The sequence below is a fragment of the Clostridium simiarum genome (genome assembly GCF_018919175.1).
Classification (GTDB): Bacteria; Bacillota; Clostridia; order Clostridiales; family Clostridiaceae; genus Clostridium_L; species Clostridium_L simiarum.
In genome coordinates this window covers 1,614,803-1,696,836 of the sequence record NZ_JAHLQL010000001.1, presented here as the reverse complement: position 1 = coordinate 1,696,836, position 82,034 = coordinate 1,614,803, and the positions used below count along the sequence as shown (strand labels likewise).

Annotated in this window: 71 protein-coding genes and 1 riboswitch (1 of these 72 cut by a window edge); of the genes, 62 read left to right on the top strand and 9 right to left on the bottom strand. The window is 29.6% G+C overall.

Going from position 1 to position 82,034, the window contains the following annotated elements; genetic code table 11:
• Positions 1–187, top strand: a 187-nt coding sequence (locus tag KQI89_RS07905) for an NADPH-dependent FMN reductase family protein (RefSeq protein ID WP_425514067.1), incomplete at its 5' end; no start/stop codon positions are given.
• Between the two features lie 197 nt (positions 188–384).
• Here KQI89_RS07905 and KQI89_RS07900 read toward each other — a convergent pair.
• The gene (locus tag KQI89_RS07900; RefSeq protein WP_216456623.1) at positions 385–1,323 is read right to left on the bottom strand and encodes a helix-turn-helix transcriptional regulator; all 939 of its coding nucleotides are present in this window, start codon (positions 1,321–1,323) and stop codon (positions 385–387) included.
• Between the two features lie 118 nt (positions 1,324–1,441).
• On the opposite strand from KQI89_RS07900, the gene KQI89_RS07895 reads away from it, so the two are divergent.
• From KQI89_RS07895 to KQI89_RS07885, 3 genes are all read left to right on the top strand, one after another.
• On the top strand, positions 1,442–1,891 hold the full coding sequence (locus KQI89_RS07895; RefSeq protein ID WP_216456622.1) for a VOC family protein: 450 nt from the start codon (positions 1,442–1,444) through the stop codon (positions 1,889–1,891).
• Between the two features lie 78 nt (positions 1,892–1,969).
• Entirely contained in the window at positions 1,970–2,227 is a 258-nt protein-coding gene (locus KQI89_RS07890) for a hypothetical protein (RefSeq protein ID WP_216456621.1), read from the top strand.
• Positions 2,228–2,420: 193 nt separating this feature from the next.
• Positions 2,421–3,164: a class I SAM-dependent methyltransferase gene (locus KQI89_RS07885; protein ID WP_216456620.1), complete on the top strand. Its 744-nt coding sequence runs from the start codon at positions 2,421–2,423 to the stop codon at positions 3,162–3,164.
• A gap of 189 nt (positions 3,165–3,353) precedes the next feature.
• Here the strand turns inward: KQI89_RS07885 and KQI89_RS07880 are convergent, their stop codons facing one another.
• On the bottom strand, positions 3,354–3,827 hold the full coding sequence (locus tag KQI89_RS07880; RefSeq protein WP_216456619.1) for a pyridoxamine 5'-phosphate oxidase family protein: 474 nt from the start codon (positions 3,825–3,827) through the stop codon (positions 3,354–3,356).
• Positions 3,828–3,988: 161 nt separating this feature from the next.
• On the opposite strand from KQI89_RS07880, the gene pdxR reads away from it, so the two are divergent.
• From pdxR to KQI89_RS07825, 11 genes are all read left to right on the top strand, one after another.
• Positions 3,989–5,407, top strand: coding sequence for a MocR-like pyridoxine biosynthesis transcription factor PdxR (pdxR, locus tag KQI89_RS07875; RefSeq protein ID WP_216456618.1), 1,419 nt, complete (start codon positions 3,989–3,991; stop codon positions 5,405–5,407).
• Positions 5,408–5,493: 86 nt separating this feature from the next.
• Complete coding sequence (locus KQI89_RS07870) at positions 5,494–5,967, top strand: methylated-DNA--[protein]-cysteine S-methyltransferase (protein ID WP_216456617.1); 474 nt, start codon at positions 5,494–5,496, stop codon at positions 5,965–5,967.
• 65 nt (positions 5,968–6,032) lie between these two features.
• Positions 6,033–6,602 (top strand): bifunctional transcriptional activator/DNA repair enzyme AdaA, encoded by a 570-nt coding sequence (locus tag KQI89_RS07865; RefSeq protein WP_216456616.1) that lies wholly within the window; start codon positions 6,033–6,035, stop codon positions 6,600–6,602.
• A 499-nt stretch (positions 6,603–7,101) separates the two neighbouring features.
• Complete coding sequence (locus KQI89_RS07860; protein WP_216456615.1) at positions 7,102–7,377, top strand: CD3324 family protein; 276 nt, start codon at positions 7,102–7,104, stop codon at positions 7,375–7,377.
• A 561-nt stretch (positions 7,378–7,938) separates the two neighbouring features.
• Entirely contained in the window at positions 7,939–9,129 is a 1,191-nt protein-coding gene (locus KQI89_RS07855) for a bis-aminopropyl spermidine synthase family protein (RefSeq protein WP_216456614.1), read from the top strand.
• 128 nt (positions 9,130–9,257) lie between these two features.
• Positions 9,258–9,473, top strand: a complete 216-nt coding sequence (locus tag KQI89_RS07850) for a hypothetical protein (protein WP_216456613.1) — start codon at positions 9,258–9,260, stop codon at positions 9,471–9,473.
• Positions 9,474–9,574: 101 nt separating this feature from the next.
• The gene (locus KQI89_RS07845) at positions 9,575–10,222 is read left to right on the top strand and encodes a TetR/AcrR family transcriptional regulator (RefSeq protein WP_343216346.1); all 648 of its coding nucleotides are present in this window, start codon (positions 9,575–9,577) and stop codon (positions 10,220–10,222) included.
• 316 nt (positions 10,223–10,538) lie between these two features.
• The gene (locus KQI89_RS07840) at positions 10,539–12,164 is read left to right on the top strand and encodes a methyl-accepting chemotaxis protein (RefSeq protein ID WP_216456611.1); all 1,626 of its coding nucleotides are present in this window, start codon (positions 10,539–10,541) and stop codon (positions 12,162–12,164) included.
• Between the two features lie 296 nt (positions 12,165–12,460).
• The gene (locus KQI89_RS07835) at positions 12,461–13,507 is read left to right on the top strand and encodes an agmatine deiminase family protein (protein WP_216456610.1); all 1,047 of its coding nucleotides are present in this window, start codon (positions 12,461–12,463) and stop codon (positions 13,505–13,507) included.
• A gap of 184 nt (positions 13,508–13,691) precedes the next feature.
• Positions 13,692–14,210: a GrpB family protein gene (locus tag KQI89_RS07830; RefSeq protein ID WP_216456609.1), complete on the top strand. Its 519-nt coding sequence runs from the start codon at positions 13,692–13,694 to the stop codon at positions 14,208–14,210.
• 82 nt (positions 14,211–14,292) lie between these two features.
• Positions 14,293–14,691, top strand: coding sequence for a GNAT family N-acetyltransferase (locus KQI89_RS07825; RefSeq protein ID WP_216456608.1), 399 nt, complete (start codon positions 14,293–14,295; stop codon positions 14,689–14,691).
• Positions 14,692–14,937: 246 nt separating this feature from the next.
• Here the strand turns inward: KQI89_RS07825 and KQI89_RS07820 are convergent, their stop codons facing one another.
• Together KQI89_RS07820 and KQI89_RS07815 are read right to left on the bottom strand one after the other, a co-directional pair.
• Positions 14,938–15,882 (bottom strand): DMT family transporter, encoded by a 945-nt coding sequence (locus KQI89_RS07820; RefSeq protein ID WP_216456607.1) that lies wholly within the window; start codon positions 15,880–15,882, stop codon positions 14,938–14,940.
• A gap of 265 nt (positions 15,883–16,147) precedes the next feature.
• Positions 16,148–16,549: an Rrf2 family transcriptional regulator gene (locus KQI89_RS07815; RefSeq protein WP_216456606.1), complete on the bottom strand. Its 402-nt coding sequence runs from the start codon at positions 16,547–16,549 to the stop codon at positions 16,148–16,150.
• A gap of 431 nt (positions 16,550–16,980) precedes the next feature.
• On the opposite strand from KQI89_RS07815, the gene KQI89_RS07810 reads away from it, so the two are divergent.
• From KQI89_RS07810 to KQI89_RS07800, 3 genes are all read left to right on the top strand, one after another.
• The gene (locus KQI89_RS07810) at positions 16,981–17,775 is read left to right on the top strand and encodes an APH(3') family aminoglycoside O-phosphotransferase (protein ID WP_216456605.1); all 795 of its coding nucleotides are present in this window, start codon (positions 16,981–16,983) and stop codon (positions 17,773–17,775) included.
• Between the two features lie 655 nt (positions 17,776–18,430).
• Positions 18,431–20,980, top strand: a complete 2,550-nt coding sequence (locus tag KQI89_RS07805) for a GH39 family glycosyl hydrolase (RefSeq protein WP_216456604.1) — start codon at positions 18,431–18,433, stop codon at positions 20,978–20,980.
• Positions 20,981–21,150: 170 nt separating this feature from the next.
• A riboswitch (cyclic di-GMP riboswitch) is annotated at positions 21,151–21,233 on the top strand.
• 51 nt (positions 21,234–21,284) lie between these two features.
• On the top strand, positions 21,285–26,279 hold the full coding sequence (locus KQI89_RS07800; RefSeq protein ID WP_216456603.1) for a SpaA isopeptide-forming pilin-related protein: 4,995 nt from the start codon (positions 21,285–21,287) through the stop codon (positions 26,277–26,279).
• 370 nt (positions 26,280–26,649) lie between these two features.
• Here KQI89_RS07800 and KQI89_RS07795 read toward each other — a convergent pair whose 3' ends face one another.
• The 3 genes from KQI89_RS07795 to KQI89_RS07785 all read right to left on the bottom strand — a co-directional run bounded on the left by KQI89_RS07795 (position 26,650) and on the right by KQI89_RS07785 (position 29,765).
• Positions 26,650–27,876, bottom strand: a complete 1,227-nt coding sequence (locus KQI89_RS07795) for a cation:proton antiporter (protein ID WP_216456602.1) — start codon at positions 27,874–27,876, stop codon at positions 26,650–26,652.
• The gene (locus tag KQI89_RS07790; protein WP_216456601.1) at positions 27,873–28,502 is read right to left on the bottom strand and encodes a TetR/AcrR family transcriptional regulator; all 630 of its coding nucleotides are present in this window, start codon (positions 28,500–28,502) and stop codon (positions 27,873–27,875) included. The genes KQI89_RS07795 and KQI89_RS07790 overlap by 4 nt, the downstream gene beginning before the upstream one ends.
• Positions 28,503–29,129: 627 nt before the next feature.
• Positions 29,130–29,765: a cupin domain-containing protein gene (locus tag KQI89_RS07785; protein WP_216456600.1), complete on the bottom strand. Its 636-nt coding sequence runs from the start codon at positions 29,763–29,765 to the stop codon at positions 29,130–29,132.
• A gap of 390 nt (positions 29,766–30,155) precedes the next feature.
• Here KQI89_RS07785 and KQI89_RS07780 point away from each other — a divergent pair, with 390 nt between their 5' ends.
• The 18 genes from KQI89_RS07780 to KQI89_RS07695 all read left to right on the top strand — a co-directional run bounded on the left by KQI89_RS07780 (position 30,156) and on the right by KQI89_RS07695 (position 51,416).
• Positions 30,156–30,875, top strand: coding sequence for a glycosyltransferase family 2 protein (locus KQI89_RS07780; protein WP_216456599.1), 720 nt, complete (start codon positions 30,156–30,158; stop codon positions 30,873–30,875).
• The gene (locus KQI89_RS07775) at positions 30,872–31,201 is read left to right on the top strand and encodes a DUF2304 domain-containing protein (RefSeq protein ID WP_216456598.1); all 330 of its coding nucleotides are present in this window, start codon (positions 30,872–30,874) and stop codon (positions 31,199–31,201) included. Before KQI89_RS07780 ends, KQI89_RS07775 begins: the two co-directional genes overlap by 4 nt.
• Before the next feature lie 300 nt (positions 31,202–31,501).
• Entirely contained in the window at positions 31,502–32,746 is a 1,245-nt protein-coding gene (locus tag KQI89_RS07770; RefSeq protein ID WP_216456597.1) for an ArnT family glycosyltransferase, read from the top strand.
• Positions 32,747–32,907: 161 nt separating this feature from the next.
• Positions 32,908–33,603: a response regulator transcription factor gene (locus KQI89_RS07765; protein WP_216456596.1), complete on the top strand. Its 696-nt coding sequence runs from the start codon at positions 32,908–32,910 to the stop codon at positions 33,601–33,603.
• Positions 33,593–34,834 carry a sensor histidine kinase gene (locus tag KQI89_RS07760; RefSeq protein WP_216456595.1) on the top strand — a complete coding sequence of 414 codons (1,242 nt, stop codon included), beginning with the start codon at positions 33,593–33,595 and terminating at the stop codon, positions 34,832–34,834. Before KQI89_RS07765 ends, KQI89_RS07760 begins: the two co-directional genes overlap by 11 nt.
• Before the next feature lie 518 nt (positions 34,835–35,352).
• Positions 35,353–36,438 (top strand): VanZ family protein, encoded by a 1,086-nt coding sequence (locus KQI89_RS07755; RefSeq protein WP_216456594.1) that lies wholly within the window; start codon positions 35,353–35,355, stop codon positions 36,436–36,438.
• A gap of 305 nt (positions 36,439–36,743) precedes the next feature.
• Positions 36,744–37,484 (top strand): MurR/RpiR family transcriptional regulator, encoded by a 741-nt coding sequence (locus KQI89_RS07750; protein ID WP_032122470.1) that lies wholly within the window; start codon positions 36,744–36,746, stop codon positions 37,482–37,484.
• A gap of 193 nt (positions 37,485–37,677) precedes the next feature.
• Entirely contained in the window at positions 37,678–39,234 is a 1,557-nt protein-coding gene (locus tag KQI89_RS07745) for a PTS transporter subunit EIIC (RefSeq protein WP_032122469.1), read from the top strand.
• Between the two features lie 50 nt (positions 39,235–39,284).
• Positions 39,285–40,607: a family 4 glycosyl hydrolase gene (locus tag KQI89_RS07740; protein WP_216456593.1), complete on the top strand. Its 1,323-nt coding sequence runs from the start codon at positions 39,285–39,287 to the stop codon at positions 40,605–40,607.
• Positions 40,608–40,817: 210 nt separating this feature from the next.
• A complete protein-coding gene (locus tag KQI89_RS07735) occupies positions 40,818–41,837 on the top strand; it encodes a glycoside hydrolase family 5 protein (protein ID WP_216456592.1) in 1,020 nt (339 codons plus the stop codon).
• A gap of 4 nt (positions 41,838–41,841) precedes the next feature.
• The gene (locus KQI89_RS07730) at positions 41,842–44,148 is read left to right on the top strand and encodes a glycosyltransferase (RefSeq protein WP_216456591.1); all 2,307 of its coding nucleotides are present in this window, start codon (positions 41,842–41,844) and stop codon (positions 44,146–44,148) included.
• Between the two features lie 11 nt (positions 44,149–44,159).
• On the top strand, positions 44,160–45,236 hold the full coding sequence (locus KQI89_RS07725; protein ID WP_216456590.1) for a hypothetical protein: 1,077 nt from the start codon (positions 44,160–44,162) through the stop codon (positions 45,234–45,236).
• 32 nt (positions 45,237–45,268) lie between these two features.
• Complete coding sequence (locus KQI89_RS07720; protein ID WP_216456589.1) at positions 45,269–46,687, top strand: MBOAT family O-acyltransferase; 1,419 nt, start codon at positions 45,269–45,271, stop codon at positions 46,685–46,687.
• 154 nt (positions 46,688–46,841) lie between these two features.
• Positions 46,842–48,050 carry an alginate O-acetyltransferase AlgX-related protein gene (locus KQI89_RS07715; protein ID WP_216456588.1) on the top strand — a complete coding sequence of 403 codons (1,209 nt, stop codon included), beginning with the start codon at positions 46,842–46,844 and terminating at the stop codon, positions 48,048–48,050.
• Between the two features lie 168 nt (positions 48,051–48,218).
• Positions 48,219–48,899, top strand: a complete 681-nt coding sequence (locus KQI89_RS07710) for a FadR/GntR family transcriptional regulator (RefSeq protein ID WP_216456587.1) — start codon at positions 48,219–48,221, stop codon at positions 48,897–48,899.
• Positions 48,900–49,374: 475 nt separating this feature from the next.
• Positions 49,375–49,962, top strand: a complete 588-nt coding sequence (locus KQI89_RS07705) for a MarR family winged helix-turn-helix transcriptional regulator (protein ID WP_216456586.1) — start codon at positions 49,375–49,377, stop codon at positions 49,960–49,962.
• Positions 49,963–50,000: 38 nt separating this feature from the next.
• Positions 50,001–50,441 (top strand): Fur family transcriptional regulator, encoded by a 441-nt coding sequence (locus KQI89_RS07700; RefSeq protein ID WP_246582973.1) that lies wholly within the window; start codon positions 50,001–50,003, stop codon positions 50,439–50,441.
• Positions 50,442–50,519: 78 nt separating this feature from the next.
• Positions 50,520–51,416, top strand: coding sequence for a cation diffusion facilitator family transporter (locus KQI89_RS07695; RefSeq protein WP_216456585.1), 897 nt, complete (start codon positions 50,520–50,522; stop codon positions 51,414–51,416).
• Between the two features lie 65 nt (positions 51,417–51,481).
• On the opposite strand, the gene KQI89_RS07690 is transcribed toward KQI89_RS07695, so the two are convergent.
• Complete coding sequence (locus KQI89_RS07690) at positions 51,482–52,438, bottom strand: helix-turn-helix transcriptional regulator (RefSeq protein ID WP_216456584.1); 957 nt, start codon at positions 52,436–52,438, stop codon at positions 51,482–51,484.
• A 206-nt stretch (positions 52,439–52,644) separates the two neighbouring features.
• Between KQI89_RS07690 and KQI89_RS07685 the strand changes: the two genes are divergently transcribed.
• From KQI89_RS07685 to KQI89_RS07675, 3 genes are all read left to right on the top strand, one after another.
• The gene (locus KQI89_RS07685) at positions 52,645–53,010 is read left to right on the top strand and encodes a VOC family protein (RefSeq protein ID WP_216456583.1); all 366 of its coding nucleotides are present in this window, start codon (positions 52,645–52,647) and stop codon (positions 53,008–53,010) included.
• Between the two features lie 25 nt (positions 53,011–53,035).
• Entirely contained in the window at positions 53,036–53,965 is a 930-nt protein-coding gene (locus KQI89_RS07680; protein ID WP_216456582.1) for a hypothetical protein, read from the top strand.
• Between the two features lie 230 nt (positions 53,966–54,195).
• Positions 54,196–54,483: a putative quinol monooxygenase gene (locus tag KQI89_RS07675; RefSeq protein WP_216456581.1), complete on the top strand. Its 288-nt coding sequence runs from the start codon at positions 54,196–54,198 to the stop codon at positions 54,481–54,483.
• 277 nt (positions 54,484–54,760) lie between these two features.
• Here the strand turns inward: KQI89_RS07675 and KQI89_RS07670 are convergent, their stop codons facing one another.
• Positions 54,761–56,530, bottom strand: coding sequence for a methyl-accepting chemotaxis protein (locus KQI89_RS07670; protein ID WP_216456580.1), 1,770 nt, complete (start codon positions 56,528–56,530; stop codon positions 54,761–54,763).
• An 813-nt stretch (positions 56,531–57,343) separates the two neighbouring features.
• On the opposite strand from KQI89_RS07670, the gene KQI89_RS07665 reads away from it, so the two are divergent.
• The 23 genes from KQI89_RS07665 to KQI89_RS07555 form a co-directional block, all read left to right on the top strand.
• Positions 57,344–58,189 (top strand): DUF2785 domain-containing protein, encoded by an 846-nt coding sequence (locus KQI89_RS07665; protein WP_216456579.1) that lies wholly within the window; start codon positions 57,344–57,346, stop codon positions 58,187–58,189.
• 357 nt (positions 58,190–58,546) lie between these two features.
• Positions 58,547–59,365: a hypothetical protein gene (locus KQI89_RS07660; RefSeq protein WP_216456578.1), complete on the top strand. Its 819-nt coding sequence runs from the start codon at positions 58,547–58,549 to the stop codon at positions 59,363–59,365.
• 53 nt (positions 59,366–59,418) lie between these two features.
• Complete coding sequence (locus KQI89_RS07655) at positions 59,419–60,198, top strand: hypothetical protein (protein WP_216456577.1); 780 nt, start codon at positions 59,419–59,421, stop codon at positions 60,196–60,198.
• 10 nt (positions 60,199–60,208) lie between these two features.
• Complete coding sequence (locus KQI89_RS07650) at positions 60,209–60,844, top strand: ABC transporter ATP-binding protein (RefSeq protein ID WP_216456576.1); 636 nt, start codon at positions 60,209–60,211, stop codon at positions 60,842–60,844.
• Positions 60,845–60,846: 2 nt separating this feature from the next.
• Positions 60,847–61,524, top strand: a complete 678-nt coding sequence (locus KQI89_RS07645) for a hypothetical protein (protein ID WP_216456575.1) — start codon at positions 60,847–60,849, stop codon at positions 61,522–61,524.
• Between the two features lie 130 nt (positions 61,525–61,654).
• On the top strand, positions 61,655–63,823 hold the full coding sequence (locus KQI89_RS18015) for a DUF1430 domain-containing protein (RefSeq protein ID WP_216456574.1): 2,169 nt from the start codon (positions 61,655–61,657) through the stop codon (positions 63,821–63,823).
• 3 nt (positions 63,824–63,826) lie between these two features.
• Positions 63,827–64,477 carry an ABC transporter ATP-binding protein gene (locus tag KQI89_RS07635; RefSeq protein WP_216456573.1) on the top strand — a complete coding sequence of 217 codons (651 nt, stop codon included), beginning with the start codon at positions 63,827–63,829 and terminating at the stop codon, positions 64,475–64,477.
• 562 nt (positions 64,478–65,039) lie between these two features.
• Positions 65,040–66,536 (top strand): methyl-accepting chemotaxis protein, encoded by a 1,497-nt coding sequence (locus KQI89_RS07630; RefSeq protein ID WP_246582972.1) that lies wholly within the window; start codon positions 65,040–65,042, stop codon positions 66,534–66,536.
• A 234-nt stretch (positions 66,537–66,770) separates the two neighbouring features.
• A complete protein-coding gene (locus KQI89_RS07625; protein WP_032122452.1) occupies positions 66,771–67,532 on the top strand; it encodes a MurR/RpiR family transcriptional regulator in 762 nt (253 codons plus the stop codon).
• Positions 67,533–67,650: 118 nt separating this feature from the next.
• On the top strand, positions 67,651–69,234 hold the full coding sequence (locus KQI89_RS07620) for a PTS transporter subunit EIIC (RefSeq protein ID WP_216456694.1): 1,584 nt from the start codon (positions 67,651–67,653) through the stop codon (positions 69,232–69,234).
• Positions 69,235–69,516: 282 nt separating this feature from the next.
• Positions 69,517–70,851 carry a 6-phospho-alpha-glucosidase gene (locus KQI89_RS07615; protein WP_032122450.1) on the top strand — a complete coding sequence of 445 codons (1,335 nt, stop codon included), beginning with the start codon at positions 69,517–69,519 and terminating at the stop codon, positions 70,849–70,851.
• 201 nt (positions 70,852–71,052) lie between these two features.
• Entirely contained in the window at positions 71,053–72,768 is a 1,716-nt protein-coding gene (ilvD, locus tag KQI89_RS07610) for a dihydroxy-acid dehydratase (RefSeq protein ID WP_216456572.1), read from the top strand.
• Positions 72,769–72,819: 51 nt separating this feature from the next.
• Positions 72,820–73,467, top strand: a complete 648-nt coding sequence (locus tag KQI89_RS07605; RefSeq protein ID WP_216456571.1) for a bifunctional 2-keto-4-hydroxyglutarate aldolase/2-keto-3-deoxy-6-phosphogluconate aldolase — start codon at positions 72,820–72,822, stop codon at positions 73,465–73,467.
• A gap of 1 nt (position 73,468) precedes the next feature.
• The gene (locus tag KQI89_RS07600; protein WP_216456570.1) at positions 73,469–74,473 is read left to right on the top strand and encodes a sugar kinase; all 1,005 of its coding nucleotides are present in this window, start codon (positions 73,469–73,471) and stop codon (positions 74,471–74,473) included.
• Between the two features lie 634 nt (positions 74,474–75,107).
• Complete coding sequence (gene tlp, locus KQI89_RS07595) at positions 75,108–75,335, top strand: small acid-soluble spore protein Tlp (protein ID WP_216456569.1); 228 nt, start codon at positions 75,108–75,110, stop codon at positions 75,333–75,335.
• 448 nt (positions 75,336–75,783) lie between these two features.
• Positions 75,784–77,259 (top strand): protein adenylyltransferase SelO, encoded by a 1,476-nt coding sequence (locus tag KQI89_RS07590; RefSeq protein ID WP_216456568.1) that lies wholly within the window; start codon positions 75,784–75,786, stop codon positions 77,257–77,259.
• 42 nt (positions 77,260–77,301) lie between these two features.
• Entirely contained in the window at positions 77,302–77,862 is a 561-nt protein-coding gene (locus KQI89_RS07585; RefSeq protein ID WP_216456567.1) for an ATPase, read from the top strand.
• A 211-nt stretch (positions 77,863–78,073) separates the two neighbouring features.
• Positions 78,074–78,274: a hypothetical protein gene (locus KQI89_RS07580; RefSeq protein WP_216456566.1), complete on the top strand. Its 201-nt coding sequence runs from the start codon at positions 78,074–78,076 to the stop codon at positions 78,272–78,274.
• 15 nt (positions 78,275–78,289) lie between these two features.
• Positions 78,290–79,024 carry an ABC transporter ATP-binding protein gene (locus tag KQI89_RS07575; protein WP_216456565.1) on the top strand — a complete coding sequence of 245 codons (735 nt, stop codon included), beginning with the start codon at positions 78,290–78,292 and terminating at the stop codon, positions 79,022–79,024.
• A gap of 1 nt (position 79,025) precedes the next feature.
• The gene (locus KQI89_RS07570; protein ID WP_216456564.1) at positions 79,026–79,769 is read left to right on the top strand and encodes an ABC transporter permease; all 744 of its coding nucleotides are present in this window, start codon (positions 79,026–79,028) and stop codon (positions 79,767–79,769) included.
• Between the two features lie 264 nt (positions 79,770–80,033).
• Complete coding sequence (locus KQI89_RS07565) at positions 80,034–80,705, top strand: response regulator transcription factor (protein WP_216456563.1); 672 nt, start codon at positions 80,034–80,036, stop codon at positions 80,703–80,705.
• On the top strand, positions 80,702–81,715 hold the full coding sequence (locus tag KQI89_RS07560; protein ID WP_216456562.1) for a sensor histidine kinase: 1,014 nt from the start codon (positions 80,702–80,704) through the stop codon (positions 81,713–81,715). Before KQI89_RS07565 ends, KQI89_RS07560 begins: the two co-directional genes overlap by 4 nt.
• Positions 81,716–81,825: 110 nt before the next feature.
• Positions 81,826–82,034, top strand: the 5' end (the start) of a protein-coding gene (locus KQI89_RS07555; RefSeq protein WP_216456561.1) for an ABC transporter ATP-binding protein. 559 nt of this gene lie beyond the right edge of the window; only the first 209 of its 768 coding nucleotides appear in the window; it begins with the start codon at positions 81,826–81,828; the stop codon falls past the right edge of the window.

The window sequence follows — 82,034 nt, the reverse complement described above, 5'->3', positions numbered from 1 at the left end:
TGTAAATGCTGATATTTCAACGCACTATGTAAGGACAGTTCTTTCATTTATGGGAATAACAGAATTACATGCTATAAAAGCCCAGGGGTTAGATATTAAAGGAAACAATAGAGCTAAAATAATTGAGGATGCAAAAGAAAACCTAAATAAATTTATATCTTCTTGTATTAAATCTAATTTAAAGTAAATTAATCTAACATAAGTATAATTTTATTAAATACAGTTTTCACCCTAAAATAAAAATTAACGGTTTTAAGCTATTTAAAAGCTATGGATTTTCATAAAATCTATAGCTTTTGTGATTCAATTTCACTTATAACTCTTTTTTAGTTTCAATAATTAAGAAATAAGTATGCTTTACAGTATTGTGATCTGCATGCTTATTTATAATTTTTCGTAATGATTTAATAAATTTTCTATCTTTTCTTGAATAAGGTGTTTTAGGGCTTTAGGTTTTACTGATGTAATAGAACTGCCATACCTAATAAAATAATTAGCAATAAATTCTTCCTCGTCTAAGTTATAGGATCCCTTTATAAATGTCTTAGTTTCACTTTCTATTTTCATTGATGGATAATGCTCTTTATAAAAAATATCCTTTGCTTGTTCTAAAATTTCTACTTCAAACTCAGTACTTTTTTCAGAACGATAAAGGTCTAATGAACCATGGATAAGTTCCTCTACAGGAAATTGTGATTTATCATTATGAAATTCTAACAAAGCTATTCTATCACATCTGAAAACTTTATGTTTATTTGTATTTAGATCTATTCCAGTAGCATACCACTGTCCAAATTTAGCAGAAATCTTAAAAAACTGAATATGATAACTTACTTGTTTATTATTTTTTAAGTATTGAATTTTACAACTAATTTCATTAAGAATACTTTGTAGAATTTTATCTAAAAATTGGCTAATGTTATTGTGCTGATATGCTTCAAATTGCAATACTTTTTTCATTTGATGAATCTGTTTTATTTGTTCTTTAGAAAGACAATTTTCGAATTTTTCATTTAGTTTATTAATGCTTAAATGAAATGGGGTAGATTGATAAGACTCAAGCGTCAACATTGCAAAATATAAAGCATACACTTCATCAAGGGTAAAAATGATAGGTGATAATAATCTGTTCTTTAAAATACCATATCTTCCATGTCTACCATACTCTGAAAAAATAGGCATACCTAACTTTTCTAATGAATTAATATCACGCAAAGCTGTACTTTTTGAAATATTATATTTATCCATCAAGTCACTCAAATTAAAAAACTCTACACCATTTAAGTATTGTATCATGTCATTTAATCTTTCTGATTTTTTCATACAATCCTCCTTTTTAAAGGTGTCACATTTTGATACCTTTACATATTATAATAAATTTAAGGGGATATATCAATTAAATATATGCCTAAAAATTATTATACAAAAGGAGATTGATACTATGAGTACAACACTAGAAATTGCTATTTTTCTTTCAATGAACGGAAAAGCACAAGAAGCCATAAGTTTCTATAAAAAACATTTCAACGCAAAGGAATTATTGCTGGTTACATACGAAGATATGGCAAAAAGAGATAACACAATTCAGATTACTGATGAAAATAAAAGTTATATCTCTCACTCTGTTTTATCAATTGGAAAAACTAAAGTAATGATTGCGGAAGATACAATGGATACTAATGAAAAACATAAAGTAGGTAATAACATATCATTATGTATACAAAGTGCTGACTTAAACGAAATTGAGCATTTTTATAATAGCTTAATTACAGATGACAGAGTTAGGGTCATTGTTCCATTATCTAGTAATGTGTTTAGTAAAGCATACGGGATTATTGAAGATCCTTTCGGTATCCAAATTCAATTAATGTTTGATAATAGATTAAAATAAAAAAATCAGCATGCTACACAGTTTCAATGTGATCTGCATGCTGAAACTTTATTTTTTACATAACCAGACATGTTGCTTTTGGGAATGATAAGCGAGGAAGCAAAGGGTGCATATGAGATTACTAAGATGCTCCAGTATATGAGCGTAAAATGGTGGTTTAATATATCATCTGATGGTAAGATTCAAATTACTCCCAATATGATGAATACTCTAGAAATTAATATAGGTGATAAGCTACTTTCAATACGTGGTAGTTATATAGGCTTTACAATGGGGGCAAAAGGCCCATTGCTAGAAAAAGCTGAAAACTTTCATGGTGAAATTGAGATATATTAAAAGGTTCATTACTCTTTAGTCTTTTGTGTTATAATTAGTTCAAAAATAATAAGAAAGACTAACGCTAAGAGATGATGTTAGAAGCATCATAGTAATATGAATGGTAAATTTTATTAAATTACAGAAAATTAAAGATGGTTTAAATGATAATTCATAGTTATATTTTAAGTATATTTAATTGGAGGAGAGTATTATGATGAAACACGATAATCTGGAAGAGTATCGAGACCCGATTAATTATGATCTTGAATTTGGTGGTGAAATTGATAAATATAATTTTTATCTTGAACTTGCTAAACTGAACCCCAGGGAGGTTTTAGAACTTGCATGTGGCACAGGGTTAACCATGATACATTTAGCGAAATGTGGAATAAAGGTTTCAGGTATTGACATTACACCACAGATGCTTGAATATGCAAGAATTAAAGCAGAGGGGTTGCCTGTGACTTTCATTGAAGGTGATGCAAGAACTTTTGAATCTAAAAAGCGTTTTTCTATGATATATTTAACAGGAAATGCATTTCAAGCATTTTTAAGTGATGAAGATCAAATTTCACTGCTTAAAACAGTTTATAAGCATTTAGAACCAAATGGGATATTTGCATTTGAAACACGTAATCCTATGGGAACTGATTTATCAAACCAAGGAGAAACAAGTTGGGGGCAATTTATGGATAAGGACGGAATACTAGTTCAAGTATCTGGAACTCAACATTATGATGAAAAAAATCATATAATGCATTGGGTGACTTTCCGTGACTGGGGATTTAAGAAAACCACTTCTCGAATTGCTTGTCGTTTTACTGATAATGATACTCTTAAGTCATTATTAAATAACAATGGTTTTAGTATTGAAAATCAATACTCAGATTGGAATAAAACTCCCTTTTCACCTTTAGCTCCTACTATTATTAGCCTTTGTAGAAAGTTAGTATAGTCTTTTTACTAAAAGTAGACAAGTGAAAGAAATAAATGGTGTTGTTGATATAGTTTATGCTAACACCATTTTCTAATCTTAAAATGCGTTAATAAAAAAACATCCCGCAATAAAAAGCGGGATAAATTCTATTGGAGAAATCATATTTGGATTTTACGGCAATTAAATAAAATAAGTTCACCTTTTGCTCTATTTATGATATTTTCCTGTACATTCTACTATATCAATCTCAATTACAGCAGTACCCTTAATCATGTTATCCGGAAGCTCTTTCCCAGCAAATTGTGGCGTGTACTTCTCAACCAACCTATTCAACACTTCGCGTTTATAATCCAAGTCCTGAAGCAACGAAACATTTCCAAGAATCACAACACTATTGTACTCTGCCTCAGTATCACAGGCGTTCTTGATATTATCGGTTAAGAGACCAAACAATTCATCAACCTCAAAGCATACTTTGGAATTTCGATTTATATTATCGATTTTTTGACCCTTTGGAAGACCATGCATATAAATTTTGTTATTGTAATAAACAAAGTGCATGGCAATGACATATGGATACCCATTCTCATTGATGGTAGCGAATCGTCCAGTATCTGCACGATGAAGTAACTGGTCAATTTGTTCCAATGTTAATTGAAACTTCTTCATTCTATATTGCATAATTTCATCATCCTCCTAATTATATAAATTTGTTTTACTCAAGATATATACCTACTTGGCATAGGATTAAATATATCGTATCATATAAGTGAACCTATTAAAAGATACACTAATGTGATATGATATAGGGTACACTTTAGTATAAGGATGGTTATAATTCTATGATTTATATTCAAGAAAATTCAAATGATCCAATGTATCTTCAGATCTACCGTCAGATCAAAGATGATATTGAGCAAGAAAATATTGTACATGGAGAACGGCTTCCAGGTATTCGTACACTAGCCCAAACATTGGGTATTGGGCGCAATACTGTCAGTCAGGCTTATACTCAGCTGGCTGTGGAGGGATATATTCAAGCAAGACATGGGTCAGGGTTTTTCGTTCTAGACGCCTCAAATAAAGTTATGGAAAGAAATTATGTACTACAGGATACAAATTCTTTATCTGTTGAAAGATCAGAATTGAAGCAACCTGTAAGTCTATATGATTTTCAGTACGGCGGTCTTACTTATGAGCAATTTCCTTTCAAGTTATGGCGGAAATATACCTCTCAAATTCTGTTATCACCACAAAAAGATGTAGTTAATCAATATCCAGATAAGCAGGGTGATCTGTTATTAAGACAAGAGATCAAAAAATATCTGCACAGGTCAAGGGGGATGGTTTGCTGTGAAGAACAAATTATCATCGGATCTGGGCTACACTATTCCTTAGATATTTTGTGCAAGATTTTACGTAAAGAAAATAACACTATTGCAATGGAGGAACCAGGATATAATGGAGCAAGGGATGTATTTATCAACAACAATTATAATTTGTATCCCATACCAGCTAATAAAGATGGACTTATCCTCTCATCCATTCATGGTTCTGGTGCATGTGCTGCTTATGTAACGCCTTCACATCAATTTCCTTATGGAACTGTGATGCCAATATTTCAGCGTAAGGAACTCCTTAATTGGGCAATTGACAGCGATGCCTATGTCATTGAGGATGATTATGACAGTGAACTTAGATATGATGCCAATCCAGTGCCAGCCCTTCATTCTCTAGACACTGAAGATCGTACTATTTATATAGGAACTTTTTCAAAGTCCCTTTCTCCTTCACTGAGAGTGAATTATATGGTGCTACCAGTACAGTTGCTCGCAAGGTATTATAGTATGTTCCATTCCTACAATTCTCCTGCATCGTGGTTGACACAACGTGTTTTAGGCGCATATATGAGGGATGGAAACTATGAGATTCATGTTCGAAAAATGTGCCTCACCTACAAAAGGCGTCATGATGTATTTGTACAGGAAGCAACGAAAATTTTCGGTAGAAAAGTAATCTTACATGGTCGTGGGGCGGGGTTACATTTCATTTTGGAGTTTCCAGATGGTAAAGAAGAAGAGTGGCTTATTAAACAGGCAGAAAAAGTCGGAGTCAAAGTATATTCTATGATTCCATTTTGGAATCACAGGAATGATTGTCCTCGAAATATTATATTTGCAGGATACAGCTTACTGAGTGAACAGCAGATACGAGAAGGTATTGCATTGCTAAAATCCGCATGGTTCAGTGCATTACCATAATGAAAATTGAATGGTGAAATTTCGGAAGACATACTAGATAAAATAAATGTATACTAAAGATATAATAAAAGGAGGAGGTTATTCATATGAAAAACATTGCATTCTATCCCACATTCCTCGGTTTGATTGGTATTGTGGAAAAAAACGGTGCAATTGCTGAACTCTTCTTTGGCAAAGAACATAAGTCCACAGACTGCGTGGAGCAGGAAACCCCATTACTAAAGGAAGCAGCACGTCAACTGGAGGAATATCTTGATGGTAAACTTAAGTCCTTTGACCTACCCCTTGCACTGGAAGGTACTGATTTTCAGCAAACTGTATGGGCTACTCTGCGGGCTATACCCTATGGTGAAACTCGTACCTACAAGCAGGTGGCAGAGGCCATGGGAAACCCAGAAGCGTCCCGTGCAGTAGGTGCAGCCAACAACAAAAATCCGATTTTAATTATTACACCATGCCATCGGGTTATAGGTACAGACGGAAAGCTTGTAGGCTACGCTGCGGGACTTGAGGTTAAAGAAAAACTATTGGAGATGGAAAAGACCAATGCAAACAGTTAAAACAAAGCATTTTGAATATGGCAGTACAGAATTAAATTACCTTAATAAAAAAGAAGGTGATATACATGCTACTTATCGATGAAGAAAAATGGAAGGTTGTTATTGATTGTGATTCATCCTATGACGGCCAGTTTTTTTATGGAGTGAAAACAACTGGAATTTTCTGTCGACCATCATGTAAATCCAAAAGTCCCAAAAGAGATCATGTGGTATTTTTTGATAGGGCAGAGCAAGCTCATGCTGCTGGATTTCGCCCTTGTAAGCGGTGCAGACCGGATCTTTTAGAATTTGAACCCAAAAGGGAGACTGTGGAAAAAATTAAAAAGGTAATAGATAAATTTTATACTGATCCAAAACAGCTTAAAGAGGAGATTGTCGGACTTGGTATTAGCAGAAACAGCTTGATTCGGTTATTTCAAGATCAGTTAGGCATGACTCCAGTGCAATATATTAATAAGCTGCGCATTGAAAAGGCAAAGGAGCTTTTGGCGAATTCACAGGATACAATTCTATCCATTGCCTTGCAATGTGGATTTGGTAGTCTCTCAACATTTTACAATCTTTTTCGACGTTTAGTAGATATGTCTCCTACACAGTATGGTAAGCTTTTTGCTAAAAAGGAAAATGAGAAATGATTATGAGTGCAAGTGGCCGTACAGATATTCTAATTGAGTATAAAAAGAGATTAAACTCTTGCGGGTATTTCTTTACTCATTTTATCTCCTGCAGGGAATCCATTACTAAATCTATCAGATGAATGCCCTTTGCCCTCCCATTGGTAATCCCTCCAAGCAACCTGCGAAATAGTATATAACTTTATCAGTTTTAAATTGAGCGTAGTGTATTTGAACCCCAGAAAATAAATGAATGGGATAGTAGCACCTCCTTTATCAACATATAGGTCCTGGCTATGTTCATAATAATTGAATTAAGCTATGTCAATGAACTCAGTAACTCAGATTGACATTATAATAAAACAATAATATACTTACATAATAAGTAACGAAAGGGGTGCACTATCAGCATGTTGAGTACATTTTCCTCGGTGCGTTATGCATAGCAAAGGCTATTGCATACAGCTGAATGAATGAAATAGCCTTTGCTCGAACCTAAGAAACTTTAGGAGGGAGCATAATGGGCTACAAACAAGCTAACAAAATATTTCCAGCTAAATTGTTAAACGAGATACAAAACTATGTTGATGGACAATACGTTTATATTCCCCGCAAAGAAGGTAATCAAAAAATGTGGGGGGAAGTTAATAGAAGCAAGGAAGTAATTAGTAAGAGAAACATTGAGATTTTTAAAAAATATAACAATGGGATTTCTGTAAAAGAACTTGCACCAATGTATTATCTATCTCCAAAAACCATATATAAAATTATTAATAAAATAAAATCTGGTTTATAATTTTAATAAAAGCCACATGGGAAACTTTCCTATGTGGCTTTTTTTCGTGGGGCCAACATAGCGTAATTTAAGATCTAAAGGTCCAAGGGCAGTGTATAGGTAAACAAAACACATACAGTAAAGCAAAATATAAGGTAATTCTAAAGTGTTTGTTGACGAGGTTAAGATAAAATTTCTTAGATTTAGGTTTTACCAAGACAAAGGTAATCAAGACTTGGGATTCATTGAGAAAAATTACTATAATGGATAGCAAACAGTGTGTACAGTGCTGTGGAAAGTCAGCTACTCGATTAACAGGAATACTCCTATTCGATTGTCAAACAAAGAGTAGACATGTTATATGCAGGTTATCGGTTATAATGGAAATGACTAAAGCCTTTATATAAATACTTCCAGTTAATAAAATATTGTAGTAGCTACTAAATTCATAAGGAAACCATGGATATGATGGATGTATTTATTAAAAGATAGCGTTGCAATACAGTACGACAGTGAAGCAACAATATTGATTTTGGGTAATAGTACTGTTAAAAAAGAATTATAAAAGGTATAGGTGTAATAATGAAAAATAACTATATAGATATAATTTACAAAAATGTAAAAATTCAAGAAGGGCGGCAGGCCATAGAGAAATTATTGATTGACTTCTATTTTGCCCGTGGGGGTACTAGCAAGGACTATGCCATACTAAATAATATTCCTGTTCCTTTGGTAACGGCAATAAAAAATGAAGCTTTGAAACTTGAGCTTTTAGAAAAATCATCTGGTATTCACTTGAGCCTTAAGGGGAAGCAATTTGTTGAAAACGAATTAGGGTATAAAGGAATCAATGTAAAATTATATAAAACATTAAGTCTTGATCATATTAGTAAGGCAACGGAGCTATTATCATTAAATCTTAATGATATCTTTGAGGACAGGCCAAAAGTGGAGGTATCTGTTGACCAATCCAAATGCACTCTGGAAACTGCTATAAAAAGAGCTTTATTATGTCTTGAAAATAATTGTTTGATTGGAAAAAACATTCTCTGTGTTGGTGATGATGATTTGATCAGCGTTTCCATAGGAATGCTGCTACATACTTTATATGACGGCAATATGAATTTATGCAAAACCAAAATCTATGTTTTAGACAGTGATCAAAGAATATTAGACTATATTTGTGAAATTGCAAAACTATATGACTTACCTATTAATTGCTACAATATTGATTTACGTGACTCAATTCCCAAGGAGTATCTTAATAAAATGGACTGCTTTTACACAGACCCTCCGTATACATTAGCAGGAATGAAGTTATTCTTATCGAGAGGATTAGAGTGTCTAAAAGATTCTGTTTCTTTGAATGTGTTTTTATCCTACGCTCATAAATCACAAGAAGAAATGTTGAAAATTCATAAGATGTTTATCGAATTAGGATTATCTGCATTAAGAATTATACCCCAGTTTAATCGTTATGAAGGCGCAGGTATTTTAGGAAATAGCAGTCAAATACTTTTATTGAAGACAACCTCAGCTGCAAGATCACCAATTATGGGAGAAAAATTTGATATTCCAATATACACAGGTGAAATAAGAAAAACTCGTCGGAAATACATTTGCAAGAACTGTAATACCATACATTATGTTAGCTTGGAAGATACTTACAGTACAATAGAAGAATTAAAAGCTGACGGTTGTACAATTTGTGGGCACCACTTCTTCAAGATGGTTAGTAAAAAGGAAATACTAAATGGGGATAAGCAAAGTTAGCAGATATTAAAGGTTTTTCAAAGTATCATTTTCGTAGAATGAGATATTAGATGATACGAAAATGCAATCAATAAACTTATGCAAGATTACAGTGATCTCATATTGACTACTGCTTACAGAGTGTGTCATTGAATCTTTGCTGTGAAGATGTAGGGTTAGAACTCCAAGCATTACTTGAAGAAAAAGAAGTTACAGTTATTTCTCATGTGGAAGATGTCCCAATTGTATGGGATAAAAAGACACTTCAGTTTATTTTAACACAAATATTGGTTAATGCAGTGAAATACTCCAATAAAGAAATCCTAAACTTTATCTGGTTAAAAACTAGTTTTGATTACCTTTAAACTGTGAGTCTGATGATGAGTTGTGGTATAGAGAAATGTTTCTTGACAACAAATAATTTAACTGATAACATACATACCAATAGTATGTATGTTAAATGGAGGTGAAATATTTGGCGCGGAATAAGTATCCTGAAATAACAGAAAACCGAATCATTGATACATCAACGAAACTATTTATGTCAAAGGGCTATGAAAACACAACCATTCAGGATATAACAAATGAGTTGGGAGATCTAAGTAAAGGTGCTATTTATCATCACTTTAAATCCAAAGAAGAGATTATGGATGCAGTAAATAAACGTATTATTGAACAAGGACTTGGAAGTCTAAAAGAAATTGTTAATGATAGTGCTTTATCTGGAATAGATAAGTTGCGTGAGGCTTTTTTATTATTAATTACATCAACGCAAAAAGAAGCAAGTAACAGAAAAATTCCACCACTTCAGAAAAATCCTCAATTATTAGCACTTTATATGCGTGATACTTTAGGTGTAGCTTCCGATATTTTAACGGATATAGTAGAAGAATGTATAAAAGATGGCACTATATGTATAGCACAACCTCATGAATTGTCACAAATGATTTTATTGTTTTTTAACGTTTGGATAAATCCCTGGATATACTCATGGACATCAGAGGAGTTGAATAATATTATTGTATTTATGAAAGATCTTTTAGATACAATGGGTGTTCCTATTTTTTCAGAAGAGATCATTCAATCAATAAATGTATTATATTCCCTTTCATAAAATGAGAAATAGCTATTTTATATTGCTTATTATAATAGCTATTTTTTTATAGCAAGATACATACCGAATGAATGTATCAAAATAAAGGGAGAATTTAAAAGCTAAACAAATCATTTATTATATAATACTTTGAGAGGAGATTGATCTTATGGAAGACATTGTTATTAGGTAACGAATCGTTTAATGTTACGGTGTGTTGCATGCAGAAAGTATAAGTATAATCCCAATCTGATAAAACGAAATCGTAAATCTTACCTATGAAGTATTTTTTCTATAAACATTTTATTCTAAACCATAAATTAGAGGTGACATAAAGATGTTAAATTCAATTCGAAAGAAAATTATGGCTGCATTTATAATAGTAACTACAGTAAGTATGATAGCAATGATTTTAATTGTTGGATATGGTAGTGCTAAGGTCATTTTTAGCAGGGAAATGCTTGATAATGATACATTTGTAAATCAGATGGCACGAAGCATCGAAGCTATAGGGGTTGATGATAGGGATAAGGTGCAGGAATATATAAATAAAAGTGTTGATTCAGAAGAGTCCATTATCAATATACAGCTGACTGAAGCAAGTGGAAAGATTATATTTGACAGAGACAAATCAAAAGTTGGAACAAATGCCGATTCAGAGGTGATGCAAGCTTTAGAGGATTCTTCCAAGCAAGAATATTTTTCAGATGACAACTTTTTTACAATCACTGTTCCAGTTAAAAAGGATGGCATGCTAATTGGTGTGATTTCAGTCACTAGTAAAATGGATAGTACCATTAAGAACGTTATAAGTACTATTAAAAGCATTGGGATTTTTGCATTGCTTACATTATTTTTTGCCATTGTAGTGGCATATTTAGTATCCAAAATGATAAGTAGACCTATTAAGAATACTGTTATTGCACTAGATAGGATATCTACAGGCGATTTGACCGCAAATATGAGAATTGAAAGTAAGGATGAATTTGGCATACTTGCTAAAACCATGAACAACACAATGAACATACTACGTGAGATGATTGGTAGCATAAAACAAAGCACCATAAGTCTTGATAAGGTTTCACATGTACTTTCCTCATCTAGCCAAGAGGTTTCAAGTTCAAACATGGAGGTTGCAAACTCAGCCAGTAAAGTTGCAGACTCAGTTTCACAGCAAAGCATCATGCTTACAGATTCTGTTGAATTACTTAGTGAGTTTGGTAATACCATAGACATAATCCACACTAATGTAGGAAATGTGTCCAGTGAAAGCCAAAAAATTAAGGAATCTGCCTATATCGGCTCATTGAAGATCGAGGAACTGGTTCAATCTGTTTCAGATATAAGACATGCCTTTAAGTATGTAATCGAAAAACTGGCAACGCTTAATTCAAGCGTGGAAAAAATCACGGAAATCACTGCGGTAATCAACAATGTGGCTGGACAGACCAACTTGCTTGCTCTGAATGCGTCAATTGAAGCTGCAAGATCTGGTGAGGCAGGTAAGGGGTTTGCTGTAGTTGCAGAGGAAATTCGTATACTTGCAGAGCAGGTTTCAAGCTCATCAAACAGCATCATTGATCTCGTCAGCAATGTAACCATGGAAACCAAGGATGTCACACAAACGGCAAATTCTGTTTCAGACAAGATGAAATCACAGGTAGACACTGTTGAAAATACAATAGAGTCCTTTAAGGACATACTGAGCCAAGTTTCACTAATACTGCCTCAGATTGAAAATATAAATACGGAACTTAAGTCTGCGGTAAAGGTAAAAGAACAGGTTATGCAAAAGGTTGGCTCTGTTGCCAATATGTCTGCAGAAGTTACTGCATCCTCACAGCAGATTGCAGCTTCTACCCAGGAGCAGATTGCATTCTCAGAGGAGCTTACCTCCATGGCACAAAGTCTGGAAAGCATGTCTTGCAAACTGCGACAAAGTGTAGAAAGAATAAAGGTATAGGCTGTGATAGTTTACTGTTTTAAACTGTGAATTAAAAGAGGAAATGCTTATTCAATGTGGAGCTAATTCAACGGCAATCTATCTAAACTAAGCAAAAAAATATTTATTACATCAAATATGTCATAACGTGTCCTAATATTATTGTTGGGGAGTATACCTATTATGGTGATGTTAATGGATCATAAACAGATAAAGAAAAAAATCCTTTTTTAATATTGAATATGAGGTTTGTTAAGAGTACAAGTATAAGCGAACATGTATTGGGGAGTTTTCAGGTATAGAAGGAGTGAAAATGGGTGAGAGGCAAAGAGAATATTGAATTTTATATGCCTGCAGAATGGGAAAAGCATGAGGGAACATGGCTTCAATGGCCACATGGTAGAGCCAATAAAGGCAAATATTATAGAACTAAGCTGGAAGATATTTGGGTAAATATCACAAAAGAACTTCATTATGGAGAAAATGTACATATCATTGTATATAATAATGAAGAAAGAGAGCATGTTAGATTGAAGCTAAGTGAAGCCAAGGTGAGCTTGGATAAAATTGATTTCTTAATCCAAGAAACCAATGATGTTTGGATAAGAGATAATGGTCCTATTTTTGTGAAAGACAAGGAGGACAATATTTTACTAACAAATTGGAATTTCAATGGATGGGGAAATAGATACCCACATAAGAATGATGCTATGGTTCCAATGAAAATAAGTAAAATTTATAATATACCCAAAATTGATACCAGTGTTTGTTTGGAAGGTGGAGGCGTAGAAGTAAATGGAAAAGGTAGCTTTATGGCAGCAAAGTCTTCCATTATGAATGAGAATCGAAATCCTATGCTTAGTCAAAAAGAAATCCAAAGTTCATTAACCAAGCATTTAGGTGTAACAAACTTTATATGGATAACCGGAATTCGTGGAGAAGATAACCATAATGAAGTAACGGATTACCATATTGATGCTGCAGCACGCTTCTCAAATGAAAATACCATTCTCTATGAGTATGATCCTTTTAACGAAAGTGAAGAGTATCTTTCAAAGGCATACGAAAGACATTATCAGGAATTAAAACAAGCAAGAAATACGGATGGAAAGCCATTTCAGCTTATTCCAGTGCCAGTAACAAGAAAAGTGGTGAAAGAAGCTGGATGTAAAGGCTCCTATTTAAATTATTATATTGGAAATGAAGTTGTATTAGTTCCCATATATGGTGATAAACATGACAAGTTAGGCCTTCAAATCATTGAAGGTCAATTCCTAGGGAAGAGAGTTGTGGGCATTAATGTAAATAAATTATATGCATATGGCGGCATGATTCACTGTGTAACGCAGCAACAGCCTAAATAACTCTTAAATCCGTTATGATTTTTACTAGATTATTTTTATTAATAAAAGTTGCCCTATGCTCTGCATATCCTGAAATTATTAAAGAACATAGGGCAAAGGGGATAGCTTGGTAAGCATTTGAAGATTGGTACATCAAAAAAAGACAGATGCTTGGAGGCTGTCACTTAGAAAGGAGATTGTTTATATGAGAGTTGAAGTTGTAGAGTATAATAGTGAATGGAGAAATTTATATCTGGAAGAAGCTGAAAAGATTAAAAATATACTTGGAAATGAACTAGTTGATATTTACCACATCGGAAGCACATCAGTGGAAAATTTAAAAGCTAAACCGATTATTGATATTATGCCTGTGGTAAGAGATATTACAAAAATTGATTATTATAATAAAGATTTTGAAGCTCTAGGCTACGAACCAAAAGGGGAATTTGGAATGGTGGGCAGAAGATATTTTAGAAAAGGTTTTGAAAATAGAACCCATCAAATTCATATATTTGAAATAAGCAACTCCAATGATATTAAAAGGCATTTAGCTGTTCGTGATTATTTAAGGACACATCCAGAGAGTGCATTTGAATATGGAGAACTAAAGAGCAGATTAGCTACTATGTTTCCTAATGACATAGATGCTTATTGTGATGGTAAAGATGACTTTGTTAAGGAATTAGAAAGAAAATCACTAGAATGGTATGGTGATGTGGAATGATTATTATTAGAAACATTTTTAATAACAATCATGTGTAATAAAGCCAAACTTAAAATAGGTTTTTATAAGGCGAATAACCGAAATGTTTGATTATAGAGTAGAACCGCCCAATGATTTTAAAGAATTGTTGGATTTATATGATGCTTTAGGATGGAATTCACTAAATTTAACAGCGGATGAACTGAGACAAATGTGTATGGATAGCTGGTATTCAGTATATGCCTTTAAGGAGAATAAGCTGGTAGGCATGGGGCGTATTATATCTGATGGAGTTATAACAGGAGTGATATGTGGTGTTTGCGTGTTACCTGATTATCAATCAAGAGGAATAGGTAAAGAAATAATAAGTAGACTAGTTCAATATTGTGAAGAAAGGCGAGTAATTCCACAGTTACTTTGTGTGGAAAAGTTAGAGCCTTATTATGAAAAAATGGGATTTAAAAAGTTTTCTATTGGTATGACAGGGGATATTAACCGTTAATTTTAGGTTGGATGTTTAATAAAACAAAATAAATCTTGACTATGTCACTTTTCTTAGAAGATTAGGGACAGTAGATAGATTTGTGCAAAAACAAATCTATCTACTTTGTTTTTTTATAATGGGTTGTTAGATTTGAAGTAATATACCATATAAAAATAAATGTCATAGAAGACAAAACTACCAAACTAGCGTAACTTGGTAGTTTTTTTAAATATATTTAATAGGTGTTTACTCTTACATATAAGATTACAAGAACTTAACAAACATTATTCCAATAATAGTGAATACTATAGCGGCAATTCTTCTACTATCAATTTTCCTTTTTTGTAAATTAAACATCCCAAACTGATCGATTGTTAATGCCATAAGCATTTGTCCTAATAGAAAAATCATAATAGTTAGAACTGATCCAAGTACAGGTAATAGGACAATGTTACCTGTTAGAATAAATATGCCAAATATCCCTCCCATGTATGTCCAAATAGGAATGCGTTTTTTTTCAGTATCATACAAAGGAAAATATAAGCTGCGTTGAGTGATTAATATCAAAATAAGCAAGATAATGGCGCCAACGAAGAAAGAAATAAAAGTAGCTCCTAAAAGTGAACCTGTTGCAACACGAAGTTTTCCATTAATAGCGGTTTGTAATGGTGGTAAAAACCCAGCTAAAAGACCTAAAATTATCCAAGTAATTTTACTATCCTTTTTCTCTTCTTCTGACGATATAGTTAAATCTTTTTTCTTTTTAGGTTGAACCAATGAAACAGCTAAAATCATAATGATAGTCCCGATTGTTCTAGTAATAGTAATAGGATTAGCTTGTACACCAAACCACCCAAAGTGATCGATTAGAATTCCTACAATCATCTGTCCAGTTACAGTTATTACTGTTGTAACTGAAGCACCAAGTTTTGAAAAAAGAATGATATTAGCCACATTAAAGCCAACACCAGTTATTGCTCCACCGATAAAAACATACAATGGATATGAAAAATCAATTCCAACGCTGATTCCTGCAGGATTTACTATTAAATTTATAATGAATAGTATCACTGTCCCTAAAGAAAATGCGATGAAGGAAGCTGTTAAAGGTGTTTTTGAGTAAGAGCTTAAACGAGCACTTATAGATGCTTGAATAGGGAAAAACATTCCGATAATTATTCCCATAATTAAATAAAGTATAATTTGCATAAATTTACCTCCGTTTACTTTTTAATTCTAATGATTAGGATTAAAATTATTTTCTAAAATAACAATTAAGATTCAGTCTTTTAATTTCATCCATTACGGTAGAGATATATGAGTAGACTTTTTTTATAATACTGTTTAATATTTAAAATTGATGAAAGATATTTAGTCTAATTAAATTTAGTATTTATCCATCCCAATTTAAAATCATGAATTATAGATTTAAAAGACTCTTTATATCCTTAATTAATTTAAAAATAAGAGTGGATTACAAATCCACAGGTATTTTCTTAACAAGATCTGATATTTTTTGATTCTTTAACTCTTCCTCCATTTTTTCCTCTGCTGAAAGCATTACTTTTTTTATAACACATTCTGAATGGGAATCTAAGCAGCAATCAAATAAAGATGATTTACCTTCAATAGCATGTATTATGTCTAAGAATGAAATATCTTCCCAATTTTGACTAAGGGAATAACCTCCGTTGACACCTGAGGAAGAATTAATCATCCCTTCCTTAACCAACTTAGTCAATATTTTGGACAAGTATGTTGGAGAAACTTTTTGTTTTTCTGCTAAATCCTGTACACTAACAAGTTTATTCGTTGTATCCATTGCAAGAAAAAGCATGGTGTGAAGGGCATAATTTGTAGCTTTTGAATACTTCATAATGTATAAATCACCTCCAATAAAAGACTTTGTGTATCTATAATAACTTTAATTATATCATTTGTCAAATAATTTTTTATATAACTTAGTGTTAAGTTAAAACAGATTTGAGCCTTTGGAAGCTTAAACAAATACTTAGTTGAAAATATCATGTAAATAATATATAAAATAGAAAAATATGCTATAATACATGATGTATATTTTGATGAAATGCAGGATCATATAATCCAAGTAATGGGAAATGAAAAATATCTTATTTGGGTGGCTGTGGCATAGTTTAATGAGAAGATTTATAAAAGATTCATAATTTTTTAGAATGTATATATGAAAAATTTTTACTGCTAAGTAGCAGATGCACCATTATTTATTTTGTGAATTATTTCAAAGTTTCTGCAAGTAAATTCAAACTAACATCAGAAGGGAAGATATAAATGAACAATGAGAAAATATCATTAGAATTAAATAAACTAATTAAAAAGTACCGTTGGATAAAAGATACGGAGGGGATGTCTCCTGCCAAAGTATATAAATTAGTGGGAGAAAGTGAGAATTTATATTTAAAAATGACGGATAGTAGATATAAAGGAACCACATATGATGTTGAACGTGAAAAGGATATGATGCTATGGCTAAAAGGCAAATTGCCTGTTCCAGAGGTTTTACACTTTGAAAAGTATGAAGGCTTTAACTATCTTCTTATGAGTGAGGTAGATGGTGTTATGTGCTACGAAGAATATGAAATACATAAAGATCCTAAGAAGATTGTTGAATTATATGCTGAGTGCATTAAGCGCTTTCAATCTATAGACATCTCTGATTGTCCTTTTAATAATAATACAGATAGTCGATTAACCGAATTGGATTATATGTTGAATAACAACTTAGCTGATGTGGATTGTGAAAATTGGGAAAAGGATACCCCTTTCAAAGAACCAGGTGAGCTATATGAGTTTTTAAAGAATAATAAGCCAAGAGAAGAATTAGTCTTTTCACATGGTGACTTAGGGGATAGCAATATTTTAGTAAGAAATAATAAAATAAGAGGATTTATTGATCTTGGAAGAAGCGGAAAGGCAGACAAATGGTATGATATTGCTTTTTGTATCAGGTCTATTAGAGAGGATATTGGAGAAGAAAAATATGTAAAGTTGTTTTTTGATTTGCTTGGTATAGAACCTGACTGGGAAAAAATAAAGTACTATATTTTATTGGATGAATTGTTTTAGTAATTAAGGATATCCTTTTTTATAATCAGCTGTATACCTTTTGTTCTTACTGATCTGCGAATATTCCTTTCTTAAGTAAATACTATTCTATTTAGTTTGTATTATCTATTCACTACTTTATACTAGCACAAACCAGCAGGATTTTTAGGGAAAAAACATAAGTGAAACAAGATAGGACTTATAGTAGGAGTAAGGGAGAAATCTCTTACTCCTTTTTAAAAATATAGTTTCAAACATTAAAATTACGATTTGTTAACTAAAGTGTATGATGCTGTGCTTGTGTGTAATAGATATCAGCTCAAAATTCACATATTTATTTTAAAATAAAGTTTTAGTAGGTTTTTATTATCTGTACCATATAATATAAAATTTGTAGAAAAAACACAAACTAAATGGTACAATATAGTAAGTTAATTTTTTACATTAAAGGTTACAGATTGGGGTTGGGGGATGGATACATATGTATTAGATGATATTGGAATAAGTAGCTTTGTGAATTTTCTTATAGAATTAGAGTATTTGTATATTAGCCTTATAATATGGAAATAGAATTTGGAACAATAAAGTTTGAAAGATAGATATTTACCAAATAAAAGTGTAGATGAAATAGATACAAATTTATACTTGAAGTTTTACTAATAAGGGAGGGAGATTTATGAGTTACAAATATGAAGTTGTAATGGGGGAGGAAGCAATTCCTGTAAAAACTATTATACATAGTGTTAATGAACTTGATTTGCATTGGCATAATAAAATTGAAATTATCTTTGTATTAGAGGGAAGTGTCAATGTTAGCATAGGTAAAGAAACATATCTTCTTCAAGAAAGTGATTTGATTTTAATTAACATTAATGAACTTCACAGTACTAGAAAAACTAAGGATAAAAATGTATTATTGGCAGTACAAATAGATCCGGAATTTTACAAACATTGTTTTCCAAAGTTTAAAAATATGAGATTTAATTGCAAATATTTTTCTCAAGAAGGTGGCAAAAAAAACAAATTTGATATTATTATACACTATATTGCTAATATTACCTGGTGCTTAAATAAAAAAAACAAAGGATATGAGTTAATAATTGGTAGCTACTTGTATTTGTTAGGAGAGCATTTAATTAATAATTTTCATTATGACGTAATAGAAGCTAAAAGCCAGGAAATTAGTGATAAGGATCTTATTAGAATTAAAAATATAATAGATTATGCTGATGAGAATATGGGGAGAAACGTTACCTTAAAGGAAATTGCAGAAAGACAGCATCTCAATTATCATTTTTTATCTCACTTTATTAAGGATAAAATTGGTATGTCATTTCAAGATTATTTAAATAGTATAAGATTGAATAATGCAGTAAGTATGATTGCAAATAGTAATGACACTATAACAAACATAGCTTATGTTAGTGGATTTCCTAGTATAAATTCTTTTAATAGACTTTTTAAGAGAGAGTATAATTGTTCTCCCACAGAATATAGAGATGGTTTATTAACTTCTAACCATAAAAGTATTAAATCCAATAGGGAAAATAACAAGATTGGGACTTACTTAGATGTGGATAGAAATGCGGCCTTAAAAAAACTATATTGCTATATATCAATACCTAACACAGAAGATAAAGAAGAGTATAAAAAGGAAGGTAATATAGATAGAATTTTTGTAGATGCAAAATATGAGGGGGAGAGCTTTAAACATTATTGGAAAAAGCTTGCAACCTTTGGTAGGGCTTCAGAAGGATTAAGAAATAACCTTCAAGGACAACTTAAGGAGATGCAGAAACAAATAGGCTTTGAATATATAAGATTTCATGGAATATTTATGGATGAGATGATGATATATAATAAGTCAGAAGATGGGGAAGTACAATATAATTGGAGTTATGTAGATGAGCTTTTTGATTTTTTTAAGGAAATTAATATAAAACCCTTTATAGAACTGAGCTTTATGCCATCTGAACTAAAAAGTTCAGATGATACAGTTTTCTGGTGGAAAGGCAATATTTCTCCTCCAAGGCATATAAATCTATGGACTGATTTAGTGAAAGAGTTTATAAAGCACTGTATAAATAGATATGGATTAAAAGAAGTAGAAACATGGTATTTTGAGGTTTGGAATGAACCTGAATATGAATATTATTTCTGGGCTGGTAGTAAAGAAGAATATTTTGAATTTTATAAAGAAACCGCCTTAGCAATTAAATCTATTTCAGAAGAGTTAAAAGTTGGAGGACCGTCAATAACTCATGGAGCTATATTAGGAAGTTGCTGGCTGGAAGATTTTCTATATTTTTGTAATAAAAATATAGTTTCATTAGATTTTTTATCTGTACATATATATCCAGAGTACGTTTCTTCAGAAGGAGTAGAGGAAAATATTCTTCAGAATAAAGATCATAAAAACACATCAAAGGTAATATCCGGAATTAAGAAAATTTATTATGATAAAAATCATACTTTTAATACTTTAAAGTCTGTGAATCACAAACTAAAAGAAGTATTTAATAGTAGTAATACTGAAATTCATGTAACTGAGTGGAATGCTTCATCACTAAATGGAAACTTAATTCATGACACAAGTTATGTAGCAACCTTCATTATAAAAAATGTTTTGCAATGTGTAGGAATTACTAAATCTTTAGGCTATTGGACTTTTACTGACTTAATTGAAGAAAGTAAATTAGGAATTTCATCCTTTCATGGAGGATTTGGTCTTTTCAACAAAGATGGATTAAAAAAACCATCTTACTATGCATATTATTTATTATCTAAGTTAGGAGACAGGGTTATTCAACAAGGAGAAGATTATATAGTAACTAAGAAAGATGAAAGTATACAGATATTAGTATATAATTATGCATATTTTGATGATTTGTTTTTACATGGTGATATCTCTGCTTTAAATCATAAAGAGAGATATTCAATATATGAAGTAAAAGCATTAAAGGAAATAGAGTTTAGTATAAATGGTCTTAATGGCTATTATAAAATAACAAATTATAAATTAAATAGAGAAAATGGCTCTGTATTTGATGATTGGATAGAACTAGGAGCTCCAGAAAATATGCACAAAGAAGAACTTGAATATTTAAAGGGAAAGGCTCAACCTAAAATTGAGATAAAGGAATTAAAATTACAAGGGAAGTACATGGATAGAATGAGTATACCAGTTCATGGAGTAGAGCTAATAATATTAGATAGAATAATTTAATTTTTTATTAAAGAATAGCTTTCAATTCCACTATGATTATATAGAATATTTAAAGTTTAAAACCAAATATAGCAAATATTAGTATATATTTAAGCAAAAAGTAGATAGATAGGTAATAAATATAGAGATATACTTGTTAACGAGCAATATGAAAAAAGAATAAATAAAGAGTTCTTTATGGAGACTTTGAAGTATATACTAATTTGGGCACTTTGTATATACCGAGTCAGTAGTGCAACCGACATTTATTAATTTAATGTCGGTTTTTTTTATTGCTAAAAACAATTATAAAAGGGGTTTTTTTATGAGAAAAAAAAGATACAACATTAAACAAAAGAAGAAATTATCTATTTTTACGGCATTCATTGCTGTAATTTTACAAATTTTCTCTATTATTCCTGCTGTGCAAGTTAGATCAGCAGATGTTACAAGTACATTTCCATTTATAACTGAGGTAACTTTAACTGATAGTAAAGGAAATCCTATAAATGAGTCATCAAATCCTATAAGTAAGAATGCTGAAGTTAAATTGACCTATAAATTTAGCATACTAAATCAGGGAACAGTAAAAAATGGTGATACTTATACTATGCAAATACCTAAGGAAATACAAATTATAAATACACTAAATTTTCCTATTACTCTTGATAATGGTGACACTATTGCAAAGGTTACAATAGGCACTGATGGAAAGGTTAATATTACTTTTAATGAATTTGCTGAAAGCAATTCCAATGTTTCTGGATACTTTTATATTGATACTCAATTTGATCCAAATCAAATAGGAGGTACTGATCCAGTACCTATTAAATTTGAAGTCGGAGGAAACTCTTCACCGATTGTAATTAATGTAAATTTTAAACAACCTGAAATACCTAAGGCTTCTGTTATGAAAGAAGGAAGTTATGATGCTTCTAAAAATGAGATTACTTGGAAGGTAATAGTAAATCCAGAAAATGTTAAGGTGAATAATGCCCAAATTGTGGACAATATTTCATTGGGGCAAGAGTTTATACCAGACTCTGTTAAAATAAATGGAGCTAATGCGGATACAGCAAATTACAGTTATGATGGTATTAGCAATAAGTTAACTTATAATTTCTCAGATGTAATAGAAAAGCAACAAATAATTACCTTTAAAACTAAGGTAGTAAATCCAAAAGCTTTTGAAAATGAAGGAGCTACAGTATACGAGTATAATAAGGCAATTTTTAATCATGATGGAACTACTGTAGATTCTAATGAGGCATCAGTTGAAATTATTACAGACTTTATTAGAAAAGATGGTAAATATGATGAAAAGACGAAGAGAATTAACTGGACTATTTATGTAAACAATAATGCTCAAAGCATACCTAATGCTGTAGTTACAGACGACATACCAGAGGGATTAACATTTACACTTGATAGTGTTAAGATAGACGGAAATTCAACTAAAGATAACTACACTATAAATGGAGAAAAATTCATCTATACTTTCCCAATGGCTATTAATGAGCCTCATAAAATTGAATTTTCAACAGATGTAACGGATGAAGGGGCATTTAATTCTAATACATCAAAAAACTATAATAATAAAGTAACTTTAATTGGTGATGGAGTACCAAGCAATGCTTCAGATAATAAGGGCGTAGGAGTACCTACTAGTATTATTTATAAGTATGGAAAAGAGTACAATGCAGCCACAGGAGAGATAACTTGGCAGGTTGTGGTGAATCATAATAAGATAGCTATAAAAAATGCAGTGGTTACCGATGAAATAAGATTAGGACAAGAATATGTTGAGGGTTCTGCTACTATAGATAAAAGCTATCCTGGTGGAAGTTTTAACTATGATAAAGTGGTAAGTGATAAAGAGAAAACTGGAACATTAACCTACACTTTTAGTGGTGATATTAGTGAAACTTATGTAATAACCTTCAAAACAAAAGTAACAGACCCTAATGTTTTTGCAGGAAATAGAAATGAAAACTATTATAATGTTGTCAAATTAACAGGAGACAATATTGTACAATCTCAGGGGCAGGGTGAACAAAAAGTACAGAGCCAAGTTATAGATAAATCTAGCAAAGATTATAACTATGTAACAAGAGAAATTACCTGGAAGGTTGTAGTTAATAAAAATAAAATGCTTCTTACAAATGCTTATTTTACAGATGCTATAAATGAAGGGCAAGAGTTTGTTCCAAATTCCGTTATGCTTAATGGAAATGCTGCAGAAGCAACAAATTATAAGTATGATGAAACTACTAAAATCTTAACTTATAGCTTTCCAAGTGAAATTAAAGATGAACAAATAATAACTTTTAAAACGAAGATTACCGATACTTCTATATTTAATACTAATGGAGAAAAGGTATTTAATAATACTGCAAAGTTAATAACTGATTTAGTACCCGGTGGTGTAGAAAGTAAAGGTACAGGGAAGATAAAAAGTACTTTAATAGATAAAAAAGCTGATTATACTAAAGGTAATTCTTATATTGATTGGAATGTAACCATTAATGCTAATGAAATATTAATTAAAGATGCTGTTTTAACAGATACACTTCAAGAAGGGCTTGAGCTTGATACCACCTCTATAAAATTGTACAAGCAGACTTTAAATCCAGATGGAACTCTATTAAAAGGAGAAGAGATTACTCTAGATCAAGACAATGTAAAATATAATACTGCAACAAGAGAGTTTACATTTACATTGCCTTCTACAATAGAAGAAGCTTATATTTTAGCCTTTAGAACTGATGTGGTAGATAAGAAAAAGTCACCCTTTACTAACTCTATATCCTTTAAGGGAACGGGATTAATACAATCATCAAGCTCTAGTAAAGTTGATGTTATATTCCAAGGTGCTGGCGGTGGTGGAGTTGGTGAAACTGGTAGCATTAAGGTTGTAAAGGTTAACAGTAATAATGAAGATATCAAGCTAGAAGGAGCTGTATTTGAACTTCTTGATAAGTATCAAAATGTTATAAGAACTTCTGAGCTTACAGGAGTTAATGGAGAGGTAGTATTTGACAAATTAAAGTTTGATATAGACTATTATGTTAGAGAAAAAGAGGCTCCTACAGGATATGTTCTAAGCAATGAATTATATAAATTCCAACTTAAAAATAGCCAAGATGAAAAAAATATAGTCTATAATTATAAAAATAGATCAATTACAGGTGAAATTGAATTCTTTAAAAATGGAGATAATGATAACCCCCTTGAGGGAGCAGAATTTGCAATTTATAAGCTTTCAGATACAGCCTATGAGAATCCATTAGCTACATCTATAAGTGATAAAGATGGAAAAGTACAGTTTAAAAATGTAGAATATGGAGAGTATTCTATAAAGGAAACAAAAGCCCCAGAAGGATATAATCTTTCAGATGAAATATTAAAGGCTTCTATTACTGAAGATGGAGAGGTGGTAAAAGCAAATCCATACAGTATTTCTAATACAAGAATTAAAGGAAATATAGAATTTATTAAACTAGGGGAAGAGAGAGAACCATTACAAGGAGCAGAATTTAAGCTTTATAAAGAAGCAGATACAAGCTATAAAAAACCTGTAGCTACAGCCATAAGCGATAAAAGTGGACATGTAGAGTTTAAAAATATAGAGTATGGCAAGTACAATATTAAAGAAACAAAAGCACCAAAAGGATATGTTCTTTCAAAGGAAGTACTAACTGCGAATATAACTAAAAGTGGTATTACTGTAAAAGCAAATCCTGAAAGTATTTCCAACAAAAGAATTAGAGAAAATAAAATAATAGGGAATATAGAATTTATTAAACTAGGGGAAGAGAGAGAACCATTGCAAGGAGCAGAATTTAAACTTTATAAAGAGACAGATACAAACTTTGAAAGCCCAATAGCAACAGCTATCAGTGATGAGAGTGGAAGAGTAGAATTTAAAAATATAGAGTATGGCAGGTACAATATTAAAGAAACAAAGGCGCCAGAAGGATATGTTATTTCAAAGGAAGTACTAACTGCGAATATAATTGAAAATGGTATTACTGTAAAAGCAAATCCTGAAAGTATTTCTAATACAAGAATTAAAGGAAATATAGAATTTACTAAACTAGGGGAAGATAAAGAACCATTACAAGGAGCAGAATTTAAGCTTTATAAAGAGACAGACACAAACTTTGAAAACCCAATAGCAATAGCTATAAGTGATGAGAGTGGAAGAGTAGAATTTAAAAATATAGAGTATGGCAAGTACAATATTAAAGAAACAAAGGCACCAGAAGGATATGTTCTTTCATATGAAGTACTAACTGCGAATATAACTAAAAGTGGTATTACTGTAAAGGCAAATCCTGAAAGTATTTCTAATATAAGAATTAAAGGAAATATAGAATTTATTAAACTAGGGGAAGAGAAAGAACCATTACAAGGAGCAGAATTTAAGCTTTATAAAGAGACAGACACAAACTTTGAAAAACCAATAGCAGCAGCTATAAGTGATGAGAGTGGAAGAGTAGAATTTAAAAATATAGAGTATGGTAAGTACATTATCAAAGAAACAAAGGCACCAGAAGGATACGTTCTTTCAGATGAAGTATTAACTGCTAATATAATTGAAAACGATATCACTGTAAAATCAAATCCAGAAAGTATTTCTAATAGAAAAATTAGAGGTTCTGTTCAAGTGAAAAAGTTAGATGAAAATAAGGAACCTCTTAAGGGTGCCGAGTTTACATTATATAATGCAGAAGGCAAAGAAATTAAAACTTCTGTGTCAAGAGAAGATGGAACTCTATTATTTGAAGATCTTGTTTATGGTGAATATACTATAAAAGAAACAAAAGTTCCTGAAGGGTATTTAGCCTCAGAAGGTACTATAAAGGTCTTTGTGGATAAAGATAGAGAATTGTACACTTATGAAGTAGTAAACAACAGAATTAAGGGTGTAATTGTAATTACTAAGACTGACATGAATGGAAAGATACTTCAAGGAGCAGAGTTTACTTTATATGATAGAGATGGCAAAGAAGTAACTACAGTAGTTTCTGATAACAATGGAGTTGTAATCTTTAATGATGTGGATTATAGTAGTTACACAATTAAAGAAACCAAGGCTCCTAAGGGATATATCCTAGGTAAAGAAGAACTAGAAGTTAAGGTTAATTCTCCGGAAACTCAAAGGTTTACGGTTAAGAACCAAGCTGAAAAGCTTGCAGATAAGATAATTAATCTTCTCCCTAAGACAGGTAATTTATTTGGCTCTACAGTAATAATTATAATTGGAGCATTAACAATTCTAAGTGGTGTGGGATTATTTTTAAAAAGAAATAGATAGAGGTAGCTGAAAGTAAAGTATAGGTCATCGGAGTAACGGATAAATCGTAGTTTCAGAAAATGAAAGCAGCGGCATCACATTTCAAACTGTATTATAAAAAAGAAATGACATTGAGCGAGAGGTTCAATGTCATTTCTTTATGTTAGGCTGTATCCATATAGGAACACATTTAATGTAACAAGTCATTTTTCACGGCATTCCTCTGTGACTGCAAAAAGAGTCAACATGCTATCAAATTACTGTTTTCTTTCACTAAGAAGCTGACGGTAGATTTCGTGAAGTTTTTTGTAACCTTACGGTACTACATTTATAAAAACTTGCCTGTGCATTCATTTTCAAAGTATAAAATGCCATAGAAAGAATCGGACATCTATTCCCCTTTTTTATTGAATTCTCCTGCCCATTCAAAGGCTTTTTTAGAAACGATAACAGCAATAATTTCGTTGATCACTGCCGCCGCTGCCATTGTTCCTTGAATGATTTTTGCACATTCGGGAGCAGGATGGGTCAAAACTGAAACAGCAATGCCAGTGAACATAAGGGATACGCCAGAATGTGGCAGCAAGGTAAGACCTAAATATTTCTTTACGGTTTGCGGGGAGTGGGTGATGTTTGCTCCCAAATACGCTCCGCCATATTTGCCCAAGGCTCTTGCCAAAATATAAATAGCTGTAAATATTCCTGCTCCTAAAATCAAATGGTAATCAAGAGGTGCGCCAAGGTTTAATATTACCACAATCATAGAAATCCCGAGAATTGGATTGAAGGCACACATCATCTGTTCCAACTTTTTTTCGGAAACCATATTGGAGAAGGTGGCAGAAAAGGCCATTCCCATGAGCATAAAGTTCAACACCGGCTTTGGCATAATTAAGTTGTTAAATACAAATCCCACACCTGCGGTCACCAAAATTGCGGCAATCAAAATTAGTAATGTTGCCTTTAAAAAGCGCTCTTTTTTTAGTACAAGTCCTGAAAGAAGTCCTGTTGCAATACCAATCACAATTGGCAGTAAGACAACAAGGGGGATCATGTACATCGGAAGCTTCTGATCTGAAATATTAGCAGATATAATGGATATAGTTGAAAAAAACACAATCACAGCTACGATGTCATCAAGAGCAGCCATAGGAATTAAGGTTTTGGTTACTGGGCCGTCTGTATTGAATTCACTCACAATGGAAAGCGCCGGAGCTGGGGCTGTTGCAAGGGCTATGCCGCCGAAAATCACTGCAAGATAAAGCGGAATGCCAGAAAAATAAAATACCACGCTAAACACCGCACTCACCATAAAAAATGTGCCCAATGACTGGGTTAAAGTTGTAATGATGATTTGCTTACCCGTCTTTTTGATTTTTTTCCATACAAGTTCTGTGCCGATTAGAAGTCCTACAGCACATTCCAAAATGTGAACCACCGCTTGGTACCACTGCGCATTTAAGATTGTATCATTCATAAGCCCTAACGCATGCGGTCCCAGCACCATTCCTGCTAAAAGCCAGCCTAAGATGGCCGGTAATTTGATTTTTGATACAAGCTTACCTACAAGAAAAGCAGCAAGAACTGCCACAAATAGTCTAAAAATTGAAAGTATCATTCATTTGATTCCTCCTTTGCGATACCGTAAAGCATAATGTTGAGTATTTTTGGCAGTTTCAGTTCATGGTCTTCCACAAGAGCGTGAAAGTCAGCGCCTTTATAGGCTTTGCTTTGAAAATAACCATTGAACATTTCTTCAAGGGCAGAAAAATATTCAATGGCTTCCTTCTCTGTGATACCATCTCTCAAAGTGATTTGATTTAATATATTTTTGCAACACCTGAGATTCAGCGCATCAAAATCTTTTCGTAATTCTTTGATTCTTAGGGTCAAATGCTTTGGTGGCTGCAAAACGGCATTAAAAAAGATATTACTGTAATATGGATTTTCACGAAAAAATTGATACCGCAAATTGAGGTATGATTGCATATAGCTTTGAAAATCAGTGCTATCAAAATGCCCCTTTTCAATATAACTAACAAGCGTATCAAAACAGTCTTTTACACAGCATAAAAACAGCTCATCCTTATCTTTGAAATAATGATAAATAATTCCCTTTGAAATATTTCCGGCACTGCAAATTATATTTAGAGACGCTTGTGAATAGCTTTTTTCACCAAACTCTCGCAAGGCGCTGTCAAGGATTTTCTTTCTACTTTGCAAATTTTTCTCTTCTCGCTTCATTACATTTTTCTCCTTTAAGACAATATTGACCATGTGGTCTATTTTTATTATAGCAAAAACAAACCACTCGGTCAATATTGTAAGTGTGATGTTTTTCTTAACATGGGTCTTAAGTCACATTTGTTATAATAGTTTCAATAAAACAAAAAGTGAGGTTAATAATATGAAGATATTAATTGGGATTTTATCTGTCAACTTACTGGTTCTTTCTCTTATAGGGCGCAGTTTAAAAGCGTGTTAAACAAAAATCAAGGAAGTATTGGTAGATGCCACTAACATTTTTGAGGATGCCATGTCCAAGGGATAGATCCACTAAGCGTAGTAGATTGACGCCAACTTTGAGAAGGTGAGGCTGACACGAAAATTTACTTATTTGATCCCTTTGATACAAAATACTTTATGGTATGTATGTTCCTTCAAAAGTCATTGAGAATATACTAATATCATGTTATTATCAACTATTGGATTTTTAGGTAAAAGTTATTTAAATGAAAATTTAGTATAAAGGAGTAATTTGGAATATAAATCTTTCTTCCTACCATAAAAACAGCCTTCTATGATAAATTAATTTAATCATAGAAAGCTGTTTTTACAGATTTTTCAATTTTTCTTTTTTATATTAGTAAATTAGTGTTTTTCAGCAGCTTCAGCAATTGCTTTAGTTTCATGAACTGTGCCCTTTGGATGCTGAGGTGGAGCATAGATAGAGTATAATTTAATTGGTTTATCACCTGTATTGATTAGATTATGCCATTTTCCAGCAGGAATAATGAATGCAAAGTCATCATATACTCTTTCTTGAAAACTCAAGTTATCTCTTCGATCACCCATCATAACAACTCCTTCACCTTCTTCAATACGTATAAATTGATCAAGATGGGGATGAACTTCTAAACCTATATCTTCACCAACCCCGATGCTCATCAAGGTAAGTTGCAAATGATCTCCTGTCCATAAAGCGGTACGAAAATTATTGTTTTGCTTGGTAGCTTCCTCGATATTAACTACAAAGGGATCTGGGCCATAATCCTTCAATTCAATTAAACCATAATCAGCTTCAGGTTGCCAAAAATTAAATCTTGGATCGTACTCTAGTTCATCAGTAAAAGGCACATACTGGTTAGCAAACTGATTGGAAAAGTCAGGATTATACATTGGTGTATCAACATAGTAAGGGTATGGATACCCTCTAAAAGCATTATACATAATGTCTGCGTTGTTCACGAAATAAGGGCATGGATATGTTTGATAAACATTATACATACGGTTCATTCCTTTCATAGACTTACAACATTATTATATGCTATTTGTTTAGAAAGTGTGATTGGAGTCACAGTAATGACCTGCTCAAAGGTCATGACACTTAAATTAAAAGAATTAGTTTAGCATTTTAAAATTTAGGGGCGGTTCATAACTTATTAAACAATTAAAAGTGATAAGTTATGAACCGTCCCTAGCTATCTTCATTAAATCTTCATAATTTCATTAAGTATTTCTTAAATAATATGCTTTATAATAATTAGTATAAATGGAAATAGTTATTAAATTAAGGTCAAAAGAATTTTTATTAATTATAATTTTTCTTTTTTGCATTTCCTAGGAGAAGCTAAATTTTCTCCTTTATAGTTTTGAAAGAAAGGGTTAGATATAATTATGAAATGTTTAGTGATAATTCCAGCTTATAATGAAGAAAAAAATATATATAAAGTGGTAAAGGCAATTAAAGATAGTAATTTTGAAAAAAGTAGTAATATTAAATTTGACATTATAGTTATAAATGATGGTTCAAAGGATAATACAGAATTAGAAGCTAAAAAGGCAGGAGCAAGGGTTTTAAATTTAAGTAGTAACTTAGGTATTGGTGGTGCTATGCAGACAGGATATTTATATGCACTTTATAATGGTTATGATGCAGCGGTACAAATTGATGGGGATGGGCAACACAGCTCAAAGGATTTAGGAAGGCTAGCTAAAGAACTTAATGAGAGTAATGCTGACATGGTAATTGGTTCAAGGTTTATTAGTAAATCAAATTATAAGCCTAGTGTATGCAGGAAGCTTGGAATAAAATACTTTTCAAAACTTGTATCTTTTTTATGTAAGAGTCCATATTATGACACTACTTCTGGTTATAGGATGGTTAACAAAAGAGGAATCAGCCTTTTCGCAAATTATTATCCTCAAGATTATCCAGAAGTTGAGACTATAGTATACGCTGTAAAAAATGGTCTTAAGGTGAAAGAAATCAGTGTTAATATGAATAAAAGGCAAGGAGGAAAATCCTCTATAACACCAATAAAATCTGTGTATTATATGGTAAAAGTAACTTTGGCTTCACTTATACAACCTAGTAAAAAAGGGGTGTTACAATGAAGTTATTTTGTTTTATGATCTCACTTTTTTTCCTAGTTATAAGTATTATATTTATTCGAAAAAGAAGTTTGGAATTTAAGAGTGGCTTGTTATGGATTTTAGTAAGCTTAATTTTAATGATATTTTCAGTGAATTCAACAATTATAGAATCTTTAGCAAAGGTTACAGGGATAATGTACCCGCCAGCGTTTTTGTTTTTAATGGGTATAATATTTAGCTTAGTGATGATTTTTTATTTGATGATAGTAATTTCTAATATGCAGAAAAAATTAACGAAACTTATACAGGAAAATTCTATATTAAAAGATAGAATTGAAGAAAAATAAAACAATAAGGTATTTATATTAGTATATTTATTTTGCTATAGAACAAATTTTATGTAAGATTGGAAGGAGTAAAAGTGATTTTTAGATATCATTAAAAGGTATAATGAATATTTTATTTAATTATTATATATAGATTTTATTATACTTAATGAAAGGTTAATAATATCAAAAATAATTGGACTTTTATAATTTTTTATAAGGTGCTTTAATTAGGATAAGGTAGAAGAGATTTATATCTTGTAAAGTGGTTAATGCATCATAAAAAGTAATGATTTAATAATAGGATAAGGGGTAAGGGGTATGAAGAAATTAAGAGATATGAATGAAGAAAAAAGATTAAAGATTTATTTAATAATTATTGAAGTAGTTTTTATGGCAGTAGCTATTTTTTCTGTATTTGCCAATGGAGATTCGCTACTTTTAGGAAGCATGGAAGAATTTAATAATGATGATGTAAGATATATTAGGAGCGCATGGGAGTTTGTAGATAACAATATACTGTCTTATCACAATGTAGGAGAATCCACGGTTTATATAATGCCAGGATTAACTATTGTACTCTCATTTTTCATGTTTATTTTCGGTAAGATAAATGGAGTTATAGCATTTAAAATATTTCAAGTAATATTGCAAGTAGCAAGCTTACATTTGTTATTTTTAATAGGAAAAAAAGTATTTAATAGTAAAGTAGCTTTAATAGCATGTCTTATGAATGCACTATATGTAGCTGAAATTTATGCAGCAAACCTTATTTTAATGGAAGTTATTTTTAAATTTTTGCTGTTGCTTCTAATTTACATAAGTATTTATGCAATTGAAAAGAAAAGTTTAAAATTATATATATTAGGTGGAATTGTTTGGGCAGTAGCCTGTTTATATAGACCGACCATTGCTGCTTACCCACTTTTGGTTTTAATTATGTGGATAAAAAACAAGTATAGTTTTAGTGAAATAGTTAAGTATACTGTTGTAGTAACAACTGTATTTTGTGCCGTTATGACACCTTGGTGGATAAGAAATTATAAAGTTTTTGATAGAGTAATTTTGTTTACAAAATCTAGTGGAAATCCATTTTTGCAAGGGACCTTTGTTAATTATAATCAAAGTAAAGGTTTGGGAGTGCCTTTTGTAGAAGGAAAAGATGCAATAGAAAGTAACCAAAATGAAATAAAAGCAGGACTTGACAGATTAAAGACCTATGGAAAAAAAGAACCATTTAAATATATAGCTTGGTATACTTTTGGGAAAACTTATTATTTTTGGAGAGCTCCTTTTTATTGGGCAAAGGTATTTAAAATACCATATGTTCCTGTAATTCTTTATCATCTTGTAATTTTATTTTGGGCTCTTTATGGTATGATAAAACATAAGGATAAAAGTTTGAATCTTAAGTTTTTGATTATGGTAGTAGTTTATTTTAATATTATATATTTACCCTATTTTACATTTGAAAGATATGCCTATCCTGTGATGCCACTGGTAATATTATTTGCGGCACATACTGTTAATGATAAAAGGTGTAAAAAGCAGAATTTAAAGGCTTAGTTAGCTTAATTCAAACTCTTTTATAAATCCAAAAGTGGATTTTCATAAAAGAGTTTGAACTTGCAATTGGGTAATTTTGATTTACTGTTTCGTGGCATTTTAATAATATTATGAATTAATTACTTAAATGGTTATGGTTAATAAGAGAGGGGCTATAATTCGTGGAAAAAAATACAGTATTAGTAGTGGATGATGAAAAAGATATAAGAGAGTTAATTGAAATTTATTTAATAAATGAAGGATTAGGGGTTATTACTGCTTGTGATGGTATTGATGCCTTAGAAAAACTTAAAAACAATGATATTGATTTAATAATTTTAGATATTATGATGCCTAAATTGGATGGAATAAGGACGTGTCTGAAAATTAGAGAAGAAAGAAAACTTCCTATTATTATGCTTTCTGCTAAGAATGAAGATAGTGATAAAATATTAGGGTTAAATGTTGGAGCTGATGATTACGTTACAAAACCTTTTAATCCATTAGAACTTACTGCAAGAGTAAAATCTCAACTTAGAAGATGTTTTAATTTTAATGAAGCGAAAAAAGAAGATGAGGATGAGATAATTATTGATGGACTTACTATAAATAGAGCATCAAGAGAAGTATTTGTTGAGGGAGTCTTTGTTAGGCTTACTCCCTTAGAATTTTCTATATTAGAAACTTTAGCACTTAATAGAGGTAGGGTTATGAGTACAGAACAAATTTATGATAATGTATGGAATGAACCTTTTAATAATGCAGATAATACTGTGGCTGTACACATAAGAAATATAAGAGAGAAGATTGAGATTAACCCTAAGGAACCTAAATACATAAAGGTAGTATGGGGAGTGGGATATAAAATTGAAAAATAGAATTAAGAAATTAATATTTGGAAGTGTAACAAGAGAACTATTCTTAACTATTATTTTAAGTTTTGCTTTTGTGGCATTAATTGTATCTTTTATACCAAGTCCCATATCAGATATAATAATATATATAATTATAATATTAATTTACTTATTGTATATAAGAAAAAGTAACTATATAAAAACAATTTCTCAAGGAAGTTTAGAAAATACAATAGATTTAAATGGATATGATGAGTTAAAATTGAAAAACAGAGTTAAAAAAATAATATTTGGAAGTGTAACAAGAGAACTATTAGCTACTGTTATTTTAGGTATTATTCTTATAAAATCAGTTTCAAATATGATAATTGTTTTAATATTAATTTATTTATTAATTAGAACAAGAACTGAATATATAAAATATATGTATAGTGGTATAAATAAAATTTCTGAGGGGAATTTAGATTACAAAATAAGAGTTGAAGGCTATGATGAATTAGCAACTTTAGCAGGGGAAATAAATAATATGTCTACTAATCTAAAAAATAAAATAGAAGAAGAAAGAGCTGTGGAAAGATTAAAAAGTGAGCTTATAACAAATGTATCTCATGATTTAAGAACGCCTCTTACAGCATTGATTGGGTACATTCAGCTTGCAGCAGATGATAACACGAGTTTTGAAGATAAAGATAAATATGCAAAAATTTCTTTAGAAAATTCTAAAAAACTAAAGGTTTTAATAGATGATCTATTTGAGTATTCTAAGCTTGAAAGTGGTGGCATTAAACTTAAAAAAGTGAAAGTTAATATAATAGAAATAATAGAGCAAAGCATAGGTGAACTTTCAATTCAAGCAAAAGAAAGATATATAGGCTTTAAGAAAAATTTTGAAAATAGCAAAGTGGAGTTATTAGTGGATCCTAGCAAAATAGCAAGAGTCTTTGAAAATATTATAGGAAATGCTATTAAATACGGTGTTGAAGGAAGCGATGTAAATATAAATTTATATGAAAATGATGAAAATGTTATTATAAGCTTTGAAAATAGAGTTGATAAAATTTTAGAAAAAGACCTAGAAAAAGTATTTAATAGATTTTATAGGACAGATGAATCAAGAAACTCAGAAGTTTCAGGATCAGGATTAGGATTAGCTATTGCAAAAAATATAGTAGAATTGCATGGTGGAAAGATTTGGGCGGAAAACGAAACTGACAAGTTTATAATCAACATAGAATTAAATAGGGAGGGTTTGTAAATTACGCTAAAAAGAAAAATACCTATTAGAAGAATTACTATTATACTCTTGATGAGTATTGGAATTATACTTGTTAAGTTTTAGTAATCCTATATATTAGATAAGCATTTATTCAATATATTTAAAAACTATCAAGTGATTATAACTTGGTAGTTTTTTCTTCAATTAGTTCAGAAGTATTTTGTAAAAATTACCGGAGGAAAGCTATCTTTTATTAAATAAGTAGAAAGAAAAATAGAATATAGTAAAACTCTGTAAGTAAATAAATTAAGGATTATTTAATATTGGAGTTATCATAAGTTAAGGTTGAATACCTATAATAAAATGAAATAATAATAAAAAAGATGCCATAATAAAAGGAAAAATGCACTTATAATAGTATGTTTATTTGTTATAATTACAGGGGAAGTTATGCTTAAAGGGGTTATCCTCTGAAAATTATCAGAGGATTATGATTTTTAGAGTAACACTATTTTATTTATATTTTTTAATTATTGAAAATATTGAGGAGGATCTTCATGCAAGAATATTTATTTCCTATAAAAATTGCTTTTATCACATTTCCATTTATAGCTTTATTTTTTACATTTCCTTTTGCAATTTATCAATATAAAAAGCACGGATATATAAATAAATTTAGAGTTTTTATTTTATATTCTTTTTTATTATATTTAATTACAGCTTATTATTTAGTAATTTTACCTTTACCAAGAACAAGAGATATAAAAAGTTTGCAAGCCCCTGGCACTCAGTATTATAGTCTAGTACCTTTTAGGTTTATTAGTGACATATTTAAAGAAACGAAATCGGTTCTAACTGACCCCTCAACATATAAATATTTGTTAACTGAAAGAGCTTTTATACAAGCAGCTTTTAATGGGATTTTACTTACTCCACTGGGTATTTATTTGAGATATTATTTCAAAAAAGATTTAAAGAAAACCTTAGCTATTACTTTTCTAGTTTCATTATTTTTTGAAATAACACAGATTACAGCATTATTCGGTATTTACAATGCTCCTTATAGAGTTTTTGATATTGATGATTTGTTTTTAAATACTTTTAGTGGTTATATTGGATATTTGATAACTCCAATATTTGCTTTTTTTCTTCCCAATACAAATGAAATTGATAATAACGTAAACTTTGAAGAAATAAGAGTAAGCTATTTTAGAAGAATTTTAGCATTTTTTATAGATACATTTTTAATTGGTTTAATTCCAAAGATAAACGAAAATATTATTTTAGAAGGAATAGTATTTTTTACATACTTCATTTTAATTGTTTATTTTACTAATGGTAAGACTATTGGTAAATGGCTTACAAGTATAAGAGTAAAAGGGCAAGAAAATAAATTAAGATTTAAAGAAGTATTTATAAGATATGGTGTTTTGTATTTTGGAATATTTGGACTTAACAAAATTCTATTTGCTGCAGCTACATTAAATCAAGATACTGCAGTTAGTTATGCAATTACTGTTATAAATATAATACAATTTGTAGTAATCTTATTAATTCTAATTCATGCAACACTTTGCGTTATTAAGAAAAATAGATTTTTTTATGAAAAGATTAGTAATACTCGCATTGTGATATCAAAATAATAAACTAAACAAAAAAGGTGGATTGATTTACAATCTACATTTATTATTTTTGGAGTACCCAACAATCTGTGTGAAAATCTAAATTTTTATATAATACAATAAAAGAAATTAATAAAAAAGCTTTAATATAATAATGAACAAAGTGGCTAGATCCTATAGAATTGCATTTAAAACAAAAGTTATGATATAATCACAGATAATAATGCAAATAACAAATATTAAAAACAATGTATTATTATATTTAGTAAAAGATTGGAGATTTAGTTTGTGACATAATTTGTAGTTTTAAAAAGTAGGGAGTTTTTATGGAGAATTTATCTAAATTATTTAGCAAATTAACTAATAGTGAACAGAAGGTATTTACATATATTTATGCTAATCAACAAAAGGTAATAAAGATGAAAATAAATGATTTAGCTAAGGAGACATTTACTTCTAAAACTGTAATTATTAATTTATCACAAAAATTAGGATTTGAAGGTTTCTCAGATTTAAAATATTTTCTAAAATCAAATAATAATCCAGAGGAGGATATAAAGGTTTTAGAAGATTTTCAATATGGATTAAAACAAAATATTGAAAAAACTTTTGTAGTTATAGAAGCAGATTTATATAAAAAAATTTCTAGAGAGATTATAGAAGCTAAAACTGTATATGTTTTAGCAAGAGGTACAAGTAAAGCAGCAGGTTACTATTTAAATCATATATTACTAACCTTGGGGATTAAATGTATTTTTATTAAAGATTATAACTTACTCACTTTAGTAGCAAATACATTAGATAGTGATGAATTAGTTATCTTAATTTCTTTATCAGGTAATACAGAAAAAATATTAGAGGCAGCTAACATCGCTAAGGTAAAAGGATGCAGAACAATTGCCATAACTTCATTTGGAAATAATGAGTTATCAAGAATTAGTGATTATACTTTGCACTGTGTATCTAGTGATACAGAAACTAAATTTAATGACAGTATATCACGAATAGGAATGTTTATAGTAATTGAAATGTTAGTAAACTCAATTAAAGAACTTAATAAAAAATAGCTCGTAAAAAAACGAGCTATTTTTTTATGACCTAATTCACTTCTTGTGACCTGAGACTTCATAAAGGAAAAGAGTATCACTCAGAATTATTGCAACCTTTGTTAACAAAAAGTAAAATATAATTAAGAAGAGCGCTCTTATAGGTAAAGGTATTCATAAAATATATTTAATTTGATAAATGGAGGAAGGCGAAATGTCAAAAGAATTTAGTCAAAAGATTCAACAGTTTGGTAGAACATTATTACTACCAATTGCAGTTATGGCTCCAGTAGGAATGATTCTCGGTATAACAGGAGCCCTTGTTCAATCTTATATGATAGCAAGATTCCCGGTTTTAGGAAATCAAGTACTTAATACTATATTAGTTAATATAAGAACTATAGCTAGTGCTGTTTTTGATAACATTCCATTAATGTTTGCAATGGGTGTAGCTTATGGAATGTCAAAAAAGGATAAGGGAATTTCGGTATTCTCATCAGTTATAGGATATATAATCTTAATCATATCTATGAATGTATGGTTAACTGTAAGTGGAAAATTAGCAGCTCCAGAAGTAATGAGTCAATTTGGACAAATAAAGGTATTAGGAATACAAACTATGAATGTAAACGCTTTGGGTGGAATTGTAACGGGTTTAGTTGCAGCATGGGCAACTGATAAATTCTATAAGCTTGAATTACCAATCGCATTTGCATTTTTCTCAGGTAAAAAATCAGTTCCTATAATAACAATGGGAGTAATGGTTGCAATTGGTTTAACAATACCCTTTATATGGGAGGTATTAGTTGCTTTATTAACTAAATTATCGGTAGTTTTCTTAAGTCCAGTAGGACCATTCTTTACAGCAGCAGGAGAAAGACTATTTATTCCTTTTGGATTACACCACCTATGGAATGCTTTATTTAGATTTACAGAGGCTGGTGGATCATATGTTATAAATGGAGAAACCTTTGTTGGTATTGTTCCAACTTTAAATGAAGTACTATTCAAGCAAGGACCTAACAGTGCTTATTGGAGTATGATGCCTTCATTAACAAGATTTATGGCACAACAACAAATGTTATGTACATTATTTGCTTTCCCAGCTATAGGACTAGCAATGTATAAAACGGCTTATAAAGAAAATAAAAAATTAGTTAAGTCTTTGATGATTACCTGTATATTAACAGCACTTTTAGGTAATGTTACAGAGCCTTTAGAATTTTCCTTTGTATTTATTGCACCACTATTATATGTAATATATGCATGTATTATAGGAATAGGAGCAGTAGCATTATCTTTTGCTAATGTAGCAATAGGATACATTAGAGGTACTATTTTCGATTTTGCAATATTTGGATTACTTTATGAAAATACCCATTGGGTTAGTTTTGTTATAATTGGTTTAATATTGGCAGTTGTAACTTATTTTATATTTAAATGGGCAATATTAAAATTTGATTTAAAAACTCCAGGAAGAGAAGATTCACCATCTACAGATAACAGTCTTATAAAAGAAAAGAGATATGATGAAATAGCAAAAATCGTTATAGAAGGTTTAGGTGGAAAATCAAATATTAAAAATGTAGATAACTGTATAACTCGTTTAAGAATAGATTTAGGTGAAGTTAATATAGTAGATCGTAAACTTTTAGAGACTTCAGGTTGTACGGGGATATTCTTCCCAGCATCTAAACATATTCATATAGTTTATGGACCTTTAGTTGAATTTGTTAGAAATGCAGTAGATGAACAACTAGAAAATATGTAATTTAGAAGTTATACAATAAATAGATTTATAATACAGCGGAGGGATAGAGAATGAGAAGTAGCAATATAATCACAATAACTGGAGCAGGAAGCGCTAGAACTCCAGCGTTAGTAGGAAGTTTGGTAAAGTTAAAAGATAGATTTCCACTAAAAAAAATCATATTTTATGATATAGACAGTGAAAGAACATCATTAATGGAAGACTACATTAGATTAGTATTAAAAACTTATTGTAAGGAAACAGAAGTTATTTTTACTACTGATCCAGATGTTGCATATGAAAGAACTGATTTTGTATTTTGTCAAATGCGTGTAGGTAAAAATGAAATGAGAAGCCTTGACGAAAAGATTCCTCTAAAATACGGGTTAGTAGGACAAGAAACTTGTGGACCAGGAGGATTTGCTTATGGAATGAGATCTCTTGGAGCAATGATTGAAATGGTAAATCAAGTACGTAAACATTCAAAAGATACCTGGATATTAAATTATACAAATCCAGCTGCAATAGTGGCATTAGGTTTAGATAAAGTATTCCCAGATGATAAGAGAATATTAAATTTATGTGATCAACCATACTCACTTATGAGATCTTATGCAAAGATTTTAGGAGTTGAGCAAAAGAATTTAAGAGCTACTTATTTTGGGTTAAATCACTTTGGATGGTTTACAGAGCTTAAAGACATTGATGGAAAAGATTATTTTGATCAGTTAAGAACTTATTTAAGAGATTATGACTTTAAGCCATATAACGCAGAACAACGTTCTAAATCTTGGCTAGATACTTACTTAAGAGTAAATAAATATATGAACTTCTTTGATGAATATATTCCAACAACCTATCTTCAATACTATTTCTTCGCTGAAGAAATAGTAGCTGAAAGTGATCCGAACTATACTAGAGCAGATGAAGCAAAGGATTCAAGAGAAAAGGAAGTTTGGGATATATGTTCTAAAGCTACCAATACTGATTCAGTTGAAGATATAGAAATAATAACAAATAGTGTATTTGGTGACTTAATGATTGAACTTGCTGAATCAATAGCATATGATCTTCATAATGAATTTATCCTTATGAGTAGAAATAATGATATCATAACTAACTTTAGTAAAGATGCTATAGTTGAAGTTTCTGGAACTGTAGGAAAAAATGGAGCTAATCCTTATAAATATGGAGAAATAAAGCCATTTTATAAAGGTTTAATGGAAGGACAACATGCCTATGAACTACTTACAGTTGAAGCATTCTTAGAGAAGAATTATACTAAAGCATTACAGGCATTAACTCTAAATAGAGCCATTGTAAATCCAGAAAAGGCAAAGGCGGTATTAGATGATTTAATGGATAAAAATAAGGATTATTGGCACTTAAGTTAATATATAATAAAATAGCCTTCTAAAAGTTTAATTGGCTTTTGGAAGGCTATTTTTTTATTGAGATATTCCATAAATTGTGTATTTTGGTAATTATAGTAGCATTGTTTTTATACTTTTTATTTGATACAATGTATAAAGCATATATTTGTTCATAAATTGATTATTTGGTATATATTGAAAAAACCAATATGAAAGGATATGAATTTTAATATGATTAAAAAACCACGTATGATATTTTTGGCGATTTTTATAATATTTACCACGTTAGTTGCTATGCAATTTATAAAAATAAAAAGACCAAAGAGACAGTTAGTTAAAATGAATAGAGGAATTAACATAGGAAATGCACTTGAAGCCCCAAAAGATTTTCCTTGGGATGTAACACTTATTAATAAGTATTTTGATGATATTAAAGCTGTGGGATTTGATACAGTCCGTATTCCTGTTAGGTTTTCAGATTATACTAAAGATGATAAAAATTATACCATTGACCAGGAATTTTTCCAAAAGATAGATGGACATATTCAATATGCTCTAGATAAAGGGTTGATTGTAGTGCTAGATTTCCACCATTTTACACAAATGATGGAGGAACCTGAAGAGCAGGAAGAAAAGTTTTTGAGAATCTGGGAGCAGATAGCTTATAGGTACAGGAAATATCCAAAAGAGCTGGTTTTTGAACTCTTAAACGAACCAATGGGTAATTTGTCCCCACAATTATTAAATGAATATATTAAAAAGTGTGTAAAAGTTATCCGAAAGACCAATTATAAAAGAACACTGATTGTTGGTCCATGTAATTATTACCAAATTGATTATTTAGAACAGCTAAAGATTCCAAGAGATAATAATATAATGGTGTCCTTTCATTATTATGAGCCAAATGACTTTTGCTTTCAAGGAAATATTTATCATAAAGGATTTGAAAATCTACATAATATCACTTGGAAAGGAACAGAAGAGCAGTTAAGATATCTTGAAGAACGCTTTAATAAGGTAGAAAAATGGGCAAATAAAAATCAAGTTCCAATTTTCTTGGGTGAGTTTGGCGTAACAAAAGAGGCTCCAAGATCATCAAGAGAATTTTGGATAAAGGCAGTTCGAGAAGAGGCAGAAAAACGTAATTTTGCCTGGGCTTACTGGGAATTAGCATCTGGATTTGGTATATATGATGCTAAGAATGAAAGTTGGGATGAAATAATGTTAAAATCCTTGATCCAGGAAAGGTGAGTATATGAGAAAGTATATTTCAAAAAAAACATTAATAATATTGACTATAATATCGAATATAATTTATATTTTGTGGAGGATTTTTTTTACTATTCCAAAAGGCTATGGTAAGACTTCGCTCATTGCTGCAATCATATTGCTTGTAGTAGAAATAATAGGAATGATGGAGATGTTTGTACATTACTATGGGATGTCAAACATTGAATATCATGAAAGACCAATCATAAATGAAGAATTATATCCGGATATTGATGTTTTAGTATCAAGCTACAATGAGCCTGTGGAACTTGTACAAAAGACCATAAATGGATGTATTCATATGCAGTATCCTAATAAGAACAAAGTACATATATATGTATGCGATGATGGTAATCGAGATGAAATGCGTCTTATGGCAGAGAAAATGGGAGTTAATTACATTTCTCGTGTAGAAAGAACAGGTGCTAAAGCAGGGAATTTAAATAATGCACTAAATAACACTACATCTCCCTTGATAGCAACATTTGATGCTGATATGATACCAATGCATGATTTTTTAATGGCAACTGTTCCATATTTTTTAAAAAATGAACAGGCAAAAAGCAATGGTGAAAAAGAGGAATATGAAAAAATTGGATTCGTGCAAACACCTCAAAGTTTTTATAATCCAGATTTATTTCAATTTAATCTTTACTCTGAAAGTAGAATTCCAAACGAACAAGATTACTTTTATAGAGATGTTCAAGTGGCTAGAAATAAAACAAATTCGGTGATTTATGGTGGTAGCAACACTGTACTTTCTAGGGAAGCCTTAAATGAAGTTGGTGGATTTTATACTAACTCCATTACTGAAGACTTTGCAACAGGGATTTTAATACAAAGTAAAGGCTATAGATGCTATGCTACTCCAGAAGTATATGCATCTGGGTTATCTCCAAGTGATCTAAAAAGCCTTATAAAACAGCGTGAAAGATGGGCTAGGGGGTGTATTCAGACAGGTAGACGTCTAAATATTTTATTTAAAAAAGGTCTTGGGTTTTGGCAAAAAATAAGTTATATATCCTCAATTACTTATTGGTATGCAAGCATAAAGCAGTTTGTATATATAATGGCACCTATACTGTTTTCTGTTTTCAATATAATTGTAGTTAAGTGCACCCTCCTTGAGGTATTAATATTTTGGTTGCCAATGTATCTTTTAAGCAATGCATCACTTAAAACTTTTTCAAAAAATATAAGAAATACAAGATGGACTAATATATATGAAACTGCACTATTTCAACCTTTAATGATAGCTGTTATTTTAGAAACATTTGGTATATCCAAAAATAAATTTTTAGTTACTAAAAAGGATAAGGCAGAAGAAAATAAAACATATAAAATCTTACAAGTTTTGCCTTATTGCATTTATATAGCATTGTCATTAATTGGTGTAAATAAAATGATTGTATCTATTTTTCAAATGAATTCAATGACATATTCCGTTGTTTTATTTTGGTTGATTAAAAATTTATTTAACCTTGTTATGGCTACAATATTCATAGCAGGTCGACAACAGCTAAGGAAATCAGAACGATTTATAGCTAGCGTTAACTGTAAAATTCAGCAAGACTCTTATGTTATATATTGTAAAACTACAGATATTTCCGAAGAAGGCTTTGCATTTATATTAGATATGCCTGAATATATTTCACCAGAAGAAGAATTTACAGTAGAATTTAAAGAAGAATTAGGAAGTGAAATATACATATCCAAGATGAAAGCCAAAATAGTAACTATAAATGAAGTAAACTCTAAGTGGAAATATGCAGCATATATTACATCTATTGAAGAAGACCAGAAAAATCAGTGGATGTGCATCGTACATGATAGAATTCCAACTTTTCCTCAAACTATAGAAGAAACATTAGGTTTTTTTGATGACTTGCAAGTTAATGTAGTAAAACGTATGAAAAAAACAATAAGTTTATCAAGAAAAAGTCCTAGAGTTAGTTTGAATTATGAAATAAATATAGAAGACGTAGGAAAACTAAAGTTAATAAATTTCAATTATCAATATGTTTTATTAAAGTTTGAAAGCACAAAGAACTTTGTGCAAAGGATCTCATTACCAATCATTGATGATATTATTTTAGAATGTAGTTTATGTGATGGTAATATCAATGAAAGAGGCGTTTTGTACAAAGTAGATAATATTAAAGAAATTATAAAAACTGTAGGTAATAGAGAAAAAATAAATAGTTGGTTATTAGAAAAAAAGGAACTGCCAAAATCATGGGAAGAAGAATATAAAAAAGACAATGATGAGTTTGATCAAATGGAGCATGTGTAAGGGGTGCAATAATGAAGAATAAAAAAACATTGAGTACTTACTTTAAGTCTTTAATTTTAGTACTACTATTTTTAATTACTACCATTCCTATAAGTGCAGCAGCAAATGCCAAGGATTTAAAGTTATCCTTTAAGATAATAGAAGGAAACTTAAATGTCACTATCTCAGAAGAAGATGAAGGAGTAATGATTAATACCCAAAATCCAACACTTAATGAAGAAGCATATTTATATATTTATCAAAATGAAAAGGACAATTGGGCAGATTTTTATATGTTGTCTATACAAATGGAAAATAAAAGTAGTAGTTATCAAAAAATAGACTTACATATAGAAAGTACCCCACAACATAAATTCAAATTAAAAGAAGATTCAGTTGCACTTATAGAAAAGATAGATACAAAAATATTTGTATTAAGTAAAAAGCTACAGGGTGGTATAGAAATTCCTCCAGGATTTAAAGGGAAAATTTATGCTAAGTTTGATGATTTCATAGGTGAAGATAAAGAAGAGTTGCTAGAGGAGAGAATGCTCTCTAATATTAGTGGTTGGGGAATTACACTGACTCCATCTAATGAGAAGGATAATAGTATAATTATAAATGAAGTTACTCTACTTTCAAAAGAGGAGACAAAAACATTTGAAGACTTACAAAATATAAGGATTGTAGGAGATGAGAAAGTACAAATACCAGTATTAGGTGAAGGAATATCTCCCTATAGTCTTCAGGGTCAATCAGAAGATTTAAAAATTAAATTTTACCTTAAAGAAAAATATAAGGATGTAAGCATATCAGAGCAAGGGGTGTTAAAAGTAAAAGATAAAGCAATGCCAGGTGAAATTGATTTATACATCCATGTAGGAGAACAGCTAAAATTAGAAAAAACAGTGTTGTTAGTGGAATCTTGGACTGTTAATAAAAAGGATGAGAATGGTATTCCCTATGGATTAGTGGAACCAAGTATTTCGCCAGCAGTTCAAAGTATGGAAAAGATACTTTTTATAGAGAATAGTGTGCCATATGTTCAGGTTTTTTTTACTTTAATTTGTTTGGGGTGTTTTGCTTTATATCTATATTGGAGAAAGTAGGCAAATAATCTTCTAGGAAAGGAGGCTATATTTTGTTATTTTCAAGCATAATTTTTATATTTTACTTTTTACCAATTATTCTAATATTATATTATGCTTTTGGGTTTAGTAGAAAAATTCAAAATTTTATATTACTAATTAGTAGTTTGTTCTTTTATGCATGGGGAGAACCTAAATTTATAATTATTATGGTAATTTCCATTATAATGAATTACATATTTGGGTTATTTGTAGATAGGTACAGAGAAGAAAAAAGCAAAGCAAGAATTTGTTTAATACTTATGTGTATATGTAATATAGGGATTTTATTTGTATTTAAATATTTAACATTTACATTAAGAAATCTAAACTCCTTTTTAAGTAAGCCAATTTCTATACCTAATATTGTCTTACCTATAGGAATTTCATTTTTTACATTTCAAGCTATGTCTTATGTTATAGATGTTTATCGTAAAGATGGAGAAGTTCAAAAAAATCCATTTTATGTAGGATTATATATTGTGTTTTTCCCACAACTTATAGCAGGGCCTATTGTTAAGTATGAAACTGTAGCAGATCAAATGCTTAACAGAAAAGAAACCTGGAGAAAGTTTTCTGTTGGTACTTGTAGATTTATAATAGGATTAGGGAAAAAGGTGATGATTTCTAACAATATGGCAATTGTGGCGGATTATATTTATACTATGAGCGGGCAAGGTTCTATTGCAGCATCCTTGGCTTGGCTTGGCTCCATAGCTTATACATTCCAAATATTCTTTGATTTTTCTGCTTATTCGGATATGGCAATTGGACTTGGTCTAATGTTTGGTTTTAAATTTGAAGAAAACTTTAATTATCCATACATTTCAAAATCTATAAGTGAGTTTTGGAGAAGGTGGCATATTTCATTAGGAAATTGGTTTAAAACATATGTTTATTTTCCTCTAGGTGGCTCTCGAGTTTCAAACAAAGACATAATGATTAGAAATATGCTGATTGTATGGGTGCTTACAGGGGTTTGGCATGGTGCGGAGTGGACATTTATTCTTTGGGGACTGCTAAACTTTGTTTTTTTAACCATTGAACGTTTTGTTATGTTTGAAAAAATTAAAAATCATAATATATTAAAACATATCTATACTTTATTGGTGGTTAATTTTGGGTGGGTGATTTTTAGGTCACCAAATCTTCAAGAGGCATCTTCCTATTTTAAAGCCATGTTTGGTGGAAGTGGTGTTTTTTGGAGTGATTATACAGGGATGTTTCTGAAAGAATATTTTATTTTTTTCTTATGTGCAATTGTTTTTAGTATGCCTATTGCAAAGAAGATAAATAAGTATGTTGTTGAAAAAGCTAAATTCCATTTAATATTTCATATGCTTTACCCAATTTCCTTGATTATGTTATTTATTGTTTCTGTTACATATTTGGTAACAGGAAGTTATAATCCATTTATCTATTTTAATTTTTAGTGAAAGAACTGGTCATAAAATGAGACGATTTTTATAAAGAATTAAAAATACATTAAATGAGTTTAAAGCAATATTAAAGATTTCTGATGTAGTGAAGTTACTTACTACAAATTAGTATAAAACTGACTATAAATCTTATTATAGGAGGAAAGAGATGAATACTTTCTTTAAAGTACGGTCCATAGCAACAATTATTTTTTTAATGGTTTTATTTACTTTTTCTGCATTTAATATAAGTTATTCTGGTAAAGAAGTGTTAAGTGAAATAAAGAATTCAGCGGATAAAAAATTGAGTTTAAAGGAAACCATCACAGCAGTAGATGGAAAAGTAAATGACAGGATAATTAAAAAAGGTATGTTTATCGAAACATATGGGTATATGCAAAAACTTATGGATAAGAATGATTTTTCAAGCTTTAGTGTTGTAAAAGATACTGAGGGAAAAATGCACTACTCATATTTTGCAAATGGTCCAAAGGTGGTAAAAGAACTATCAAAGAGAGTTTTTAAATTTTCTGATGAAGTACAAAAGAATGGTTCTAATTTTGTTTATTTAATGACTCCAGATAAATACATACAAGGAGTCACACAATTTCCTAAAGGAATACCTTACTCTTATAGTAATGAAACAGCAAATGAGTTTTTAAATGAACTTAAAGAAAATAGTGTAAGTTATATTGACTTTAGAGATAATATTTTAAACAGTGGTATTCAAAAGGATCAGCTGTTTTTTAACACAGATCATCACTGGAGAACTGAAACAGCCTTTTGGGCATTTGGTGAATTAACTGACCAATTGAATAAAAAATATAATATGCATTTAGATGAAAATCATTATTACAGAGATATCAATAATTATAACACTATTGTGTATCCCAATTCATTTCTTGGATCTATGGGAAGAAAAACTGGAAAACTATATGGAGGAATTGATGATTTTACTTTAATTTATCCTAAATTTAAAACAAATTATAGATATTATACAGATTCTAAAAAAGAAAAATTTGAGTTAAATGGAAGATTTGAAGAAAGTCTAATGCTAGCTTATCCTTTTAATGCAGACATAGATTTATTAAATGCCGAATCGGATAAATATTTTACATATTTATTAGGTAATCGACCATTTGTGAAAATAAATAATTTTGAAAATCCTAAAGGGCTAAAAGTGGCTTTTATAAAGGATTCCCTAATAGTACCAACCATAGCTTTCTTTTCTTCTTTGTGTTCACAAATAGATATAATAGATCCTAGATACTATGAGGGAGACATTGTAGAGTATGTAAAATTACAGAAATATGATTTTGTATTTTTATCTGTTTATCCTCAAAATCTAACAGATGAATTTTTTCCTTTTTTTAGATAGATTTTAGTGATAAAGGTTAACTTTTTAATAAAATAAATATTTTGGTAGCATAATCTCAAGTAGTTTTAAAAAAATAACCATAGATGTAATTTTATAAGTTAAGACTTTGTAATATTTGACAAGTTGTTGAATAAGTCCTATATTTAAAATGGGAGATGTGATGATCTGATGAATGAAAAACGTAAAATGATTCCACATAAATTAGTTGATCAAGTAATACATCAATTACAAAAAGATATATCTTTGGGATATTATATACCAGGTCAGAAAATACCTACAGAACCTGAATTGATGGAGTTATTTGGGGTAGGGCGTTCAACTTTAAGAGAAGCAATAAAAGTTTTATCTAGTTCAGGGTTGCTTGAAGTTAGACAAGGAGAAGGAACATTTGTCTGTAAAGAATATGTTATTAGTGAGCCTCTAGATCAAAGATTAAGAAGAGCATCCTTGTTGGAAATTTATGAAGTAAGACGAATGTTGGAACTTCAAATTGCTGAATTAGCAGCTATGAATCGAACAGAAAAAGATTTATTAGAAATGAAAAGTAGTTTAGATAAAAGAAGATCCGCTGAAAAAACTAATGATATTAATGCCTATGTTGAACATGATTGGGAATTTCACAATGCTATGGCATCTGCTACGCAAAATAGCGTTTTAAAGGATCTTTATATAACTTTTTCTCAAACTATGAAAGATTCTTTAAAAGAAGTAATTTCAGATTTTGAGTCAGTTAAGAGGCAAATTCAATATCATGACCAGGTTTATAAAGCAATAGAAAGACAAGATACTTCCGCTGCAAGGAACTATACAAATGATTACTTGGATATAACCATGAAGCAACTGTTGTAGAAAAACTTGTTGTCCATAGAGAAGAAAGTCAAATTGAAAAATTTTGAGCTTATTCTACGTATTACTGAGGTGTTTTTTAATGTCCACGAAATCAATAGCATAAATTATGAGATAACATATACTATTATAATAGGGATATCTCTAATAATTTAGGTTCCTAATTAAAATCACTGTAATATTAATGAATTCTGTAGGATAAGGACTGATATGGCATTATTATTTATACAATAAAAATGCCATATAAAAATTTTAAAAACTAAACATCAGATGATAGGATGAATATAATTATAGAATTAGTTGCTACACTTTTTATAAAAGATTTTTCCTAAGGAAAGTAGAGAAATAGTGAAGTTGTAGATTATATAGAAAATAATTAGGAACCTAAACATTTTTGTTGACATAGGCAAAAGACACTGATATACTAAAAAAAATTAGGTACCTAACTAAAGTTGAAGATACTTAGGAGGAAAATCGTATGTCAAAAACAAATTTAAATGAGTTATATGGTGCTTTGCATCGCTTAAATCGTCAAATGCACCGCACATCTCATCGAGAAAACCATGGTAAAGGTGGGCTCTATCATGGGCAAGCAAATTTGCTTCTTTTAATTCTTCAAAACAACGGTGCTAGTCAAAGAGATTTGGCAGAGCAACTGGATGTACGTCCATCTTCAATGACAGAGATGTTGAGAAAGCTGGAACAGAGTGGTCTGATTGTAAGGAAACAGGACAACAAGGATCAGCGGGTAATGCGAATCTATTTAACTGGGGAAGGAGAAAAAGTGGCTCAAAAAATGTCTGAAAGTAAAGATGCATTTGTAGAATCTTTATTCCAGGGATTAACAGAGGATGAACAGAAACAATTGTTTATACTTACTGAAAAATTGTGTGCAAGTTTAGAAGTAGCTGAAAATTCTTATAGAAAGGAAGGGTATCAAGAGCAGGGCGCAGGTCATTATGAATATCACAGACATGATGGACATAACAAACATTATGAACATCACAGACATCATGAACATTATGGACATGGGTATCATCATGATCATTATGTTAAGCATAAATAATCTGGCCCCTTAAATTGATAGCTATAGGGTTGAATATAATGAAAAATTTTGAGGTGTTGCTTAAAGAAAAAGGATATAAATTAACAGAGCAGAGGCAGATTATCTGGAATATAATGATGGAAAGCTTAGGAGAACATCTAAGTACAAAGGATATATGGGAGATAGCTAGAAAAAAAGACCATACTTTAGGAGTTGCTACTGTTTATAGAACATTGCAAATCATGGATGAATTAGGGATGGTTACAAGTTTTGATAAAAGGGATGAGCTAAACAAATATGAGCTTAATACAGAGGGAAAAAGTTCTGTACATCCCCACCTCATCTGTATGGGTTGCGAAAAGATTATAGATGTTGCAGAAAATCTGCTTATTAGTGAATCAATAGTAAAAATTCATAACAAATACAACTTTGAAATAAAGGATATTCGTGTTAAATGTTATGGGATTTGTGCGGAATGTGCAGGAAAAACCATTAAATAGACTGCATTATATTATTAGTAAAAACTATTTTTAATCATCAGATGATATGATGAAATAAATAAGGAAAGGAGGATTAGTATGAAGGTTTTATTAAAAGGAAGCAGAGAAAACTATGGAATGTTTGTAGGTATGGTGGGTATTCTCAGCAATATTTTACTATTCATTTTTAAACTAATAATGGGTTGGATATCAAACAGTATTGCTATTACTGCGGATGCCTTTAATAATTTGTCTGATGCTGGATCTTTTGGAATTACTTTAGTAAGCTTCAAATTGGCTAAAAAACCTGCCAATAAAAAGTATCCTTTTGGATATGGACGGATTGAATATATATCAGGATTTGTTGTTTCTTTTTTCATCCTTATAGTGGGATTGAAACTCATCAAAAGTTCCATACAGGAAATCTTACATCCAGAAAGTGTTGTATTTAATTGGGCTACCTTAATTGGTCTTGCATTCTCGATTTTGGTGAAGTTAAGCATAGGATTATTTAACAGATATGCAGGTAAAAAAATAGAATCTGTGGCTGTTAATGCTTTAGCTTTGGATAGTCTATGTGATGCTCTTGTAACCGCAGTTACATTAGGCTCCTATCTCATGGCTCATTTCTTAAACTGCCAGGTTGATGGATATGCAGGAACCATAGCTTCTTTGTTTATGCTATATTCTGGATTTAGAGCAGCCATGGATACATTAAAACCATTGATGGGTCAAAGTCCTGACCCTAAAGTGGCAAGTGAAATAAAAGAAAAGCTTCTTGCAAATAAAAATATTATAAGCGTTCATGATTTGATGCTGCATAATTATGGACCTAATCGTTTTTTTGCATCTGTTCATGTAGTAGTTCCATCAGATGGAGATTTGTTGGAACTACATAATGAATTATTTTGTGCTGAAAAAGAAATAGAACATTCGCTTAATATTTATATAAATATCCACCCTGATCCTGTAAAGCCAACACAAATAAGTAACTGATACGAACCATATATTTACAGATGTTAATATAATGAGAGGAAAATTTATGGAAGCCTAAAAATAGGTTATATAGGATTACTTTTATAATTATTTTTTATATTATCTATTTTCTCTAAAATTAAATCAACTATTTCGCAAGGTGATTCAATAGTTGCATCTGTACCTACACCTAGTAAAAAATCTGAATAATAGTCTACATCTCTTATATCTATAGCTGTGTCAATAAACCCAGTTCCGTCATAATTTATTATTATCTTTTTATCCAACCATGGTTCTAATTGACACTTTCTCACTCCTTTTTTAGAAAGCTTTACCTTTAATTTTACAGTTTTTTCAGGCCTTGATGGCTCAAACCAATCCTTTAGACTTATGTCACCAATAGGTTTTTCTAGGGTTGAATCTTTTTTTATAGTCACTGATCTAATATAGTCAACTCTAAATAATCTGTAGGATTGTTTATTTAAACAAAAGGCTGGACAGTACCAATATCCATTATGTGAATATATGCCTATGGGTAAAATGTCTCTATAGCTAACACCATTAATAGATTCGTATTCAATTGATAAAATTTTTCTTTCAATTACTCCTTCTAAAATAAATTTTAGATATGGATTGTCCTCATCTCTTTTTGGTACCCAAAATAAAACACGGTTTCGCATCACATCAATTTTATCTTTAGTATTATCCGGAAGATAATTATAAAACTTACTTAATGCGGATATAGCATCATCATCAAAAGGTAATGAGGCATAATTTTGAAGGGACTGATAGGCAAAGAATATTGCTATAGCTTCATTTTCTGTAAATGCTATAGGAGGCAAGATTTTTTTATTTAGCAATCTATATCCACCTTTAGGACCAAGTTCTGTGTATAATGGAACCCCTAAGTCTTCTAAATCTTTTAAGTCTCTTTGTATTGTACGTATTGAGACTCCGAATTCCTCTGCTAAATCCTTTGCTGTAAAGCTTTGTTTCCTATTAATAACAATTATCAAATCTACTAATCGTTTAGATTTATTCATATTTTTACTCCTAATTCCTATATTTTATTTTTGTAAAAACTCTTATAAAGAAATGATGTAAAACTTAAATTTATATAATGCTACCTTATACAAAAGATATTATTTTAATTATTATAACTTTCTCATAATAATTACGTCAATAGATGTCATAAATACATGTTATATTTACATTGATAATAAAAAAATACTAATTAGGAGGTTAAATTATGTTTAAAAGATTAGAGTGTGTATCCATCTATACTTCGGATATTGAAAGTTCTGTTGATTTCTATACTTCTTTAGGGTTAAAAGAGAATTGGAAAGTTGAAAGGAAATTAAATAATGGTAGTCTTTGTACATTAATTGGATTAAGGTTTCCTGAAAAAAATAGCTCAGAGCTTGTTCTTCAAAATGATTCTGATCTCAAGGTAATGGATATAGAAATATATGTTGATGATGTTGTAGAGGCATACAATAACTTATGTAAAAATCCAAATGTTAATTGGATTAGAGAGCCTTTCAAAACTGAATCTGGTCATGTTGCAGTATTAGAAGCTCCAGATAAAAATGTGTTTGTATTAGTGGGTAAATAATATAATAATTGAAAGGATTGATTACATGGTTTCATATAAAGGAAATGGGTCATATTGTTATTCTAACTCTGCTTCCATGCTGTTATCTACAATAAGTGAAGAGGTGAGTCCTTCTTTAATAGAAGTACTTACAGGATTTTCATTAGGTGCCTCCATTGAAGATGGGTTACTGTTTTTTGACAACTCTGTAACTAGTCCAGATGTTGCAATTAATGCAGCATTTCATTCCTTAGGCTTTAGTGTAAATGAAAGAGTTAGCAAAGATGGAGGTGAACTTCCCTTAGAGGAATTTTCAAAAGTTTTATCCGATTCTCCAATTATGGTAGGGCCTGTAGATATGGGGTTTTTAACATATTTACCTAATCATAAATATCTAAGTGGATCTGATCATTATGTTTTAGCCTTGGAAATGAATAATAATGAAGTATTACTACATGATCCTCATGGCTATCCTTTTGTGTCATTACCTTTAAATCAATTAGACTTAGCTTGGAAATCTGATAAAATACAGTGTAGGAAAGGACCTTATCATTACTGGTTTTCTCCTAAGAAAGAATCTGATTTAAGTGAAGATGAAATTTTTTTAAGAGCAATTAAAAATTTTAAAACTATATATATAAACCAAGAAAAAGTAGCAAGAGAATCAAAAGTTCTCTTTGGAAGAGAAGCGATAAATATAAAGGCAAATGAATTTAGAAATAAAAAAATTACAGATAGAGAAATGTCTCATTTAATATATTTTGCATTTCCAGTATCCGCAAGAAGGTCTCAAGATTTTGCAAAGTATTTTAATAATCGAGAAGTCCTAATATCAACACTAAAAGAAAAACAATCTAGATTATTTGGTAAATGTCAAACTCTAGCAACTCAAGGTAGATTAGAAGCTGTGGGAGACACCCTTGAAATCCTAGCAGATATTGAAGAGCAGATTAAAGATGCAATACTAAAACTATAATTAATAAGTGGATTATAGTTTCTACCCTTCAAACTCATTGTAATTTCAAAAGTACATGGATAGTTTTTATTTTTAAATTCTAAGGGAGAGTAGCTAGGTCCATAGTTAAAATACTCCCTATAGTATCCTTTTAAGTAGTAGAATACAAAATAGTACGTACTTGTTATGTATATACTTATTTTTTATAATAATATCATGTAGTATAAAAACATATAAATTAGGAGGTATATATGATAAAAGTAGTTGCTAAAAACTTTGCTAAAGAGGATAAAATTGATGAAATTATTGAATTAAGCAAAGAACTAGTAGAAATAACAAGAAAAGAGAAAGGATGCATAAAGTATGAAATGTATCAAGATGAGCAGGATGCAACAATTCTCACAATGATTGAAGAGTGGGAAAATAAAGAGGCTTTGGAGGAGCACTTAAAATCTGAGCATTTCAATAGAATTGTTCCAAGGATGGGAAAACTTATGTTAAAAGAAGCAGATATGAATATTTACAATAAATTGATTTAATATGTTTAAGTATATAGATATAACATTACGCCCCCTAGTTTTTAGGGGGTGCATCTTTGCACAAAATCAATATTTCTACATTTCAGTATAACCTTTCAGCATAATTTAAAATTGCGTTAAGTAATATATAAAAAAGAAAAAAATATAAATCTTTAAAAATTGGATAGAAATAAATATATTCATAAAATCTAATGATAAAAACTATTTGCCACCCCTTATTTTAAGTGGTTGCAAATAGTTTTTTATAAATTTTAAGAGATAATAACCTTTTTTGCATCTATAAAGAAAAATGATTTATACTATCATTAAGTTCCTTTGAAAAGTTATCTAATTCCTTTGCTAAATCCTTAATATAATCCATCTTGTCTTTTACTTCTACAGTAGATGCTGTTATTTCTTCAGAAGATGCAGATATTTCTTCTGTTACTGAAAGTACAGAATCCATAGAAGAACTTACACTATCTTTCTGGTTATATACTTGATCAATTTTTTCTACATTTTCTTTAATGATATTTGGCATTGTTTCTATAAAATCAATTACTCTTTCTAAGGTTTTTCGTGTTTCATTTATAGTTTCTATCTGACCTTGTGCTACTTTTTCAGACTTTTCTACACTGCTTACGGAAATATTAATTACATTTATTAATTCATTTATTAAAATATTTATCTGTTTTACAGCTTCAGAGGTGTCATTGGACAATTTTTTAATTTGTTCTGATACTACTGCAAAACCTCTTCCAGCTTCTCCTGCTCTAGCAGATTCTATGGAAGCATTTAAAGAAAGAAGATTTATTTCACTAGAGATTTGTTCTATAGTACTTACGATTCCTACTATGGCATTTGATTTATTAAGTAATTCTTGTATATTGGTATTGGTTTCTTTAGATGAATTAACATTTTCCTCATTTTTCTTCTCTAATTCACCTAATATATTTACAATATTAAAGTTCAAGCTATTAGCTTCTCTTGCCTCTTTTTCCATAACCATACTATTTTTTTTAATTAAAGTTATGTTCTCTGATAATAACTGCATACTATCAAAACTATTTTGCATTTCTTTTGTGGAGTCATTTATAGAAGCGGATATTTCCTCCATAGCATCTTTTATATTATTAGAACTTTCTAAAGTAACATTAGTTGAGGAATCTATAAGAGAAGATTTTTCTTCAAGAGTAATAGATATTTCCTTTATTTTTAACAGGATAGTTCTTATTTCAGCTATCATTCTATTAAATATCTCACCTATATATCCTATTTCATCTTTATTTTTAATATTGACCTTTGTGTTAATATTGCCTTCTGATGCCATTTCCATAGAGTTTACTATATCACTAAGTGGATTTACCTTCTGTTTCATTAAACTGTTTATTAGTAAAAAAGAAATTATTAATATTATTGATGCTATTATAAGTATAACATTTAAAATTTTGTATGCTGGTTTATAAAAATCTTCATTGTAGCATCCTACGTTTATATACCAATCCCAAGGCTCAAAATATCCCACTGCATTAACTTTGGGTTTTTCCTTAGTTTCTTCAGAATTTTTCCACATAAAATGTATTATACCTTGATTTTTAGGATTATTTCCTTCTTGAAATATAAGTCCTGTTACACTTTGTCCTCGTGCATCCTTAACTTCAGATATATCCTCTCCCTCTTTAAAAGGGTGCATTTTTTCTATACCTTTACTATCAATGGCATACATATATGCTTCTATGCCTAATTCTAATTTCTCATTAAGGCCTCTAGTTTTTCCATCAGATTGCTTTTTATTTAGCATTTCATACCTAAATATTTCTTCAGCATCCTCTCGAGTTAAAGACCCTTTTTGTACTTGAGTTTCTAAACTATCCATCATAGCAAGTCCCATTTCAATTCTGTTTTTTAATGCTGATTCTCCTAAATTACTTAAGGCTTTTTTAGCACTAAAAAATGAAACAGTAGATATAATTCCAACAGAAAAAACTATCAATATAAAAAAACGCAAGTATGATATAAAAAAGCTTTTTTTCAGTTCGGTATTCTTGAAAGTTGTTTTTTTATCCATATTATCTCCTCTTTTGTATCAAATTTAAAATCTATAATAAAAGCCAACAATTATAGAATAATCCTTGGCTTGTTATCCATTAACATTAAAAATATTAAGGCATCACAATAAAACGTATTTTAGTGTTTCCAATTTTTATGATAACACATATTTCATTATAATATTCCAATGTATATGTTTCAATAGTAAAAGATACAAGATGTCTTTTTATTTTTAAGCCATAGAGTGATAAGGATTTAAAGCTACGCTTATTAAGCTGAATTTATTCTATGCAGTGGTTTTGTTGAAGTTTTTGCTAAAGAATAAGTTGAGCTTATAAGTATAAACCAATTCTATGTTCATAGCTTTTAGGGCAATTAAAAATATTAGTTCATAAAAGATTATAAAAAATAAATATAATTTTAACTATATTACAGAAAGTCATAATACTTTGATGAAAAAAGTTGAAGATATTATTCTAGCAGGAATAAATTTTATATAAGAAAAAAAGGTATGAAACTATTTGTAGAAGAATGTCTAAAGTAATATAAAAAATATTTTATAGGCGCAAAGATATTTCACAAATAATAAAGAGAGAGAAACCTAAGATGATAGGAATTATTTTTATGATAATAATATAGTAATTTGAGCTGTTGTAATAATAAACTCAGGATTTTTAGTTAATACAGTATTTTGTGCATTAAGCATATTAGACTAAAGAGATATTGAAAAATATAAATGTTTAATAAAATAAAGCTGACACATATGGAGAGAGTTAATATGTTACAATATAGATTATGGTAAAAGTTTCTATACTGGGTAGGGGGAAGAATTATGAGTAATGCAAATGAATTAAAGGAAAAACTAAGAAGTATTAGGGATAATAATTGGATTATTCCTGAGGAAGTAAATAATTATGAGTTAGCACTTCAATGCTTAGATAATATAGGATCAGTAGATGCAGAATTGAGGGATAACCTTATATTAGAACTTCTTTGTAACATGATTATAGAAAAAAAGCTAACAGATAAAGAGGTAAAAGATATATTAGAGATAATATTAAGTGAAAAGCATCTATTTTATAATATTGGTAAAATTGAAGATGACTCTGTTTTTAATAGATCATTTAGTATGTTAATTGTAGAATGTATTGTATATAGTCATAACGAAAATGAGGTTAAGCTTTTTAACGAAGCAGAGATAATAAGAATCTATAAAGCTGTAATTAGGTATTTAAATGAAGAAAAAGACGTAAGAGGATATGTAATGGTTAAAGGATGGGCACACACGGTTGCACATACTGCAGATGCACTTGAGGAGCTTGTAAGTTGTAAGGAAATAAAGGAAAGAGAGTTAATAGAAATATTAAATGGGATAAAGAAAAAGGTAGGTATAAACTATTATGTTTATGTGAATAACGAAGAAGAAAGATTAGTAACAACAACTATTAATGTAATAGAAAGAAAAGTTATATCAAAAGAAAAAATTTTAAACTGGATAAAAGGCTTTGAGAATATGGAAAAGATAGGAGTCTATCCAGAGGACCATAATTTAATTTGCAATCATAAAGGATTTTTATCAGCATTATATTTTAGGCTTAAAAGAAGGAGTGGAACTGAAGAGTTTCTTCATGCTATAGAAGAAGTAATAAATAAAACAACACCAAAACATTTTCAATAGTATATAATATAGGATAAAGCTGTAAGGAATAAATTTTCTTATGGCTTTTCTTTTCTGAATAAAAAAAATGTGACGAAAATTTGAATTTGAAAAGGACACTAAATATACTGTATAGGAAGAAAGGTTTATTTTTAATCACTGTCTTTAATCCTATATAATTAGATTTTTTGCATTAATAACATATAATTTTAAAATAAATATTGCACTTAATGCTTATCCGTTGTTTTCTTAAGAATAGTTTGTGAAATTATAAGTCTAAAACCTATCATATTAATAACTTTCAATAAGGTTGTTTATATTTAAGAAAAAAAGGTATAATTGGATATAATAGCAAATAGTTAATAAGGGGGGATGATTTTGATGGTATCTTTATTAAAGTTAGACTTCAAAAATTGTATTAATAATTTCAAATTTAAAATATGTTTCTTATCAGTTTGGACAATTTCAATTATTTCATATTTTAATGTTTGTATTAAATATTTTAATGCTAATTCATTGAATTTAACAAGTACTAATGAATTAAGTTTGATAAGAAGTCCTGATGAAAGGCAATTATATTTTTTGTTACTTTTTGCTTTACCAATTATTTCTGCTTTTATTTATTCAGATTCATTTATTTATGAAAGGGAAAATAACATTTGTCCTTATTACTTTGTAAGAGAGAGGAAAGTTTTATATTTAATTTCAAAGATTATTACAAACTTTACAGTTGTTTTTTTTACCATATTTATTGGACTAGGAATTAATGAAGTTCTGACACAAATAACAATACCTAATATAGGCGTTCTTAGTGGAAGTGGTACGCCAGCTTATCAATTAGTTATCAATAACTCGAAAATTTCAGGACAGTTTTGTAATAATTTATATTTAAATCATCCTTATTTTTATAATTATTTTATAATATTTATCATATCAATATTTTGTGCTTTAATATCTGTCATTGCATTTAACATATCTCTTTTGCTTAGAATTAATCAACTAACTTTATTAATTATTACTTTTCTAAGTGTAAATATTTCTACATTTGTATTGCCAATGAAATATCAATTCCAAATGTATATTCAATGTTGGCCAGGTAAGTTAACTGATTTTTATATTATTATATTAGGTTGGATAAGTGTAATTACTATTACCGGGGTATTAGGGGTATGGAGGAAAAGTAAAGAGTATGAATAATTACATTTTTATAATATTCTCTATTAATAATAAGGATAAGGTAGTTGAGATTTATGGTGATAAAACGTAAAAGTTTCAAATATTTATTTCTACAATTATGCGTTACTTTTTGTATTTCATATATATTATCAAGTGATTTGGTTGGTATTAGTAATGATATAAAAGACATGTATTTATACTACTTTTCTTACCAATTTCTTGGCCAAGATATAAGTATTATTCATATCATAATATCAATAATTCCTATGTCAGTAATGATTTCTATGTTTGCAGATTCATTATCTTATGAGCTAGATAAAAATGCAGCTTACTTTTTTACTAGAACTAATAAACGAATAAAATGGCTATTGAACAAATTAGTAGAAATTTTAATTAAGATAACGCTAGTAGATATTCTATTATTTATAGTGGCTTTTATATTTTTTTATTTCTTAGGATACAAAATTATTGATTTTAAAGAATTCATTTGTATAGCTTGGAAGGTATTGATATTGACGATTTTAACTCAGTACATACTAGTTATTCTTTCAAATTTAATTAGTATAAAAATAAATTCTTCTTATGGATATATCATTAGTAATTTAGCCTACATAATAAGCGTGCTAAATTTTTATTATTTATCTTCAAAAAATACAGTTTTATTTAAATATATACCATTCACTCAACAATTTATTACAGTTCAAGATAATGAATATATTGATAGATCCATAAAGTATTTTTCTAAGTATATTGTAGGATACAGCTTTAGTGAAGCTATATTATATGATTTCATTATTTTAATTATTATTATACTAATTGGAATAAAACAAATTAGAAAAACAGAATTTTATTAGAGGAGGATTTATGAGTTATATAGATATAAATAAACTTACAAAAATAATTAAAGGAAATACTGTTCTAGATAATATAGATTTAAAATTAGATAAAGGAAAAATCTATGGTTTTATAGGCAGAAATGGTTCCAGGAAAACCATGTTATTTAGAGCTATATGTGGGCTAATTATCCCTACACAAGGCGAGGTTATTATAGATGGTAAAATAATAACTAAGGATATTGATTTCCCGGAGTCATGTGGTGTAATCATAGAAACTCCAGGTTTTTGGGAAGACCTAACTGGTTTACAGTGTCTAAAAAATTTAGCAAGTATTAAATCAAAAATTAGTGAGGAAACTATATGTAATTGGATGACTAAATTGGGATTAGATCCCATGGATAAAAGACAATTTAGAAAGTATTCATTAGGGATGAAACAGAAGTTAGCTTTAGTACAAGCTCTAATGGAATCTCCAGATTTAATAATTCTTGATGAACCAACAAATTCTTTAGATGAAGAAAGTATAGAAAAACTTCTAGAAATTTTAAAAACTTTAAAGGAAAATGGGAGTACAATATTAATTGCTAGTCATAATAAAAATGATATAGAATTACTTAGCGATAAAATCTTCAAAATAGATTTTGGTAAAGTAAAAGAGGTTTAAATATGAATATAAAAAATAGAACATTTTATTTAATCATAGGAATAGGAACTTTGATATGTATTATTATAGGGATAATAGTAAGATTTTCAATTACAGAGTTTAAATTTGATAGTATTAATAATAAGTGTAATTCATTTGCGTATTGTCCTTATGATGATATAGAATATAGCAATGGAACTTATATAAACGTAGATGAAGCTAAAAATACAGATTCAATATATAAGTACATTGTTAAGGGAAGGTGCGTAGGAAATAGGAAGGTTCTTGAAGATGCAGTTTTAACAGAAGTTCAAGTTGATAAGGTGTTAAAAGGTGATATTAGTGGTGGACGGATAAAAATTTATGAACCTGTAGGATTGCAAGGCAATACTGTATCTACTTTTGAGGGGTATAATTTTATAAAAGATAATAAAGACTATATCTTCTGTTTAACAGATTTAAAAGAAGGTGTGAAGAATTATGATGAGAACAATATAAAAATATATAATTATTCAACACCTTTCTATGGGAAGTTTCCTATTGAATATAAAGATAGTGACTTTATAGTTTATATCAAGGGAGACCGTGAAAAACCTAAAGAATATAATGAATTTCAAAATTCAGAACAGGTTTTTTCATCAAATGATAAAAGAAATTTATATTTTGATGAATACAATAGATTAATGAATTTGTTAAAGTAGAGCCTGTGAGAAAATTTTTTGATTACAAAATATAACAGTTTTTTATGATAAAATAAAAATATCATAGGAGGCTGTTTTATTATTATAAAAAAAGAGAATATGATAATAGAAAGTAAATGAGAGGTAAACAGTGAAAAAAAATATTTTTTTAGCAATAATATTTATTTTTATAACAACTATGAGTTTTAATTCATTATTTTACGAAGAAAAATATAATCAATATAATAAAATGATTAATTTAGGAGATAGAAGTAATACAACAAAAGTTGTTATTTCCATTGGAGAAAAAAAACCAACAGAAGTATATGAAATTTTAAAATTCTATTTAAAAAAATATAATGGAAATTTATATTGCTCATATGTTTTAGATGATGGAAATGATTCTAAATATATAGATTATATTATGTTCGCAAATAGTGATATATTTAAAAATATAAAGTTGAATAATGGTCGTTTTATGAATGATTTTGAAAGTGAATCTAATAAGTATTTATCTACAAAAAAAACAAATGATGAAAATCAAATTGGTCAAATATGTGATTTTACAGGAAAAAATTATTTTGAAATTAGAACTTTAAAAAGCAAATTAGATAGTAATATATTTTCAAGAAATTTTTATATTACAATGCCTAATAAAAGTGATTTTGAAAAGTTTGTGAAGGATTTAAATCTAGAAGGAATTCATCTTATTAATTCTGGAAATGACACATTAAATGATCCAGATAATTCAGCATATAAGATAATTTCAGTTGTTTGTTATTTTGTTATGGTTCTTTTGATTGTATATAACATCTTGAATTCATATAAGAGTATCGCCATTGAAAAAATGCTGGGATTTAATAAGAAAAATATTTTAGCCAAAAGAATATTTCCAATAATTAAAATTGAAATACTATCAATTTTAATTACAACACTAATTTTAATTTTAATAAACTTTAAAGTTTATAATTTGTATTTTTTTAACTTCCTGAATAAATTATTACAGATTTATGCAGTAATGATTATTGCTTCAATAATATTAATAAGCCTACCATTTATGTTTATTAATTTTATTAAGATATCTAATATGCTTAAAAATAAAAAACCAATTAAGTTTATCATATATTTCAATACTTTTATAAAAATAATATTTACTGTTATTTTTATTGTTTTATCTATTAATTGTTATAGTAAATATCAAATTATAAAATCTAGCTTTAGCTATTCATATGAAAATTGGGAAAAAACCCGAGAATATTACATTGTTCCAGAAATGCAAACTACAACAAATATAGGTGATCCATATAATTTAGAATATAGACAAAAAGAAAAAGAACTTTACTATACTTTTAATAAGAGTGGTTCTATTTTGGCTGACTTTAGAAGTTTTATGCCAGGATATTACGAAAAAGAGAAGTCTAGTGCTAATAATGAAACATACAAAATAGATACTATTACCATTAACCCTAATTATTTAAAAGAAAATAAAGTACTAGACGAAAATAATAATAGGGTCAATATTTTAGAAAATGATAAGGAATATATACTTTTAGTACCAGAAAAATATCACTCTAAAGAAAAAGAAATAATAGAATACAATGAGTTTATAAAGGAAGGCTATAATTCCAAAGAAGAAGAGATAAAGAATAAACCAAAATCTATTGTAGCAAAACAGAATATTAAAATAATATGGATAAAAGATAATCAAAAGTTTTTTTCTTATTTAATTGATGTAAATCCTGTTGATGGTAATATGGTTTCTGATCCAATAGCTAGGGTATTAACTGAAAGTAATGGTGACTTGTCTGATTATAGTGTCTTGTTTGGTTTTAAGAGTAATCCTTTTAAAATAAAAGTTGGTGATTCTTCAAATTCAATTGAAACAATTCTGGATAATATTAAAAAATACTTTGATTTCAATATCTATAGGTTTCCTGTATTTTCATTATATAGCAGTGTTCAAGAACAAATAAGAAATACAAAACAAAATATACAATTCATGATTCTAATCATGTTGATTTTATTTATAGGTATAATGACAATTATACTTCAAAATGTAATCAACTATTTTGAACAAAATAAAGTGCGTTTGGCAATTCAAAAATTTCATGGTTATAAAAAAATTAGTAAATATAAGAGTTATTTTATAGGAATATTTTTAAATTGGATATTAGTTTCAGTTATTTCTATATTAATTATTAAATCAGTTAAAATATTTCCATTCATAGTAATTTTGATAATTATTGAATATATAATTTCCTTCCTGTTTTTAAATTTTGTTGAAACTAGAAAAGTTATTAAGGTTACGAAAGGTGGATAAGCTATGGCTATAATTGAATTGAAAAATGTAACAAAGGTATATGGAAATAAAACCATATTAAATAAATTTTCAATGACTATAAATGATGGAGATTTTATAGCATTAATGGGTATTAGTGGTAGTGGGAAAAGCACCTTACTTAACATTATTGGGTTACTTGAAGATTTTGATGAAGGTGAATTAATTCTTGATGGAGATAAAAATATATCTCCTGGAAGTTCTAAAGCTAATGAAATATTAAGAGAAAAAATATGCTATCTCTTTCAAAATTTTGCCCTAGTTGATGATGAAAATGTAGAATATAATTTAAATTTGCCTTTAAAATATGCACCTGGCAGCAAAAAGGAAAAAAGAAGTAGGATAGATGAAGCATTAAAATATGTAGGATTAGAGAATTACGAGAAACACAAAATATACGAATTAAGTGGAGGAGAACAACAAAGAGTTGCTATAGCAAGAATTATGTTAAAACCTTGTAAAATCATATTGGCAGATGAACCAACTGGGTCTTTAGATGAGCACAATAGAGATTTGGTTATTGACTTATTAAAAAAATTCAACGATGAAGGTAAAACGGTAGTTATAGTAACACATGATTCTTATGTGGCTAACAGATGTAAAAAAATAATAAATATTTGTGAAAATAATAAATAGTTAGTGAATTATTAATAAAAAAAGTGTATATAAATTTTAGATTGCATTGAGAACATCCATGGTTCTGTGCAATTTTGATTAGATAAGATGTGATTTATTTAAAAATTGCTACAAGTAAATTTTTACTTTAGTAATTTTTATTTTTTTGGTATTACTAACACTAGAAAAGTATAGCTACTTGTGATGCTAATGTCTGTAAAATGTCAATTATCATACATTTATATTAAAAATAAACCAAGTCTTTCTTCAAATATTTGTAATTGCCAAGCCGTTTTGTAACATTTCGGTATAAGTCATTTCTCCTCGATATCAAATTATATCACCTGTACCGAGGTGTTACAATTATAGTTTATCACTACAAATTTTATTTATTGATATATAACAACTAGATTCTTAAACAAATAAAAATTGTAGAAATAAAAAATCATTAGCTTAAAGATGATTATAAAATACAAATAATGATTCTTTTTGTAATTTCAAGTTAAGGTTATAAGAAATAATGTCGATATTTATAGTGAATATTTAAATTAAGCTTAATTAAAATTAAAAAGAGGTGTGCGAGATGGAAAAGGCTTGGAATTTTAGTTTTGAAAAAATACATAAGGTCAATTATATAACTATAGTTCTAATGTGTTTACTTATGAGTGTAACTACTATGTCAATAAATAACTTTGAAATACATATAGATGAGTTATTGCCCTTTATAATAGTGATTATAGTTTCAACAGTAATATATTTCTTGAAAATAAGGGATATGATAAAAGCAGTAACCTTTAGTTCAGTTATAATACTTTCGAACTTTGGATATTTTTTATTGGGAAAATTTAATCAAATGACTATTGCTTCTGATATATTAGTGTTTATTGCAGGAATTATATGTGCAACATTATACTTTAGAAAAAACTTATTAGTCATAAATGCAGTTCTTTTGGATGTCTGTGTTGTAACTTTATTTATTGTGAATCCTAGTAGTATTTTAAGTGAAAATTTTTCATTCTCAAATATGTTGAATTTTTTTATAATACTAAATGGTGTTATAATTCTAATTTACTGCCTTACTAGTTGGGGGGGCAACTTAATTCAGTCAGCAAATAATAAATCCTTAGAAAGTAAAGAGCTAGTTGATAAATTAGATTTGCTTTTATTAAATATTAAGGAAAGTACTAAGGATTTAGATAACAATATAGATGCTTTTTCAGAAGATATTACCCTTGTTAATGCCACTAGTGAGGATATAAGTAATACCATGAGCCAAATAAATATTGGAGTTCAAGAAATAGTGGATAGTATTTTAGGTATAAATGTAGGAATAGAGAAATCCAATTCCTCATTAGACAAAGTGAGAAGTGTATCTAGTAAAATATCTGAAACATCAAATGAAATGAAGGAAAATGTTATTGATGGATCTGAAAAGATTAACTCTATGAATAGCACTATGAAAATGATAAGTGGTGCTGTAGAGATATCCTTAAACACAGTAAATGAATTAAAAAGTAGTATTGATAAAATAAATTCTGAGATTAATAGTATTTATGAAATCTCAGCTCAAACTAATTTATTGTCATTAAATGCAAGTATTGAAGCAGCTAGAGCAGGTGAATATGGAAGGGGATTTTCAGTAGTTGCAGAAGAAGTTAAAAAATTAGCTCAGCAAACAACTGAAATAGTAAAAAATATTTATGAAATCATAACTGAAATTAATCTTATTACTAATGATGCAGTTATTAAAGTATCAGAGGGTAATAAAGCTACAGAAGAGGGAATAAAGGTTGTTGATAATGTTTATACTTCCTTTAATAAAATTGAAAAGTATTTTGAAAAGATGAGTGAATATCTAGGGGAAGAGCACAGGTTTATTGAAAATGTAGTAGACAATTTTGGTCCCATAAAAATGAATCTTGAAGGAATAGGAAGTATTACTGAAGAACACTCCGCATCCACAGAAGAAATTGAGGGAATAATTAGAGAACAGGGTGAAAAAATTAGTTCAATGGCTTTATCTATAGAGGAAATTAATACCCTAAGTAAAAATCTAAAGGAACTTTCCTCTAACAGGTAAGATTAAGTAGATTTATAAAAATCTACTTAATAATTTATTCTAGGATATAAACTCTAGGATATAAACAAATTGCTAACTAGAATTTTACACGAAAATTTACACAAACTAATTTGACATATATATTTTATTTCAATATAGTGAAATAAATAAATCTAATTTATAGGATTATATAAAAGCAGTAAGTTTTTATATAGTTACTTTATGATTTTGTAAATAATTTATGGAGGCAATGGAATGGATATATCCAAGTTTATTCAAAATAAAGGACTTACAGAAATAGAAATAGAAGTTCTTAATTATATGATAGATAATATTCATGACATAAATAAGATGGGAGTAAGAGGAGTTGCAAAAAATAACTTTACATCTACATCTACTATTATGAGATTAGCCAAAAAACTTGGCTATTCTGGCTTTTTAGAAATGCAATATAATTTATTGTCTTTAACTAATAATGAATTGAAAGATAATTTAAATGACAGTAGTTTTATAGAGAGCTTAAATATGGATAGTTTATTAGAAGAAAATAGTAGAGAGGCAATTGATAGTTTTATAGATATTTTATTTAATGATGATCATAAGTTTATTTTTATATACGCTAATGGATTTTCAGCTATTGTGGCAGAGTATATAAATAAGAAACTTTTAGTTATGGGTAAGAGATGTATTTTGTCTAACGGGACAGATTCCGTAGGTGTGTTTGAAAATAACTTAGATTTTATAAGTGCTATTATAGTAATATCTAAATCTGGAGAAACGCCAATGGTATTAAATAAAGTTAGAACAGCAAAGGAACATAATATTAAGGTTGTATCTTTTACAAATGAACGTGAAAATAGCATAAGTAAGCTTTCAGATGTAAGATTTAAGATTAAAGATACCAATAAATTAGATGACAGAAATCTGATGCCAAATACATTTTTCCCAAAGGTACTAGTATTAATAGAGTTATTAGTATATGAATATTATAAAAAGAAAAATAGCAATATTAAGTAACGTGTTATCTAAAGAAGTAACACGTTTTTTACATGTGAAAATCTATATACAGATAGTTGAGGAGTTATTACAATATAAAATGTAAATGATTTCTCAAAAATAAATAATGGAGGTTATGATAATGAAGGAAAAGATATTAAATCAACTACAAAACTTTTCTAAAGGAATGTTTGTTCCAGTATTGATATTACCAATAGCCGGAATAATAATTGCAATAGGAAATATTTTAACAAATGCAAAGTTAGCTGAATATCTTCCATTTTTAAAGAATGAAGTAGTATATGGATTAGGTAAAATGCTATCAGGGTCATTGGTTTCAATTTTAACAAATTTAGGAATTATATTTTGCGTTGGTCTTGCAATAGGACTTTCAAAGAAAAAGAAAGCAGAAGCAGGATTTACATCACTTTTAGTATTTTTAGTATTTATAAATGCAATGAACATTTTTTTAAATTTAAATAAGAAATTAGTACCAGCAGATGCCTTAAGAGGATCTGGTCAAACTATGGTTTTAGGTGTTCAAGTTCTTGATATGGGAGTTTTCTTAGGAATTATTTTAGGTATTGTTGTTGCCTATATCCATAATAAGTTTTGTGAAAAAGAATTTGATGGAGCTTTCCAAATTTATGGTGGTTCAAGATTAGTATTTATAATATTAATACCTATAGCTGTTGGCTTAGCAATATTATTAAGCTATGTATGGCCTTCAGTACAATATGGGATCTCAAGTCTTGGTAACTTTATAACAGGGTCAGGAAACATTGGTATATTTACATATGGTACTTTAGAGAGATTACTTATTCCTACTGGATTACATCATTTAGTTTATACTCCATTTTTATATAGTCCTTTAGGTGGAGTGGCTGAAATAGGAGGGAAAGTATTCGAAGGTGCAAGAAATATATACTTTGCAGAAATGGCTGATACTAATATAGCTAAACTATCAGCATCAGTTATTTGGGATGCTAGAGGACTATCAAAGATGTTTGGATTAATTGGAGCCTGTTTAGCTATGTATCATACTGCATTACCAGAAAATAAGACTAAGATAAAAGCAATTTTAATCCCAGCTGCGGTTACATCAATATTAGCAGGGGTAACAGAGCCAATAGAGTTTTCCTTTATGTTTGTAGCACCAATATTATTTGTAATACATGCTGCTTTAAGCGGTTTAGGAATGGTGGTATTGAATGTTCTTGGCATTACAGCTATAGGACCAAATGGTTTAATAGATTTCTTATTATATAATATACCTCTTGGAATAGATAAAACAGGATGGCCAATGTTTATTTTAGTTGGATTAGGACAATTTGTTGTGTATTATATTATATTTAGATTTTTAATAGTTAAGCTTAAGCTTAAAACTCCAGGAAGAGAAAAAGACGGAAATACAAAGTTATATACTAAAAAGGATTACAAAGAAAAATCTAAAGGAGACAACAAGCCAGAGAGTTCAGATTTTGCTCCGGTTATAGTAGAAGGTCTTGGTGGAAAAGATAATATATTAAAGGTGGACAATTGTTATACTAGATTAAGATTGGTTTTAAAAGATTCTTCACTAGTAAATGAACAATTATTAAAGGATGAAACAGCTGCCAATGGAGTAATAATTAAAGGTGAAAATGTGCAAGTTGTCTATGGTCTAAAAGTTACAAGTGTAAGAAAGAGTGTAGATGAATATCTTGGAATAGAAACAAATTAAAGAAAAATTTTTACATGGGAGTGGTTATTAATTTAGCCACTCTTATAAAATATAAGTAGATTGTAAGTAGAAGAAAATTACATTAATGTTGAAACAGGTTGTCAGTTGTGGTAACACGTGTTTTTGGCACTTAAAACTGTTTACTCTAATAAGTAACTTTACTATAATCAGCTTGTAAGAAATCACAAAATTAATATAGAAGATACAAAAATAAATATAAAAAATGCAGGATAAATATTAAAAGGAAAAGTCCTATAAAATATTAAAAAGGTGGTTAGTTTTATGGAGCAAAATAAAAAGTTCTCAATTGTTATTGCAGGTGGAGGAAGTACATTTACACCAGGAATAGTAATGATGTTATTAGATAACATTCACCGTTTACCATTACGTAAATTAAAATTATATGATAATGATGGAAAGCGTCAAGAAACAATAGGAAAGGCTTTAGAAATACTATTAAAGGAAAATGCACCGGAAATAGAATTTATATATACAACTGATCCAAAAGAAGCATTTACCGATGTAGACTTCTGTATGGCACACATTCGTGTTGGTAAATATGAAATGCGTGAAAAGGACGAAAAGATTCCATTAAAATATGGTATTGTTGGACAAGAAACTTGTGGACCAGGAGGTATAGCATATGGAATGCGCTCTATTGGTGGAATGATGGAGTTAATAGACCTTATGGAAAAATACTCTCCAGATTGTTGGATGTTAAACTATTCAAATCCAGCAGCTATAGTTGCAGAAGCATGCCGTATATTAAAACCAAATTCAAAGGTGTTGAATATTTGCGATATGCCAGTGGGTACACTTCGTCGTATGTCTCAAATAGTTGGATTAACTCCAGCGGATTTAGAAGTTAATTATTTCGGGTTAAATCATTTTGGATGGTGGACTAGCGTTAGAGATAAGCAAGGAAATGATTTAATGCCAAAACTAAAGGCCTATGTAGCAGAAAATGGATATTTAAACCAAGTAGAAGTAGATACACAACATACAGAACCAAGTTGGCAAGAAACTCATAAAAAGGCAAAGGATTTAATAGCTATTGAGCCAAACTTCTTACCAAACACATATTTAAAATATTATTTATATCCAGATTATGTTGTAGAACATTCAAATGCTGAATATACAAGAGCTAATGAAGTAATGAATGGAAGAGAAAAGAATGTATTTAGTGCAGCAAAAGAGATAATTAAGGCTGGAACAGCTAAGGGCGGAGAATTCCATATAGATGCCCATGCTTCATTTATTGTTGACTTAGCAAGAGCTATTGCATATAACACCCATGAAAGAATGTTATGTATTGTAGAGAATAAAGGAGCTATAGAAAACTTTGATCCAACAGCTATGGTTGAAGTTCCGTGTATAGTTGGAAGCAATGGACCAGAAGCATTAGTTCAAGGAAGAATTCCAAGATTCGAAAAGGGATTAATGGAACAACAAGTGGCTGTAGAAAAACTAGTTGTTGAGAGTTGGATAGAAGGAAGCTATCAAAAACTATGGCAAGCTCTTACTTTATCAAGGACAATCCCAAGTGCAAAGGTAGCAAAAGATATTTTAGATGATTTAATTGAAGCTAACAAAGGTTATTGGCCAGAATTAAAGTAAAAGATATTAGAGCTTTTATGTTGTTTAAGGAGAAATTATATTCTATTAATTGATTTTTGTTAAGGGATAAGCTTCTTACATATAAAACACACATAAAGCATGAATAGAAGAAGCTCGGAAAGTGGATATGCCATGATCCGAGCTATATTTTAAGCCAAAAGTATATGAGACAAATATATAAGTTAAATAGGGAGGGTTAATATGATTAGTCAAGATATTAGAAAGATTGCACCTGAAATGGATCCACTTCGTAGAGGCATGGGATGGTCATCAGAAGATTTATCAAAACCTCAAATAATAGTTGAAAGCACTTTTGGAGATAGTCATCCAGGAAGTGTTCATTTGCTAAAGTTTGCTAACAATGCAGTGCTAGGAGTAACAGAAAAAGGTGGAAAAGCAGCTAGATATTTTGCAACGGATATATGTGATGGAATGGCACAGGGACATGATGGAATTAACTATTCCTTAGCATCTAGAGATACTATAGCTTCACTTATAGAAATTCATGCTAATGCAACACCTTTTGATGGTGGAGTATTTATATCCAGCTGTGACAAAGCTGTACCTTCACATTTAATGGCAATAGGAAGAATTAATATACCATCAATTGTTGTTACTGGCGGAGTAATGGAGGCAGGTCCAAATCTTTTAACATTGGAACAAATAGGAACTTACAGTGCAATGTGCAAACGTGGAGAAATTACAGAAGAGGAATTAACTTATTATAAAAATAATGCATGCCCCTCTTGTGGCTCATGCTCCTTTATGGGAACTGCTGCAACTATGCAGGTTATGGCTGAGGCATTAGGATTAATGTTACCTGGAAGTGCAGTAATGCCTGCAACCTGTAAGGATTTAGAAGAAGTAGCAATAAAAGCAGGAAAACAAATCATAGAGCTAGCAAAGAAAAATATAAAAGCAAGGGATATAGTTACAGCTAAATCCTTTGAAAATGCTATAGTAATTCATGCAGCTATTTCAGGGTCAAGTAATTCTCTATTACATATTCCAGCCATAGCTCATGAATTTGGATTAAATGTAGATGAAGAAAGTTTTGATAGAATACACAGATACGCTCCATATCTTTTAAATATACGTCCAGCAGGAAAATGGCCAGCAGAATATTTTTATTATGCAGGTGGGGTTCCAGCAATAATGGAAGAAGTTAAAGATTTATTACATCTAGATGTAATGACTGTTACAGGGAAAACCTTAGGTGAAAACTTAGAAGATTTAAAGAAAAACGGATTTTATGAGAAATGTGATGAGTATTTAAAAAAGGTTGGATTAAAAAGAGAAGATGTAATTAGACCATATAATAATCCTATAGGTAAAAATGGAGCAATTGCAATATTAAAAGGAAATATTGCACCAGAAGGAGCTGTTGTTAAACACTCTGCAGTACCAAAGGAAATGCATAAAGCTATACTAAAAGCAAGACCATTTGATAGTGAGGAAGAAGCAATAGAAGCTATATTATCTAAAAAAATTAAACCAGGAGATGCAGTATTTATAAGGTATGAAGGTCCAAAGGGAAGTGGAATGCCAGAGATGTTCTATACAACAGAAGCAATTTCATCAGATAAAGAATTATCTTCTAGTATTGCTCTTATTACAGATGGAAGATTCTCTGGAGCATCAAGGGGGCCAGCTATAGGGCATGTTTCTCCAGAAGCAGCAGTAGGAGGTCCAATAGCTTTAGTAGAAGAAAATGATTTAGTTGAAATAGATATAGAAAAGAGAGTTTTACAATTAGTTGGAATTAATGGAAAAAGATTAGATTTAAATGAAATAGATAATATCTTAGCTAAGCGTAAAGAAAATTGGAAACCTAGAGGCAATAAATATGAATCAGGAATATTAAAGATATTCTCAGAAAAAGCAGTTTCACCTATGAAGGGTGGATATATGGAATAATAAAGTATTAAAGATGCTTAAACAAATAATTAATTTATGGAGGTTTTTCCTATGTTTAGAATGAAGGTTTTAAAGGCTTTAAAAGAATGTGGAGTAGTTGCTGTTGTTCGTGGCACAACAAAAGAAATTGGTGTTAAGATATCAGAAAGCTGTATTAAGGGTAATGTTAAAGCTATAGAAGTAACATATACAAATAAATTTGCAAATGAAATAATAAGAGAGCTTTCAGGAAAATATGAAAATTGTGATGATGTCGTAATAGGAGCAGGAACAGTTTTAGATTCAGAAACAGCTAGAATGGCTATATTAGCTGGAGCTAAATATATAGTTTCACCATCCTTTAATAAAGATACAGCAATACTTTGTAATAGATATAATATTCCATATGTACCAGGAGTAATGACTATAAATGAAATAGTAACAGCTTATGAAATTGGAGTAGACGTAGTTAAGTTATTCCCAGGAAATGCACTTGAACAAGGTTATATAAGTTCTGTAAAGGGGCCTTTACCATATGCAAACATAATGGTAACGGGTGGAGTAAACTTAGATAATATAGATACTTGGGTAGAAGCAGGAGCTTCTTTAGTTGGCATTGGAGGAGAGTTAAATAAGCTTGGTGAGGCAGGAAAGTTTGAAGAAATAGAATCAGTTTGTAATCAATATATAGAAAAATTTAATAAGGCAAGGGGCATTTAAGATGAAGGTTGCTGGTTTAGGAGAGATATTACTAAGATTATCTACTAAAAAGGGAGCATTATTATCAAATTCAAATGAATTTAACGCAAATTACGGTGGTGGAGAAACTAACGTATTAATATCACTATCAAATTTTGGAGTAGAATCTAGATTACTAACTAAGGTTTCCAAGGATCAACTAGGGGATGCTATGATTAGTTATGTGAAATCAAAGTCTGTAGATACAAGTTTTATTTCAAGAGGAAATAAGAGAACACCAATATATTTTTTAGAAGTTGGAAGTGGAAATAGGAGCTCTAAAGTTCTTTATGATAGATTAGACTCAGCTTTTGGATCTATTACTAAAGAAGACTTACTAATTGAAGAAGCATTAAGAGATATTGATATATTTCATTTTTCAGGAATAACATTAGCTATTTCTGAAAAAACAAGAGACATAACATTTAAAATATTAAAGCATTGTAAGGAGAATAATATCCTAGTAAGTTATGATTCAAATTATAGAGCAAAGATGTGGACATTAGAGGAAGCAAGTAAAGTCACAAAAGAAGTTTTACCATATATTAATATATTTTCAGCAGGAATCTTAGATGCAGAAAATATTCTAAATATGAGTTGTGATTTAGATGATAAATATGAAAAGTTAAAATACTACTATGATGAGATTACTAAAGACTATCCTAATATAAAATATATCTTCTCTTCAATTAGAGAGGTTAAATCAGTAAGTATAAATACATTGCAATGTATTTACTATACGAATAATAAGTTATATTCATCTAAGATACATACCTTTGATGATATTATAGATAGAATAGGAGCAGGAGATGCTCTAACAGCAGGAGTAATTTATAGTATTATAAATAAAAAGTCTCCTGAATATACTTGTGAATTTGCTACAGCGTGCTCAGTTTTGAAACATAGCATATATGGAGATGCAAATTTAGTAAGGGTTCAAGATGTAGAAAATTTTATAAGTAATGGAGTTGGAAGGATATCAAGATAATAATATAATATCTTTTATAGCTTTTTTTCTGAATAAAACAATAAAGAAATGTTTATAGAAATTATTGACTTCCAAAACAATAGTATTACATGGGTAGATAGAAAATACCAATGTGGTAAATGATATATTAAAAAATAGCCAGTAAAATCAAATAGGTTTTACTGGCTATTTTTATCCCATAACTACCAGTGCTAATAGTTTTTGTTTCAATTTAAAAATGAGTTTTGCTATACTGTGTACGGGTAAGAGTATTTTTAAAACCTTATAGTTAAAAATATAATGGGATGACCGATGAAGAATTGCAAAGAAATATAAATAATTATTCAGTTTATGCAAGATTTAGTCCAGAGGACAAGATAAGAATTGTAAAAGCATGGCAGAGTAGTGGAGATTGTTAAGTATTTTGTAAATAGAAAAAATAATTTATTGGGGCTGTATCAAAATAAACTTGATATTATGCTATAAAAAAGGGATTTAGAAATTCGAATCTTATTTTTGAGAATAATAGCTTTAAAAAATTAAAAATTATTATCACATAATAAATATATTTATAGACATAATAAAGAAAGAAGGAGTTTGTCTATAAACAATCTTATTAGAACATAAACTTTAAAAACAAAGGAGAGATGAAATCATGAAAAGTAAACCAGATGACAGAAGAGATAATGTAGATAGAATTCAAAATAATATTAGTAATACCATTGAAAACATTCATCGTGCAGATGAAATGATTGAAGAAACAGATGATGAAAATATGAAAAGAACATTGAGTGAAAAAAATCATAGAAGAGAAGAAGCTCTTAATTCTATGAGAGAAGAAATTAAAGATGAAGCAATGGATAAGCGAAACGGGTATAAATAAACTACATATAAATTTTAATATATCTAAATTACAGAAATAAAGGTATCACTTTTAGTGGTACTTTTATTTTTGGTTTGCCAGCATGGCAAGCATTAATCGGTGAAAGTCTGAGTACTGTTTTTGATATGATGAAATAAAGAGTACTGTTTTAATGGTGACTCATGATCCTTTTGATGCATATTTCTGTAAGGGAATTATATTTATTAAAAATATTAAAATCAAAATAGAAATCACATCAAATTCTTCAAAGTGGGAATAAAGAGCAGTTACGTCCCTGAATAACGATTTCTAAGCTTTAGAGGGAGTAAAAACTCCCTCTAAAGACAAGAACTGTGTTTATAATAAGAGAAATATGCTCGGAATAATAAATTCTTAGAAGTATAAACTAAAAAGAATTGAGTTATTATAAAAGTTTATATATGAAAATAAAAGAAGAAAAGGAGATACAATGAAAGAAAGAAAAGTAATAATAGAAACAGGCTTGAATTTGGAAAATAGCTATGCTAGCCTTCCAAAAACATTTTTTACAAGACAGAGCCCAAGCCATGTGCCCTCACCAAAATTGGCTACACTCAATTATCCATTAATAACATCCTTGGGACTAAATGCCAAGGCGCTGCAAAGTAATGATGGAGTAGATATACTTGCAGGAAACAAGATTCCAAAAGGAGCTATGCCTCTTGCTCAAGCATACGCAGGACATCAATTTGAGCATTTTACTATGTTAGGTGATGGGAGAGCCCTACTGATAGGTGAACACATAACTCCATTAGGTGAACGATTTGATATTCAGCTTAAAGGTTCAGGTAAAACTCCGTATTCACGAGGAGGCGATGGGAAAGCAGCGCTAGGTCCAATGTTAAGAGAATACATTATAAGCGAGGCAATGAATGCACTTGGTATTGCTACCACCCGTAGTCTAGCTGTAGTTACAACAGGTGAGTCAATAATTCGAGAAACTGAGTTACCAGGTGCAATACTGACTCGTATAGCTGCAAGCCATATACGGGTTGGTACCTTTCAATACGTTTCAAGATGGGGTACAGTTGAAGAGCTTAGAGCTCTAGCTGATTATACTTTGCAAAGACATTTTCAAGAAGGGGATGATAAAGAGAACCGCTATCTTTTCTTGCTTCAGGAAGTAATCAAGAATCAAGCTAAACTTATTGCAAAATGGCAACTGGTTGGTTTTGTTCATGGGGTAATGAATACTGATAACATGGCAATTAGTGGAGAAACAATTGATTATGGTCCTTGTGCTTTTATGGATGCCTATGACCCTGCAACTGTATTTAGTTCCATTGATACTTATGGTAGATATGCTTATGGGAATCAACCTAATATTGCTGCATGGAATCTTGCAAGGTTTGCCGAAACCCTGTTACCTTTGTTGCATATAAATCAGAATGAGGCTATCAAGATAGCACAGAATGCGGTTTCAGATTTTACTAAGTTATATAAGCATAATTGGCTTTCTGGAATGAGAGGAAAACTTGGAATATTTAACGAAGAGCTTGAAGATGAATATCTAATTGAAAGCCTTCTAAGTACGATGCAGAAGTATGGTGCAGACTATACCAATACCTTCCGTGCATTAACTTTTGATGAGATAGAGGATACAGTACTGTTTGGTAAAATAGAATTTGATAAGTGGTATGAGCTATGGCAGAAGAGACTAACAAGACAAGAAAAATCAAAAGTTTCATCAAAGCAGCTTATGAAAAGCAGTAATCCAGCAGTAATCCCACGTAACCACAGGGTAGAAGAAGCACTAGAAGCTGCGGTGAAGCAAGGAGATTATAGTGTGATGGAGCGACTTTTAGATGCTCTTTCAAGACCCTATGATCATTCTAGAGAACAGGATCATTACTCTACATTGCCTGAACCATCAACTTGTCCATACCGAACTTATTGTGGAACCTAATATAAAATCTAGAAAATCAATGATTAATATAAAATTTTAAATATGAAATTCAAGATAAAATGTGAATTTATAAAGGAGATTAAATATTTTTATAAATCTATTTATTATAATGAAAATAAAGATGAAAAAAGAATAAATACTGATGAGATGGTAGCTAAAATTAGTTCTTGGAAAGATAATAATCTTCAAATGAAATGTGCAAGAGAAGCTATTAAGTTAATAAAACAGTATATAGGTGAAGGTATATCTTTTAACCAAGAAACAACACTATCTGGCAAAAGCATAATTAAGAATATAAAGTTTGCAAAAGAAAAAGGTTTTTATATAGTTATGAATTATATAGGGGTAAAAGATCCTGAAGTTGCTAAAGAAAGAGTTAAAATTAGAGTAAGTAAAGGTGGACATGGAATACCTGATAAGGATATAGAACGAAGATATTATGATTCACTAAATAACTTAAATGATGTGATTGAAATATGTGATGAAGTAAGTATATATGATAATACAGAGGTATTAAGAGAAATTATATACTTAAAACAGGGTAAGATAATATGGATAGACAAAAAGATGCCTAATTGGACAAATAATATATTACAAGAGTAGCTAGTAAAAATTAATTAAGTTTTACTAGCTATATTTATATAAAAATATAGACTCATCACGTGTTTTAAAGTGCTTTCCATAGAGCCACTCATATTTAATTGGCTTAGATAAGTTATTAAGTTGTATAATAAAAGAGAAGAATCTAAAGGAAGTAATTACAAGTGTGTTTAATTATTTCTAAGATTTTTGGACTACGTTACAAGAAGCCTTAATGCATGAGGTTAATGTAAAAGAGTATAATGAATTATATACCCAAATTATAATGAAGCAGTACGAAAAAATTTTTGAAGATATCTCCTATGAAGGATATAGTAAATTAAAAATAAAATTTGAAAATCTATATGAGCTTCTTAACAAAGAGGAATTTGATATTGTAAAGAAAGAATTGGCAGAGATAAAAGACTGCTTATAGAAAGAGGGGAAATATATGATTTTAGAAGTAAATCATCTTAGTGTAAATTATAAGGAATTAAAAGCAGTAGATGATATTTCATTTAATATAAATGAAGGTGAGATATTTACAATAATAGGGCCTAATGGAGCAGGGAAAACTTCTACAATTGAAAGTATAGTAGGCCTAAATAAAAAGTATGAAGGGGATATTATTATACTTGGTACAAAAGCTAATAATATACCAAAAAGCTTATATAATGAAATTGGGGTTCAATTACAGGAGGCGTCCTTTCCTGATAAATTAAAGGTGGATGAAGTATGTAAGATGTTCTCTAAATTATACGACAATCCAGTTGATTATAATATTCTATTAAAGGAATTTGATTTAGAATCGAAAAAGAATTCTTATATTAGGGATCTATCAGGAGGACAGAAACAACGTTTATCAATTATTATAGCTTTATTGCCAGATCCCAAGATTATATTTTTAGATGAACTTACTACAGGACTAGATCCAAAGTCAAGAAGAATGATATGGAATATTATTCTTAAGGAAAAGAAAAAGAATAAAACTATCGTGTTGTCAACTCATTTTATGGATGAAGCAGAGTTTTTAAGTGATAGAATAGCCATATTAGTTGAAGGAAAATTACAAGTGGTGGGGACTTTAGAAGAAATTTTTGAAAAGTATGAAATGGGTGAAGGGAAAGCACCAAAATTAGAAGATGTGTTTTTAAAATTAGTTGGATATAAAATGGAGGATATATAAAATGAAAGGATCCGTTCATTTAATAATTACAGAGTTTAAATTGTTTTTTAGGAATTATATGAATCTATTTTTTACTATTGTATTTCCAGGATTAATGCTTATCCTTTTTGGTGAAATATATGGTAATGATCCATCAGAATTATTTAATGGATATGGTACAATTGATATCTCAACACCTGCTTATTGTGCGATGATTATTGCTGTAACAGGGGTTATGAGTATTCCATTATCTATAGTAAATTATAGAGAAAAAAAGATATTAAAAAGATATATGGTAACACCAGTAAAGGTAAGTAGTATATTAATTGCAGAGTTTGTTGTTAATTTAATTATGACAATAATAGGCATAGTAATCTTAATGATTGTAGGAAAAGTATGTTACAATATTCATTTTCAAGGTAATGTATTTGTTTTTGCAATAGTATTGTTATTTTGTATACTAGTTATATTTTCTATAGGGCTATTAATTGGTAGTTTGGCATCAAATACAAAGAATGCAAATGCTATATCAAATGCTATTTATTTCCCTATGTTATTTTTATCCGGGGCAACAATACCAGTTGAACTTTTTCCAAGTAAGATTGAGGCAATATCAAATGTTTTACCTTTAACATATGTAGTTAAGGTTTTAAAGGGAGTCTGGATTGGAACAGCTATTGATAACTATGCCAAGGATTTATTGGTTTTAGCTGTTATATTTGGAATCTGTATTACTATATCTATAAAAAAGTTTAAATGGGAATAATAAGCTTCACTGATTTTTTATTTTTTCTAAATCTTTAACTTATATATGTGTAATCATATTCAAGAAAATATATTACCTATAAGAAAAGGTCTATTTAATGGAGGAGTTATAATCATTCCTCCTTCTATATTATATAGTTACACAGTTAATCAATTGAAAAAATCAATGGAACTTACTAATTTATCTATATTAATACTTTTAGCTAAAAAGGAAAATGAATATTTAATATACTATGTATAATATATTAAGGGGTTAGGTGTATAGATGTTTAAAATTATTGTAGTTGAAGATGATTTAAATATTAGAACGGAGTTAAACATACTGCTTCAGAATGCATTATATGATGTAGTAGTTATTGAAAATTTTGAGAATGTTGAGAAGCAAATTATAGATAATAATGGAGATATTGTTTTATTAGATGTGAATCTTCCAGGAAAAAGTGGACTTGAAATATGCAGAAATATTAGAAACAATAGTGATATTCCAATCATTTTTGTTACAAGTAACAATACTTCTATGGATGAGTTAAATTGTATTACAATGGGTGGAGATGATTATGTTTCAAAACCATATAATGTTCCCGTGTTACTAGCGAGAATTGCATCAATTTTAAAGAGAACTAAAAAAGGAAAAGATAATAATGATACTAGACTTATATATAAAGAAATAGTGCTTGATATATTAGCAGGAACTATAAAATATAAGAATGAAGAAGTAGAAATGTCAAAAAACGAATTGAAGATATTATTTTATTTATTTAAACATAATGGAGAGATTGTAAAACGTGCAGATTTAATTGAATATTTATGGGACAACCAGATATTTATTGATGATAATACTTTAAGTGTTAATATGACTCGTATTAGAGGAAAATTAGAGAAAGTTGGAGTAAAGAATTTCATAGAAACGAAGAGAGGGTTAGGATATAAGATATGAGTTTTTTTGAGTACATAAAAGATAAGATAATGATTATTTTATTAAATATATCTTGTCTATTAGCTTTAAGTATTTATTTATTACTAACTGGAAATAATTTCGATAGTGTACTTTTAATAGGAATTGTATGGATTCTTATTTTAAGTACTTATTTTTTCAACGAATTTTCTAGAAGAAATAGGTATTTTAGAAAGCTTAATAATATTTTAAATAATCTAGAAAAAAGATATCTTTTAGCAGAAGTAATGAAACCAACATTTAGATTAGAAGATAAGATATATCGTGAAATTATTAGGAAATCAAATAAATCAGTTATTGAAAAAATAAATCAATTAGAAGATGAGCAAAAGGATTATAAAGAATATATTGAAAGCTGGATTCATGAGGTAAAGATTCCTATTACATCTATGGATTTAATTTGTAATAATAATAAAAATGATGTTATGAGAAAGATGAGTTCGGAGCTTAGACGGGTAGAAAGTTATGTGGAAATGGCACTTTTCTATGCAAGAAGTGAAGAGGTTTATAAAGATTACTTTATTAAAGAAATTAGTTTGAAGAAGGTTGTACTAGAGACCATAAGTAAAAACAAACCCTATTTAATAGGGAATAGCATGTCTATATCAATAGATTTAGATGATAGTACAATTTTTAGTGATGAAAAGTGGCTTTCCTTTATTATAAACCAAGTATTAATAAATGCTGTAAAGTATAAAAGCTCTGAGACAGGTAGTATTAATATTTTTTCAGAGAAAATTAAAAATGGAGTTAGTTTAATAATAGAGGACAATGGAATAGGTATTAAGGAAAGTGAAATAGGAAGAATTTTCGATAAAGGGTTTACTGGAACTAATGGCAGGAATATAGCTCAGTCTACTGGTATAGGTTTATACCTATGTAAAAAATTATGTAATAAATTAGGTCTTGAAATAAAGGCAGAATCAAAAGAAAATGAATATACAAAAATAATAATAATCTTCCCAAAGGCGAATTATCTTTCAAAACTGTAAGATTGGTGCAAGTAAAACTGATACAAGGTAATTTCTTATTTTGTTATAGTAATATCATAGTATCAAGAGAGCTCTAATTTTGAAATTATGTATAAGAAAGGGAAGTTTTTATGGAAGAATTAATCAGGATATGTGATGTGGAAAAGTATTATGGCAGTGAAAATAATGTTACTAAGGCTATAAATAGAGTAAGTATTACAATTAATGAAGGAGAGTTTACAGGAATTATGGGTGCGTCAGGTTCTGGTAAAACTACACTTCTTAACATGTTATCAACTATTGATAAAGTAACATCAGGACACATTTATTATGAAGATAC

Coding starts and splice junctions, on each gene's coding strand:
- KQI89_RS07900 (WP_216456623.1), bottom strand. CDS start 1,323: ATGAAAAAATCAGAAAGATTAAATGACATGATACAATACTTAAATGGT.
- KQI89_RS07895 (WP_216456622.1), top strand. CDS start 1,442: ATGAGTACAACACTAGAAATTGCTATTTTTCTTTCAATGAACGGAAAA.
- KQI89_RS07885 (WP_216456620.1), top strand. CDS start 2,421: ATGATGAAACACGATAATCTGGAAGAGTATCGAGACCCGATTAATTAT.
- KQI89_RS07880 (WP_216456619.1), bottom strand. CDS start 3,827: ATGCAATATAGAATGAAGAAGTTTCAATTAACATTGGAACAAATTGAC.
- pdxR (WP_216456618.1), top strand. CDS start 3,989: ATGATTTATATTCAAGAAAATTCAAATGATCCAATGTATCTTCAGATC.
- KQI89_RS07870 (WP_216456617.1), top strand. CDS start 5,494: ATGAAAAACATTGCATTCTATCCCACATTCCTCGGTTTGATTGGTATT.
- KQI89_RS07865 (WP_216456616.1), top strand. CDS start 6,033: ATGCTACTTATCGATGAAGAAAAATGGAAGGTTGTTATTGATTGTGAT.
- KQI89_RS07860 (WP_216456615.1), top strand. CDS start 7,102: ATGGGCTACAAACAAGCTAACAAAATATTTCCAGCTAAATTGTTAAAC.
- KQI89_RS07855 (WP_216456614.1), top strand. CDS start 7,939: ATGAAAAATAACTATATAGATATAATTTACAAAAATGTAAAAATTCAA.
- KQI89_RS07840 (WP_216456611.1), top strand. CDS start 10,539: ATGTTAAATTCAATTCGAAAGAAAATTATGGCTGCATTTATAATAGTA.
- KQI89_RS07830 (WP_216456609.1), top strand. CDS start 13,692: ATGAGAGTTGAAGTTGTAGAGTATAATAGTGAATGGAGAAATTTATAT.
- KQI89_RS07825 (WP_216456608.1), top strand. CDS start 14,293: ATGTTTGATTATAGAGTAGAACCGCCCAATGATTTTAAAGAATTGTTG.
- KQI89_RS07820 (WP_216456607.1), bottom strand. CDS start 15,882: ATGCAAATTATACTTTATTTAATTATGGGAATAATTATCGGAATGTTT.
- KQI89_RS07815 (WP_216456606.1), bottom strand. CDS start 16,549: ATGAAGTATTCAAAAGCTACAAATTATGCCCTTCACACCATGCTTTTT.
- KQI89_RS07810 (WP_216456605.1), top strand. CDS start 16,981: ATGAACAATGAGAAAATATCATTAGAATTAAATAAACTAATTAAAAAG.
- KQI89_RS07805 (WP_216456604.1), top strand. CDS start 18,431: ATGAGTTACAAATATGAAGTTGTAATGGGGGAGGAAGCAATTCCTGTA.
- KQI89_RS07800 (WP_216456603.1), top strand. CDS start 21,285: ATGAGAAAAAAAAGATACAACATTAAACAAAAGAAGAAATTATCTATT.
- KQI89_RS07795 (WP_216456602.1), bottom strand. CDS start 27,876: ATGATACTTTCAATTTTTAGACTATTTGTGGCAGTTCTTGCTGCTTTT.
- KQI89_RS07790 (WP_216456601.1), bottom strand. CDS start 28,502: ATGAAGCGAGAAGAGAAAAATTTGCAAAGTAGAAAGAAAATCCTTGAC.
- KQI89_RS07785 (WP_216456600.1), bottom strand. CDS start 29,765: ATGTATAATGTTTATCAAACATATCCATGCCCTTATTTCGTGAACAAC.
- KQI89_RS07780 (WP_216456599.1), top strand. CDS start 30,156: ATGAAATGTTTAGTGATAATTCCAGCTTATAATGAAGAAAAAAATATA.
- KQI89_RS07775 (WP_216456598.1), top strand. CDS start 30,872: ATGAAGTTATTTTGTTTTATGATCTCACTTTTTTTCCTAGTTATAAGT.
- KQI89_RS07770 (WP_216456597.1), top strand. CDS start 31,502: ATGAAGAAATTAAGAGATATGAATGAAGAAAAAAGATTAAAGATTTAT.
- KQI89_RS07755 (WP_216456594.1), top strand. CDS start 35,353: ATGCAAGAATATTTATTTCCTATAAAAATTGCTTTTATCACATTTCCA.
- KQI89_RS07750 (WP_032122470.1), top strand. CDS start 36,744: ATGGAGAATTTATCTAAATTATTTAGCAAATTAACTAATAGTGAACAG.
- KQI89_RS07745 (WP_032122469.1), top strand. CDS start 37,678: ATGTCAAAAGAATTTAGTCAAAAGATTCAACAGTTTGGTAGAACATTA.
- KQI89_RS07740 (WP_216456593.1), top strand. CDS start 39,285: ATGAGAAGTAGCAATATAATCACAATAACTGGAGCAGGAAGCGCTAGA.
- KQI89_RS07735 (WP_216456592.1), top strand. CDS start 40,818: ATGATTAAAAAACCACGTATGATATTTTTGGCGATTTTTATAATATTT.
- KQI89_RS07730 (WP_216456591.1), top strand. CDS start 41,842: ATGAGAAAGTATATTTCAAAAAAAACATTAATAATATTGACTATAATA.
- KQI89_RS07725 (WP_216456590.1), top strand. CDS start 44,160: ATGAAGAATAAAAAAACATTGAGTACTTACTTTAAGTCTTTAATTTTA.
- KQI89_RS07715 (WP_216456588.1), top strand. CDS start 46,842: ATGAATACTTTCTTTAAAGTACGGTCCATAGCAACAATTATTTTTTTA.
- KQI89_RS07710 (WP_216456587.1), top strand. CDS start 48,219: ATGAATGAAAAACGTAAAATGATTCCACATAAATTAGTTGATCAAGTA.
- KQI89_RS07705 (WP_216456586.1), top strand. CDS start 49,375: ATGTCAAAAACAAATTTAAATGAGTTATATGGTGCTTTGCATCGCTTA.
- KQI89_RS07700 (WP_246582973.1), top strand. CDS start 50,001: ATGAAAAATTTTGAGGTGTTGCTTAAAGAAAAAGGATATAAATTAACA.
- KQI89_RS07695 (WP_216456585.1), top strand. CDS start 50,520: ATGAAGGTTTTATTAAAAGGAAGCAGAGAAAACTATGGAATGTTTGTA.
- KQI89_RS07690 (WP_216456584.1), bottom strand. CDS start 52,438: ATGAATAAATCTAAACGATTAGTAGATTTGATAATTGTTATTAATAGG.
- KQI89_RS07685 (WP_216456583.1), top strand. CDS start 52,645: ATGTTTAAAAGATTAGAGTGTGTATCCATCTATACTTCGGATATTGAA.
- KQI89_RS07680 (WP_216456582.1), top strand. CDS start 53,036: ATGGTTTCATATAAAGGAAATGGGTCATATTGTTATTCTAACTCTGCT.
- KQI89_RS07675 (WP_216456581.1), top strand. CDS start 54,196: ATGATAAAAGTAGTTGCTAAAAACTTTGCTAAAGAGGATAAAATTGAT.
- KQI89_RS07670 (WP_216456580.1), bottom strand. CDS start 56,530: ATGGATAAAAAAACAACTTTCAAGAATACCGAACTGAAAAAAAGCTTT.
- KQI89_RS07665 (WP_216456579.1), top strand. CDS start 57,344: ATGAGTAATGCAAATGAATTAAAGGAAAAACTAAGAAGTATTAGGGAT.
- KQI89_RS07655 (WP_216456577.1), top strand. CDS start 59,419: ATGGTGATAAAACGTAAAAGTTTCAAATATTTATTTCTACAATTATGC.
- KQI89_RS07650 (WP_216456576.1), top strand. CDS start 60,209: ATGAGTTATATAGATATAAATAAACTTACAAAAATAATTAAAGGAAAT.
- KQI89_RS07645 (WP_216456575.1), top strand. CDS start 60,847: ATGAATATAAAAAATAGAACATTTTATTTAATCATAGGAATAGGAACT.
- KQI89_RS07635 (WP_216456573.1), top strand. CDS start 63,827: ATGGCTATAATTGAATTGAAAAATGTAACAAAGGTATATGGAAATAAA.
- KQI89_RS07630 (WP_246582972.1), top strand. CDS start 65,040: ATGGAAAAGGCTTGGAATTTTAGTTTTGAAAAAATACATAAGGTCAAT.
- KQI89_RS07625 (WP_032122452.1), top strand. CDS start 66,771: ATGGATATATCCAAGTTTATTCAAAATAAAGGACTTACAGAAATAGAA.
- KQI89_RS07615 (WP_032122450.1), top strand. CDS start 69,517: ATGGAGCAAAATAAAAAGTTCTCAATTGTTATTGCAGGTGGAGGAAGT.
- ilvD (WP_216456572.1), top strand. CDS start 71,053: ATGATTAGTCAAGATATTAGAAAGATTGCACCTGAAATGGATCCACTT.
- KQI89_RS07605 (WP_216456571.1), top strand. CDS start 72,820: ATGTTTAGAATGAAGGTTTTAAAGGCTTTAAAAGAATGTGGAGTAGTT.
- KQI89_RS07600 (WP_216456570.1), top strand. CDS start 73,469: ATGAAGGTTGCTGGTTTAGGAGAGATATTACTAAGATTATCTACTAAA.
- tlp (WP_216456569.1), top strand. CDS start 75,108: ATGAAAAGTAAACCAGATGACAGAAGAGATAATGTAGATAGAATTCAA.
- KQI89_RS07590 (WP_216456568.1), top strand. CDS start 75,784: ATGAAAGAAAGAAAAGTAATAATAGAAACAGGCTTGAATTTGGAAAAT.
- KQI89_RS07585 (WP_216456567.1), top strand. CDS start 77,302: ATGAAATTCAAGATAAAATGTGAATTTATAAAGGAGATTAAATATTTT.
- KQI89_RS07580 (WP_216456566.1), top strand. CDS start 78,074: ATGCATGAGGTTAATGTAAAAGAGTATAATGAATTATATACCCAAATT.
- KQI89_RS07575 (WP_216456565.1), top strand. CDS start 78,290: ATGATTTTAGAAGTAAATCATCTTAGTGTAAATTATAAGGAATTAAAA.
- KQI89_RS07570 (WP_216456564.1), top strand. CDS start 79,026: ATGAAAGGATCCGTTCATTTAATAATTACAGAGTTTAAATTGTTTTTT.
- KQI89_RS07565 (WP_216456563.1), top strand. CDS start 80,034: ATGTTTAAAATTATTGTAGTTGAAGATGATTTAAATATTAGAACGGAG.
- KQI89_RS07560 (WP_216456562.1), top strand. CDS start 80,702: ATGAGTTTTTTTGAGTACATAAAAGATAAGATAATGATTATTTTATTA.